Below are 101,059 nucleotides of genomic sequence, written 5' to 3' on the forward strand. Positions count from 1 at the left end.
ATCGCCCCGTGCTCACCGGCGACGGCGGCGAAGGCCTCGGTGTCGTCGGCGGCGGTGGTGGCGTCCGACTGCATGATCAGCACCGCGCCGACGGAGGCGTCGAGCCCGAAGTCGCCGAGGTCGTTGACCATGGCGATGGTGGCGGCGTCCATCATCTCCAGCAGCGACGGCGCAGCACCGGTCGCCATATAGGCCGAGACGGCCTCGGCGGCGGCGCGCACGGTGGGGAAGGTGGCCAGCGCGCTCAGCGGGTCCGCCCCCAGGGGCACGACCTTCAGCGTTGCCTCCACGATCACCCCGAGGGTTCCCTCGGAGCCGGTGAACAGGCTGGCGAGGTCGAGACCGGCCACGCCCTTGACGGTGCGGTGTCCCAGGCGGGTCACCGTCCCGTCGGCGAGCACCACGGTGAGTTCGCGGACGTACTCGCGGGTCACGCCGTACTTCACGCAGCACATGCCGCCGGCATTGGTCGAGATATTGCCACCGATGGAGCACATCGCGTAGCTGCCGGGGTCCGGCGGGTATGCCAGGCCACGCGGGCGCAGCGCGTCCTTCAGGTCCTTGTTGATGATGCCGGGCTGCACGGTGACGGTCATATTCGCCTCGTCAACCTCCAGCACGTGGGTCATCGACGCCAGGGAGAGCAGGATGCCACCCTCGACGGCGTTGGCCGCCCCGGAGATCCCCGAGCGTGCGCCCTGCGGCACCACGGGGACGCCATGGGCGTGGGCGAAACGCATCGTGGCGACGACATCGTCGACGTCCACCGCACGCACCAGGGCCAGCGGTGTGCCGACCGGGCTGTACAGCGCCTCGTCGGAAGAGTGGGTGGCGAGCACGTCGGGGTCCGTGCTCAGCGAGCCGGTCAGCTGGGCGGTGAGTTCGGCAAGATCGGGAAGGCTCATTCCCGTCACTGTAGTAGCCGGTGTCCTGGCGGTGTTCTGCCGGTGCTCGCCCGCCGTCACGGTTACCGTGGTGTGCATGCACAGCAACGCACTCGCCGGATCGTCGTCCCCGTACCTTCTTGCCCACGCCGACAACCCGGTCCACTGGCAACCCTGGGGTGAGCGTGCCTTCGCCGAGGCCCGCGAGCGCGATGTGCCCGTGCTGGTGTCCATCGGCTACGCCACCTGCCACTGGTGCCATGTGATGGCTGAGGAGTCCTTCAGCGACCCGCGGATCGCCCGGATCATCAACGAGACCATGGTGGCGGTGAAGGTCGATCGCGAGCAGCACCCGGACGTGGACGCCTACTACATGCAGGCCACGGTGGCGCTCAGCGGCCAGGGCGGGTGGCCCATGACCGTGTTCACCGACCCGGACGGACGCCCGTTCTTCGCCGACACCTACTTCCCGCCGGAGCCACGCCAGGGCCGCCCCTCGTTCTCCCAGGTGCTCGATGCGGTCACCCGCACGTGGACGACCGAGCGGGGCCGGGTCGACGAGATCAGCGCCCGGCTCAACGAGGCGATCGCCGGCGGCGAAGAGGAGAGTGACGCTTCTAGTGACGCCTCCTGGGCCGCGCAGGACGCAACGACGCAACTGCCCACCCGCATCGTGCAGCGCATGCGCGCCGCAGAGCACCCCACCGGCGGCTTCGGTGGGGCGCCGAAGTTCCCGCCGGCCGCCGCACTGCTGGGCCTGGTGCGCTGGGCCGAGCGCACCGAGTCGCCGGACGCCGCCACCGAGGTGCTCGACATCGTGGGACGTACCGTCGCCGCGATGCTGCGCGGGGGCCTCTTCGACGCGGTGGACGGCGGGTTCCACCGTTACTGCGTGGACGGTGACTGGACGGTGCCGCACTTCGAGAAGACCCTCTACGACAATGCCCTGCTGCTGCGCGCCCTGTCCGCCTACCTGGTGCAGCATCCCGACGACGCCCTGGCCGCCGAGGCCTGCGAACTGACCCGCGGCTTCCTTCGCCGTGATCTGCCTGCCGACCTGCCTACTGATGCACCCGACCTACTCGCCAGCGGACTCGACGCCGACACCGTCGTCGACGGCACCCGCGTGGAGGGCTACACCTACACCTGGGCACCCGGCGAACTCGAGTCCGTCGGGCTGACCGGCGAGGGCGACGTGGACGGGCGGGTGGTGCTCACCCGGCGCGAGGGCCTGCCCCTAGAGCCGGAGGTGCGCGAGGAGTTGCGCCGGGCGCGCGCCGGGCGGCCGCGTCCTGCAGTCGACGGCAAGGTCGTCACCGCGTGGAACGCGATGGCCGCGGTCGCACTCACCGAGGCCGGCGATCCGGAGGCCGGGGCACGCACCACCCTGGCGCTGTGGCACCACGCCGTGGATACCGGAATGGGCGACAGCGACAGCACAGTTCGCGGCGTCCTACGGTGCGCCGGCACCCCGCACGCCCCGGGCACCTTGGAGGACGGGGCGTGGTTGCTGCTGGCCCTCGTGCGGCTCTGGGAGCACCAGGGGCCGACCTACCGAGGGTTGGACGTGACGGGGTCGGTCTCCGAGCTGATCCGTCACCTGCAGGTGACCTTCCACCGCGGTGCGGGCACCTGGTACGACGCGGCCACACCCGTGGCGTCCACCGGGGTGCGTCCCCGCGACCCCTACGACGGGGCCACGCCCTCGGCGGTGGCGGTGCTGGCCGAAGCATTGAGCTTCGCCGGGGCGCTGGCGACGTCGATGGACGACGCGGACGTGCGCACCATGGGCTCGCGCTGGGCGGCGGAGGCCCGGCGCATCCTCGATGCCCACCGCGGGATCGTCGAGGGCCACCTCGCGCAGGCCGGCGGTTGGTTGTGCGCCCTGGAGTGCCACCTGGCGGGGCCGGTGCAGGCCACGGTGCGCGGCGCGTCCGGCACGCAGGTCACCGCGCTGCGCACCCAGCTGGGGACGTCCTGCCTGGTATTGGACGTCGCCCACGGTGCGCGCCTGGTCGGGGAGTCTGACGGCACCGCCGCAGTGGCGCAGGTGTGCCGGGCGGGGGTGTGCGGGCTCCCCGAGGCGCTGTGAGTAGCGTGGCGCGGTTGACCCGTTACACTGTCCGGGTCACTGCCACACCAACGTAAAGGGGAACCCCGTGGCCTACTCCGGCCCGTTCCAGCCCGGCGACCGGGTCCAGCTGACCGACGCCAAGCGCCGTCACTACACCATCACCCTGGAGACCGGCGGCAGCTACTTCACCCACAAGGGCGAGATCAGCCACGACGACATCATCGGCTCCGACGAGGGCACCGTGGTGGGTTCCCACGTCGGCGGCGAGTACCTGTGCTTCCGGCACCTGCTGGTCGACCACGTGCTGTCCATGCCGCGTGGTGCCGCGGTGATCTACCCCAAGGACGCCGCCCAGATCCTCGTGGAGGGCGACATCTTCCCCGGCGCGAAGGTCCTGGAGGCCGGGGCCGGCTCGGGTGCGCTGTCGATGACCCTGCTGCGCGCGGTGGGTGCCGACGGCCAGCTGATCTCCTACGAGATCCGTGAGGACCACCTCGACTACGCCGAGGCCAACGTCACCGAGTACATGGGGGAGCACCCGGCGAACTGGGACCTGCGCCTCGGGGACCTCAAGGACGTCACCGTCGCCGACACCGACGGGCCGGTCGACCGGGTCATCCTGGACATGCTCGCCCCCTGGGAATGCCTGGAGACCGTGCGCGACCTGCTGATCCCGGGTGGAGTGTTCATGACCTACGTGGCCACCGTGCCGCAGCTGATGAAGGTCATGGAGGGCATCCGCGAGCTCAAGTGCTTCACCGAGCCCAAGGCGTGGGAGTCCCTGGTGCGCGAGTGGAAGGTCGAGGGTCTGGCCACCCGACCGGAGCACCGGATGAACGCCCACACCGCCTTCCTGGTCTGGGCCCGACGCCTCGCCGACGGCACCGTGGCACCGCGGCCGCAGCGCCGGGCACGCAAGTAGCCCTGTGCCACTAGCCCCACCACCCCAATTCAGCGTTCCTGGATAGGCTACCTTTCCTTAACATGTAGAGTGGCGCTCTATGACGCAGCACTCCACGGACCAGAATCTCCATGACGGACCGACCGCACGTGTCGACTCCGGACCTGAGTCCTACCGCCAGCTGCAACTGGCCAACCGGACCCTGGGCACACGCAACGCCAAGCTCACCGAGATGCTCAAATCCAGCCGCGACAAGCTGGACGAACTCAACTCCCGGCTGGACGCCCTGGCCGACCCACCCAGCACCTACGGCATCCTGCTGGAGACCGGTGACGGCGGGCTGACCGCCGAGGTCCACACCGCCGGTCGCCGCATGCGCCTGCCCGTCAGCCCGCGGGTGTCCCCGGGCGAACTCACCCCCGGCTCCCTCGTGCGTCTGGGGGAGGGCCAGCAGGTCGTCGAGGTCTGCGGCTACGCCGACTCCGGCGATATCGCCACGGTGGTCGAGGTCGCTGACTCCGGGCGCATCGTCGTCGCCGACAAGCTCGGCGAAGAGACCTTGATGAAATGCGCCGGTGCCCTGACCTCGGAACTGGCCGCCAAGCAGGTCGGACCCGGCGACAGCGTGGTTGTCGATCGGCGCGCCGGGTACGCCTTCGAAGTGATCTCCCGGGCCGAGGTGGAGGACCTGGTGCTCGAAGAGGTGCCGGACGTGTCCTACACCGACATCGGCGGCCTGGAGAGCCAGATCGAACAGCTGCATGACGCCGTGGAGCTGCCCTTCCTGCACCCGGAGCTCTACCGCGACTACGGTCTGCTGCCGCCCAAGGGTGTGCTGCTCTACGGCCCGCCCGGCTGCGGCAAGACCTTGATCGCCAAGGCCGTGGCGTCCTCCCTGTCGCGCAAGATCGCCACCGACGCCGGCACCCCGGACGCCAAGTCCTACTTCCTGAACATCAAGGGCCCGGAGCTGCTGAACAAGTTCGTCGGCGAGACCGAACGCCAGATCCGGCTGATCTTCGAACGTGCCCGCAAGATCGCCTCCGCCGGGCAGCCGGTGATCATCTTCTTCGACGAGATGGAGGCCATTTTCCGTACCCGTGGCACCGGGGTGTCCTCGGACGTGGAGTCCACGGTGGTCCCGCAGTTGCTCGCCGAGATCGACGGTGTGGAGGGGCTGCGCAATGTGATCGTGATCGGCGCGTCCAACCGTGAGGAGCTCATCGACCCGGCGATCCTGCGCCCGGGGCGTCTGGACGTGAAGATCCGGGTGGAGCGTCCCGACCGGTCGGCGGCGGCCGACATCCTGGAGAAGTACCTCACCGCCGAGGTGCCGATGTCCGCGGGACTGGCCGCCGCCACCGGCGGGGCCGAGGCCGCCGCGGCACACCTACGCGCCCGGGTGATCGACAACCTCTACTCCGATGAGCGGGCATACCTGACCCTGCACTACGCCGACGGCACCCACTCCGACCTGTTCTTCCGCGACTTCACCTCCGGGGCGATGCTGGCCAATATCGTTGACCGGATCAAGAAGCTCGCCATCAAGGACGTGCTGCGCGGTGAGGGCGACGGTGTCACCGAGGCGCACGTTGACCTGGCCGTCGACGAAGAGTGCCGCGACAACGACGATCTGCCGGACACCACCAACCCCGCCGAGTGGGCCCGGATCTCCGGGCACTCCACCCGACGCGTCGTGGAGATCACCATGGCGGATAGAGCAGAGCGCGCTGAGCTCACTGGGACTACAGAGCGCGCAGAGGCAGGAGCAGCACGGTGACCGAGGAGCCCCGCCGCCTGATCGGAACCGAGACCGAGTTCGGCATCATCGCCCCGGACGACCCGCACGCCAGCCCCATCGAGACCTCCACGCAGGCCGTCATCGCCTACGCGGGGGCGACCGGTTTGGGGGTGAACCGGCGAACCCGCTGGGACTACACCGCCGAGTCGCCGCTGCGTGATGTGCGCGGCTTCGACCTGCGCCGCTACCGCACCGCACCGGTGATCGACCCGAATGCCCTGGGCTCGGCGAACGTGGTGACCACCTCCGGCGCGCGGTTCTACGTCGACCATGCTCACCCGGAGTACTCCTCCCCGGAGACCACCAACGCGTGGGACGCGGTGATCTGGGACAAGGCCGGCGAGCTGGTGATGCACGCCGCCGCTCAGGCCGCCGGCGAGGTGGAGGACCAGCCGGTGCTGAAGATCCACAAGAACAACGTGGACGGCAAGGGGGCGTCCTACGGCGCCCACGAGAACTACCTCTACCCGCGTTCCTATGACACCGCCGCGGTGCAGGCCGCCCTGATCCCGCACTTCGTGACCCGCCAGGTCTACACCGGTGCCGGACGTCTCGGCCTCGGCGCCGAGAGCCAGTCGCCAGGCTTCCAGCTCAGTCAGCGCGCCGACTACATCGAGACCACCGTGTCGTTGGAGACCACGCTGAACCGCGGCATCATCAACACCCGCGATGAGTCGCACGTGGGGGAGCGGTGGGCGCGGATGCACGTGATCATCGGGGATGCGAACCTCTCGGAGTACGCCACCTTCCTCAAGCTCGGCACCACCGCCCTGGTGCTCGACGCGGTCGGCGCCGGCGCGGACTTCTCCGACCTGGCCCTCTACGAGCCGGTCGCCGCGGTGCAGCAGGTCTCCCGCGACCTGGACTGCACCAACCCGCTGCGGCTCTACGGCAACAAGGAACTCACCGCGGTGCAGCTGCAGCGCGAGATCCGACGCCGAGTGGCCGAGGCCGTGCCCGCCGAGCGCAGGCAGCGCGGCGATGATCTCGTCCTGCAGGTGTGGGGGGAGATCCTCGACGACCTGGAGCGCGACCCGATGAGCACGGCCGACCGGCTGGACTGGACGGCGAAACTCTCCCTGCTCAACGGCTACCGTGCCCGCGGGTTGGAGTGGAACCACCCCACGATGGCAGTCGTGGACATCCAGTACCACGACATCGACCCGGCCAAGGGCCTGTACAACGCCCTGGTGCGCAAGGGACGCATGCGCACCCTGGTCCCCGCCGAGGACGTCGCCGCCGCCGCGGCGCACGCCCCGAGCGATACGCGCGCCTGGTTGCGCGGCGAGGTCGCCGGACGCTTCGCCGATGAACTGCTCGCCGCCAACTGGGACACGCTCGTCCTCGACACGCCCTACGGTTCCTCATCGACGACGCGCGTACTGCTCGCCGACCCGTTGGACGGTTCGGCCGCCCAACTGCGCGAGGCGCTGGCCGACGTCGCCGACGCCGCCGGGCTGGTCCGGGCGCTCGGGGAGGTCATTCCCGGCTCCCTCGCCGGGGTCGACTGCTAGTCTGTAGACGTCAAGAACGTGCGGTGAACATCACCTAACATCTCGTACCGACCTCGCGCTCGACGCGCGGGAAAATCGTGAAGGAAGTGGTTCCACATGGCAGCCGGATCAGGCTCGACGGGTGGCTCTAGCCAGGGCCAGGTGCACGGGGGCCGTGGCCCCTCCGACGAGGACGCCGGCACCACCGACCCCTCCGCCTCCGGCCAGGAGCAGCTGCGGGTCAGCGGCACCGACGACCTCCTCGACGAGATCGACGGCCTGCTGGAATCCAACGCCGAGGAGTTCGTGAAGTCCTACGTCCAGAAGGGCGGGCAGTAGTCACGTCCGGCGAGGTGTTCACCCGCAGGATCATGGGCCTGGAGACGGAGTTCGGCATCACCAGTGTGCTGGACAGCCATCGCCGGCTCGGCCCGGACGAGGTCGCCCGGCACCTGTTCGCCCCGGTGGTTGAGCGCTACCGCAGCAGCAACGTGTACTGGCCCAACGCCTCGCGGGTCTACCTCGACGTCGGCGCTCACCCGGAGTTCGCCACCGCCGAGTGCGACTCCTTGCACCAGCTCGTCACCTACGACAGGGCCGGGGAGCTGATCTTCCACGACCTGGCGTCGCGCTGCGAGGCGTCCCTCAATGAGCGCGGCATCGGCGGCAAGGTGTACCTGCTGAAGAACAACACCGACTCGGTCGGCAACTCCTATGGCTGCCACGAGAACTACCTGGTGGGCCGCGGTATGTCGCTGAAGAGCCTATCGGCGCAGCTGCTGCCCTTCCTGGTGACCCGCCAGCTGATCTGCGGGGCAGGCAAGATCAGCGTGCCCACCGCAGGAGCCCCGAACGAGAACTTCGGGCCGGGTTACTGCCTGTCCCAGCGTGCCGACCACGTGTGGGAGGGGGTGTCCTCGGCGACGACGCGCTCGCGTCCGATCATCAACACCCGCGATGAGCCGCACGCGGACTCCTCCCGCTTCCGCCGCCTGCACATCATCGTCGGCGACTCGAATATGTCCGAGACCACCACCGCGCTGAAGGTCGGTTCCACGCTGCTGGTGCTGGAGATGATCGAAGCGGGGGTGGCCCTGCCGGACTGCGAGCTGTCCAACGAGATCCGCTCGATCCGGGAGATCGCCCGCGACTTCACCGGCACCACGCCCCTGGAGCTGCGCAATGGTGGCACGGCCACACCTCTCGGCATCCAGCGCGCCTTCCACGCCGCCGCAGTCGACTGGCTGGCAGATCGGCAGGAGGACGCCTCGGGGACCGGCACCCCGAACTCCCAGCTGGCCCCGGTCGTCGACCTGTGGGGTCGGGTGCTCGACTGCGCGGAGTCCGGCGACTTCTCCGGCGTGGACACCGAGATCGACTGGGTGATCAAGAAAAAGCTGCTCGACCGCGTCGCCGAGCGTGGCGGCCTCGACATCACCGACCCGCGTCTGGCGCAGGTCGACCTGACGTACCACGACATCGACCCGCAGCGCGGCCTGTTCCACATGCTCGCCCGCCGCGGGCAGGTCGCCACGCTCACCGACCCAGACGAGGTCGCCGCCGCCGCGCACATCGCTCCGCAGACCACCCGCGCGGCGGTCCGCGGTCGCTTCCTCGCCGCCGCTGAGACCAGTGCCCGGCAGACGACCGTGGACTGGACCCGGCTGAAGGTCAATGGCGACGGCGGTGCCGAGATCGTCCTGCCCGATCCCTTCGACCCCACTGCCGACGGGCTCGATGACCTGCTGGATATCCTGCACGCCGAACCGAGCACCGAACCACACGGGGACCGGCCGTGACCGCGCGCAACCGTCCGACGAAAGTGCACTGGGATCCCGCGTCCTCGCGCCTTCTCAATCTCATTTTCGCCTTGTCGGAGCGTCCCCGCTCCCTGGCGTGGCTGCACGGCCACGTCGACGGGTACACCGGCGAGATGGATGCGGTTCGCCGGCGCTTCGACCGGGACCGGGCACTCATTGATGAACTGGGCCTCAGCATGGTCGAGTCCACCGGCACCGACTCCGACGGCGCACCGGAGCTGCAGTATCACCTCGACACGGTCACGAGTTTCCTGCCGGACCTCGAACTTAGCGACGCTCACTGGCAGGCATTGCGTCCGGCGGCGCAGTGGGTGCCGAATGAGTCGCTGGCCGACCCGGTACGCCACGCACTGCAGAAGCTCTCCACCGTGGCCCCGTCGTCCGACGCCGAGGTCGGCCCGGGTTTCTCCGCCGCCGTGCCCGATGCGGTCGACATCACCGACGCCGACATCAGCGCGATCAACCTGGCCCTTGACCGCAATCTGAGCCTGCGGTTTCACTACTGGCCCGCGCTGACGAAGGACCCCCAGGTCCGTCACCTCGACCCGTGGGGCGTCGCCGCCGTCGACGGTCGGCTCTATCTCACCGGCCACGACACCGACCGCGGCGAACAGCGGACCTTCCGACTCTCACGCATCGCCGACCTCGAGGCGACCGCCACCCTGATCCGTCACCACGCGCCGAAGCGTCCGGTCGCCCACCTGGTGGGCGAGGGGCTGCGCGCCTCGTCGACGACGGTGACCGCACGCATGCGCTTCCTCACCGACGGCGCCCAGGAACTCCGCTCGCTCGCCACACCGGCCGGGCACGACGAGTACACCGTCGGCCCCGTCGACCGGCGGTGGCTGATCCGCACCGCAGCGTCCTATGCCACCGATGCTCTGGTGGTGGAGCCGCCGGACGTCGTCGCCGACATCATCACCCACCTGGAGGACGCGGTGCGGACCTTTGGCGGAGCAGAGGAGCAGGCATGACTGGAGCATCAGGAACACAGGTACCGCGCCGCCGCACCGTCGGCTACACCGTCTGGCAGGTACGCCGCGTGCTCGCCGTGACCGCGTGGATGCGCCAGCACCCGGACGGCTCGCTGATGGCCGCCGCCGCCCAGTTCGGGGTGGGTGTGCCGCAGCTGCGCTATGAGCTCAATCAGGCGTCGTCCTGCGGCCTTCCGCCGTACTTGCCGGGGTCGCTGCTGGAATTCCAGACCTCCGGAATGCACGCGCACGTGGTCAATTCCCTGGGGATGGACTATGCCCCGGCGTTGACGTCCGCCGAGTCCGGCGCACTGCTGCTGAGCCTGCAACGCCTGGCCAGCGTGGTCACCGGCCCCGGGCGCGAGGCGGTGGAGTCGGCCGCCGCGCTGGTGCGCGATCTGCAGCAGGACCTTCGCGACCGTCGTGACCGGTTCACCCCGGACGAGTTCACCACCCCGGCCCGCCCCGCGGCGGACCTCACCACGCAGGACGCCGGACGCGGCGACGGGGGAGAGGACGCCACGTCGGCCGCCCTGGCCCGCAACCTGCCGGCGTTGCGCGAGGCCGTGACCTCGCGACGGTGGGTCGAGCTGACCTACCGTTCGGCATCCTCGGACACGGTGCGCACCCGCACGCTCGTGCCGGACCAGCTGGAGTTCATCGACGGCCAGGCCTACTTCTGGGCACGCGAAGATGGCACCGACCAGCGGTGCTTCAACGTCTCCCGAATGTCGCAGGTCACGGTGACCGAACGCGAGGCACCAGCGGTGCTGGAGAGGGTGATCGACACGTCCGACCCCTTCGGTTTCGACCGCGACGGCCAACACTGGGCGGAGATCGAGTTAGAGGACGACGCGGCGTGGATGTTCGAGTACCTGCCGATCTGGCAGGTTGATGAACCAGGTCCGTTGCGCGCGGCGATTCCGGACACCGGCGACTGGCTCGAGCGCTTCCTGCTGGCATATGCGCCGACGATCCGCGGCGCCGTGCCCAAGGACGGTGAGCGTGATCTCGCACACCGTGTGGCCCGTCGGGCGAGTGCCGCGCTGGAGGCCTACCGCTCTCTGGCGTAGTGTTACCGGTGACTGATTCATGCGACGGAAAGGCCGGTACCCATGGGTACACAAGAAATCCTCATCATCCTGGTCGTTATCCTGCTTTTGTTCGGTGCCACGAAACTGCCTACCCTGGCACGTTCCGCGGGCCAGTCCTTGCGCATCTTCAAGTCGGAGATGAACGAGATGAAGAAGGACGGCACCCCGACCGCCGTTGAATCCACCACTGCCGAATCGACACCCGCCGATCCGACCGTCGTCGATGGCGAGGATCTCGGCAACAAAAACGGCAATAAAAACGAAGCCTGACCGGCCTAGGAGAAGACACACCTCATGCCCAGCCCCACACAGCTACTGATCGTCGTCCTCGTGCTCGTCCTACTGTTCGGTGCCTCGAAGCTGCCCAACATGGCCCGCTCCATGGGTCGTTCGATGCGCATCTTCAAGTCCGAGATGAACGAGATGAAGAAGGACGGCGAGACCGTCACCGAGACTCCCGCCGTCGAAAGCGCCGTGGAAAGCTCCGCTGTCGCGGATCCCGAGATCAAGCCGTCGCAGGTCCGGGCCACCGACAAGGACGGTCTGAAGGCCACCCCGACCACCAATGACTGACAGTTCTTCCGACACTCCTCGACGAGTCCGTGTGCCAGGCACACGTGGCTCGTCGAAACGACGTCGCCGCCCGACTGAGGCGGAGATGTCGCTCATCGAGCACCTCAAGGAGCTTCGTCGACGCATCCTCGTCGCGCTGGCGGCAATCGCCGTCGGCACGGTGCTGGGGTACATGTGGTACGGCAATGGCATCTTTGGCACCCCGAGTCTCGGCGACCTGCTCAAGGAGCCCTACTGCAACATTCCCCCGGAGATGCGGTTCGGTGGGGAACTCACCAATGAGTGCCGGCTGCTGGCCACGAGCCCGTTCGAGATGTTCGTTCTGCGACTGAAGATCGGCTTCCTCGCCGGGTTGGTGCTGTCCGCCCCGGTCTGGCTGATGCAGTTGTGGGGTTTCATCACCCCGGGGCTGAAGAAGAATGAGAAGAAGTGGACGCGGGCCTTCGTCACCGCCGCGACGACGCTGTTCGTCCTCGGTGCCGTCCTCGCCTACTTCGTGCTCTCCTTCGGCCTGGACTTCCTGCTCACCATCGGTGACGAGACCCAGATTGCGGCGCTTAACGGTACGTCGTACTTCAACTTCCTGCTGACCCTTCTCCTCGTCTTCGGCGTGAGCTTCGAGGTCCCGCTGATCACCGTGATGCTCAACTTCATGGGAATCCTCAGTTATGAGGCAATGAAGGACAAGCGGCGCTACATCATCCTGATCCTCTTCATCCTCGCCGCCTTCGCGACTCCCGGTGGCGACCCGATCTCCATGCTGGTGCTGGCGCTGTCGATGTGCCTGATGATGGAGATCGCGATTCAGATCGCCCGGATCAACGACAAGCGCCGTGCGAAGAAGGCCGGTGTGGACGGTCTTGGCGGCCTGTCTGAGGATCTCGACGATGAGTCCGCCTCCTCGATCGCACCCGCTGCTCCGCTGGCCGCACCCCGCGCCACCGCGGCGCCGACCCCGACGAACACCCCGACGAATACTTCGACAACCACCAGGATGGACCAGAACAATCTCGACGACCTCCTCTGACGCGACTAGCACCGACGGCCCCGACGGCCCCGAGCTGCCGGCAGCCGTCGCCGCCTTCGCCGCCGCGTACCCCTTCCCGCTGGACGAGTTCCAGCTCACCGCCGCCACGTCCGTCGCCGAGGGACGCGGCGTCCTGGTCTGTGCACCCACCGGTGCCGGTAAGACGGTGGTGGGGGAGTTTGCCGTGCACGAGGCGATCCGCCGCGAGGGCACGTGCTTCTACACCACCCCGATCAAGGCGCTGAGCAACCAGAAGTACCACGACCTCGTCGCCCGCTACGGCGAGGACCGGGTCGGACTGCTCACCGGCGACGTGAGCATCAACGGCAACGCACCGGTGGTCGTGATGACCACCGAGGTGCTGCGCAATATGATCTACGCCGACTCCGACCGGCTGGACTCGCTGACCCACGTGGTCATGGACGAGGTGCACTTCCTCGCCGACCCGTCGCGCGGGCCCGTGTGGGAGGAGACCATCCTCAACCTCGACCCGCGGGTGATCCTGGTCAGCCTGTCGGCGACGGTGAGCAACGCCGAGGAGTTCGGCGCCTGGCTCTCCACCGTCCGCGGACGCACGGACCTGGTGGTCACCACGCACCGTCCGGTGCCATTGCACCAGTCGATGATGGTGGGTTCGCAGATCCTGCCGCTCTACGGTGACGGCAAGAACAGCAGGGACGGCAGAGACGCCGACGTCAACCGCGCCGTCGTGGCCGCGTGCAGCCGCGCCGAGGAGTCGGGACGCCGCCAGGGCCCGAAGCGTGCGGACGTCGTCGCGCAGATGCGGGCGGCGTCGATGCTGCCGGCGATCTACTTCATCTTCTCCCGCGCGGGCTGCGACGGTGCGGTCCGTCAGCTGCTCGTCGACCGGGTGCGGCTGACCACCGACGCCGAGCGCGACGAGATCCTCGCCGCGGTGGACAAGGGTGTCGAGGGCATCGCCACCGAGGACCTCGGGGTGCTGGGCTTCCGCCAGTGGCGTCGGGCGTTGGGCAACGGTTTCGGCGCCCACCACGCCGGGATGCTGCCGGCGTTCCGGCACATCGTGGAGGACTTGTTCTCCCGCGGGTTGCTCAAGGTCTGCTTCGCCACCGAGACCCTGGCGTTGGGCATCAACATGCCGGCGCGCACGGTGGTGCTCGAGAAACTGATCAAGTTCAACGGTGAGGCCCACGTGGACCTCACCCCGGGGCAGTACACGCAGCTCACCGGGCGTGCCGGTCGCCGCGGCATCGACGTCGAGGGCAATGCCCTGGTGCTGTGGTCCAAGGGTATCGACCCGTACGCGGTGGCGAACCTGGCGCAGACGCGTACCTACCCGTTGGACTCCACCTTCCGCCCCGGCTACAACATGGCGGTGAACCTGATCTCCACGAAGGGCTACACCGACTCCCACCGGTTGCTGGACCGTTCGTTCGCCCAGTACCAGGCGGCGTCCACGGTGGTCGAGCAGGCGGAGCGTGCCAGCCGTCGCCGCCGCGACCTGTCCAGTCTCGAACGGGACCTGTCCAAGGCCCTGTCCTCCCTCAAGGGCACGCAGGTCGGCGTCGACGACGTCATCGAGTACGCCGGCCTGCGCCGGGACCTCACACTGGAGGAGCGTCGGGCGAAGAAGGACTCCGCCTCCGACCGCCAGGCAGAGACCGCACGTCTGCTGTCGAGCCTGTCGGTCGGCGACATCATCGCCCTGCCGACCGGACGCCACCCGCAGATCGCGGCGGTGGCACGCGGCGACTCCGACCACCATCGTCCCCGCCCGTGGATCATCACCGAGGACGGCTGGTGTGGGCCGGTCACCGCCGAGACCTTCGGCAACGTCCCGGTGCCGTTGGGGCACATGTCGCTGCACAAGGGCGTGCAGCGCAGTCCGAAGCGCAATGCGCGCGCCGTCGCGTCGAACCTGCGCAAGCAGAAGGTCGACCGTCCGCGCGTCCTCAAGCCGAAGGCGAAGGGCGGTTCGCGCAAGGCCGCCGAACTGCGCGACCAGGTGCACGTCCATCCCGTGCACCTGCTCAAGGAGCGCGAGGACCTGGTGCGACCGGCCGAGCGGGTCGTCGCCGCCCGGCGCACGCTGGAACGTGAACTGGAGGTCACCGCCCCGGAGACCGAGTCGCTGTCGCGGACCTTCGACCGCATCCTGGACCTGCTCGGGGAGCTGGACTTCATCGAGCAGGACGCCGCGGCACCGTCCTCCGACCGCACGAGCACGCGCATCACCGCCGAGGGGCGCCGCCTGGCGCAGGTGCACCACGAGTCCGACCTGCTGGTCGCCCAGTGCCTGCGCCGTGGGGTGTGGGACGACCTGGACCCGGCGGAACTCGCCGCGGTGGTGTCGACCTGCGTCTTCGAGAACCGACGGGAGAGCGAGGGACGCCACGAGGACGGTGTGCCCACCGAGGCGCTGGCCGACGCGGTCAGCGCGGTATTCCGCATCCACGGCGAGCTCGTCTCCGACGAGGCCCGCCACCGGTTGCCGTTGACCCGCGACCCGGACCTCGGTTTCGCCACGGCGGTGCACCAGTGGGCCGCCGGTGCCCCGCTGGACTACTGTCTGCGCGCCGCGGAGGCCTCCGGGGCGACGTTGAGCGCCGGCGACTTCGTGCGCTGGTGCAACCGGGTGGTCGACCTGCTGGAGCAGATCCGTCACACCGGTTATTCCGACTCGGTGAAGGCGTCCGCCCGCAAGGCGGTGCCGGCGATCCGGCGCGGCGTGGTGGAACTCGGCGCCTGACACGTCCAGCGCCTGACACGTCCAGCGCAACCACAGCGGACCCCAACCCGCTGCGGCGTTTCGCCCACTACGCTCGACACCCATGTCACGTTCTCAGCCCGTCGTCATCCGTAGCCGGGGTATCGGCGAACCGGTGCCCGGCCCCACACTCTGCGCGGTCACCGACCGGCTCCCGGACTCCTGGACGTGCCTGGAGAACCCGTGGTTGGCGCAGTACGGGCCCGCCGGGGAACGCCTGGAAGGCACCGTGCCGTTCCTCGATGCCGTGGAACGCGGGGCCGACGACCTCGTCGCACTCGTACGCGCCACCACCGATCCGGGCCCTCCCGTCGTCCTGCTGGGCTACTCCGGTGGGGCGGTCGTGGTGCACCGCGCCTTGGAGCGCCTCGACGCCGCGGACCGTGACCGGGTGATGGCCGTCGGCTTCGTCTCCGACCCGGAACAGCCTCGCGGGACCACCGGGGACCCGACGCGCTACGGCATCCGTGGCGAGTCCCCGGTGCCGGACGTGCCGGCACGGTGGGCGGCCGCCCCGGACGACGGCATCTGCCTGTGCCCGGACCCCAGCCCACTGCGTCTGCTCGCGCAGTGGACGCCGGACCTCGGAGGAGACTCGCCGTTGACCTGGCGCGACCGCGCGTTGCGTGCCCTACGGTTGCGTCGTGGGGCCGCCTACCACGTCGACGTCCGTGACCTGACCGGGGAGCGCGCCCGCTTCGCCGAGGCCCGCCGCCTGCTCACCGGTTACCTCGGCGAGGAGCACACCAGCTACGCCACGCGCCGCGAACCGGGCACCGACGCCACCTTCGTCGACAACATGGCCGACTGGTTGCGGGAGATCCACGGCCGCCGGACGCTCGCCACGTCCGTCCGGCCCCGTACAGTGTGATCCATGAGCTTTCCCGTCTCCACCTACACGGCCCGTCTCGATGCCGTCGCCCGCCTGCTCGCCGAGCAGGACCTCACAGCCGCCGTCCTGACACCGGGCCCTGACCTGCGTTTCCTGCTCGACAGCGACCTCGAGACCCATGAGCGTTTCGCCGCACTCGTCGTCACGCCCACGGCACGGCGCATCGTGGTGCCCGGTGTCGACGCCGCCGACCTGCGCGACGGGGTGGCCGGGGAGGCCGGTGTCGAGGTCGTGGCCTGGAACGACGGCGAGGATCCGCTGTCCCTGCTCGGCATCCCCACCGACGCACCCACCGACATCACAGTCGCTGTCTCCGCGACGATGACCGCCGACCATCTGCTGAACCTGCAGGCCAGGGGAGTGTCAACGGTGAACGCCACCGCCGTGCTGCGCGAGGTGTTCATGATCAAGGACCCGGCCGAGACCGCCGAGCTCGCCCGCGCGGGTGCGGCAATCGACGCCGTTCACCGCCAGGTCCCGTCCCTGCTGCGCGCGGGCCGCACCGAGAGCGAGGTGGCCGAGTATCTCACCACCCTGATCCTGGAGGAGCACGTCTCCGTGGACTTCGTCATCGTCGGCTCGGGCCCGCACGGTGCCGACCCGCACCACAGTTTCTCCGAGCGCGTCCTCACCGACGGCGACGTGGTCGTCATCGACATCGGCGGCACACTCGACTCCGGCTACCACTCCGACTGCACCCGCACCTACGTCCTGGGTGAGGCGTCCGAGGCGCAGCAGGACGCCTACCGCGTCCTGCGTACCGCGCAGGAGGCCGGCCTCGCCGCCGCGCGTCCCGGGGTCACCGCCGCCGGGCTGGACGCCGTGGTGCGCGACGTCATCGACGCCGCCGGCTACGGGGAGTTCTTCACCCACCGCACCGGCCACGGCATCGGCGTCTCCGGTCACGAGGAGCCCTTCATCATCGCCGGCAACGACACGGTGCTGACCGAGGGCATGGCCTTCTCCATCGAGCCGGGCATCTACGTGCCCGGGCAGTGGGGTGCCCGGATCGAGGACATCGTGGTGCTCACCGCCGATGGCTGCGAGCCACTCAACACCACCACCCACGACCTCGTCGCCGTGGAGGTGCCGGCATGAGTACAGCGCACGCACCGAAACGCATAGCCCTGTTCGGCGCCACCAGCGAGATCGGTGCCGAGATTATCCTGCGCCTCGCCGCGGGCAACCACGTGGTGCTCGCCGCCCGACGTCCCGAGGCCCTCGGCGAGCTCGCCGCGGCGTGCCGGGACGCCGGCGCCCTCGGCGTCGACACCGTCTTCTTCGACGCCACCGACTGTGCGGCACAGGCGTCGGTCATCGACGACGTCGAGGCGTCCGGCGCCATCGACACCGCCGTCGCCGCCTTCGGCGTCCTCGGTGACCAGGACCTCGCCGAGTCTGACGGTGCGGAGGTCGAGCGTGTGCTGCACACCGACTTCACCGCCCAGGCGGTGCTGCTCACCGAACTCTCCGCCCGCATGCGCCGACGCGGTCACGGCGACCTGGTCGCCTTCTCGTCCATCGCCGGCGCCCGCGTCCGACGCCCCAACTACGTCTACGGGTCGGCCAAGGCCGGGCTCGACGGTTTCTGCCAGGGCATGCAGGACGCCCTGCGCGGCAGCGGCGTGCGGCTGACCGTGGTGCGTCCCGGTTTCGTCATCGGACGCATGACCGAGGGCATGGATCCTGCGCCCATGTCGACCACACCCGACGTCGTCGCCGAGGCGACGGTGGACGCCCTGGCGTCCCACCGCACCGACGTATGGGTGCCGCGCCGGCTCGCCGTACTCGCGCGGATCATGCCGTTGGTGCCGCGCGCCGTGTGGCGTCGGGCCCCACGGTAGGGTGGGGGTATGCCACGACTGCTTCCGCTGCTCTACATCGTCGTCGAGATCCTCGTATTCTTCCTGATAGGGACCTGGATCGGTTTCGGGTGGACGATTCTGCTCGTGCTCGCGACGTTCATCGGCGGCATGCTGCTCGCCGGATGGCAGTTCCGTGAACTCGTCCGCCGCTCGATGACGGACGCCAGCCACCCCGGACGCCTCACCGCCGACGCCGCGCTCAGCGCCGTCGGTGCCGTGCTCGTCGCCCTGCCCGGCCTGGTCACCGCCGTGTTCGGCATCGTCCTGCTGCTGCCGCCGACGCGCTCACTGGTGCGCCGCGGCCTCGGCGGGGCGCTGCGACGCAAGATCACCGAGTTCGGCGGTGCGTCGTTCACCACCGTCTCCGGGGTCAGCATGCCGCAGACCCGCGACGTCGACGGGTGGGGCGAGGTCATCGACCACCGCGCCGACGAGTTCGACGGTGATGACAAGCGTGACGGCAATCGTGACGGGGACGACCGGGCGTGATCCGGTTCCTCCTGCTGACGGCCGCCGCTGCGGCCGCCGGGGTGGCGCAGTTCGCCTCCTACCAGCCCACCGGACTGTGGTGGGCCGCCCCGCTGGGCTTCGCCCTCTTCTTTTACGCCGTGCACCGTGCGGTCGAGTCCGCCGCCGATGCCCGTCACATTCGCCGCTGGGCGATGTGGCTCGGCTGGGTCCAGGGCCTGGTCTGCTACCTCTTCCTGCTGCCGTGGGTGGGGGAGTACGTCGGGGCGATCGCCTGGATCGGCCTGGCTGTGCTGGAGTCGCTGTACAGTCTGCTATTCGGCCTCGGACTGGGGCTCATCTGCGCGGCTGTGCGGGGACGGAAACACTCCCTGCTGGTACTGCTCGGCGTGCCCGCCTGGTTCGTGGCCACCGAATGGCTGCGCTCCACCTGGCCCTTCGGCGGGTTCGGCTGGGGACGGGTCGCCTGGGGCCAGATCACCGGCCCGCTGGCGCAGTGGGTGTCCGTCGCCGGACCTGCACTGGTGACCTACGCGGTGGTCATCTCCGGACTGGCGCTGGCGATGCTGCTGCAGCGCCGGTACGTCACCGTCGCCTCGACGCTGGCGGTCACCCTCGGCGGCGGGCTCGTGCTCTCGCTCGTCCCGACGTCCTGGGGTGGAACCGTCGGCGGGGACGATGAGACGTTGAACGTCGTCGCCGTCCAGGGCAACGTCCCGCGTCTCGGCCTGGACTTCAACTCGCAGCGCAGCGCCGTGCTGAACAACCACCTCACCCAGACCCACCGGCTCGCCGAGGAGATCGATGCTGGCGAGCGCCCGCAGCCCGACCTGGTGATCTGGCCGGAGAACGCCTCGGACATTAACCCGTTCACCGACCCGAGCGTCGCCGACGAGATCACCGCCGCCGCCGAGGCCGTCGGCGCACCGCTGCTGGTAGGTACCATCACCCGCGACGAGGAGGGCGCCCGCAACACCGCGGTGGTCTGGGACCCGGAGACCGGCGCGGGCGACCAACACGTCAAGAAGTTCCTGCAGCCCTTCGGCGAATACATGCCCTACCGTGACCTGTTGCGTCACGTGAGCCCGTATGTGGACATGGCCGGCGACTTCAAGGCCGGTGACGGCGACGGCGTGGTGGAGATGGACGACATTCCTGTCGGCGTGGCCACCTGCTACGAGGCGAGTTTCGACGGTGCGTACCGCGACGCCGTGCGCGCCGGGGCCACATTGTTCGCCAGCCCCACCAACAACGCCACCTTCGGGTTCACCGACATGACCTTCCAGCAGTTGGCCATCAACCGGATGCGCGCGATCGAGTACGACCGCTCGGTCATCGTGGCGGCGACCTCGGGTGTGTCCGCAATCGTGGACCCGGACGGTTCTGTGACGGACCGGACGGAGATCTTCCGGGCGGGGCTTTTGCAGGAGGACGTACCCGTGCGGGATACTGAGACGTTGTCGGCACGGATCGGCCCGTTCGGGGAGTGGCTCATCGCCCTCGCCGGCGCGGGCGTCGTGCTTTACGCGGGATTCCGCCAGAAGAACAAGACGCAGAAGTACCACAAGACCCAGAAGACCCAGAAGAACCAGAAGAAGAGGTAGGCACAGGTTTGGCTACGGGACATTCGACGCACCCCAGTGACCGCACCCTGGTCATCATTCCGACCTACGAGGAGCTGGAGAACCTCCCGCTGATCGTGGGACGGCTCCGTGCGGCCGAGCCTGACCGCGTCGACGTGCTCATCGTCGACGACAACAGCCCGGACGGCACCGGTGAGCTCGCCGACGAGCTCGCCGCGTCCGACGCGCACGTCAACGTCCTGCACCGGGAGGGCAAGGGCGGGCTGTGCGGCGCCTACGTGGCAGGTTTCCGGTGGGGCCTGGAGCGTGACTACCGGGTGCTGTGCGAGATGGACGCCGACGGTTCCCACGCCCCCGAGCAGCTCGACCGTCTGCTGACGCAGGTCGACAAGGGCTCGGACCTCGTGATCGGGTCGCGGTACGTGCCGGGCGGCAAGGTGGTGAACTGGCCGTGGAATCGGTGGTTCCTGTCGAAGGCCGGCAATATCTACATTTCCGTCGCGCTGGGCTGCGGGCTCTCCGACATGACCGCCGGCTACCGTGCGTACCGGCGCGCGCTGGTGGAGTCGCTGGACCTCGACGAGTTGTCGAACGCGGGCTACATCTTCCAGGTGGACCTCGCTTTCCGTGCGGTCGAGGGCGGTTTCGCCGTCGACGAGGTGCCGATCACCTTCACCGAGAGGGAGATCGGGGAGTCGAAGTTGGCCGGCAGTTTCGTCAAGGACAGTCTGCTGGCGGTGACGATGTGGGGGCTGCGCCACCGTGCATCCCAGGCCGCGAAGTTGGGTTCCGCCTTCCTGCGGTTGGGCCGGGAGTCGGTGTCCCAGAAACTGGGGCGCTGACCGGCTAGAACGGCACCTCCTCGGTCGCTTCGGCCCGAGCCGCTTCGAGGGTGGCTTTGACCTCGGCGAGTTCGGCGATGCGGCGTTCATTGTGTTCCCGCACGGTGGTGAACCTGCGGGAGGCACGTTCGGCGAAGGACGTCCGGGCGAACGCCGCCAGCGGGCCGGACGGTTCGACGACGTGGACGTGCCCGTCATCCACGCTGGACCACAGCAGTGCGCCGTCGCGTCCCTTGGTGACGTCCACCCAGCCCATGGTCTTGAGCAGGTGGTGCGTCCGGCACAGGGGGTGGAGGTTACGGGTGTCGGTGGGGCCGGTCTGTTCGGCGCTATCAGCGCTGTCGGCACTGTCGTGGTCGAAGCGGTGCACGTGGTCGATGTCGCAGCGGTCAGCGGGCACCTCGCAGCCCGGATAGGTGCAGCAGGAGTGCACCCCGGTGACGAAGTCGACCATTCGACGTGTGGGGACGTAGGACTCCGTGGCCTCGTGGCCGGGAATCCTGAGGTGGGTGACTCGGTCCATGAACTTCGCGGTGGCCATTGCGTCGAGCCAGTGCCCGCCGGCAGTGGCGGCGATGGGGCTGCTGATCTCGCGGAATACGTTGAGCGTGACCGTGACGTCCGCGGTGCCGCGGGCGAGGTGCATGAGCCCGGCGGCCCGGGAGCAGTCCATCTTGCGGCATACGGCGTCCAGGACCACCATGAACTCCTCAGCCTCCTCAGGAGGCAAGGTGGCGGTGATGACCGTGGCGCAGGGGTCGTAGGTGTCGACGCTGACCCTGCGGGTCGCCGTCCCACAGTCCCTGGCGTCCACCCCGGCCGGCGCATCAACGGCGGGCTGGTTCAACGCCTGATCGATCATGCCCATACTCCCTTGTTTGGGCTCCTCGGGGTCAGTGGGGTCGATCGGACGGGCGAGCGCGTCGACTTGGTGGAGCGCCTTGAGGATCTTCTTCACCATCGCACGGGGACCGGGGACGAGCTGGCCCTGGCGACGAGGAGAGAAGACCTCGATCAGTGCGTCCTGCGCGGCGGCGGTGTCTTCGTGGCGGATACCGTCGGCGCTGCGGGCGAGGAGCCTGAGGTGATCGAAGCTCAGGAAGCCTCGTTCGAGAACCTCCCGCAACTGCGGCATGCGCTGGCACAGCAGGCCGATGTCGGTATAGGTTTCCGCTCGCGTACGCGTCACCGCGAGACGTGCCTGCACCCGAGAATGGTGTGCTGTGACGTCCGAGCCGGGCAGGGGAGTGCACAGGACCGCGAGCTCGATCATCCCCCGGTTGATGGCGCGCACCGCCACGCTCGCCGGATCGTCGTCGGTTTCGATGGCCCACAGTTTGCTGCGGAAGCCGCGAGTGGGGAAGTCCTTGACATTCAGGACGACCCGACGGATCGGGGCGTAGTCCACAGTTTCAGGGAGGCGGCCGGGTGGTGGAGGGCCTAGGTACGGTGATGTCGGTGGTGGTGGAGCCGTGGTGTCAGCCATGTCGAACACGGTATCAAGTGGCACGGACATGAAACTGTGCACCGAAGATTCTATCGAACACACGTTCTAAATGCGGACTAAACTTCCAGACATAAAAAACCGCCCACCGGCACTAGGCACCGGTGGGCGGTCAGCGACCTCAGGAGTTCGCGGCCTGCTCCTTCATCAGCTTCATCGCCGTACGGCGACGCTTACGCAGCAGCTCGATACGCTCGTCGAGCAGGACGTCCAACTCCTCCAGGGAGCGACGCTCGCGCAGCATGTCCCAGTGGGTACGCGCCGGCTTCTGCGGCTTGGCATCCTGGCCAATACCCTCGATGAGCTGGCCGAGCTGGCCGTTCTTGCACATCCACTCGCTGGGGATCTCCGCGTCGTTAGCGAAGGCGACCTCGAAGATCTCACCGGAGTCGGTCTGGTACTTGGTCATCTGGCGCGGAGCCAGGTCGTGGTCCCGGTCGGTCTCGTAGGACACCGCTCCCATACGACTGCCGCGCAGTACACGATCTGCCATCGGTACATCACCCTTCTCATCATGCGGACGTGGTGGATTATTCCTCCCGTATAACGGACGAGGCTCCGGAATAATTCCCCGGCGACACCACAAAGCTCAACCACACAACCCTACCCCAGAAGTGCAATGATGGACGACATGACCGACGACCAGACCATCCAGCACCGGTCCGCACCGCACCGGTGCGAGTGGTGCAGCCGAGAGATCGCCCAGGAGGGCCCCGGCCGACGCCGGCGTTACTGCAGCCAGTCATGCCGGCAGCGAGCCTATGAACAGCGCCAATCGCTCAAGGACACGGCAATCCCGGACGACTCCGTCATCCTTCCGCGCGCCGCCGCCGACGAACTCACCGACCGCCTTTTCGAGGTCCGGTGCGCCGCCGAGGACATCCGCGAGGCGGTCACCGACGGGGAGCCGTCCGACAGTATCGCCGCACTGTGCGGGGAACTCGTCGAGTTGGCCCGCGCCGCCGAGGGAGTGCGGGGGAGAAGCGAATAGGGGTTCACCGTGGGTGACGACTAGCATGGTCAATCATGCGGAAAGGTATCGTCACGCTGGTCGTCGTCGCAGTCGTCGCCCTCGCCATCGCCATCGTCGGCCCCCCTGTCTACAAGCTCCTCACCAGCACGGGGCTGCAGACGGCGTCGATCGCCGAAGGAAGCGGCGAACCTCCCACCGTGGGCATCGACGGCCACTGGGATGTCGTACCTGGAGCCGGAGCGAACTCCTCGGAGGCGGGATACACCTTCGACGAGGTTCTTCCTGGTCAAGAGAAGTCAACCTCCGGGCGGACGTCCTCGGTGGACGGCTCCCTCGTCGTCGACGACGGCGTCCTGCAGGAGGGACGGATCACCGTCGACGTCGCCAGCATCGCGTCCGACATTGAGAAGCGCGACATCCACGTCCGCGACAACATCCTGCACACCGACGACTACCCTGAGGCGACCTTCAGCATCACCAGCCCCGTCGACCTGTCCTCGCTGCCGGAGGACGGTAGTGTCGACACGGTGACCGTCCGCGGCGACCTGACCATGCACGGCAAGACGAACGAGGTCTCCGCCGATCTGAAGGTGCTGCGCTCCGGCGAGAACGTCATCGTGGATGGCCAGGTTCCGGTGAACCGCGAGGACTTCGACATCGTCTCCCCGGAGTTCGTCGCCTCGCAGATCGCCGAAGAGGGGACCGTGGACCTCCTCCTGGTCTTCGGACTGAAGAACTAACAGACAGAACTGACGGACGGAGAGGACGGCACCATGGACAGAGACGTCATGGTCTTCACCCGGTGGATCCGGCTCGTGGCCCTGGTCGCGGCAGCCGCTTTCATGCTCTACACCGGCGGCACGGTGGCGTATATCTTCGCCGTGGTGTGCGTACTTTTCCTCGCCATGACCATATGGCAGTTACTGAAGCTCTACCGAGACGAGCGATACCGCAGCTAGCTACACGACACTTCAGGAGGCCCCATGGGACAAGAGATCACCGACCTTCTGGAGCGGCAGGACGTCGCCGCCCTGCAGGCACGGCTCAAGGATATGACGACCGTCGCCGTCGCTGACGAAATGTCGCGGCGCGACACCGAAGAACAGGCGTTCATTTTCCGCCTACTGGACAAGGACCGCGCGATCCAGGTCTTCGAGTACCTGGACGTCGTCCACCAGGCTGATCTGCTGTCCGGCCTGCGCGAGGCGCGGTTCGCTGACCTGCTGCTCAGCCTGCCGGACGACGACCGTGCGCAGCTGTTCGGGGAGATGCCAGCGGCCGTCGCAGCACGGATGATGGCCGACCTGCCCGCCGACCGGCGCAAAGTCACCGCGCAGTTGCTCGGCTACCCGGATGAGTCCGCCGGACGTGTGATGACCCCAGTTCCCACCGTCATCAGCGTGGATAACACCAGAGAGCAGGCACTCAAGAAGCTCCGTGGACGCCAACTGCGTAACCGGGACATCGCCGTACTGGCCGTCACCGACGCGACGCGGCACCTGGTGGGTGTGGTCAACCTCGCGGCATTGGTGTCCGCGGCGGACGGGACGCCGGTCTCCGAACTCATGAATGTGGAGACCCACGCCGTCAACGCAACGGAGGACCAGGAGGTCGCCGCCCGACTCGTGCAGGAGGCCGACCTGCTGGCCCTGCCTGTCGTGGACGGTGAAGGACGTTTCCTCGGCGTGATCACGGTGGACGACGCCATGGAGATCCTCGAGCAGGAGGTCACGGAGGACGTTTACCGTGCCGGCGGTTCCGAGCCCCTCAAGCAGCCGTACCTCTCGGCGACGGTCTTCGATCTGGCGCGCAAGCGTGGAGTCTGGCTGCTGGTGCTGATCCTCACGGCCGTGCTGACGGTTAACGTGATGTCCCATTTCGAGGACACGCTGGCCAAGGTCGTTGTCCTGGCAACGTTCGTGCCGATGGTCACCGGTACCGGCGGTAACGCCGGTTCGCAGGCGGCGTCCTCGGTGGTCCGCGCCCTGGCGGTCGATGAGGTGCGACCAAGGGACATCTGGAAGGTCATCTGGCGTGAGACACGCGTGGGCTTCATGTTGGGCGTATTCCTCGGCGCGTTGATTTTCCCGTTCATCACGTTGTTCTACGACTGGCGTATCGGCGCGGTGATGGGTCTGACGATCGTGGCGATCTGTACGTGGGCGTGCATCGTCGGCGGTATTCTGCCGTTGATCGCCCGCAAGATCGGCGTGGACCCGGCGGTGTTCTCCACACCGGTGGTCTCGACGCTGGTGGACGCCACCGGTCTGGTGATCTACTTCAGCATCGCCCAGGTGATCTTGTCGAGCATGTTGTGACCCTGGGTCACTCCAGGGACGAGTGCCCCGTAATTACGTCACCGTGACGTAATTACGGGGCATTCCCGGCTAGGGGAACCGAGGGGCACATTGCCGGATTTCACCACACGGGAGGACGTTGCGGCGACGTCGCCGCGTCGGCGCCTGCATCCGTGTCGGTGTCGCGTAGGACGCCGCGGGCGCGCTGGACGCTGCGGCGTCGCACAGAGCGCCGACGTTGGAACGTCGCGCAGGGTGCCCGGGCGCAGCGACGAGCCGACGAGCCACACGGAGGTAGAACGCGCAGAAGCAGAACGAACATGGCGCGGGCAGTGAGACGTAGCCAGCACGGCGACGCCTCAGCCCCCTCTGGGCACCTTACCCTCAATCGCCGATAATATACATTATGACACTTCGGCGGATCGGAGCTCTCCCTTCGACCGCTGGACGTGAACTTTCTCGGTCATTCTGGCGGTTTTCGCAATTGATCTGTCGTATTACGGAATAGTCCCGAAGTGCGTCCCCGGCGCAAAATTTCCAGCTCATTGCCTTCCTAGAATCATCAAACACACTGGTTGCGCAGCGATCTGTGGGCGCCCCGTCCTTCCCACAACACTCGCCACGGCTGCCGTCCACGACAACATCCGCCACCGTCCTCCAAGCCCACCTCAACTAGCTTGACCAGCTTGAGCCGTACGGTTACAGTTGTGACAGATGATCAGCGAAGGATTCTCCCATGACTAAAGAAACCATCACTTCAATTCCAACTTCCACGATCAGCGCTGATGAACTGAAGCGCATCAAATCATTTATCGCGCAGGATGAAGGTTCAGCATCTGCAGCGGTACTCCGTCAAACGCTTGTCGCTCTAGCCCGCCACACCTCAGTTGATATTCTACTCAATGATGAAGTTATATCGCCAAACAGCGCAGCAGAGATCTTGAAAATGAGTCGTCCGCACCTTCTGAAATTCATGGACAATGGACACCTTCCATTCCACCGTGTTGGCACGCATCGACGTATTAAGGTTTCCGACCTTCGTAAGTTCATGGCCGCACGTGCAGCCGGCGCCGAGGTCCTCGCTAACGCTTTGCAAGGCCCCGCCACCCCCCTGACACAGTCTGCGGGCCTTTCCGAATCAGAATTGGCTGAACTCCGGGAAAACTAGACAATCACTTACGAACGCTCCAGCAAGCCACGGAAAGCCTGAGCGAACGGCTCCTCCTTCTCACAGTCTGGGCAAATTGGAAGGTGACCGTGCGATACATCGTCCCCGATCGGCACCCACCACTTGCCGCAGACGGCTTCTACGGCCGTGCCTTCCACATATGCAGAGGTGAGCGATGTTTTCTCTGTATAGTGCAGGACATTCGGAGCGGAAGGTTGAGCGACAGATGACAGCCCAAGCTCCCGCTCGGACAGTGCCAAGAGATGCATAAGTCGTGCCCTAGTCATTAGGATTTGAACTTTAAGTTCATCCTCGTATATCTGTTCGACCATGTCGCTGTCAGGCTGAATAAATGGAACTAGAATCCTCAACAGCCAATGGAACCCGTTTTCTGAGAAGTTTGGCAAATCTAGCGAAACCATCACCGATTCGGGCTCCTCACTAGCAGTCCCTGGGTCCCATTCTTCCGGTTCAACATTACCTACGCTGACCTTAACTGCCGCGCTTTCCAAGAGCACACTAGGAACCGAAACTTCCTGACCTGATCCCGACTCAACTGCCTGCTGCAGTCCCTCAACAAGCCTGATTAAAACCTCTTGTCGAATGCGCCGCTCCTGAGAGTCGTACTCCCGTCGCTGTTGAATTTTCAAGTCTAATCCACTGGGACCGCATTTTTTCGCCTTACGCATTTCTTCAATGGCTTTCGGTCCCGCCTGATGAAACAAGTCGTGACGATTAACGTAAATCATCCACGCACAATCACCGCTCCCCCAAATAATAAGAGCACCCCTCCATGCGGGACTCTCCCTGTCCCTGACCTCGTAGACTACACTCTTCGCAGCTGCACTCATTTTACGATGACGGGAAGGTGAACTTCCGCTCGAGAACCCCGCCACCGCGTCCTGAAGAAGGGGCGTATCCTCAAGAGCTTTGTCTATAGCAAGAGCCCACCGCTGCAGCGCCGGTGTTGGGTCGTCGCCTGATGAAAGCCCATCCGAACCTGAGACGGCGGCCGAATATGCAACACGTGACGCGGGCCCTAACCTGTCCCCCTTGTCTAGGCTCTTGAGTACTTGCTTCGTAGGTCTAACACTGGTCATTCACCGTAGTCTACAGGGTGCCTTACCTCGACGACAGGCCATCGGCATCGACGGGAGCTCACAGCACGTGAATTACTACCTCGATGCCACTGTGTCCCAGCCCGGATATTTCATTGGGTGGTGATTCCGCCCGTTCGGCGGGCCCCGCACCGCTGACACGGTTCTGATTCTACCCCAGGCATGCCTGCTCGCCGGCCTGATCATCCAGGGCCGGGTGGCTGGGGTCCACGGGGTTTTCATTGAGTAGGGGCACAGGACAACGAGCATGAAGAAGACGGCGACGGGGGCTACGCCGGGGATGGCCAGTCCCCGGATCCTTGCCAGCGCCGCGGCCAGCAAACTCGCGTGAGCGGCATGACCGTCGAGATGCACCCGCACCGGTCGGGCATGCCGAGCCACCGTGGCAGCGGTGGACAGCACCCGGGCCCGCATCGAGCCCCGGATCCCACAACCACCACCACGAACGGGCGGCCGTACGCGTGGCCTTGGCCTTCTCGCTGGTGCTGGGCAGCCGGCTCGGCGCGCGTCACAGGCGATTTTGTACGCCGCCGCCAACTCGGCCGGATCCGCGCCGAGCAAGCCAGCCCAGCTGCTCAACATGCCGGCGAGTACCACCGCGTGCATCCTCACCCGGTTCGCCGGATAGGAGTAGTGCGGCACAGCAGGGAATCCAAGGTCTTTAGCGTCTTTGAACCTCTGCTCGCACCGACCCCGCGACCGGTGCCGTAAATCCAGCACCTGCGGTAGGCCTGCACTATCGGTGACGAAAGCGGTGACGCGTCGACCGTCGATGTCGGTGACCCGACCTGACAGGCGGTGGCCGGGTATTCCACGCACACGATGATTCTTACTTCGGACGGGAAGATCGCCAGGTCAACGGACGTATTCCATCGCCGTGCCCGGCCTGATTATGCCGGTGATATTTTCCGACTTAGGCAGTGTCAGTGTCGGTGACCCCACCTGCGGCACCAGGGAGCGATACACCCTGTTTGACCGCCTCGGGCAGAGTCGAGACTAGCGCGCCGATTTTTTCGTTAACTCGGATACCCAACGAGTAGGCGAACCCTCTTCTATGCAGGTAGTGCGACACTTACCTCGATCCGCCGACGCCGTCGGTGCGCACCAGAATCTTTCCATGCGATGTTGCAGCCCTCCGGGGATCCGGGCAGGCAGCGGTACGCGTTGCGGACAAGTACGATGTGATCGTCGGAATTGTCCACCCCGGCATTGTCCGAGCGCATCAGCAGCGCCAGGGGTTCCCGCCGAGTGCGCCGCCCGTGGTCGACGAACGCGCACAGCGGGTGGAAGCCGTAGCCTTTCTTGTACCTCGCGATGGCGGACTGCTTTTCGGAGTGGATGTGCATCAGCGAGGCCTCCACGTCGATGATCAACGGGTCGTCTTTCCAGGCCATCGTGGTGGGCGTCTTTTTCATTTTTTTGTCGGCAAAGTGGACAACGAGCCACCAACACCGTGGACACGGTTTTCGGCATGATGGACACCACCACTGCTCCCGCTGGCCTACGGCCGACATCATCCCATTTCAACGCGGGTGCAACGACGGCATCAACGTCCCGTCTTTCAGCCGGGTGGCGTTGTCGGCAGGTCCAGATCCACAGCCAATGAGGACAGCACCGCCCCGGGACTGTGTGGGTAACCGTGGAGGAGACCAATCCGGCAAGTTCACTTTCAAGGGTGTCGGTAACACCGAGTCCGACGGTGGAGATGACGATGAGGGCGTCGGTAGTCTTCACCTTGAGGGCGATCCTGTTCTGTCTACGATTTTTTGCTTCAGTCCCATGTATCTTAGCAGGTCAGGGTAATTTTCTTCGCTTTAGGGGGATTTTTCGAAACCCAGATGAATTATCCGGGCCAGCGGTCGGCGATGTGTCCACTTCTGCGCAAGAGGCCGACTGCGCAGAAGTGGACACATCCGTAGGTTGCGGAACCGACAGGTTGATTGAGAATCCGACACGTCTGTGCCTGCCGTCGCTGCCTTATTTCCCGTGTTCAGTACCGCCAGAATGAATGCGAGAAACGACAGTATGCCCGAGAACGGTCCGACGCTGCTCCTCGGGAGCCAGATACGACGTCACTACGGCGACAGCTTGGAAGCCGACGAGGTAGAGAATGATCCAGGGGCCCGACCTCAGGCTGTGATCGACGATGAGCATGAACACGCACATGGCCATGGAGAGAATCATGTTGACCCGAAGATACGTCTTCGGCGTGATATTCCCCGTGAAGAACTTCGTGCGACGTAGAACGTGAGTCGCAGCAAGCATCACACAGGCGTAGATGATGCCAAGCACAACTCCAGGAAATAACGCCATGCCGCTCAGCCTACAGAGATCACTCAGCGCTTTCCGCGACGACCAGCCACTGAGCACCGCCATCGACCCACCAGACAGCCGACATCATGTCACTCGGATCCTGCCCCTCCTCGAGCAACGACCCGGGATTGTCCAACGCTGCCTGGTAGACGACCTCGGCATCATCACCGGAGAGCTCGCCACTCTCGCCCGACGGAGGATGCGGCGACAGGAAGTCATCCGGATCCGGCCCAGGCCACAGCGGCACATCGTCCTGTGTGAGGTCGTTGTCCAGCATTCCCGGACGATAGACCGTGATGTCCTGCGGGAGGTTCGTGCTCTCCTCCCCCTCGGCATCGCCTTGCCCACCGCACGCCGCCGTCGAGATCGCCACACCAGCAACCACCGCCAGAGCCAGCGGTCGGACGTTAAATCCCTTCACGGTCGACACCCCTCGACGATGCAGTGAATTACAAAGTTAGTCAATGGAACTATATACATGACCGTACAGCCCGTTCGCCCAGGTGTCCAGCGTTAACCCTCGGGAAACCCCGTCGGGACCGTGAGGAAACTCCCCTCTCGTAGATTCACATTTGTCCTAGATAACGGACACCGATCAACGAGAAGGAGTGCTCATGCCTGCTGCAGACGTAGCGTGGATCCTCGCCGCATTTTCCCTGGTGCTGCTCATGTTCCCGGGACTGGCGATGTTGTACGGAGGGATGCTCAACGGCCGCAGCGTCCTGAACATGATGATGATGGTGATGTCGTCGCTGGCGGTCACCACGGTGGTCTACATCATCGTCGGTCACGGGCTCGTCGTCGGCGACAGCGTCGCCGGCCTACGACTGATCGGCGACCCCCTCGAGTTCGCCTTCTTCAACGACCTCATGACCGACGACGGCAACGGCACCACCCTGAACACTGCGTTCTTCACCCTCTTCGCCGCCATCAGCGTCGCCCTGGTCTCCTCCGGCGCCGCCGGGCGCATGAAGTTCGACGCCTGGATGATCTTCGCCGCCATCTGGGTTCTGCTCGTCTACGCCCCCATGGCCCACTGGGTCTTCGCCGCCGATGACGAGGAGGCCGGCACCACCGGCGGATGGATGATCAACGTCCTCGGCCTGCACGACTTCGCCGGTGGCACCGCCGTGCACATGAACGCCGGCGCAGCGGGCCTCGCCCTGGCCGTCTTCCTCGGCCGTCGCGCCACCAAGGACCACCGGCCCCACAACCTCCCGCTGATGCTCATCGGCGCGGGCATGATCGCCATGGGCTGGATGGGCTTCAACGGCGGCACCGCTGGCGGAGCGAACTTCCTCGCCCAGTATGTGATCCTCACTTCCCTGCTCTCCCTGGCGGGAGGAATGCTGGGCTTCATCATCATGCAGCGGGTCGTCAACGGCCACTACACGCTGATGGGCCTGGGTACCGGCATGATCGCCGGTCTCGTCGGCATCACCCCGGTGGCGGACGCCGTCCACCCCGTCGGAGCGGTGTTCGTGGGCATGGCCGCCTCCGCAGCCGCTTTCGGCGCGATCAAGCTGGCACGACGCTACGGCGTCGACGACTCGGCGGACGTCTTCGCCGTCCACGGCGTCGGCGGGATGGCGGGTGCCATGTTCGTCGTGTTCTTCGGCGCGGCCGCCGCGCCCGCGGGACGTGCCGGGATCTTCTTCGGCGGTTCCCCCGACCTGGTCTGGAGGGAGATCGTGGCGATCGTGGTGACCGTCTCGTTCTCCTTCCTGATGACCTACGCGATCGCCTGGGTGATGGACAAGATCCACCCCATCCGCATCACCGAGGAAGACGAGGGCCGCGGGATCGACGCCGCGATCCATGACGAGCAGGCCTACGACAGGACGATGGAGCCGGCCGGCACTGCCGACCGCACCATCAGCTGAGCTGGCAGGTTCAGGCCAGTTCCGGCTTCTCCCACAGGTTCAGTACCGTGCCGAGGTTCTTCTCCTCGGCGGTGGCGTAGAGGTCGGTGGCCCAGGCCACGTCCTCGACGGGCATGCCGCCCACGGAGTACACGGTGACGGTCTCCGGGTCCCAGCCCGGGGCCTTGCCCTCGGCAACGTCGGCGATGACCTCGATCTTCGACTTGTCGAGACTCCCCTCACGGACCAGGTCGTACCACTTCGTCCCCGGGATGCCGAGCAGCACGAAGGCCTGGTCACCGTACTCTTCCTCCCACGCCTCGTAGAGACCGTAGGCGTCGAGGACGAGGCGGGCGTCGCCGGCGAGGAAGTCGTCGTCGAACCGGGCGGCGGCCGGGGCCGCGACGAGACAGCCCGGCTTCAGCCACTCCTCCTTGAAGTACGGGAAGGCCGACGGACCGGCGAAGTCGGTGGTGGTCGAGGCCATCACGATATCGGCGTCGGTCACCGCCTCCTCGATCGAGTCACAGCCCACGACCTCGACCTGGGGGTACGCCTCTTGGATGTAGTCGTGGAAGGAGTCCACACCACGCTGGCTGCGGCCCTTCACCTTGATCGTCGTGATGCCGGGGCGCAGTGCGAGGATCGCGTCGGTGTTGGTACGCGCCATCACGCCCGGGCCGACGACAGCCAGGGTCGTCGAGTCCGGGTTGGAGAGGTACTTCACGCCCACCCCCGGCACCGCACCGGTGCGGACCGCGGAGAGGATGTTCGCGCTCATGATCGCCTTCGGCGCGCCGGTCACCGTGTCATTGAGCACGAAGACGTGGATCGAGCGAGGCAGTCCCTCCTTGCGGTTCTCCGCATTGGACCCGTACCACTTCACGCCGGTGTTGTTGAAGCGTCCTCCCAGGTAGGCGGGCATTGCCATGAACCGACGGTCGGGACCGTCGGCCGGCATGCCGTCGAACTCGGGCTTCTCCGGGAACGAGATCATCGCCCCGTGGGAGTTGTGGTTGAGTCCCGCCATCATGTAGTCGCCCCTGTTCAGGAGGATGAGGGTCTCCTCCATCACGTCCACGCAGCGGGCGATGTCGCGGACCCCTGCCTCGATCATGTCGGGTTCACTGAGGTAGCGGAAGTTGATGCTCGTGTCGGGCGTGGTGGTGTCAGGCTGCTCGGCCATGTCGGCACTCTCCTTGGTGGTTACCAGTGTTGAACAGTAGGAAATTTTATGGCGTGGGTTTTTCCCGTCGGTCTCGCGCGGATTTCTGACGCATTAAGGTTTCCTCATCAAGAATGCCAGGGATCTGACCAGGGCGCGCAGACCGGCCAGGACGTCGGCGTCCGCGGCGTCCTCCCGCGGGGAGTGCGAGATCCCGTGCGGTGAGCGGACGAACAACATCGAGGTCGGTACGCGTGGGGCCAGGATCCCGGAGTCGTGACCTGCCTGGGTGGGAAGTTCCGGCAGGTACTCCCCCGCGTCGGCGGCGAGCTTGGCGTGCACGTCGCGCAGGTCGGCGTCGAATTCCACGACGGGCGCATAGGACACCCGCGTCACCGTGCAGGTCACGCCATGGTCACCGGACGCCTGCCGGGCGGTCTGCGCCACCCGGTCGACGAGGGACGCCAGGGTGTCGTCGTCGGCGGCACGCGCGTCGAGCAAGGCGACGACCCGGGCGGGAACCACGTTCGGGCCGGCAGGTTCGACGTGGAAGCGCCCGAAGGTGGCCCGGGCGTCCAGCGCCCCGGCGGCCGCGCGCGCCGCCAGCACCGTCTCGGCGAACGGCAACGCGGCGTCCTTCCTGTCCTCCAGACGTGCGGTCCCCGCATGGTCGGCGACGCCGTCGAAGACGAACTCCCACCGCCCGTGCGGCCAGATCGCCGAGGCCACGCCCACGGCGGCGTCGAGAGTTGCGGCAAGGTTCCTTCCCTGCTCAATGTGCACCTCGACCTGTGCACCGATGCGCGCGAGCTCCTGCGGGTCCTCCCCCACGTCCTGAGGGTCGGCACCCGCGGCGGTCATCGCCTCGGCGAGGCTCACGCCGTCGGCGTCGACAAGTGCGCGGGCGGTGGCGGGGTCGATCGCCCCGCTCATCAGCTTCGAGCCCAAGCAGGCGACGCCGAAGCGTGCACCCTCCTCGTCCATGTAGTCCACGACTGCCAGGGACCGCGGGGCGGCGAAGGAGCCCGCCTGTTCCGCGGCCTGCAGTTCATCGACGGCGAGGAAGCCGAGGACCACGCCGAGGGGGCCGTCCCACAGTCCCCCGTCCGGCACGGAATCCAGGTGCGAGCCGGTGACCACGGAGCCCTCGCGCGGCTCGCCCCACCAGGCACGCAGGTTGCCGTTGACGTCGGTGGCCACGTGCATGCCGCGCTCCTGGGCCTGCGCGGTGAACCACGCCCGCAGCGCCCGGTCCTCTGCGGTCCAGGAGAAACGTCGTACTCCGGATTCGGTGACGCCGATCTCCGCGAGCTGCGCCCACATCCGGTGGAAGCGCTCGAGGGCGGCGTCGGGGTCCCGGAGTTCGTTGATCCCGTTCATGCCGGTGGTCCTCTCCTCAGGGTCGCAACGCACTCGTCACGTCCCCGTCACATGTGTAGTGTTTCATGTCAGTATCGTCTGATTCACAAGAAGAATCACCCCCACGATAACCCAGCCACCCAGCCGCCACAACAGGGAGCATCCGAAGATGGGCACCACGACCAGCACAGACAACTACGACTACGTCATCGTCGGCGGCGGCCTCGAAGGCCTCGCCATCGCCTGGGGGCTGACCTCCCGCGGGGAGAAGAGCGTGCTCGTGCTCGAACGCGGGCAACTCTGCGGCGGCATGACCGGCAAGTCCTCCGGCGTGGTGCGCTCGCACTACGGCACCCCGTCGGTGGCGAAGATGGGGTGGACCGGAACAAAATTCCTCCACCGGGCCGAGGAGATCCTCGGCGACGACTGCGGCTTCCGCAACTGCGGGTACATGGTCGGCGTCGGCGCCGAGAACTCCGACGCGCTGAAAGCCAATGTCGCTATGCAGCAGGGGCTCGGCATCGACGTCTCCTTCATCACTGGTTATGAGGCCCGCGAGCTGTGGCCCGGCCTGCATGTCGACGATTTCGACGCCATCGCCTACGAACCGCTCGGCGGACGTGGCGACGCACCGATGCTCGGCATGGCCTTCTCCGTCGCCGCCCGCCGGCAGGGCGCGACGGTACGCAGCGGCGTGAACGTCACCGGCTTCACCTGCGGCGCGGATGACAGGGTCACCGGCGTGACCCTCGCCGACGGCTCCACCGTCGGTGCCGGTCAGGTCATCCTCGCCACCGGCGCCTGGGCCCGGCAGCTGGGCTCCACCGTGGGTCTCGACCTGCCGGTGCACGCCCAACGCGCCCAGTTGATGCTTGTCTCCCCCGGTGCCGACCTGGGACGCGTCCCCGTACTTTCCGACCTGGTCAGCCTGCAGTACCTGTGCGGTGAACCCAACGGCGAGATCCTCTGCGGCAACTCCGACCACCGCGATCCCCACTGGGCGGACCCGGACAACTACCGCAACAGGGCCGACGACGACTTCGTCGAGTGGACCATCGGCAAGCTCATGCACCGCCTGCCCGACATGCCCAATCCAGCGCTCACCTCGTCCTACGCCGGCTGCTACGACACGACCCCCGACTACAACCCGATCATCGGGCCCTCCGGGGTCGACGGCCTGTTCCTCGCCGTCGGCTTCGCCGGGCACGGCTATAAGATTGCCCCGGCCGTCGCCGACCTCGTCGCCGATCTGCTGCTGGACGGGGCGTCGTCGGACGCGGACGTCCCGGCGTCCGACTTCCGACTGGAGCGCTTCGCCGAGAACGACCTGACTCGAAGCCTGCACCCCTACGTAGGTGCCGGCGAGATGCGGTGAGGATAGGATCTGACCCCATGTCGAACCCTCAACAGGACACCGCACAGGACACCGCACCAGACCACGAGATCGACCCGGCGGCCGTCGCGCCGTCCAGCGCCGACGATCGGTCGATCGAGGTCAGCCTGGGACGTCGCGTGCGTGCGCTGCGCACCTCGCGCGGTATGTCGGTGACCGGCCTGGCCGAACGTTCGGGACTGTCACGCGCAATGCTGTCGAAGATCGAGAACGCCCAGACCTCCTGTTCACTGACCTCGGTGGCGCACCTCGCCGAGGCGCTCGACGTCCCGGTGTCGACCCTATTCCGTGACGCACAGGTTGAACGCCCCGCCGCCCACACCCCCGCCGGCACAGGCACCCGTATCAGCGGGCGCGGAACCCGCCACAACCACGTCTACGAACTGCTCGGATCCTTCCGCGGCCACGGCGACACCTCCTCGGGACCTCACCTTGAGCCGGTGCTCGTGACCCTGCACGACCGTTCGGAGACGCACCCTCGTTTCCAGCACCCGGGCACCGAACTGATCTACATGCTCGACGGCGACATGACCTACCGCCACCAGGACACCGACTACCGCATGCGCCCCGGCGACGCCCTGCTCCTGGACGGTGAGGGAGTCCACGGTCCCGTCGAGCTGACCGAACTGCCCATCAGATTCCTGGCCGTGACCGCCTACCCGGAGGAACGCACGTGACCCCACCCACCGTGGCCGTCCACCACCCGAGCGACCACCGTCCCCACGACCCCGCCTTCCAGTCGCTGCTCGACCTGCTGAACGACCGCATCGCCGCGGCCGTGCGCAACCTCGGGTGGCGGGTGGAGTTCATCGCAGGTGACAGTACCGAGCGTGCTGAAAGTGCTGGCGGTCCTGAGAGTGCCGACATGATCGTCCTGGCAGGTGGGGAGGACGTGGACCCAGCGTTCTACGGTGCCGGTGCGTCCTGCGCCGGTGCCGGACGTCACCTCACCACCGCCGACCGAGCCCACATTCGGGTCGTGACCCGGGCGGTGGCCGACGGAGTGCCGGTGCTGGGCATCTGCCGCGGCATGCAGCTGGTCAACGTCGCGCTCGGCGGCACGCTGGTGCAGGACATGTCCATCAGCCTGCCCACCTGCGCAGGAGCGCACGGTGCCAACCACAGACGGGAGGACGGCTCGGACCCCGGTGTGTTCACGCGCCTCGCCGGCGGCCCGACGGGGATCGTCCCCGACGGCCCGGCCGTGTGCATCCACCACCAGGCGGTGGACCGGCTGGCACCGGGGCTGAGGGTCGTCGCCCGCGCCTCCGACGGCACGGTCGAGGCGGTGGTCCATGAGACCGCCCCAGTGACCGGGGTGCAGTGGCACCCGGAGCATCCGGCCGCAGCGTCCGGGAACCTGACCGACCTGCTGCTGCGGATGCAGCGGCAGGCGGCGGCGCGTCCGGTGCGTCCTACGCGTCCGGTTGGTGTCCACAGCGGGTGAGTACCGCTCAGCGCACGGCGTCCTGCAACTCGGTCGCCTGCGCCACGCTCTCCTCCGGCACCGCACGCCAGGCCGCGAGGAACAGGAGCAGCAGCGCCACGATACCGGCCACGCCCTGAGCGTTGGCCAGGATCCACGGCTGCCCCACCGCGTCCTGCACCCACCCCCAGTCGGCGATCCTGTAGTGCAGAAACACGTTCACCACCACCAGCAACGCCGCGGCCGTGGTCGTCGGCCAGTCGCGCACACCGCCCAGGAGCTGGGAGGCCAGCAGTGCCACGGCCACAATCACACCCGACCAGTGGTGCGTCACCGCGTAGGGTGCCGCCACGCTCACCGCCAGGACGAGGAGCAGCAACGTGGTGACGGGACGTCCTGCTCGCAGCAGGCGCAGGGATGCCCAGCCCGCGGCCACCGCGACCGCCAGCAGGACGGGCAGCATCACCGTCTGCGCCAGGTCGCCGTCCATCCCCGCCCTGGTGAGCAGGCCGGTTGCTGCCTGGTTGGCCTCGAAGGACGGCGGGCCGGCGCGTTCGTCGTCGAAGAACTCACTGGTCCAGAAGAACACTGCCTCGCCGGGGCGCATCAGCCAGCCGAGTGCGGCGGTCACGAGGAACGTCCCGGCGGACCGCGCCAGATCACCCCACCGGCGTGTCACCAGGAACACCAGGGCGAATGCCGCCGGGGTGATCTTGATGCCGGCCGCAAGACCCACCCCGACACCACGCAGTCGGCGGGGTGTGAACCCGAGGACGTCGGCGGTGACCAGCAGGACGAGGAAGACGTTGATCTGGCCGAACTCCATGTTCGCCCGCAGCGGCTCCATGCACAGAGCGAGGCCGAGCATCGGCAGCGCCACCAGAGGCGCCCACCGCAGTCGCAGCCGGTGGGCCGCCATCGCCAGCACCGCCCAAGCCGCCACCACCGAAGCGAGCGTCCAGAGCATCTCCATGGTCTGGTCGTTGACCCAGGTCAGCGGGACGAACAGGGCTGCGGCGAGTGGTGGGTAAATGAAGGGGAAGCCGGTGCGTGAGTCCAGGTCATCGCCGTAGAGTCCCCCACCGTCGACGATCGCCTGCCCGGTATCCCGGAACACGCCCAGGTCCAGCAGGTAGCTGTCGCGCGCATAACCCAGCACCCAGGCGCACTGCCAGACCAGCAAACCGACCCCGATGACGAGCGCGCTCACCGCAGCGATGCGTCCGGCTCTGCTCTGTGGAAGGCCCCGTGGCTGGTGACTTGGATGGTCACGGGGCTGGTCCTGCGGTTGGTCACGGCGGGCCTCGAGGGCGGTGTCGTGCGGTGCGGAGATCGTCATAGAGGGGAGGATCACTCCATCAGGTCGGTGACGAGGGACGATCCATCAGGCTAGGGAACCGCCCTGGCCTGCCCGTCCGTGACGACTGACAGGTTGCTGGCCAGGCCCTGTCACCAAATGAAGCGGCCGTCCTGCCCGAAAGACGCCGGACGCACCTCGCTCACCCAGTCAGGACGCACCGGACCGTAGATGTGCGGGTAGTTCTGTCCGTCCCCGCCGTCCTCTTCGAGGACCTCTGTGCCGGCCGCGCGGACGCGGTCATCGTCGATGACCAGGACGCACAGGGCGGCGTCCTCGTCGCGGTAGAACCTTCGGGCGGTCGGCCCGACCTGCTCCTGTGTCGAGGCGTGGACGTAGCCGACGCTGTCCACGGACAGCCCCACCGTGGACACCCGGTACTCCCCTGTCTCCAGGACGGCGGTCCAGTCAGGGACCCGTGCAATGTGGAAGATCGTCATGCCACCACTGTGCCGCAGTCCGGCGCCGCGCACATGCAGGGGCTCGCATAGGCTGGAGCCCCATGGACCACTTCTTCAGCCCGTCTCTCCACCAGTCCACCGCCCCGTTCTCCCACCTGACCAGGCACGGGGACCTGGCTTTCACCGCCGGAATCATCGGACAGGACCGGACCTCCGGTGAACTCGTCTCCGCGGATGTGGGAGAGCAGTGCGCGGCGATGATGGACAACTTGGGAATTCTGTTGTCCGAGAACTCTCTCGACTGGTCCGACATCCTGCGCACGACCGTGTACCTGACCTCGTACGACGACTTCGCGGTCATCAACGACGAATACGCCCGATGGATGGACGGGCCCTACCCCGCCCGGACGACGGTCCAGGTCGCAGGACTGCCGCTGGGAGCGTCCGTCCAGATCGACGCGGTCGTCTCGACCTCGGGACGGTAGGAACGCATGGCTACAACCACCAGTTTTTCTGCCCAGCCCACCTCAATCGATGGACTCGTCACAATTGATTCCACCCGCATCGAAGATGACCGCGGATGGTTCCAGGAAAAGTTCCACGCGGAGAAACTCCATGGCCTTGGAGTAGCCGAAGGATTCGAGATCGTCCAGACGAGTCTCTCCTTCAATAGACGAGGGTCGACCCGGGGTTTTCATGCCGAGCCGTGGAACAAATTCATCAGCCTCGTAGACGGTGAAGCTTTCTCTGCCTTTGTCGACCTCCGAGACGGGCCTGGGTTCGGACGGGTCTGCGAGGTCGAACTGTCACCGCTTCGTTCCGTCTTCGTACCGCCGGGAGTTGCGAACTCGTACCAGTGCCTCACCGACCTGCACTACCTCTACAGTGTCGACCAGCATTGGACCCCTGATGTTCACGACAGCATGTCCTTCGTCAATCTCGCCGACCCCCAGATCAGTGTCAACTGGCCTATCCCACTCGCCGAAGCGATCATATCCGAGCGAGACAGGAACCATCCCCTCCTTAAGAACTTCACTCCGGTGCGGTAGCGCCGCGTACGACCCGGCGGAGCTCACCGGCCCCTCCTGCTGAAACTGAGTTCACGATGTGGGAGAATATGACCATGAACCTCCCACACGATGATATCGATCCCGACGGCCTCCTCGAGTACTCCGTCGTCTTCACCGACCGTTCCCTCAACCACATGTCGGCACGGTTCACCACGGTCATGCAGGACATCCGCGACGTCCTGATCAGCGCCTACGACGCCGACACCGTCGCCGTGGTCCCCGGGGGCGGCAGCTACGCGATGGAGGCGGTCGCCCGCCAGCTCGTCACCGACAAGCGCACCCTCATCGTCCGAAATGGACTGTTCTCCTTCCGCTGGTCGCAGATCATCGACGCCGGACGCATCACCGACGACGTCACCGTGCTCAAGGCACGTCAGACCGGCGACGAGCCGACGTCCACCTGGGTGCCCGCCCCGATCGACGAGGTCACCGCCGCGATCCGCCGTGAGCGTCCCGAGATCGTCATCGCGCCGCACGTCGAGACCGCCGCCGGCATCCAGCTCACCGACGTCTACCTCACCGCCATGGCCGACGCTGCCCACGAGGTCGGCGCCCTGGTCGTCCTCGACTGCGTCGCCTCCGGAGCGTCCTGGGTCTCGATGACCGAAACCGGGGTGGACGTGCTGGTCAGCGCCCCGCAGAAGGGCTGGAGCGGAACCCCCTGCGCCGGCTACGTGATGCTCAGCCCCGCCGCGCGCAAGGCCGTGAACGCCTCGACGTCCTCCATCTTCGCCGTGGACCTGAAGAAGTGGCTGTTCATCACCGACGAATACGGCCAGGGTCGCACCCCGTACCACGCCACCCTGCCGACCGACGGTCTCGCGCACAACGCAGCGCTGATGATCGAGGCCCGCGACCGTGGCCTGGAGAACCTGCGCGCCGCGCAGATCGAACTGGGCACCAAGGTCCGCGCACTGCTCGAGGAGCACGGAATCCAGGCCATCGCCACAGGCGAGTTCGCCGCCCCCAGCGTGGTCGTCGCCTACACCGACGACCCTGCCGTGAAGTCCGGCGCGAAGTTCAAGGAGGCCGGTGTACAGGTCGCCGGCGGTGTGCCGCTGCAGTGCGGTGAGCCAGAGAGCTTCTCCACCTTCCGCCTGGGCCTGTTCGGCCTGGACAAGCTCGCCGACGTGGACGGCGCGGTCGACCGCCTGCGCACCGCCCTGGACAAGTTGGGGATGTAGAGCCATGCTCTTCGCATTCTCCATCGCCCCCTCAACCACCCCGGAACCGGACGGTTCGATGGCCCACATCGTGGCCAAGGCCGTGGAGGTCGTCCGGGAGTCCGGGCTGCCCCACGAGACCACGTCAATGTTCACTACGATCGAGGGTGAATGGGACGAGGTGATGCCCGTCGTCAAGCGTGCCTGCGAGGCCGTGGGCGAGTACTCGCCGCGGGTGTCGTTGGTACTCAAGGCCGACCTGCGGCCCGGGCACGACGGCGAGATCACCGGCAAGGTTGAGCGTCTCAACGCCGCCATCGACGGGGACGGTCAGTGACGGCTACCCGGCAGCCCCCGCTCAGCTCACCGACGCAGCGGCGTTGCGCTCGGTGAAGTAGTCCGCCGCACGCACCGGCGCATAGACCGCCCCACCGCCGATAGGGGGCGCGAGGGGCTCGACGACCTGCGTCATGTCCGGCTCCATGAAGGCGATGATGCTGTACAGCTCCTCCGAGGGCTCGTCCTCGCTCGGTGCGAGCACCCGGTGCCGGGTCGAGCGCCACCGATCCCCCGTCCACCGGGCCAGCAGGTCGGCGATGTTGATCGTCAACGCCCCCTCCACGAACGGGGCGTCCTGCCACTGGCCGTCGGCACCCTGCACCTGCAGTCCGCCGTAGCCGGGCTGACGGTCCAGGATGGTGACCAGCCCCCAGTCGGTGTGCGGGGCGATACGGTACTGCCCCTCCTTCGCCCGCCCCACCACCGACAACGCCGGGTAGCGGTTCACGTTGAAGGTGTGCGGCGAATCCCCCGCCCGCTCGACGAAGTAGCCCTCGTCGAGCCCGAGGGCGGTGGCGAGCATTTCCAGCAGATCCCGGTACAGCGCACGAGCAGCCTCGGCCCAGCGCGACACCAGCGCTTCGAGCGCCGGGACCTCCTGCGGGTACACGTTGGCGCGGAAGTATGTCTCGTCGATGTCGGCGTCCCCCGTGGTGTGCTCTCGGCCGAAGGTCAGCGTCTCCTTGAGGTCGGCCTTGTCGACGTCGGGGACGTCGCCGTAGTAGGCGTTCGCCTCGTCGCCCGTGCGGATCCAGCCCCGTCCTCCGACCACCGTGCGGTAACGCTCCTTGAGATCGTCCGGCAGGGCGAAGAACTCCGCGGCGGCCGCACGCAGTTCCGCCGACAGTGCCGGCTCGATGCCGTGGCCGGAGACCATGAAGAACCCGGAGTCCTTCATCGCTCGGTCGAGGCGGTCCGCCTGGACCCTACGCCGGTCCGCGGGCGCATCACGCCAGTCCGCGACGTCGAACAAGGGGATATCCAGCATCGTGCCCGTCAAAGGTTTGCCTCTCTTCAGCCAACTGTGTGTGGGTATCGTACACCCACTTCACACAGAGGCAAGGACCTCCTTCAGGACGCTGCGGACGTCCTCGCGCTGCCCCGCGGACGCCATCCCCGTCACCGTGAGCGTGACCACGTCGCGCACACCGTATACTCCCCCGCTCGACTGCCCCACCATCATCCGCCCGGAGGTCATCCTGGGACGCTGACGGGGCCATGTCGGGTCACCTCACACGTGCCGACTCGATACGCGCCGGTGCGACGTAGGCGGTACCCGCCGTGCACAGGATCGCGCCGAGGGTGAGGAGCGTGTTCCAGTCGCCGTCCAACAGGCCGCCGAGCAGCACGTAAACCACACCGGCAGCGATGGCCAGGGCCAGGATCGCCGCGCCGAAGAGGTTCTCGTTGCCCGTGCCCACCACCGGGATGTACAGCAGTCCGGCGAGGACGCCGACGATGCCGGCAATCAGCCCGTAGACCACCGCCGCGCCGGGGCCCTGGGCCGCCCACCCGGTGATCGCCGAGACGATGAGGTCGACGACCAACAGGATCGCGAAGGAGATCACCGCGCACAGCACGCCGAGGATCACCAGGTTGATGACGACCTTCTTCGTGTCGAAGCGTCCGGCCAACAGGTTCTCCGGCTGCTGCTGGGAAGGCTGCCGGGGCTGGTACTGCTGCTGGTAGCCCTGCCCCTGCTGCGGCTGCTGGGGCGAATACTGCCGCGTCGGCTGGTTCTGCTGACCGTAGCCACGGTTCTGGTCAGGACGGTAGGGCTGCTGGTTACTCATGCGACCAGTCTTCCATCAGGTCACACCCGGATCAACAACTCCCCGTGCGGCATCACGAAGGCCGCCGCCTCGTCCGCTGCCCAGGAACGCCAGCCGGCGCAGATCCCCGCGGCGTCCTGCACCTGTGCTGCCTCAGCAGACTCAGCAGCCTGTGTCCGGCGGATCCAGCTGTCCGCCAGCCACGACGCCCCTGAGCCGTGAGTGTAGGTCCACGTCGAGGTGGTGAAGCCCAGCTGCCCGGGGCCGAGGCCGGCCTGCCGGGCCCAGGCGGGCAGCAGGCGTCCGGCGTCCGGCTCCCCGCCGTTGGCGCGGGCGCGCCGACGGTAGTCGCGCTGCCACTCGACCAGCCCCTCGGGCTGCGGGTGGAAGAACATGCCGGCGTAGTCGGCGTCGCGCACCGCGACGATCCCGCCCGGGGCGGCGACACGCACGAGTTCGCGCAGCACGGCGACCGGGTCGGCCACATGTTGCAGTACCTGGTGGGCGATGACCACGTCGAAGGTACCGTCGGCGACGGGCAACGCGTGGGCGTCGCCGAGCGCGAACTGCGCGCCGATGCCGCGCTCCTCGGCCAGCCCACGGGCCGCGCGCAGGGGCTCATCGGTATTCTCCACGCCGGTGACCTGCGACGCCGACCCGCCGAGTCCGGCGACGATCGCGGCGACGTCGAGGGTGATCGACCCTGGACCGCAGCCCACGTCCAGCACGCGGGAGTCGCGGTGCAGGTGCGGCAGGACGAACGCCAATGAATCCTGCGCGGTGCGGGTCAGGTGGTTGGCCAACACGGCCGGGCCGTGGCCGTGGGTGTACTTCATCGCGCAAGACTCCTTCTCATTCTCAACTGAACCGGATGCCGGCGAACTGGTGGGACTGGGCCACGAGATTTCCGTCGGCGTCCCACACCGTGGCGGACTCATCGACCCGGTCACCCTGGACCAAGTTCGCCTTGAGCAGCACGTTCACCGGGCCGGGCACCGGTGTCGCACGCACGTAGGTGGACAGTTCGATGGTCGGCACCCAGCCGCCCGGGCGCACGTCGAACGTCGCCGGCGGCAGGATGTCCGCGGCCAGCAGCAACGACTCCGGGGTGAAGTCCTCCCCGTCCGGCAACTCCACCCAGGCACGCACCTCGCCGAGACCGCGGGGTGCGGACTCAGCGATGACCTCGGTGAACGCGCTCTGCCCCGGGTGCAGGTACAGCCCAGCACGGTGGAGGATCTCCACCGGGAACTGCTCGCGCGGCGGGACGTACCGCGTGCAGTCGTCGAATCCCGCGCCGGGTTCCGGCAGGTCGGCGGTGGCCCAGTCGACCGCAGCGTCCCCCAACGCCCCGAGGGTGAACAGCGATTCTCCGGTGATCTCTCCCCGCTGGCTCATCCGCACGCGGACCTGCGTGGTCGTGCGTCCGGCGCGCAGCAGCTCGGCGGTCAGCTCCACCGCGCCGGGGCGCGGCGAGCGCAGGAAATGGGAGGACGCCGCGACGACGTGCGGGTGGGCGTCCTGCCCGGACGCCACCGCGACGGCGACGCGGGCCATGACGGTCTGCAGGTACCCGCCATTCGGGTTGCCGAGGATTGTCCACCCCGCATCGATGTCGGCGCTCCACTGGTTCTCGCCGGTCCGGGTGACGGCGCTGACGTCTGCGTATTCACTCACCCGGTTCACGATACCCGGTGTTCCCTGTGCCACAGGGCGGCCTGCAGGCGCGAGACGGCACCGATCTTGACGAACAGGTTTCCCAGGTGGGTTTTCACCGTGGTTTCGCTGATGTGGAGGTCTCCTGCGATCTGCTGGTTGGAGAGCCCGGCGGCCACCAGAGCTAGGACCTCTTCTTCCCTACCGGTCAGGTGGACTCCTTCAGGGCCGGAGCTGCGGTCGCCCGCACGCTCTGCGCGTTGCCGTAAGGCGGTGAGCACAGCCGTGGTGGTCTCATTGGACAGGGCGGCGTCTCCCCGCGCAACGGACCGGATCGCAGCGAGGATGTTGGCCGGGCGTTCCGTCTTCACCAGATACCCGTCTGCACCTGCACCGATAGCGTCGAGAACGTCTCCGTCGAGCCCGAACGCGGAGATCACCAGGACCCTGCACCCGGCGGAGCACAAGGCGGGGGTGACCTCGATCCCGCTGGCACCGGGCATCCGCACGTCGGTCAGGACGACGTCCGGACGGACCCGACTGGCGACGTCGACCGTGGACGGACCGTCATCTGCCTCGCCGACCACGGACATATCCGGGGCGGAGCCGATCAGTGTCGTTATCCCGGCCCGGAAGGAGGCATGGTCGTCGGCGACGACAACTCTGATGGGTGCGCTGGGCATCAGCTGGCCCCGTCCCCGGTCGTGTCCAGCGGCAGGCACGCCCGGAGCCGCCACGTGACGGGGCCGGAACCGGCGGCCCCGGCCCTGTGCGCCTCCGAGACGACGGTGCCCCCGAGTGCCCTCGCCCGGTTGTCCATGGTCCGAAGACCAAGAGGCGTCGTCTCCGTCGACGCCGGGGATTCCGGTGGTGGCAGACAGCGGTTCCGGCAGTCCAGTTCCACGCGACCGGAGTGGACGGTCACCCGCAGGGAGCGCGGTGACGTCCCGTGGCGTACGGCATTGGTCACCGCCTCCGCACAGATGTACAGAAGCACGGTACGGACCCCATTCGGTACGACTGCGGAATCGTCGACCTGCGGGTCGATCTCGACGACCGCCTCATCACCCAGCCGCTGCCGGAAGATCTCCCAGTTCAGCGTCGGCACCATGGCAGACTCCTGCCTTTCCGCCCCGGTGTCTGGGCCTGCCAGCACTCCGATCACTTCGCGGAGGTCACCCAAGGCAGCCTCCGCACTCTCGCAGGCAGTTTCGAGGGACCGCTCCCGGGCTGCAGGCTCGTCCAGGTGCCGGGCAAGACTCGTGTGCAGGGAGACTGCGGTCAGGTGGCCTGCCACCACATCGTGCAGGTCCTGGGCAATCCGCAACCTGTCCGCCTCCACTTCGCGGGCAGCTCGTTCACCGGCGAGTTCATGTTCGGTACGGGCGAGATCTTCGGCCGCCTCCTGGGCGACCTTGTGGTGTCGTACCTCCCATCCCCAGGCCAACGGGGTGAACACGGCGACCACGATGATCATCGCCCCCACCACCACCGCGGTGCCCAAAGAAACGGCATTACCCCAACTCACCAGCATCGCCGCCCCCAGCACAGCACCGACCACACTCCCCGTGACCGTGGCAGTTCTCGCAGTTCGTGCGCTCCCCCTCGCCACTGGAGCCCACAATCCTTCCGCGAGCAGGACGTAAGCACTGACCTGGTCGCCGAAGAGCAGTTCCAGCAGGCTCACCGGGACAACCAGCACGAGCAGCAGTTCGGGGCGTACAGACCGGAAGACGGTGCCCAGTGCACCGATCAGCATCAGCACCGGAGAGACACCGGCAAGCCACGGAGGAGAGTCCAGCACACCGCTGAGCAAAGGCTCGTTGGCGACTCCGGACAGGTAGAGCACGATGATCACAACCACGTAGAGCACCACCGCACGGATGTCACTCCTGCTGACGGCGGATAAACAGCGGTTGTCCATGGTCGCAAGGCTAGCAAGGAGCACGGACGTGAAATCTCCTACCGATGGAGGAGGTCGCACGGTCACCCGCGCGAAGAGGATGAGAGACATGGACTTTCTCCCGGATTCCTTCAGCCACCTGTCACTGGTCGTCCTTGCACTTGTCGACTCGACGAGCATCGGAACACTGGTCGTACCGGTTCTCCTTCTCGTCGTCAGCGGCGGCGCTGGCGTGACCGTCCGAAGAGTCGTCACGGCAACCTTCTATTATCTGGCGGTCATCGGTGCCTTTTACTGGGCTGTTGGCGTTGCGCTCACCGCCGGGGCCCTTCCGTTGATCGAGCGGTTCGGTGATGTGCTGACCTCGTCGGGTGCGATGACGGCCTACGCGGCCGTCGGCGTTCTCCTGGTGGCGTGGTCGTTCTGGATCGACCCCAAGGCCATCCGCAAGCGTGGCGGTGACCCCGAGGCCGGAGCACGCCGGTGGTCGGAGCGAGTTCGCGGAGCAAGTACAAGCTATCGGGCATTGACCGGGCTGGCGCTGTTGGCGGGGCTCGCTGAGCTCGCGACGATGATCCCCTATCTCGCGGCGATCGGAATCATCGTCGACAGCGGTGTCGGCCTCGCACGGTCGGCAGCCGTTCTCGCCGCCTACTGTGCCGTCATGGTTGTCCCTGCTGTGGTCCTGGCGGTGGTGAGGCTAATCGGAGGCACTCGGATGGACGGCCTCCTGGCACGTGTCCGTGACTGGAGCCTGCACAGTGCGACAGGGGCGTTTTCGTGGACGGTGGGCATCGTCGGGGCGATCATCGTCCTGAACACGGCGCCGACGGCCCTCGAGTTTCTCCGGTGACACGACACGTGGACCTGGCTACCTCGCTAGAAGGTCATTCAGGTTCTCGTCGATCTGCGCCATATAGGTTGCGCTGAGGTTGAACAGGCCGAGGTGACCGGCGTTGTCCTCGATGACCCGCAGTTCGCTCCCGGTGATGAGCTCCTGCTCGGCCGCGCAGTCACGTACGGGGAAGAACATGTCCTCGCTGATCGGCATGACGAATGTGGTGGCACTGACGCGGCCGAGGGCCTCGGCGAGGTCACCACCGGTGTGGCGGGACACGTCCCCACGCTGCCATTTCCAGGCACTATTCAGCAGGGTGTTGGGGTCCATCGAGGTAAATAGCGGGTCGAGGAAGTCCGCGAGCACCGCCTCCGGAGAGTCCAGACTGAGGGAACGCCACTCCTCACGTCGCCACCATTCGGTGGAGAACCCCATGACCGACCACAGGTGCGACTGCCGCCGCAGGCCGTCCTCCACGTCGGTATGCGAGGAGTACTCCCCGGCGGCGAAGCCGGGGTCCGACAGAATGGCCTCGTTGAGAGTCTGGGTGAAGAGGAAGTCGTGCGGCGTGTTCTTCGCGGTGCCGGCAATGGCCGCGGCCCGGTGGACCTTGTCCGGGTAGCGGACGATCCACTCGTAGGTTTGCTGAGCGCCCATGGATGCGCCGACAACGGCGTACAACTCCTCGATGCCGAACTCCTGCTCGAGCAGCCGGCGCTGTGCGACGACGTCGTCGCCGATCCGCACGTCGGGGAAGCGCGACATCGCGATGGACGCGTCGACGGTGTTCGCCGGGGACACCGACATCCCGTTGCCGATCTGATTGACGCAGATGATGAAGTACCGGGACGGGTCCAGTGCATGATCGGTGCCGATGTACTCCTGGAACCATGTCCCGTGGGTGCCTGCGTACCAGGTGGGCACCAGGATCGCGTTGCTCTTGTCCTCATTCAGGGTGCCGGCGGTGGCGTAGGCCAACCAGCAGTCGTCGATCACACCTCCGTCCTCCAGTTCAAGGCGTCCGATGGAGGCGGTCTCGTACGGCCCCTGAGTGTGTGCGGTGTAGAAGTCGTTCGTGATCATGTCTGTGGAGCTCTCCTGACGGGTACGTGGTCTCTGCCGGACGGCTCCGGCATCCAGGTTCCCTCACGAAAGTACTCTGCCGCCGTGTGAACTCGCCGACATGCGTCCGGAGGCCTTGCATCTTGGCGGCGTGAACGGTGAACTTGTCTTCATGAGCATCCCCTCCCGTGGCACACGGTCGTCCTCCCCCGTCGTCGGCGCACGTCTCGGCACCGTTAGGGCTGGCAGGGTCAGCTTGGCCGCGAGCCTCACCGCCGGCGCCCTGGTTCTGGCCGGGTGCTCGGTGCCGTGGAGCGACTCGCCCACCGATGAGTTCATCGACTTGGTCAACTCCGGCGACTGGGCCGGTGCCGCCGAGCACACCGACGATCCCGAGGCCGCGGAGCAGTACCTCACCGAACTCGAGGGCAACATCGGCGAGACGACCCTCCACCTTGACCACGGCGGAGATGACGGAGACGACGGAGACGACACCACGACGACCGCGACGTGGACCGTGCCCTCCGGCGACGAGGCCACCTCGCAGGGTTCGCTGGGCACCACCGACGGCGACAACGACCCAGTGGTGTGGGACCCGCAGATCCTGGCCTCCGCACTGACATCGCAGACCTCCGTGTCCTACTCCGACGACCGGGCCTATGACCTGCCCGTCCTCGACGCGCGCAATGACACGCAGATGTCCTGGACCACGGTGACCGTGTTCACCGCCGCGACCACCGAGGAGATTGAGCCGCAGGAGCAGGCGTCGGCGATCGCCGACGCGGCGCGTCCGGCGATTGACGACCTGGACACCGACTCCGTCGCCACGCAGATCACCGAGGCAGGCGAAGAGGCGACCACGCTGTTCTCGTTGCGTCCGGAGGACGCCGGGGACGTCGCCGACGCCCTCGGCGCGGTCCCCGGGGTCGAGTCCCGGGAGGAGGGACGGCTGCTGTCGTCCTCCGGGACGTCCTCCCCGGTCGACGGAGACCTGCGCGCCTATTGGGAGCAGCGTCTCGACGACACCGCCGGGTGGACGCTGACCACCACCGCCGACGAGGAGCAGGGGCTCGAGGGCGAGGTGCTGGGCCAGGAAGCGCCCGCGGAGTCCGAGCCGGTGCGCACCACGATGGACATGGGCATCCAGGCCGCCGCACAACGCGCCATGGACGGTGAGGACCGGGCCGCCTCGATCGTGGCGATCGACCCGTCGACCGGCGGGCTGCTGGCCTCCGCGCAGAACAGCGCCGCCGACGGGCAGGGCACCCCGGCGATGACCGGGCAGTTCCCGCCCGGGTCGACGTTCAAGACCGTGACCACCGCCGCCGCGCTGGGCCGGGGCACCGTGGGCCCCGACGACGAGGTGGAGTGCCCCGCCGAGGTCGAGGTCGATGGCCGGGTCATCCCCAACGACCAGGACTTCGACCTGGGCACGGTGCCCATGCACACCGCCTTCGCCGAGTCCTGCAACACCACCCAGGCGTTGATCTCGCGTGACCTGGAGCCCTCCGATATGAAGGACACGGCGATGCAGCTCGGCCTCGGCGTGGACTTCGACGCCCCCGGCATGACCAGCATGACCGGGTCCGTGCCGGTCACCGAGCCCGGTGCGGCACGCGTGGAGGCCGCGATCGGGCAGGGCGAGGTGCTGTCCTCGCCGTTCGGACTGGCGCTGATGGAGGCCTCGGTCGCCAACGGCGGGTCGATGGTGACCCCCTCGGTGATCCAGGGCGAGGAGACCACCGCGACGACCGGTAATGGGGAGGACGGGGAGACGGGCGCCGAGTCCGAGCCGCTCGACTCCGGGGTGGTCGACTCCCTGCGTTCGATGATGCGTGAGGCGGTGACCTCGGGAACGGCGTCGTCACTGAGTGATATCGACGGTCTCGGCGGCAAGACCGGCACCGCCGAAGTCGGCGAGGGTGACGCCCACGGGTGGTTCGTGGGCACCGTCGGCGACATCGCCTTCTGCGTATTTATCGAGGGCGCGGATTCCTCCAGCCCCGCCGTGGAGATGGCCGGCGATTTCCTCCGCGACGATGCCCTCGCTGACGTCATCGGCACCTCGGGCAGTTAGCATGACCGCTAACAGGATCGGTCGTGCGAACGATTGATCCTGGTAAGAAGCACGTCTCCCCGAGACCCACCGAGGAGTGGATCCCATGACCCTCACGCGAAAGATCCTCACCGGCGCCCTGACCGCCGCGACCACAGCTGCCCTCGTCGGCTTCGCCGGTGCCCCGGCGGCCACCGCCGAACCGGTGCAGTCCTCTCTCCCCAACGCCCCGTTCTCCGGCACCTGGGTCGACCTCGACCCCACCGGTGCCGCGGAACTCACCTTCGACGATGGCCGGATCTCCGGCACCGACGGGTGCAACGGTGTCGCTTCGTCCTACACCGTGGACGGCAATGTCGCCGACGTTGAACCGTTCGCCTCCACGTTGATGGCGTGCCCCGGGCCCACGAGCGACTGGCTGCAGGGTGCCGCCAGCGTCCACCATTACGGTGCGCTGCTCGTCGTCCACGACGAGGACGGCGGGATCCTCGGCGCCCTGCGCCCGGAGATCTGATGCACCGCCGCCGCAGTTCCGCCCTCGTTGCGACGCTGGGCGCCGCCGTCCTCGCCGTGGGCCTCTCCGCCTGCGGCGGCGACACCGACGGGGGCGGCGCAGCGTCCACAGCAGCGTCCACCACAGCACCGAACACGGAGGCCACCACAGTGACTGCCCCAGATCCTGACTCGTCCCTGACCGGAACATGGGTCGACCCCGACGGCAATGGCTACCTCACCTTCGACGATAAGGGCGGGGTGACCGGCAGCGACGCCTGCAATGGCATCCGCAGCACCTACGAGACCGGTGACGAAACCGGTGACGGGGCAGATTCCGTCACTGCGAGCGTCGCCCCCTTCCCCACCACGATGATGGCCTGCGGGGACGGCTGGTCGCAGTGGCTGCTCGGCGTCAGCACCGTGGAGCTGCACGGTGACTCGCTCACCGTGCTCGACCAGGACGGCGGCGAGCTCGGCACCCTCGTCCCCGGTGAGGCACCTGAGTGAGCGTCCGGTGATCCGGCTGGTCGCCACCGACCTGGACCACACGCTGCTGCGCGGTGACCGGACGGTCAGTGACCGCACCGTCGCCGCACTGCACGCGGCGCGTCGGGCCGGGATCACGGTCGTGCCGGTGACCGCCCGCAACGTCATCGGCGTGCGCGCGGTGAACGCGCGCACCGGTTTCGACGGGTGGGCCGTGTGCGGCAACGGCGCCTACGCCGTCCACCTCGGTGCCTCGGAGGACGCGGGCGCACTTCCCTTGTTCGCCACGGAGGCCACGCCGGACGCGCTGCGTCGGGTGGTGGCTACGGTGCGTGCGAGGTTCCCGCACGCCTGCTTCGCTGCCGTGCGCGAGTGCGGGGCCCGGTTCATCGCCGAAGACGCCTACGCCGCACTCGCCTCGGCCACCGACCACAGCCGCGACCCGGCGTCGATGGAACGCGCCACCGGCGATGACCTGGTGGACGCACCAGCGGTGAAACTCGTCTTCCGCGACCCGGACGTCCCGGTGGACGTCCTGTTCGACGAGGTCAGCGCACTGCTGGCTGAAGATACGGGGGTGGAACTCACGATGTCCGGTGCCCCGTTCGTGGAACTCATGGCCGCCGGGGTGTCCAAGGCCACCGGCCTGGCCCGGCTGTGCTCGCACCTGGGTGTGGCACCCGGGGAAGTCCTCGCCGTCGGCGACGGCCTCAACGACATCCCCATGCTGCGGTGGGCCGGACGTGGCGTGGCCGTGGCCAACGCCGGGCCGGACGTACGTGCCGCCGCCGCCGACGAGGTCACCGCCGCCGCGGACGACGACGGCGTCGCCGTCCTGCTGGAAGAGCTCAGCGCGCAGGTTAACGACAGCGTGGCAGCACCTCCGCGATCGTCCTGACCGCCGGGTCGAAACGTGCCGGGTCGGGCCCGGCGAAGTTGAGCCGCACGAACTGGCCGGCGGGTTCGGCCGGGAACAGTCCGTCACCGGAGGCGATGACCACCCCAGCACGTTCGCACTCCACCACGAGATGGTGCAGGTCCGTGCCGTCGGGCAGGCGAACCCACAGGTTCAGTCCGCCGGCGGGCACCCGGGTGAGCACCGCCTCCGGCAGGTGGGTGTTCACCGCGTCGACCAGCAGGTCGCGCCGCGAGCGCAACCGGGCGCGCAGGGAGCGCTGGTGGGTACGCCATGCCGGCTGGCCGACCACGTCCAACGCGGCGGCCTGCAGCACCGGGCTGACGTACATGGTGGACGCCGCGACGTTGGCGCGAATGCGCCCGCCCACCGGGCCGCGGGCGATCACCGCGCCGACCCGCAGCGTGGGCGAGACGCTCTTGGTCAATGAGCGCAGGTAGATCACCCGTCCGGCGTCGTCGAGGGCGGCCAAGGGTGGCAGTTCGGGGAGGTCGGTCATGCCGAAGTCGTGGGCCCAGTCGTCCTCGATGAGGAAGGCACCGTGGCGGGCCAGCACCTCGATGACCTCACGCCGGGTGGCCTGTGACCAGGTCACGCCGGTGGGGTTGGCGTAGCGCGGCTGGGCGTAGAAGGCCCGCGCGCCGGTGCGGGTGAGGATCCGGTCGAGCTCGACGGGGTCCGGGCCGTCCTGCCCGCCGCCGGTGGGCACGAGCCGCACGCCGGACTCCCCGGCGGCGAGGATCGCGCCCCAGTAGGTCGGCGACTCGATGACCACCGGGTCGCCGGGGGCGGCGACGGCGCGGAAGATCGCGGCCAGGCCGCTCTGCGTGCCGGGCAGCACGGTGACGTCCGCCGCGGCGGCCGGGGCGGTGCCCGGCGGGGTGTGACGTCCCAGTTCGTGGGCGAACCAGGCGCGCAGCCCGGGCAACCCCGAGCGCGGGGCGGCGGTGACGGCATACTCGCCGCGGGCGGCGCGAACCAGCGCCTGTCGCACGAGTTTCTCGGGCAACAGCCGGCGGTCCGGGTAGCCGTTGTGCAGGCTGACGGCGTCGTCCGGGGTAGGACGCAGCGGGCCGTCGCCGGTGGCGGTGGCTGGTTTCGCCGCGCCCAGCGCCCCGGCCTGCCAGGAGTAGTCCGCCGGGCGCAGGCGTCTGACGCTCGCCCCCTCGGTGGCGAAGGTACCGACACCGGGGCGGGTCTCCACCGTCCCCTCGGCGGCCAGGACGCGCAGGGCGGCCTGCACGGTCCCCGGCCCCACCTCATGGTCACGAACGAGGGTGCGGGTGGCGGGCAGTCGTGTGCCGGGCGCGCGACCGTCGATCCAGCGGCGTAGTTCCGTCACCAACTGCGCACTACTACTCTGCGCACTGCTACTCTGGGGCATGACAGTGAATAGTAGCGCTACCGCACAATCCGCACCAGCGATACCGACCGGAACCGGGCACCCACGCCGTAGCGTCCGGCAGTCCTCGAAACTCCGCAACGTCCTCTACGAGATCCGCGGCCCCGTCGCCGCGCGCGCCGCGGAGATGGAACGCGCCGGGGTGGACGTGCTGAAACTCAACATCGGCAATCCGCAGCCCTTCGGTTTCACCGCCCCGCCGCACATCACCGAGGAGATGGCGCGCGCCCTGCCGACCTCCCACGGATACTCCGACTCCCACGGCATGCCTGCCGCGCTCGACGCCGTGACCGGCCACTACGCCGAGATCCCCGGCTTCCCGGAACTGCGCCGGGAGGACGTGTACCTCGGCAACGGGGTCAGCGAACTGATCACCATGACCTGTCAGGCGCTGGTCGACAACGGCGACGAGATCCTCATCCCCGCGCCCGACTACCCGTTGTGGACGGCCATGGTCACCCTCGCCGGCGGCGCGCCCGTGCACTACCGTTGCGCCGAGGACGACGGGTGGAACCCCGATCTGGCCGACATGGAGGCCCGGATCACCGCGCGCACCACCGCCATCGTGGTCATCAACCCGAACAATCCGACCGGTGCGGTGTATCCGCCGCACATCCTGGAGGGTATCGCCAAGCTCGCCCGGAAACACTCGCTGACCCTGCTGGTCGACGAGATCTACGACGCCATCACCTACGACGGCACCGCCCACACCCACCTGGCGGCGGTCGCGCCGGACGTGCTGACGTTGAGCTACTCCGGACTGTCGAAGAGCAGCCGGCTGGCCGGGTACCGCGCCGGCTGGATGGTCGTGACCGGGCCGAAGGACCACGCCGCCGACTTCCTGCACGGCCTGGACCTCATGGCCTCGACCCGACTGTGCGCCAACGTGCCCGGCCAGCACGCCATCGTCGCCGCCCTGACCGGCGAGGGCGACCACTCCATCGGCGCGCTCACCGGGCCGGATGGTCGCCTCACCCGGCAACGCGACGTGGTCGACCAGACCCTGAACGCCATGGACGGCGTGAGCTGCGTGACGCCGCGCGGCGCGCTGTACGCCTTCCCCCGCCTGAACCCCGACGTCCACGAGATCCGGGACGACGAGAAACTCGTCATGGACCTGCTGGAGCGCGAGCACATCCTGCTCGTCCACGGCACCGGCTTCAACTGGCCGACACCGGACCACCTGCGCATCGTGCTCCTGCCCGAGGAGCAGGTGCTGGCCACGGCGATGGAACGCATGGGCAACTTCCTGGCGGACTACCGGCAGTAGTTCGGTGGGTGGTGGGTTTTATCCATTTTATCCACCGCTCATCATTATCCGTTTTATCCACTCTATCCAGCCACTTCCCGTAGACTGTCCGGCATGACCTCCCCGGCAAACCCTTTCCGTCCCGGCTTCGGCGAGTCCCCCACCGTGTGGAGTGGGCGCGGGACCATCCTCGACGCCTACCGCCACGCCATCGAGACCAACGCCGGGAGCCCGGGCCGCATGCTGTTGATCAACGGTGCCCGCGGCATCGGCAAGACCGCGCTGATCAACGAGCTCGAGGACATCGCCCGCACCAACGGGTGGGTGCTGCTGCGCACCTCCAGCAACAAGAACATGCTCGGCGAACTGATCGACACTGCCATCCCCGAGGCGATCAACTCCCTGAACGGCCGCCCGGGCAGGCGCATCAGCGGCGCGTCCATCGCCGGTATCGGGTCCCTGCGCACCGAGCAGGAGGACGCCGAACCGGTCACCCCGTCCCTGGCGTCCCAGCTCCGCCGCCTCGCGGAATTCACCGGTGCGCACCGCTCCGGAATCCTGATCACCATGGACGAAGTCCAGGCCGCCGACGCCGACGACATCGGCGTCCTCGCTACCGCCGTCCAGGACCTGGTGCGCGACGATATCGCCGTCAGTTTCATCGGAGCTGGGCTCACCGCCGGCATCCAGTCGCTGCTCAACGCCCCGGGCACCACCTTCCTGCGCCGCAGTCAGCGCTACCAGCTCGCCCCACTGCAGCAGGACGACGCGGTCGACCTGCTGCAGCGCACGGCGGAGCCGACAGACGTCGTCTTCTCCCCCGAGTCCGCCCGCCACGCCGCCCAGTCGGCATTCGGTTACCCCTACCTGCTGCAGCTCATCGGCTCACTGGCCTGGCGGATCTCCCTCGCCGAGGCGACGGGCACGGTCTCCACCGACGCCGTGGAGGAGGCCGTTGGTCTGGCGATCCCGGTGCTGGGCAACCAGGTGCACCAGCCCGAACTCGCCACACTCCCCCACGCCCAACTGGATTTCCTCCATGCGATGGCCACCGTCATGGACCGTGCCACCGATCCCGAACACCCCGACCGGGTCAGGATCCACGACCTGGCCGAGGAACTGCGCAAACCGGTGACCTCGCTGTCCAGGGTGCGGGCCGCCCTGATCGACAGGGACATCATCCACTCACCGGCCTGGGGCACGGTGGCTTTCCGACTGCCCTACCTCCGCGAGTTCCTCGACAGTCCCGGCGGCCCGCTGGAGGTGTCGTAGCGTTCAGGCGGCTCCCACGCTCCACCGGGATACCGAGGACTCATGTGCACGGGATCCAAACCAGCCCTTACCATTGTGTGCATGAACACACCTCCCATCGCATTCGTCATCGCCGGCTCCGAGGCCACCGGCGGTGCAGGCATCCAGGTCGACCTCAAGACCTTCCAGCAGCTCGGCGTCTACGGCGTCGGCGCCCTGAGCTGCATCGTCGCCTTCGACCCGGCGAACAACTGGGGCCACCGTTTCCACCCGGTCGACCCGCAGATCATCGCCGAACAGTTCGAGGCGGCGCTGGCCACCCACCCGGTGGAGTCGATGGACACCGCCAAGGTCGGCATGCTCGGCACGCCGCAGACCATCGACACCGTCGCCGGGAAGCTCTCCGAGCGCTCCTGGCGCAACCTGGTCGTCGACCCCGTGCTGATCTGCAAGGGTCAGGAACCCGGCGCGGCACTGGACACCGACAATGCGCTGCGGGAGAAGATCCTGCCGCTGGCCACCGTGGTGACCCCGAATGTCTTCGAGTCCCAGACCCTGTCCGGAATGGACAGCATCAACACCGTCGAGGAGCTCGAGGAGGCCGCCCGGCGCATCGGCGAGCACGTCCCCTACGTCCTGGCCAAGGGTGGCGTCGAGCTGCCCGGCGACGAGGCCGTGGACGTGCTGTGGGACGGCCACGAGATCACCCGGTTCTCCGCCCCGAAGATCGGTGAGCAGCGAGTCTCCGGCGCCGGTTGCACGGTCGCCGCCGCGCTGACCGCGGAGCTGGCCAAGGGCACCGAGATCGTCGAGGCCGTCCAGCGTTCCAAGGATCTCGTCACCCGCGGCATCGAGCACCGCGTCACCGCGAACACACCCTTCGACACCGTCTGGCAGGGCGCCTGAACCTCACCACCGGCGAGCCCCTGTCACCGGTGGACCTATGATCGAACAGTGCCTGACATAAACGCAGCTTCCGAGAAACACCGTGGCACCTCCCACCTCCGGGAGGCCGCACGCAGCATGCTCACCGTCGCACCGGGCAACAGGGACCTGGCTCCGGCGGTGCGTATCGCCGTGTCACTCGCGGCGCCGCTCGTCCTGCTTCTGCTGGTCGACCGGCTCGAATGGTCGCTGTTCGCCTCCTTCGGCGCGTTCACCTCGATCTACGGTCGCTACATGCCCACCCGCACCCGGGTGCGCCAGCAGTCTGGCATCGGCGCGATGCTCACGGTGTGCGTGGGGCTCGGAGCGTTGATCGCCCAAGCGTCAGAATCGTTGACGGACACCACGCACGCGGTCGTCACCGTCCTGGCGGGCACGCTGGTGGCCGCGGTGACGGCGACGGTGATCCTGGTCCTCGACCTCAAACCGTCCGGCGCGGTGTTCACGGTCTTCGCCACCACGGCAGTGGCCTCGGCACCGGTGACCGCACCGGTGTGGGGAGCGCTGCTCATCGCCGGGTCCGCGGCGTCCTGGTGCGTGCTGCTCAGCGTGTTGTCGCGCTGGGTGGGCGAGGCAAATGCGGACAAGGTGGTGCACGCCCCTCCGAGGTACTCGCGCGCCGCGATGGTCCGTCAGTTCTCGAAGTACGGTCTTGCCGCGCTGCTCGGCGGGTCGGTGGCCACGCTCACCGGCATCCCCTCCCCGTACTGGGCGCAGGTGGCCGCGGTGGTGCCCTTGTCGGCGCCCGGGCACCGTCAGCAAGTGGAGCGCGGGCTGCACCGCATCACCGGCACGGTCCTGGGTGTCGGGGTCGCGGCGTTCCTGCTGTCCTTCCCCAGCGAGCCCTGGCAGATCCTCGTGTGGGTGGTGGTGATGCAGTTCCTGGCCGAGATGTTCGTGCTGCGCAATTACTCCCTGGCCTTGGTGTTCATCACCCCGCTGGCCCTGCTGATGGTCTTCCTCGCCCACCCGCAGCCGGTGTCGACACTGCTGGGCGCCCGGGTCGCCGAGACGGCGATCGGCGCGGTCGTCGGCATCGGCGTCGTCCTGCTGTCCGCGTGGCTGGCCCGGCGCCGACCCCGTGCGGTGCGGCGTGCCGAGCAGGTAGATTGATACCCACAAGGAGGATTCCCATGCCGGAACCTGAGCTCGTCGACCTGCCCGCCCGCCACCTCGCCGTCGTCCGCGACACCGTCGCCGTCGAGGAGTTGGCCGCGTTCTACGACCGCGCCTTCCCGCAGATCTTCACCGCGTTGGACGCCGCGAGCGTCGTCGCGTCGGACGCCCCGATGGCCGTCACGCACGGCGTGCCCGCGATGCTCCCCGGCGGCAACTACGACCTGCTCGCCGACGCCTTTGCCCAGGTGATCTCCTGGGCACAGTCGCAGGGACTCACCCCCACCGGCACGTCCTGGGAGCAGTACCTCACCGAACCGACGCCGGACGGGGACCCGGACGCCAACGAGACGCTGATCGGCGTCCTCGTGCGGTGACCGCCCGAAAAAGCTGCGCAATGGGCCGCTGAGGGCCGATCCCGTAATATGATCCGGCGAACTGACATCTACCCCGCCCGGTAATGCTGACAGTGTCGTCCTGACACGTCCGCCGCCGGGTGGAGAACGGAATGACTCCGTGCCGGATTCCCCGGAACCTACGTCCCCCGCCTCCCCGGAGGCAGGACGCTACCCGGACGACATGCACCCCGGCCTCGTGCCGGGCATCAGCGTCGACGACCAACGTAACCGCTTCGGCCTCGACAAGACGGTCTTCTTCGTCACCGCGGCGCTCATTGTCTCCTTCATCGTCTGGGGTGTGTCGAGCCCGTCGTCGGTCTCCGACGTCTCCTCGACCATGTTCTCCTGGGCCATCAGGAACATGGGCTGGCTGCTCAACGTGGTGATGGTCTCCGCGGTGGTGCTGATGATCTACCTGGCGTTCTCGCGCTTCGGGCAGATCAAGCTCGGCACCGACGACGAGAAGCCGGAGTTCTCCCGCTTCGCCTGGGTGGCCATGATGTTCGGCGCCGGTCTCGGCGTGGGCATCTTCTTCTTCGGCCCCTCCGAGCCGCTGACCTACTACATGGACCCGCCGCCGCATACCGTCGACGCGGAAACCCCCGAGGCCATCCACCGTGGCCTGGCGCAGACCCACTTCCACTGGGGTCTGGCCATCTGGGGCCTCTACGCGATGGTCGGCGGCGCGCTGGCCTACAGCTCCTACCGGCGTGGCCGGGTCTCACTGTTCAGCTCCGCGTTCCGCTCCCTGTTCGGCGAGCGCCAGACGGCCGGCCTGGCCGGGCGCCTGGTCGACATGATGGCGATCATCGCCACCCTGTTCGGCACCGCGGCCACCCTGGGCCTGTCTGCGCTGCAGATCAGCCAGGGCGTCCAGATTGTCTCCGGTGCCTCGGAGATCACCAACACGGTGCTGATCATGATCATCGCTTTCTTGACCCTGTGCTTCATCATCAGCGCGGTGTCCGGGGTGAGCCGGGGCATCCGGTACCTGTCGAACCTCAACATCTCCCTGACGCTGGGCCTGGTGCTGTTCGTGTTCCTCCTGGGGCCCACGCTGTTCCTGCTGAACCTGGTGCCCTCGGGCATCATGGCCTACGCCGACAATATGCTCGACATGATGGGACGCTCGCTGTCCTGGGGTGAGGACACCCTGGAGTTCCAGTCGATGTGGACCGCCTTCTACTGGGCGTGGTGGATCGCCTGGACGCCTTTCGTCGGCCTGTTCATCGCGCGCATCTCCCGCGGCCGCACCATCCGCGAGTTCGCGCTGGTGACCACCCTGGCCCCGACGTTCATCCTGATCCTGGCCTTCACCATCTTCGGCGGCACCGCAATCACCTTCTTCCAGGAGGGACGCGAGGGCGTGGACGGCGACTCCTCGGCCGAGCAGATCCTGTTCGCCGTCTTCGACAACCTGCCGTTGAGCTGGCTGACCCCGTTCATCATCATCTTCGTGCTCGCCGTGTTCTTCATCACCTCGGCGGACTCCGCCTCACTGATCATGGGCACCCTGTCCGAGCGCGGCAACCCCTCGCCGAACAAGCTCGTCGTGGTGTTCTGGGGCCTGTGCATGATGGGTATCGCGGTGGTGATGCTGCTCACCGGTGGTGAGACGGCGCTGACCGGACTGCAAAACCTGACGATCCTCATCGCCATACCGTTCTCCGTGGTGCTGATCGGGCTGGCCGTCGCGTTCGTGAAGGACCTGATGACCGACCCGGCCGCCATCCGGCGCGACTACGCGAAGTCCGCCATCCAGAATGCGGTGTACAAGGGCATGCAGGAGCATGGCGACGACTTCGAGTTCTCCGTCGCCCGCACCGAGGACGGCGCCGGTGCCGGCGCCCACTTCGATTCCACCTCCGCGAAGGTCACCAACTGGTACCGACGCACCGACGAGGACGGCAACGACGTCGGCTACGACTACGGTGCCGGCCAGTGGTCGGACGGCTGGACGTCCGACGGTGAGGACGGCCCCACCACCGAGACCGTCGCCGAGCCGCGTAACCGGGACTAGGCTGCCACCTCCGCGGGCTCCACACGATACGATGTGGAGCCATGAGCGACGAACGCGAGATTCTCACCTACGACCTCTTCGGCACCGCGATCAAAGATCTGGCGCAGACGGTCGTGGACGACTACAAGCCCGACCTGATCCTCTCCATCGCCCGCGGCGGACTGCTCATCGGCGGTGCCCTGGGCTACGCGATGGGGATCAAGAACGTCTCCGTGATCAACGTGGAGTTCTACACCGGGGTCGGTGAGACCCTCGACCAGCCGGTGATGCTCCCGCCGACGCCCGAGGCCGTGGACCTGTCCGGCATGAAGGTGCTCATCGCCGACGATGTCGCCGACTCCGGCAAGACCCTGGAACTGGTCCAGGAGTTCTGTGCCGAGACCGTCGCCGAGGCCCGTACCGCAGTGATCTACGAGAAGTCCCGCTCGATCATCAAGCCGGACTACGTGTGGAAGAAGACCGACCAGTGGATCGACTTCCCCTGGTCCGACTTCCCCGTCATCACCCCGTCCGGTGCTCCCACCGGCGGCGAGGCTTCCTAAGCCTCTAAGAGCCCAGCGCCTCACCCACGCGCTTGCCGCTGTGGATGCAGCCGCCGAGGAACGTCCCCTCCAGGGCGTTCTTGCCGTGCATGCCGCCACCGCCGAACCCGGCGACCTCGCCGGCGGCGTACAGGCCCGGCAGCACCGAGCCGTCAGCACGCAGGCAGCGTCCTGAGAGGTCGGTCTCGATCCCGCCCAACGTCTTGCGCGTCACGATGCGCAACCGCACCGCGATCAGCGGCCCGTTGTCCGGGTCGAGGATCCGGTGCGGTTTGGCGGCGCGCACGATCTTGTCGCCGAGGAACTTCCGCGCCGTGCCGATGTAGTTGACCTGGGCGTCCTTGGAGAACTTGTTGTCGAGTTGACTGTCGCGGTCCTCGATCTGCCGGCGCAGGACATCCGCGTCCACGACCGGGGCGTCTGCACCGGTGAGCTCGTTCATGCCCTCGACAAGGGTCTCCAGATCATCGGCGATGACCCAGTCCTCACCGTGGTCCATGAAGTTACGCACCGCCACGTGTGTGCCGGGGCCCACCTTGCCGGCCAGCTTCCGCAAAGACTTGTCCGTGAGGTCCGGGTTCTGCTCGGAGCCGGAGAAGATGAACTCCTTGTCCGCGATCGTCTGGTCCAGCACGAACCAGCTGTAGCCGTGGCCGGTGCGTCCGATGTGTTCCAGGGATGCCAGGTTGTCCGAGCCGGGGAAGATATTGGTCGGAAGCCGCTTCCCGGTCGCGTCGAACCACAGTGAACTCGGCCCCGGGATGATGCGGATGCCGTGGCCGGGCCACACCGGGTCCCAGTTCGCCATGCCCTCGGTGTAGTGCCACATACGGTCGGTGTTCACCGTGGCCGCACCCGCCTGCGTAGAGATGCCGATCATCCGCCCGTCGACGTGCGCGGGCACACCGGTGACCATGTCCTCCGGGCACTCGCCCCACCGGTCGGTGGGCCACGAGCGGCGCACCAGGTCAAGGTTGCCGCCGATACCGCCGGAGGTCACCGCCACGGCCGCACCACGGTGCTCGAAGGTATCGACCACCTCGCGCGGCGAGGCCACGCCGCGTCCGAGCTCGTCGCAGGGGGCCAGCACGCTGCCGCGCACCCCCACCACCGCGTCGTCCTCCACGATGAGTTCGTCGACCCGGTGACGGAAGGCGAAACGCACCCGCCCGGCGCGCTCGGCCTCGAGCAGCGGCTCGCGGAAGACCCGGACGACCTCGGGCCCGGTTCCCCAGGTGAGGTGGAAACGGGGCACGGAGTTGCCGTGCCCGGAGGCGTCGCCGCTGCCACGTTCGGCCCAACCGACCGTGGGCAGGACGTTGAGGCCGAGGTCGCGCAGGTAGTCGCGCTTCTGGGTGGCGGCGAAGTGCACGTAGGCGCGTCCCCACTCCCGGGGCCAGCGGTCGTTGTCGGCGCTGTCGGTGGGGTCATAGTCCGCGGAGTTCTCCCAGTCCCGCCAGGCCAGCTCCTCGGAGTCGTGGACGCCCATGAGCCGTTGCTCGGGGCTGCCGACGTAGAACAGCCCGCCGAGCGACCAGTAGGCCTGTCCACCGAGGTTGGCCCGGTTCTCCTGGTCCAGGACGAGCACGTCCCGTCCGGCCTTCTGCGCCTCGTAGGCGGCGACGAGTCCGGCGAGCCCGGCGCCGACGATGATCACGGTGTCTGTGCTGCCACGGTTATCTCCCATACGAAAGCAGTCTAGGGGTTCGCCCGTGGAATGGGACGCAGACCGACATATCTCACACAACGGACGCTTGCGTTCGCTGTGTGAGACCTGTAATTTTTCCCCTCGTCCCATAACGTCCGAAAATAATGATAGAGAGAATCGCAGCCGCCCCATGACCACCTCACTCACCGAGCACCCCGCCCCGCCGTCGGCGCGGCCGAACGGCAATAAGAAGAGCCGTGTCATCTTCGCCTCCACCATCGGGACGACGATCGAGTTCTACGACTTCTACGCCTACGCCACCGCGGCGATCATCGTCTTCCCGCACCTCTTCTTCCCGGAGAATGAGAACTCCACCATCGGGCTGCTCGCCTCCCTGGCCACCTTCGGGCTGGCCTTCGTCGCCCGCCCCGTCGGCTCGGTGCTCTTCGGCCACTTCGGTGACCGCATCGGACGCAAGGCCACGCTCATCGGCGCCCTGCTGACCATGGGCATCGCCACCTTCATCATCGGCCTGCTGCCCACCTACGAGCAGATCGGCCTGTGGGCCCCGGCCCTGCTGGCGCTCATGCGCTTCTGCCAGGGTCTGGGTCTCGGCGGCGAGTGGTCCGGCGCGGCCCTGCTGGCCACGGAGAACGCCGAGGACGGCAAGCGGGCCCGTGCCGCGATGTGGCCTCAGCTCGGCGCACCGTTCGGTTTCATCCTCGCCAACGGCCTGTTCCTCATCCTCGTCCTGGGCCTGGACCACACCCACGGCGAGCCCGGTGGCGCATTCATGACCTGGGGCTGGCGCGTGCCGTTCCTGCTGTCCTCGGTGATGGTGGCCATCGGCCTGTACGTGCGCTTCAAGCTCGAGGAGACCCCCGTCTTCCAGGACACCCTGGATAAGGGCGAGGACGTCAAGGTCCCCACCGTCGAGGTCTTCCGCACCGCGTGGCGCCCGCTGATCCTCGGCACCTTCGTGATGGTCTCGACCTACACGCTGTTCTACCTGGTGACCACCTGGTTCCTGTCGTTCGGCATCGGCGACCGTGAGGCCGGCGAAGGCCTCGGCATCCCCTACAACCACTTCCTGGTCATCCAGCTGATCACCGTGCTGTTCTTCGTCGTCGGCATCCCGCTGGCCGGCTACCTCTCCGACACCGTGGGCCGACGCCGCTACCTCACCGTGGTCTCCGTGCTGGTGCTCATCTACGCCTGTGTCTTCCAGCTGTTCCTCGACCCGGCAACCTCTGGTGAGGTCAAGGCCGGAATCTTCCTCGGCATCGGCATGTTCCTGATGGGCCTGATCTTCGGCTCCATGTCCGCCGTGCTGCCCGAGATGTTCCCCACCAACGTGCGTTACACCGGCTCCGGGATCGCCTACAACGTCTCCTCGATCCTCGGTGCCGCCGTCGCCCCCTTCATCGCCGTGGCGCTGGCCACCGCATACGGCCCGTGGGCCGTCGGGATCTACCTGGCCGTGGTCGTGCTGATCAGCCTCGTGGCCATCCGTCTGATGCCCGAGACGAAGGACTCCGACCTCTACTCCGTGTAGCAGGCTCAGTTACGGCGGAACACGAACTGTTCGCAGTCCAGGGCCCCTGCCCGGGCAAGTGCCTCGTGCAGGGCCAGCTGGTAGTTCCAGAGCCTGCGGTACACCGCGTCGAAACCGGCCGCGGCTGCCGCACGTTCGCGGGCGGTGAACGCCGAGCGCCACAAGGCAAGCGTCGTGGCGTAGTGCGACCCCATCCGGTTACGCGCGGTGAGCCGCAGCCCCGCCCGATTGGCCTGCGCCGTCACGTGGCTGGGCGTGGGGTACTCCAACGCCGGCCACACGTAGGCGCGCATCACGTCCAGGCTCTCGGTCACGCTCGCCTCCGGCGGGCGGAGATCCTGGTCCTCCCCATCGACCGGGTCCGTCGGACGCACCACCGACTGCACGACGGCGATGCCGTCACCGGCGAGCATGCGTTCCACCGCGCGCAGGAAGTGGATCGTGCCGTCGTTGCCGAGGGTCTCCATGCGCTCGACGCTGAAGATCGCGTCGTAGGTGCCCGACCACTGGCGTGGCGACGGGATCGGCCCACGAATCGTCTGGACGCGCACCGCACCGCCCACCCCCGCCTCGTGGGCGAAGGCGCGCACACGCTCCGCGTGATCCACGTCGGACGTCAGGACGTCGACGTGGGCACCACGCCGCGCCGCGGCTACCGGCAGCGCACCGCCGGACGACGGCAGCTCCAGCACCCGGTGGCCGGGGCCGACCTGTGCCTCGTCGAGCATGGCGTCGATGCGGTGCTGCTGGGCGGAATCCAGATCCGCCCGATCCACCGCCGCCGGGTCCGTCGGCGCGTCGAGATAGCTCACCGTCACCGGCGGACGCTGACCGCCCTGCTCCGGATTGTCGACCTCCGAGGTCCTCGTCCCGGAGGCGAACAACGCCGAGCCGGTGGCACGCGACTGCCCGGCGTAGATGTCGACGAGGGCGTCCGGCAGGTCGCCGGCACGCACGTGCCCGGCCACCCGGCGCCGACGGCGCGACAGGCGTCGTCCGAGACCGCCCTCCAGGGGTTGGGTGAGCAGCACCCCCAGCACCTCCGGCAGGGGGTCGGCCGTCCACTCCCCGGCCATGTAACCCTCCGCCAGACCCAGCCATCCGGCGTCGACGACACGATCAAGCACCAGGCCGTCGTCCACCACGAAACGGGGGGACGCACCGGGGGTCAGCGAGATGCCGTGGTCCTGGGTCAGATTCTCCAACCGCTGCTGCAGGTGCACCGCCCGGCGACCGAGGAACGGGGCCTCCGGCGAGCGCGCCACGCCCGGCCACCGCTCGGCGTCCACGTAGTTTTCCCCGTTCCCGCGGGCACTTTCCCGGTTGTCACGGGCATCGCGGGGGTCGCGCCGGACGCCTCGGCGATGGCCGTCGTCGACTGGTCGTGTCACGTCCGCCTCCGTCCTCGCTCGTCTTAGGTATTCTAGGCAAAAGCAATCGGCCACCCCCGGCTGCACCCGAAACAGAAAGGCCCGCCGAGAGGACCCACCGCATCCAGCCCGCGTGATGATCCCGTCGAGGACAGGCACTAGTATGGGCACTCAGGTCCGACGCGACCGGGAGGTCCGTCGGCTGACGACACTACACCGGCGTCCACCGACCCCCTGTAGAACACGCAGCAGTGCTAAAGACACAACGCAGAAAGAACACGTGATGACCACCGGCGCCGACACCGTAGGAGCGCCCGCGCGGTCACCGCAGAACGAGGAGTTTCGCTGATATGACAACAACCGCACCCTTCCGGCCCTCCGGCCGTCACCACGTCGTCATCGTCGGCGGAGGTTTCGGTGGACTGTTCGCCGCCAAGAAGTTCGCCGGCGCCGACGTCGACGTCACCATCATCGACCGCACCAACCACCACCTCTTCCAGCCGCTGCTGTACCAGGTGGCCACCGGCGTGCTGTCCTCCGGCGAGATCGCTCCGACGATCCGCCAGATCCTGCGCAAGCAGCGCAACGCCCGCGTCGTCAAGGCTGAGGTCCGCGACGTCAACGTCGACGAGAAGATCATCACCGCCGACCTGGGCGGCAAGGACGTCGTGCTGCAGTACGACTCCCTCATCGTCGCCGCCGGCGCCGGCCAGTCCTACTTCGGCAACGACCACTTCGCCGAGTTCGCCCCCGGCATGAAGAGCATCGACGACGCCCTCGAGCTGCGTGCCCGCATCACGGGTGCCTTCGAGCGCGCCGAGATCACCGACGACCCCGCCGAGAAGGCCCGCCAGCTGACCTTCGTCATCGTCGGCGCCGGCCCCACGGGCGTGGAGCTCGCCGGCCAGCTCGCCGAGATGGCCCACCGCACCCTGCGCAACGAGTTCCGCCGCACCGACACCGAGCAGACCCGCATCCTGCTCGTCGACGGCGGCCCCCAGGTCCTGCCCCCGTTCGGCAAGAAGCTCGGCCGCAAGGCCCAGCAGACCCTGGAGAAGCTCGGTGTCGAGGTCGTCACCGACTCCCTGGTCACCAACGTCGACCGCGACGGTGTGACCTGGAAGAACATGAAGACCGAGGAAGAGACCACGGTCGCCGCATACTGCAAGATCTGGTCCGCCGGTGTGGCCGCCAGCCCGCTGGGCAAGCACATCGCCGACCAGATCGACGGCATCGAGGCCGACCGTGCCGGCCGCGTCCCGGTGAACAAGGATCTCTCCGTGGGCGACCACAAGGAGATCTTCATCGTCGGCGACATGATGAGCCTCGACAAGCTCCCGGGCCTGGCCCAGGTCGCGATCCAGGGTGGCGAGCACGCCGCCTCGATCATCCGCGCCGAGGTGGAGCAGGGCGCTACCGAGCGTCCCGACTTCAAGTACTTCGACAAGGGCACGATGGCCATCGTCTCGCGCTTCAACGCCGTGGTGAAGCTGGACAAGGCCGAGATCTCCGGCCCGATCGGCTGGCTGATGTGGCTCGCCGTGCACCTGATGTTCATGGTCGGCTTCCGCAACCGCTTGGTCGCCGCCTTCAGCTGGGGCCTCAACACCCTCTCGGCGAACCGCTGGCACCTGGTGGCCACCCGCCAGCAGCTGCACGCCCGCAATGCGCTGCGCAAGCTGCGCACCCTCGAGGACGAGCAGGACATCCGCTCCATCGAGGTTCGCGACAACCTGAAGTTCGGCGACGGTCGCGACACCCGCGCCGTGTCGGATTAATAGCCGACTAGTTTTCGGCTAGTTCCGGCTAGCACCTCCGGTTGAAGCCCGGGGTCGTCATCTCTCGACGACCCCGGGCTTTCGCGCGCGTGCACACACGGTAGGCTGGGCAACTGAGACTCGGGGTGCGCGGAACGACCCGCGCTGAGATCACACCCGTAGAACCTGCTCTAGTTCGAACTAGCGAAGGGATGGTCCGTGTCAGACACGCTTGCCACCACCGTTGACATCATCAGTTCCCTGCGTCGGGACCAGCCGTTGGTGCAGTGCATCACCAACCAGGTCGTCCCCCAGGTCACCGCGAACGTCCTGCTCGCCGCGGGTGCAGCCCCGGCGATGGTCGACACACCGGAGGAGGCTGCCGAATTCGCGGCCCTTGCCTCGGGCGTGCTGATCAATACCGGTAGCCCCACCGCCGCCCAGTACACCGCGATGCGCGAGGCTGTGCGCGGGGCGAACGCCGCCGACACCCCCTGGGTCCTCGACCCGGTGGCCTGCGGCGGGCCCGCGGCACGCACCGAGTTCGCCCGCGAGATCGTCCTGCGTCGTCCCGCCGCCGTGCGCGGCAACGCCTCCGAGGTCATCGCCCTGGCCGGACGCTCCGGCGGCGGACGCGGCGTCGACGCCACCGACGAGGTCGACACGGCCCTGCAGGCCGCCCGCTCGCTGGCGGAACGCACCGGCGGGGTCGTGGCGGTCTCCGGCGCCCGCGACCTCATTGTTTCCGCCGGACGAGTCACGTGGCTGACCTCCGGCGACCCGATGATGCAACGCGTCATCGGCACGGGCTGCTCCCTCGGTGCGCTCACCGCCGCCTATCTCGGCGCGGCCGCCTCAGCAGGCAATAACGCGCACGATGCCGTCCTCGCCGCCCACGCCCACGTCGGTGCCGCCGGCATGCTCGCCGCTCAGGACGGCTCGGGCCAGCTGCGCGGCCCGGGCAGTTTTGCCGTCGCCTGGCTCGACGCGCTCGACACCGTCTCGCAGGACCCGGGGCTCGTTCCCGGGCTCGTCTCGGCGATGGAGACCACCGAATGACCCCGGCGAGTGCCCCTGCCCCCTCCCGAGTGGACTGGAGCCTCTACCTGGTCACCGACCCGGAGCTCGGAGGTGACCGTGACGCCGTGTCCGGCGTCGTCGCCCGCTCGGTGCGCGGCGGGGTCAGCGTGGTCCAGCTCAGGGACAAGACCCTCGACGACGCGGAGTTCACCGCACGCGCCGCCGAACTCGCCGAGGCGCTCGCCGGAACTGGCGTGCCCCTGTTCGTCAATGACCGGATCGACACCGCCCGCCAGCTCGGACTGCACCTGCACATCGGGCAGGACGACATCGACTACCCTACCGCCCGTGATCTTCTCCCCGACGATCTGATGATCGGGCTGTCCGTCGACGACCACGCCCAGATCGACCGGCTCGCCGCGCTCATACGTGACGGGGTGCGTCCGCCGGACGTCCTCGGCCTGGGCCCGGTAGACCTGACCGACACCAAGACCGACACCGGGCGCGCGCTCGGAGTCACCGGCCCCGGCAGTGTCGACGACCTGGCCGCCCACGCGCTGGAACTGGGAATCCCGTCGGTGGCCATCGGCCACGTCAACGCCGCCAACGCCGCCGAGCTCGGAGCGTCCGGCGTGGCGGGGATCTGCGTGGTCTCGGCGATCATGGCCGCCGACGACCCCGCCGCGGCCGCCCGCGACCTGCGCACCCTGTACGAGAACACCAGCACCAGCCACCAGACCAGCCACCAGACCAGCGAGGCCCACACATGATCCCCCGAGTACTCAGCATCGCCGGCACCGACCCCACCGGGGGCGCAGGCGCGCAGGCCGACATCAAGTCCATCGGTGAGGCCGGCGGTTTCGCCATGAGCGTGGTCACCGCACTCGTCGCCCAGAACACCCACGGCGTACGGCAGGTCCACGCACCCGACACCGACTTCCTCCTCGCCCAGCTCGACGCCGTCTTCGACGACGTCACCGTGGACGCAGTGAAGATCGGCATGCTCGGCACCGCCGAGATCACCCGCACGGTCACCGGCTACCTGGCCGCGCACCCGGTGCCGGTGACCGTGGTCGACCCGGTGATGGTGGCCACCAGCGGCGACCGGCTGCTCACCGAGGACGCCGAGACTGCCCTGGTCGAATTGTGCCGGGCCGCCGACGTGATCACCCCGAACCTTGCCGAGCTCGCCGTGCTCGGCGGCACCTCGGTCGCCGCTGACTTAGACGAAGCCCTGTCGCAGGGGCGCCGGCTCGCCGCTGACCTGGACACCACCGTCATCGTCAAGGGTGGTCACCTGTCTGGCCCCACCGCGGACAACGCGGTCGTCGCCCCCGACGGCACCGTGACCACCGTGCCCGTCGCCCGAGTCACCACCCACAACACCCACGGCACGGGCTGCTCGCTGTCCTCAGCATTGACGACGCGGCTCGCCGCCGGGGAGGACACCGCGACAGCACTGCACTGGTCCAGCCGCTGGCTGTCCGAGGCCATCCGCCACGCCGATGACCTGCATGTCGGTACCGGCAACGGCCCGGTCGACCACACGCACCGCTCCCGGCGTCTCGCCGCGGCCGCGGACACCACCCCCTGGGAACTCACCGCCGGTGTCCCGGAGCTGCTGGACACCCCCGAAGCGCTCGCCGCCGTCGGCGCCGCACACGACGAGGTCACCCCCCACATCCCCGGGGCAGGCCCGTGGACCACGGCCCTGTGGCGTGCGCAGTCCGCGTTGGTTAGCCGGATCAACGCCCTGGCGTTCATCACCGACCTGGGTGCCGGCACCCTGCAGAAGGAGGACTTCGACTTCTACCTCGCCCAGGACGCCGTGTACCTGGCGCAGTACTCCCCGGCACTGGCGGCGCTGGCGGCCTCCGCGCCGGACCAGGCATCGTCGTTGTTCTGGGTGAAGGGTGCCGCGGAATGCCTCGAAGAAGAGGCGTCCCTGCACCGCACGTGGCTGGGCGATGCGCCGGCCGTCGCGCCCTCCCACGTCACGGCGTCCTACACGGCCCACCTCACGCGCAACGTGCAGTCGCGCGACCACGTGGTCGGCGCGGCGGCGGTGCTGCCGTGCTACTGGCTCTACGCCGAGGTGGGCATGGATCTCGCCGCGGGGTCCACACCGGACAACCCCTACGCTGCCTGGCTGGACAGCTACTCCGGTGAGGACTTCACCGCCAGCGTCCGGCAGGCAATCTCTCTGGTGGAGGATGCCTTCGCCACCGCGGGCCCCCGCCAGCGCGCCGAGGCCGCCCGGGCCTTCCTCGACGCCTCGCGGTGGGAGGTCGAGTTCTTCGACCAGGCGCACCGCCGCTGAGCGGACGTCTGCCGGGACTCTACTTGCTGGGTACCACCACGGTCCGCAGCTCCGTGGTGGCGCACAGCTTGCCGGACGCAGCATTCACGTGCTCAATGCGCCAGAGCTGGCTGGTCCGGCCGGTGTGCACCGCACGTGCCGTCGAACGGATCACGTCTCCAGGGGTGGAGGGGCGCAGGAAGTTCGTGGAGTTGGTGGTTCCCATCACCATGCCACCGCCACCGGCGATGAAGCCGGCGAAGGATCCGGCCGACTCCCCCAATGTCGCGTAAATCCCGCCGTTGGTGATGCCCCAGGGCTGTACGTGGTCCTCGGTGATCGTGAGCTCCACCACGACCTCCGGGACAAATTCGACATAGCGCAGACCCAGCGTGCGATCCAGAGACGGAATGGATGTGGCAAAGATCTCCGAAAGTTCGGCGGTCTGCGCCGCGGTGAGCTCCGAGGAGCTCGCCGAGCCCATCAGCTCCAGCATCCGTTCCATGGCAGCAATCTGCCCGGTGGCCGTGTCATTCTGCGTCACTGTCTGTCTCTCCCTCACCTATATGTGCCCCGGCTGCTCCGGCGTGTTTCCCGGTGAGTCTAGCGACTGTCGGCCCGCCGCGGGCGAAGATGGACGGGTGGGCGCTATCATGGTGCACCATGACAGATTCCTCCGCACAGATCGGTGTCGTCGGCCTCGCGGTGATGGGTTCCAACATCGCCCGGAACTTCGCCAACCACGATCACACCGTCGCCGTCTACAACCGCACCTCCGCCAAAACGGACGCGTTCATGGCCGAGTTCGGGGACACCGGTAGCTTCGTCCCCTCCGCCACCGTCGAGGACTTCGTTGCCTCCCTCGAGCGCCCCCGCCGTGCCCTGATCATGGTCCAGGCTGGTCCCGCCACTGACGCGGTGATCTCCCAGCTTGCTGACGCCATGGAACCCGGCGACATCATCATCGACGGCGGTAACGCCCTCTACACCGACACCATCCGCCGTGAGGCGGAGATGTCCGAGCGTGGCCTGCACTTCGTCGGCGCCGGAATCTCCGGTGGCGAGGAGGGCGCTCTCAACGGCCCGGCGATCATGCCGGGCGGCCCTGCCGAGTCCTACGAGTCCCTCGGCCCGCTGCTGGAAGACATCTCCGCCAAGGTCGACGGCACCCCCTGCTGCACCCACATCGGCCCGGACGGCGCCGGCCACTTCGTCAAGATGGTCCACAACGGCATCGAGTACGCCGACATGCAGGTCATCGGCGAGGCCTACCACCTGCTGCGCTACGCCGCGGGCATCGAGCCGTCCGAAATCGCCGACATCTTCCGCACCTGGAACGATGGCGACCTGGATTCCTACCTCATCGAGATCACCGCCGAGGTGCTCTCCCAGACCGACGAGGCCACCGGCAAGCCGCTGATCGACGTCATCGTCGACGCCGCCGGCCAGAAGGGCACCGGCCGCTGGACGGTCAAGGCCGCCCTGGACCTGGGCATCCCCACCACCGGCATCGGCGAGGCCGTCTTCGCCCGTGCGCTGTCCGGCGCCCGCGAGCAGCGTGCCGCGACCACCGGCAACCTGCCCTCCGGCGAGGTCACCACGCTGGACGCCCTCGGCGTCTCGAAGGACGACTTCGTCGAGGACGTCCGGCGTGCGCTCTACGCCTCGAAGCTGGTGGCCTATGCCCAGGGCTTCGACGAGATCAAGGCCGGCTCCGACGAGCACGGCTGGGACGTCGACCCCCGCGACCTCGCCACCATCTGGCGTGGCGGCTGCATCATCCGCGCGAAGTTCCTCAACCGCATCGTGGACGCCTACAACACCGACCCCGGTGTGCAGTCCCTGCTGCTGGACCCGTACTTCAACACCGAGGTCGGCGGTCTGATCGACTCCTGGCGTCGGGTCGTCGTGGCGTCCACGCAGCTCGGCCTGCCGATCCCGGTGTTCGCCTCCTCGCTGTCCTACTACGACTCCCTGCGTTCCGAGCGGCTGCCCGCCGCCCTGATCCAGGGCCAGCGCGACTTCTTCGGTGCCCACACCTACGAGCGCACCGACCGCGACGGTCACTTCCACACCCTCTGGTCCGCCGACCGCAGCGAGGTGCAAGCGTAACCCGTGTCAGGTCAATCAGAAGGACGACGCAGCGCCAGTGTCGGTGGACAGAACCGGCAGAACCGGCGCCGTAAGGTCGTCCGGGGCAGTCGCGCGGGTGCCTCAGGCACCGCCGGCGGTTCCGAGAACCCTGGTAAACGTTCCGGCAACCGGAATCAGCAGGGCAATAAGCAGCAGGGCAGCAAGCCGGGTAATAAGCAGCAGGGTGCCAAGCGCGGCGGCCAGCAGGGCAACAGGCAGCGCCCCGCCCAGAAGAATCAGCAGAAGAACCAGCAGCCGGTCCGTCAGCCCAAGGTCGCCGCACCGGTACCGACCGGCCCGGCCGCAGGCGTGGACACCTCGGTGCTCTTCGCCGACATGGGCCTGCCGGATCCGGTAGTCAAGGAACTGACGGCGCAGGGTCTCAAGCACCCCTTCCCGATCCAGGCCGCGGCTATCCCCGACGGACTGGCGGGCAAGGACGTCCTCGGACGCGGCCCGACGGGTTCCGGCAAGACGTTCACTTTCGGTCTGCCACTGATCACCCGCCTCACCGGCGGTGCTTCGCGTCCGGGCAAGCCCCGGGCGCTGGTGCTGGTGCCGACCCGCGAGCTCGCGCAGCAGGTCGCCGGACGACTGCGTCCGTTGGCGGAGTCCGTTGGCCAGCGTGTGATTGAGGTCGTCGGAGGCGTGAACATCAAGCGCAACCTCACCGCCCTGGCTCGCCCGGTCGACCTTCTGGTCGCCACCCCGGGGCGTGCCGAGGACCTCATCCGGCAGAAGGCCCTCGACCTGTCCCAGGTCGAGATCGTCGCGCTGGACGAGGCCGACCAGATGGCGGACATGGGGTTCCTCCCGCAGGTGCGCCGCCTCGTCGACCACATCCCGGCGAATGCGCAGCACCTGTTCTTCTCCGCCACCCTCGACGGGGACATCAAGGTCCTCGTCCAGCGGTACATGAACGACCCGATCACGCATTCCACCGGTGAGGTCCGGGCGAAGGTGGACACCATGTCCCACTTCCTCGGCGTGGTGGACGACAAGACCGCCCGCAACGACGTGGTCCTGCAGCTCGGGCGTGCCTCGACCCGCACGATCATGTTCATGCGGACGAAGCACGCCGTCGATCGTCAAGTCAAGAAACTTGTCCGTGATGGCGTTCCCGCTGTCGGCATCCACGGCAATAAGGGTCAGGGTGCCCGCACCCGCGCGATCGAGGAGTTCTCCGACGGTCGTGCCACCGTGCTGGTCGCCACCGACATCGCCGCCCGCGGCATCGACATCAAGGGTGTCGATCTGGTGGTGCACATCGACCCGCCGGCCGAGCACAAGGCCTACGTGCACCGCGCAGGACGCACCGCCCGTGCCGGCGAGTCCGGCACCGTGCTGACCCTCACCACCGCAGAGACCCGACGTGAGACCGAGCAGATGATGCGCAAGGCCGGGGTGAGCCCCACCGTGTGGGTGCTCGACCGCCACGGTCTCACCGCCTACCTCGGCGAGCTGGGGCTGGACAGGTAGGACAGGGATGGACATCCTGCTCAGCATCCTGGGGCTGGTCGGCTTCGTCCTGTTGACCGCCGGCACCGGGATCTTCGTGGCCGTGGAGTTCTCCACGACCAGCCTGGAGCGCTCGACGATCGAGGACGACATCGCCGAACGCGGCGACGCCGCCTCACACATGGTCAAGAAGGCCCACAGCGGCCTGAGTTTCATGCTGTCCGGCACCCAGCTAGGCATCACTGTGACCACTCTGGCCACCGGTTACCTTGCCGAACCGATCCTGGCGAAGTTCTTCACCCCGGCGCTCGAACTCGTCGGGCTCGGCGCGTCCGCGTCCACCTCGGTGGCGTTGGTGCTAAGCCTGGTCATCGCCACGATTCTGTCGATGGTCTTCGGCGAGCTCGTGCCGAAGAACCTGGCCATCGCCAACCCCTTGCAGACTGCCCGGCTGCTGACGCGGCCGGTGTGGATTTTCAATACCATCTTCCACCGGTTCATCCAGTTGATGAACAACGCAGCGAATATGATCGTGCGACGTTTCGGCATCGAGCCCGCCGACGAGTTGGCCTCGGCCCGCTCCCCGCAGGAGTTGTCCGCCCTCGTGCGGCACTCCACCGGCGCGGAGGGCTTCGACCAGTCGAAAGTGCGCATCCTCGACCGTTCGCTGAAGTTCGGCGACACCAGCGCGGAAGACTTCATGACCCCGCGCTCCACGGTGGACACCCTGGAGACCACCGACACCGCCCTCGACCTCATCCGTGAGGCCCACGAGTCCGGTCACTCCCGCTTCCCCGTGGTCAACGGCGACCTGGACGAGACCATCGGTGTCGTCCACGTCAAGGACGCCCTGACCGTGCCGGCGGAGGAACGGGCCACAACCACGGTGCGTGACCTGGCTCGCCGTGTTCCCACCGTGCCCACCAGTCTCGGCGGCGACGCCGTGCTGAACCTGGTCCGCTCGGCGGGCTCGCAGCTCGTGCTCGTCGTCGACGAGTACGGCGGCACCGCCGGCATCGTGTCGATCGAGGATGTCGTCGAGGAGATCCTCGGTGAGGTCTGGGACGAGCACGACAACATGGAGGACTCCGAGGTCCAGCGCAGCGGGCAGTTCTGGGACGTCTCCGGACTGCTGCGTTGTGATGAGCTGGAGGACGCCTGCGGCTACATCGCCCCGGACGGCCCCTACGAGACCCTCGGCGGACTCATCATGACCACTCTGGGCCGCATCCCGGTCGAAGGCGACCGCGTCCTGCTGCCCCGGGGCGAGCGCGACCTGATGGAACGCATGACCGACGGTAACCCGGTGCGCTGGGAGGCGACGGTGGAGTCCATGGACATCCGACGTGTCGACCGAGTGCAGCTGCGCCCGGTGCCCGACACAAGTACAGAATCCGCACAGGGAGGTGGTCAGGATGGGTGACCTCTGGGCCATCGCCTTCGCCGTGCTGCTGCTCGGCCTCAACGCCTTCTTCGTGGGCGTGGAGTTCTCGTTGATCTCCTCGCGCCGCGACCGGCTGGAGAACATGATCGCCGCGGGCAACCGTCGGGCGGACAAGGTCCTCTACGCCACCGAGCACCTCACGATCATGCTCGCCGGTGCCCAGTTCGGCATCACCGTGGCTTCGGTGCTGCTCGGCAAGGTCGGCGAGCCCGCCATCGCGCACCTCATCGAGGCGCCCTTCCACGCCGTGGGCCTGCCGGACAACCTGCTTCACCCGGTGGCGTTCGCGATCTCGCTGCTCATCGTCACGGTGCTGCACATCATCCTCGGTGAGATGGTGCCGAAGAATATCGCGCTGGCCGGCCCCGAGACGGTGGCCACGGTACTGGTCACCCCTCACTTGCTGTTCTGCCGTCTGGTGCACCCGGTGATGGTCTTCCTCAACTGGATCGCCCGGGTGACGTTGAAGATGGTCGGCGTGGAGCAGAAGGACGAGCTGGACGCCACGGTCTCGCCCTCGGAGCTCTCGCAGATGATCGCCGAGTCCCGCTCCGAGGGGCTCATCGGTCAGTCCGAAGCGACGCGCCTGTCCAAGGCGCTGAACTCCTCGAAGCGCACGCTCAGCGAGGTGATGATCCCACTGTCGGACGTCGACACCATCGCCGTCAACGAGACCACCGGACGCATCACCGTCGGCCAGGTCGAGGAGGCGGTGTCGCGTACCGGCTACTCCCGCTTCCCCGTGACCGGAACGGATGGCGGCTACCTCGGCTATATCCACGTCAAGGACGTCCTCGACAACCTGCTGGACGCCTCAACAGGCCCCGACCAGCTCGTCGACGAGCACGACATCCGCCCACTGATCACGGTGGAAGGTGGCGTGAACTTCGACCACGCGATGAAGGAGCTGCGTCGCACGAGCTCGCATATGGCTCAGATCTCCGACGGTGGGATCGTCGTCGGGGTGATCACCCTGGAGGACGTGATCGAGGAACTCGTGGGAACGGTGAGAGACTGGACCCATGACGACTGACACGCGAGACCGAACCGCCACGGTGCTCACACCGCAGCAGTGGCGCGCACGGCAGGAGCACCACCGTGCAACCGTTGACGAGCTCACCGCCGGCCGTCGGGACCGCCGCTCCCGCGGTGAGCGTCACCCGGTGTGGGATTTTATGTTTTCATACTATATGAAGCGCGAAAGCCCGACCTGCGGCATTTTCATAGCCGCAGGTCAGAGCGCTCCCGCCAGTCTCGCCAGTCGTACCGAAAACGGTGTCTCGCGGGTCTCCTGCGGGATAACTGCGGGATAGAACCTCCCCACGCGCCGGGCACGGGACGCTTGCGCGGGGTGCCCTGGACGCAGGAAAAGCCCCCACCGTCGACGTGACGGCGGGGGCCGTGGGGAGCGCTCCAAAGGGGGGACGACACCCGCGTGGGGTGCCGGGGCGCTCGACCCGTAGGCGAGCGTACTGGGCGGGGTGTGGGGTGTCCTGGGAACGCGAAAACCCCCGCACCGAAGTGCGGGGGTCGTGACGCTGGGAGCTACTGCTCGCCGCCCTCGGTGATGGAACCGGTGACGAGGTCCAGGGCGCTCTCGAAGAAGTCGCCAATGGCGTTGACGATGTTGCCGATGATGTCCAGCATGGTGATGCCTTTCGATAGAAGAATGTGTTCACAGCGACGCTTATGCCTCGCTGCTCCACAGACCCTACCGTTAAGAAACCTAAAGGCGTTACGTGGGGGATAATATACACCCCCAGAAAGGGGGCTTGACACCGTATAACCCCAGGCCACCACCCATAAACGAAAGCCGCGCACCGTCCCGCAGGCGGGAGTCGGTGCGCGGATTCACGAAAGGCAAGCACACAGTGTGCACTTCACAGCGAGGTTCATCACGTCTCGCATATCAGGAGCCTACATCACCCCCAGGCAAAACTACCCACCGGCGCGGCCGTCAGTGCGTGGCGTCGAGGTCCTTGCGAACCTCCGGCGGGATCACCGGGTGCTCGTCGGGGTGCACCTTGGCCAGCAACTGCCGGATGAGGGCGAGGGCGCTGGTCTTCCAGATCTGCAGGCCGGACAGTTCGGTGCGCATGCCGTCCATCTCGCGGCGCATCTCGGCCATGTCCTCGCGCAGGGTCTTCACCTCCGCTGACAGGGTTCGGTACCACTCAGGGCCCTGCTCGGCGGACTTGCCGCGGAGTTGATAGATGGCTGTGGCGATGATGCCGATGAGGGACAGGACCGACCCGGCGAGGACGATCACGTTTCCGTCGACGTCGATGGCTGCTCACCTCCCCCTCGCTGACTGAGTAACACGTAGTACGCGGTGATGGACAAAGCAGCGACCGCATACGTCAGCGCGGTGACGTACCCGGCGCGGGACTCTCCGGTGAGCCACGCCCCGATGTGGAGCACAGCCCACATCACGGGCAGGCCAACGATGAGACCGACGCCGAGGGACAGCCACCGGCGGGTGAGGGCGAGGATCGTGGCGATGGTGCCGCCGCCGATCCAGATTGCGGCCCACACCCACAGGGGTGCGTACTCCTCGACGGTAGGCAGGCGGTCACTATCGCGGACGACGGCGGGGAGGTAGAAGAAGCCTCGCATCGCGGTGGACAGGCCGATGAGTCCGATGACGACCCAGCCGGAGCACATCGCCCGCACCGCCAGGGCGAACAGGCGCGACATCACTGCTCCCGCCGGCGGTCCGCGAGGTAGGCGTCGACGCGGTTGGTGAGTTCCTGGGCGGCGGTGGTGATGACCCGGTGCTGACCGACGTAGGTCTGCTCCTGGTCGTCGCTGTCGTCGTCCTGGTCGGCCTCGACGGTGTCGTCGTGGGTGTGGCGTGCGTCGATGTACTCGGCCTGCCACTGCTGCAACTTCTTGCGCTGCGACTCGGAGAATCCGTTCCTGGTGCCGCGGACGCCGAGGGCGGTGCACAGCGACAGGAACACCACGACGGTGAGCATGACACCGTCGGGAACGTTGAGCCCGTAGGACAGGGCAGCACCGAGGATGGTGGCGATCGCGCCGACAATGGCGGTGAGCGTGTTGGCGATCTTCTGGTACCACTTCTGTTCGCCGAGTTTGTCGCGGACGATGTGGCCGATGAACTCCAGGTCGGTCGGTGTGCTGTTCGGGGTGGTTGCCATGTCAGTTGCCTCCGATCAGGGTGTCGAGCTTCTCCTCGACGCGGCCGAGGGTTTCGGTGTTGTCGCGCAGGGCGGCGATGATCTCGACCGTGTTGGCGCGGGCGACGAAGCTGTTGGCGTCGGCCATGTACAGCGCGTCGATGGGCTTGAGCTTCACCGCGGACCCCTCCACGCGGGACGGGTAGCTGCGGGTGATCTTGTCGAAGTCGGCCATGAGGTTCTCCTCCTGTAGGAATGGCGGGTTGTCGATGTAGTGCTGCACGCGGGCGCGGAAGGCGGGCATGTCGATGCCGCCGGGGTCCCACTTGCCGTCGGACGAGTACTCCTTGTGCCCGATCACGCGGGCGGCGTTGACGTTGAGCACCCAACAGATCGCGGCGCAGGCGCGGTAGTACGCGTCGAGCTGGGCGGCGGGCCACGTGCTGGTGCCGCTGCTGTTCGCCTCGATACCGATGGTGTGGTAGTTCGCGTTGTTCGTCGGCAGGCCGCTGTAGGCTCCTCGTCCGGCGTGCCACGCGACGCCCTGCCCGGTGATGTGGGCGGTGCCGTCACGTAGGAGGTGGATCTGCGACAGCAGGCCGCGCAGGTCCGATCGACCGTCGCGGATGAGCGAGGTGGGGGTGTTGTCGCCGCCGGTGTGGTGGGCGAAGACTCCCCACACGGTGAGGAAGTCCCCGTTACCGCGGTTGCGCCAGCCGTCCTCCTCGACGACCTGGACGCCGAATGCGCGGAGGGCATCGGCAAGCCATGTGGGGTCACCGGTCCAGCCGGGCCGCTTGGTCACCGACGGGAGTTGCGGGGTCTCCGGGGTGGTGTCGGTGAGCGGCTGGTGCCCCCACGACTGGTGATAGATGTCGTTGACGTCGATCTGCACCCCGTCGGGGCCGGCGACGTTGTGGGTGCCCTGGTACAGCACCGCGTAGTCGCTGCCGGTGGCCCCGTTGGACCAGGAGCGCGTGACCCATCCGAGGACGCGGCCGGTGGCGACGGTGGCGACGACGTCGTCTTCCATCGCCCAATGGACGCAGCGCGAGTGTCCATAGATCCCGACGCGGTGTTTACCGAGCACGGCGACCGCCGCCTTGAAGTACTCGACGGCGGTAGCGTTCCACTGGTTGAGGGTGATGTCGAAGTCCACGGCGAAGAACACCGGGTGCCCGGCCAGCCCGATGGCGTTGAGTTGCTTCTGCGCGGCTTCCGCATCAGCCCGACCTCCGGCGGCACCGCGCATGACGTCGGAGGTTTGTGCGGTGCCTGCGGCGTACTGCCACACCACCGCGATCTTCAGCCCGGCGGCGGTGTACTCGTCGGCCTTGGCCTTGGTGAGCGGCTTCGCGCCCATCCACGACTCGCGGGCTGGGGAGATGTAGGCGACGACGCCGTCATGCCCGGCGGCTTTGATCGCCCGGCCTGACGGGAACGCCGCCGAGAAGTCAATGACGGTCATGCTGTCCTCCTGGGGGTTAGGTGGGTGTGATGGTGATGGTTGCGGTGTCGACGGTGTAGGTGCGGCTACTCCCCTGACTGTTCACGACGATGCGGTACTCCCCGGCGGGCAGGGCGGCGCTGATCGACAGGTAGCGGGCGTTGCCGGACTGCGACTCGGAGGGGACGTTGGAGGCGGAGGAATGGGTCATGAGGCTTGCGCCGAAGCGGGTCTCACCCCACACGCCGCCGGACGGGGGCCGAACCTCGATCGACGGGGCTGGTGCGCTCCACCGTCCGGTGTTCCCCTCCATTTCGTTGAAGCCGGCGAGGTGCGCGGACACGATCGACGGGCCATCCAGCACCACCGTGTGGATCGTGTGGTCCGTGCCGGTGAACTCGCCGACCGGGACGGTGGTGACGTTGCCGCCACCGATCCGTCCGATGACGTCACCGAGTTTGAGGGTGGTCATGCGACCACCACGGTCACAGGCGCACGATGTGCAGCGTCCCCTCGACAGTGTCGGATCCGGCGCTCCTCGCCCGCGTCACGGTGAGGCTGGAGGGTGCGTCGAGGACGGCAGAGAACCCGCACGGGCCAGAGGAGTTCGTCCTGGCGGACACCATTCCGCACTGGAGTATCAGGGACTGGCCTGGTGACCCTCCGGTGCGGGCCTCCCCGACGAGCGACACGAGCCACGTCTCCCCTGCTGGCACGTCGAGGTCGCGCACCGTCACCGAGGAACCGCTTCCGCCGGACGCTGTCGTGAGGGGGATGTCGATGGTCTCGACCTGCGTCCCACCGATACGGCCGATTACCTCGCCGAGCCGTAGGGCGGTCATGAGACCACCCCGACAAGATCAGGGAGGGTGTGTGTGTGTGTGTGTGTGTGTGTGTGCTTCCGTTAATGACAATCACTCCTAATTAGGGTCCGGGAACGCGGTGACGGTGCGGACGGGGATTCCGGAGTTACTGGACGTGATCTGGAGCGTGCCGGTCTGGTGCCGGAGCACGATCGACAGCGGGGAGTTCGGGGAGATTCCGGTACTTCCTCGGATGTTGCCGACCTCCGACCCGTTCACGCGGATGCCCGAGGATGAGGTCCCACCGCCGTTGTTGGTGCCGAAGTTGATGGACACGGCCCACTCCCCGTCCGGCAGGTCAACCGTGAAGTTCGTCGATGGGCTATCAGGCACGAACTCCAGAGGCTCCTGTGCGCCGCCGACGCGGCCGATAGGGTCACCGAGCCGTAGTTCACTCATCGTCGGTCACCTCCTCGATCTCGCGGATCTCGCCTGCGTCCAGATCCCAGACCGAGTCGATCGCCAGCGCGTGCTCAGACGGGGTCCACGGCTGCTCGCCGTCCCACAGCCACGGCACCGGACGACCACGCACCATCGCCTCCAGAGCGGTCAGGCGATCCACGACGTCCCGCAGACCACGCACCTGGTCAATCTCGTGCTCGTGCGACAGCGGTTCGCGAGGGTCATCCAGCCGAGGATCGTTGCCGCTGACCTTCCCCTGCAGAGCACCCTGCAGCCCGTTGATGTCGGGAATGCTGTGCGTGTGCTCCGGCAACGGCTGCACCATCAGGCTCACGGTGCAGGCGGCTTCGAGGTCCTCTTCCTCCCAGGTCGCGGCGACGGCCAGGGCCGTGACCTCCGTGAGGTCCACCAGCACCGTCACCGGCCGGTGGGTCTCCGGCGTGCCCGCAGGCACCGTGGCCAGGGTGGACGCTGAGCCGTCCGGTCGTCGGCCCCGCAGAGCCGCCGCCGTGCCACCGCACCAGTCGACCGTGACGTACGCCGACAGCAGCCCCGCAGGCGGTGTCAGCCACGTCCCATCCGTCGACCAGCCCGTCCGGGTTTCCGCAGGATCGCCCGTCGCATACCCCCACCCCGCAGCCTGCGGAGTGAGGCACACCGACGCACCCGGCACGGCCAGGGCCAACGCGGGGACGGTGGGGGCGTCTGCTGTGCCGGCGAGGTCGCCGCCCAGTTTCACCAGGCCCCTGGTCTCCCCCGTCGCACCCGGCACGTTGCCGATCGCGATATCCGCCGCAGCCTCCGCCGACTCGGCAGCAGCCTGCCGCGACGCGCGAGCAGACGACTCCGAGGATGCAGCGCGCTCCGACGCGGCTTCCGCTGCGTCTCGGTGCCCGGCCGTGGTGGCCGTGGCGTCCGCGACTGCTTCTGTCACGGTCTGGCGGGCTTGTGTCGCGGACTGGTCTGCAGACGATGCCGACCCCGCGGCGTTGGACTCCGAGGTGGCGGCGTTGCTCTCCGATGTGGCCGCAGCCTGCCGCGACGCATCTGCCGCACGAGCAGAGCCGTCGGCATCGGTAGCGCGAGTATCGGCGTACGCCGCGGACTGACCCGCCGCCGACCTCGCAGACGACGACGCCAGGGACGACGCCTCCGACGCGGCAGCCGACTCCGCAGACTCGCCGGCGCTATTCGCAGCGTCACGGGCCTGCTCCGCAGAGCGGTCCGCTTCCGCCTCCGACCGCGACGCCTGTGTGGTCGCTTCCTCCTCCGAGGTGGCGGCGTTGTTCTCCGACGTGGCCGCTGCCGATGCTGACGCGCCCGACTCGTCGCGCGCTGTCTTGATCGCGTCCAGGTCCTCGTACAGTTCGACTTGCTGCTCGGCGGCCTCAATCGCTCGGCGTGCTGCAGCCTCCGCGCGCGAAACGACGATCGGTTCCCACTCGACCTGTTCCCCGATCAGGTCCGCGAGGTTCCAGCGTTCGTTGTCGTCGGGGATGCCGATCTCCCACTGCAAGCCGTGCGAGACGCCGCCCTCCAGGCGGACGATCACGGGGCCGGGGTCGAGTTCTTTGGTCTCGAACAGTCCACCGGAGTCCTCCATCTCGATGCGGGCTAGTTCCGTCAGCGTCAGCGCACTGCTGTTCATCGCGGGGCGGGCCTGGGTTGCGGAGATCACCACCGCCGTGCCCTGCTGATCGAACGGCTCGCCCTGCACGTCGAGCAGCTCGCCATATAGAACCGTCATTGGTTCGCCTCCGATTCGGTTTCATCGGGCACCGTCTGGTCGCCCTTGTTGTCCGTGTCCGTCGAGTGCCTGATCGCGGCCATCATGGAGAAGCGCGTGCCGCCGTCCCACCAGCGCCACGTGCCCGTCCACACGTCCGCTTCGACTTTGCAGCCCGGCTCGTCGACGACGACCGGGAACACCGCGAGCAGCGTGCCGGGGCCGATGTTGTTGTATGCCAGGCCCGCCTCCAGCAGCGTGGACGCGTGGTCGGTGGTCTGGTGGTAGAACTGCCCGTTCGGCCTACGCACGCGGGTCGTCATGCTGATCTCGCCGGTGCCGGTGAAGCTCGTGTTGCGCCCGTGGGCCTTGACGAGGATCAGCCACGCGCCCGCCCCGTCGAGGGACAGCCGGCCATCCTCGGTGATGTGCGTGTTCTTCGATGGGCCGAGCTGCTTGTCGAACTGGAGTCGCCGGCTGTTGTTCAGCGACCACTGGGCGTTGATGTTCTTCGACATGTAGGAGAAGCCGTAGCCACTGATGCCGAACAGCAGATCGACCCGGTCCTGAATGTCGAGCTGTCCGTTGCGGATCTCCTCCGCAGCCTCCTCCACCGGCGCGAATGGGCCGCCAGTGATGATGCCGGAGAACACATTGAGGATCGCCTGGCCAATCCCGCCGACGGTGTCCTGCAAAGAGCCGGCCAGTCCCCCGCCAAGATCGTTGCCGGCGCGTCCGAGGGCGTCGATGTTTTGGGGTGAGCCGTCCCAGCTGGGTTCGTGGCGGTCTGGTGAGATTCCCACTGGTCAGTCCTCCTCGGCGAGGGCGGCGCGGAGTTCGGCGCGTTGCTCCGGGGTCATGGACTTGACGTCCAGCGTTGTGGTGGTGACCGGCTCCCTCTCTTCGAGGTAGCCGATCCAGCGGCCGTCCTCGTGCGGGCTTCCGGTGCCGCCGAGGTTGTCGTACTGCACCTGTGGGCCGGTGCGGGCCGTCCAGCGCCATTGCCCGCGGCCGAGGGTGCCGACCATGCGGCCGGTGCGCGGGTTGATGGTGATGCCTGGTGGGAGTTGTTCGGACCAGGCGGCAGCGTATTCGGAACCGGGCACGATCTCGTCGACCTCACGGTCGTCCTTCCAATCGCGGAAGTACTCGGTCTCCGTCGGCTCGACGTCGTGGAGTTTCACCCCGACCATGTCGAACAGGAACGTGGCGAGGTCGTTCATCATCTCGGGGGTGAAGCGAGCGCCCAGGACGTTGAGGAACAGGGGGGCCATCGGGTGAACGCCCTCGGGGGCAGGGGTCTCGAACATGGCCTGCATCTGACGATTCGTCACAGTGATGTTCCTCCTTGGGGTTACGGGATGGCCGTTTTGACCCGATCAATGGCCGAAGACAGGGTCTGAACGCTGCGCTCCAGTGATCGGGCCGGGGATTCGCGTAGGCGGGGGTCGCCCAGGCCCAGGGCGACGTCGTCTCCGTCCGGGGTGACGGTGACGTCCCATTCGGCGACGTAGGTGGCGAACACGATGGAGTGGGAGATGACCGCCGCCTGGTCGCCGGCAATGTAGTCGCGGCCGAGGACGTACGGTTGGCCGTCGCCCACGGTGAACTCCGTGCCGACGGATCCTTGCGTGGATTGCAGGCCGGTGAAGCCCGCCTGCAGGCTCGACAGGCTGGCCCCGTCGCCTGGGGTGACGATGCCGCGGTACCGGTACGGGCCGTGCGCCAGCGCCCGCGACCGCGAGGAGTACTGCGCCCACGCGAACAACTTGTCCTTCAACAGCTCGCCCTGGACGTGCCCGATGAACGCGCCGGCGGCGATGGCCAGCGGCGCGAGCGGCGGGAACAGCATCGCGACACCCGCGCCGATGCCCTGCCACAGGGCGTTCGACCCGGCGGCGATGAGGCTGTTCACGATCTGCGGCGAGCGGCCACCGACGATGACGTGGGAGTCGGTGGACTTGCGGATGATCAACCTGTGCTCTGTGCCGTGCATGTGGTCGGCAGACCACACGCACCACGCGTGCTCGTTCTCCCCGTCGAACCACGAGTCGTCGAGGACCAGGGCCTTGGTGGTCTGGTCGCCGGAGATCGTCGCCCGGATACCGCGGATAATATCCGTAGGCCGGCCCGTCGACGACGAGTCGAACGCGCGCGGCACGACGTCGATCCAGATAGTCGGCTTCGACAAGGTGACGTGGTCCGGGGCAGGCTGCTCGTCGCCGGGGAGCCACAACTCGACGGTGACGAGCAGGCCCGCAGCGTCCAGCGTGGACGCGAACGTTTCGCCGGCCATGTTGAACCGGGAGTCCAGCACCGTCCACTCGGTCGTCAGGGACTCGTGCACGGGGTTGACCATGATCGGCCAGTCCGCCTCCCGGATCCGAGCCCAGGTCGTCGGCGACCACATGTCCCACCACGTCAGGATCGTGGACTGGAACTCGCGGGCTAGGTTGACGTGCAGGAACTGCTTGATGACCCGCAGGCTGTCGCCCCAGCGAACGTCGGCGTACTTCAACTGCGCCAACAGCGCACTACCGGGGCTGGCCCACAACGGCATGTGGTTCAGGTGCTCGAACAGCCCCTCGCCCAACACCGTCACCGAGGACACCGTGTCGGTCTGGATCAACTCCAGCTCCGCCAGGCGGTACGTCACCCGGTAGTGCGCGGTCTCCACCACGATCCAGAACCACTCGGTGAGCAGAGCATTGGGGTCCAAGGCCCCTGCAGCGTCGGCCATGAGCAGCGTCGGCACCGCCGCATGATCGCCCGGCAGGGTGATGTTCAGCGCCCCGGCTGCATTGGCCTTGTCGCCATACGAGCCCTGCAGGAACCCCGACATCGAGCACACCGGCACCATCTGGTTGTTGAACAGCCAGACCGTACGGGAACCCACAGCGTGCTCGGCGGCGCGCGCGGACTGCCACGACTCCCACTCGAATGAGGCGGGGGTGTCCAGAACCTCGACAGCCATGTCACCACCTCCACATGTGCGAGTGCCTGGACGTCAAACGCCCCACGCACCCATCGAACGACCACTTCGCGGTCGAGTGCGCGTCCACCGGCACGGGGAACAACCGGCCCCGCAGACCACGCCACAGGTCCGGGGCATCCACCCCGTCGACCCGCACGCGCGACGCGAACGCGGGGTCCGTCTCCAGCACCGCCGTCCGCCCGCCGGTGTCCGGCAGGGCCACTTCCCCGATACCCGGCGCGGTGACTGACGCGTTCGCGCCCGACCACTGCACCACCGGCCACGCCGGAAGATCGCCAGAGTTCGCCAGGGTTGAGGAGCCGCGGTGCGACACCGTTTCTCCGTGCCAGCAGCCCTGATAGGACGTGACGGACACGTCTACGGTCAGGGACTTCAGCCCCCGTGTGTACGGTGACTTGTCCGGTGCGGGGTCTTCGGATGTTCGCACTACCGGGCAGGTCAGTAGACCTCGCTTTGGTAGTTTCACCCGCAGCGTGGCGGGCACCAGTGGGGTCAGTCCTCGCAGGAACATGGCCCACACTTCGGGCAGAGGATCGTCGTCTCCTCGGAAGCCGAGGGACCAGGATGCTTCCATCTGCTCGGTGCGCCACGACATGGGTGTGACTCCGACCTGGGAGGTGGTTTGCCTGGCGGTCACCTGGATTGGTGATGCTAGGCCTACCGGCCCCATGAGGTGCACGCCGCCGCGTCCGGGTGAGTTGCTGGTGAGGGCCCACTGGATTCCCCACCGGTCGGTGAGGTCGACCTGCATTTGGTCCACCTGGGTACCTCCTTTTAGGTCAGCAGTTTCACGCCGGCGTCGATCGCGCGGCGTGCTGTCTTCTGCTTCTTGATCTCGGCGGTGTTGATCTCGACCTGGTCCTCGACTCCGTCGACTCGGCGGGCGAGGACTTCGTCGCCGTCGACGTTGACGACGACGTACACGGGGCGTCCCGCGGCGTCGTCGTTGGAGTCGATGGAGGGGGCTTCCGCCACGGGGGCGGCGATCACGGGGCCGTCCGGGTTCGCGGCGTCCGACAGGTCGGCGGCGGCGAGCTCCATGGAGGCCGTCGCGTCGACGAAGTCGGTCATCGCGTCATCGGTGAAGACGTGCTCGGGGGAACCGGAGAGGTTCACCGCGAGCGCGCCGTCGGGGATGGTTCCGCCGGAGTCGTACAGGCCGGCGTTGAGGACCATCGCCTCGGCGTCGCCCATGACCGTTCCGTACTTATCGGGGAATGCGGATACCTGGACGCCCTGCGCGACTGCGCCGGGGTCCATCGACGCCCAGTCGGGGAACTTCGACAGCATGGCGCTGAAGAACAGCCCGGCGGACTGGTAGGCGTCCATGCGCTGATCGAGGGTGCCCCACCCGGCTTGACGCTGCTGGAACAGGCCCACGGAGTCGTGGTCCGATCCGATCGCGTCGTACCGGTAGTTCAGGCTGTCCGGCACCGCGTTCGATGCGTACATCTGCAGCGGGTTCCCGGACTCCACCAGCGCGGTCGCGACACCGATCTTCGCCCCGGATTCCGGCAGGCCCTTGTCGATGGCCTGCCGTACGATCTCGTGGACGAAGAAGTCGTGACCCCAGTCCCCTGGGTCCGGCGTGGTGTGCCGGTCCGGGGCGACATCGTCGAGGTCATCGAACAGGGGATTCTCCCCCGCCGGAGTCGAGGTCGTGGCGACCTCCGGTGTGCCGGTGAGCGAGGCCGCGTCGACCTCCGCAGTGACTGAGATGTCGTCAGCACTCATGCCGGCGACGTCCTCCATCACCACACCTGCACCGGACTCCGACACCGTCGAGGTGTCGTCCTGGCCGGAGGTGTACCAATCCGGCAGCGGGGCCAACTCGTTCGCCGGGGTGGTCAACAACTTCTTGGTGAGGCTGTCACCCATCCCGAAGAAATCGAAGACCGCGTCCGTGACGTGCTCCAGTGCGGACTTGTCGCCCATCTCCTCGGCGAAGACGTGCTGGGCGACTTGGGTGCCGCCCTGCACGGCCTCCTGCGGGGTGGAGCCACCTTCGGTGACACCGCGCAGGACGCTCTCCGCCTCGGCCACGGGGTTATACCCCACGCCGAAACTGTCGATCAGCCGCTTGATGTCGTCGATCTGGTCCCAGTTCAGGACCGCTTCCGGTCGACCGGTCTCGTTATTGACGATGGACTTGCCGGCCGGAATCCAGCCGCCATTGTCCCGCCACAGACCAGACACGGTATCGCCCACCCAGGACGCCGCCGAGCTGACACCGTCAGCGATTGCCGAGCCGATGTCCTTGGCCTTGTTGAACGCGCCGCCGAGCAGGTTTCCGAGGTCAGCGATACGGTCGAAGACCCAATCGATGATCCCGTCCTTCTGCCCCTCTAGGAACTTCGGGGGGATATCAAACCACTCGGGCGGCGGTTCGCCGATGATTCCCGAGATGGAATCCTTGATCGGGTCGAGCAGCCGACCGAAGATGGCCTTCACCTGCTCGCGGAGGAAGCCCTCCTTCTCCGCAGGCGACGGGCCACCGCCACCGCCACCAGACTCGAAAGCACCATCAGCGCCGATCGCGAGGTGGTGCTTGTCCGGGAACTGGGAGTGATCAGCGCCGACCGCCAGGCCACCATAGGTAGCGCCCTGGCCGGTGCCGCCGCCGGACTCCACGTTGATCGTGCCGAACGAGCCGACGCCAGAGAGAGTACCGGCGGTGTGTCCACCGCCGTCCCCACCGTTGACGATGCCGACGGAGAAGCCCTCGCCGAGACCGGACTCCCACGCACCCGCCTGGGGGCCGGGGAAGTTCCCCGTAGCCCACTGGCGAGTGCCACCGGGACCGCCCAAGATCACGTCGGCGATCTCCGACATGAATCCCGAACAGTCCGTACCGCCGCCCGGCTGGCCGCCAGACGATCCACCGAAGACATACGGCCCCGGCGCGACCTTCTGGGCGTACTCGTGGCCGCGAGCGAGTTGCGCTTCCCACTCGGGGCGGATCTCTCCGCCCTTGGCGAATGCGGGGAGGAACAGGCCCGGCGCGGCACCGGCGAGGTCGCCGGCATCGTTGTCGGTGCGGTTCGGCAGTCCGACGAGTCCGCCGTGGCCGTCGAAGGTGAAGGCGTCGCCGTCGGCGATCATGTCACGCATGGCGTAGATCGCGCCGTGGCCGCCGGCTTGCTGGACTTCCTTTTCGGTCCACATGTGCTCTCCGTTGGAGCCCCACATGAGGACCTCGTCGGAGGTGCCGGTGCCGGGGCCGGTGATGCGTCCACCGTCGGCGTACTCGCTGATGGGTGAGAGTCCGCCCTCGATGGTGTTCATGTTGGGGATGAACTCGGCGATCTTGTTCCACGCTGGCTTGATTCCCTTGCCCCACACGGTGTTGATCAGGAAGTTGATCGGCTTCGCGAGGATGCTCTTCAGCCCGTCCCATACGGACTTGATGCCGTCGACGACGGAGGTGAAGAAGTCCTGGACCTTGCCGAGGGCGTTCTTTAGCGCGTCGAAGGCGGGGTTGATGACGTTGTCGTATACCGATCGGATGCCGGTGCCGAGGCCGTCCCACGCGGTCTTCATCTGGTCGACGACTGGGGAGAAGATGGTGTCCCATAGCCAGTTCAGGGCGCTAGCGACAGCGTCCCACGCGGGCTTGATCACGCTGTCGTAGATGGACCGGATGCCGGAGCCGAGGTTCGACCATCCGTCACTGATCTTCGAGAAGACAGGTGAGAGGATGGTGTTCCACAGCCAGGACGCGGCGGATGACACCGCGTCCCAGGCGGGCTTGATCGCGGAGTCGTAGACAGCGCGGATGCCCTTGCCGAGCAGTTCCCAGCCGGTCTTGATCCAGCCGAAGACCGGCTGGAGGACGGACTCCCACAGCCAATTGATGGCGGTGGCCAGTGCGTCCCAGGCGGGCTTGATGATGTTCTCCCACGCTGCGGAGATACCCCACGACAGGGCCTCCCAGGCGATCAGCAGCGGGGCGAGTATGACCGTGCCGATCACGCCGAGGGTCGTGGACACGACGGTCCACAGGACGTCGAAGACGGGCTTGAGGATCGACTCCCACGCGAACTTGATGCCGGTCCAGATGCCCTCGACGAGGGTGCCGAACGCGGAGAACGCGGTGGACAGTACCCCGCCGAGGAATCCGGCGAGGTCACCGAGCCAGCCGATCAGCGGGACGACGATTGTGTCGATCAGCCAGGAGAAGACGCCGGCGGCGACCTTCACTACCCCGGCGATGAACTGGAACGCCTTCGCCGCGCCCATGATCGCGCCGAGGACCACGCCGCCGATGATGGCACCGACGATCTTGAGTACGGGCAGCAGCAGCGGGGCGAGTACGTCCCACAGTTTCCGCAGGCCGTCCCACAGGCCGGTGACAGCGTCCCACCCTGCCATGAGGGCATCGAGCAGGGCACCGCCGAGGGCCTTGCCGACCTCCAGGACGGTGGGAGCGATGTCCTTCAGCGCGTCCCAGAGGTTCGACAGGGCGTTACCGAGAGTGTCCTTCAGGAATCCGCCGACCTGTCCGGCGACGTCTCGTAGCGTGAACAGGAAGTCCACGATGCCGCTGTCCTCTTCCAGGCCGAAGGGTAGGCCGGTGAAGTCCCCGTTGAACAAGATGTCCCACACCCCGGACGCGAGGTCCGGGAGTTGCTTGAGGAAGTCCCACACGGTGGACAGCGCGTCACCGACCCGCTCGACCGTGGCAACGATCCAGTCGGCTTTGTCCGCGCCGACGAGGGCTTCCAGCGCACCGGTACCCCAGTCGCCGCCGGAGAACACCGCGGTGATCTCCTCCCACGCGGCCTTCAGCAGGTCGATCTTCTCGCCAACCCAATCGAAGACGGGGGCGAAGGTGTCTTTCAGCCATGACCACGCGGACTTCAGGGAGTCCATGAGCGTATCCCAGACCTTCTTACCGGTCTCGGTGGAGGTGAAGAACCAGGTCAGGGCACCGACGACGGCGGCGATGGCCGCGACGATGGGGTGCTTCACCAGCAGGTTCAGCGCCCCACGGAACAGCTTCGTCGCCTTCGTCGCCAGGGTTGTGGCCCCGGTGTGCGCCATCATCCCGAGCTTCAGCAGCCCGAGGGCACCAGCCGCCGCACCGATCGCCGCGGCGAGCGGCTTCATCACCGGGGCGATGAAGTCCAGGGCGGCGCGGAACCCACCCATGACCCCCTCCCCCTCGACGAAGTCGGAGATCAGTCCGCGGATCACGCCGATCAGGTTGGAGCCTGCCGACGCGATCGACTTGATGGCCGGCATCGCCAGTTTCATGATGTCGCCCGCAAGGTTCACGAACGACATCTTCAGCAGACCGAGCTGGCCGGAGGTGGTCTGCGACATCTCGTCCATCACGCCGGTCATGGCGCTGGTGGACCCGGCGACGCCGTCGGACCCCTCCATGATTCCGGTGGTCAGTGCGTCGAAGGCCTCCTCCATCGGCACGGTGCCGCTGGAGATCATCTTCTGCATCTCGCCGGTGGTGACATCGAATTCGTTGGCGAGGATGGTCAGGCCGTTGACGCCGCCCTGTGACAGGCTGTTGATCAGGTCCATGCTGATCTTGCCGGACGCGGCGGCCTTGCCCCACGCGTCACCCATCGAGGACAGCGCGGACTCGCCCTTACCGGACGCTGCTGCGGCCTCACCTAGGGCCATGACGGTGTCGGTGACGTCGTCAGCCTCCACACCGAAAGCGACGAGGTTCTTACCCGCCTCCGACCAGGCATCGAAAGAATACGGGGTCTTCATGTTGGACTCGGTCAGCTCGTCCATGAGACCGGTCGCGTCCTCGGCAGAGCCCATGAGGATGCCGAGGGAGGCGGTGGTGTCCTCGATGGCTGTGACCTTGTCGAAGCCAGCGCTGATCGTGTCACCGATGCCCTGCACTCCGATGAACGCCGCAGCCGCCAGGCCCGCGTTCTTCGCCAGATCTCCCAGCCCCAGCGACAGGCCCTCGGCGGCAGGCTCTGCCCCGGACAGCTCTGCGCTCATTGACCGGGTCTCGCCTGCCGCTTCGCTCGCAGCGTCGCCAGCCTTGCGTGCCGACTCCGCGGCCTTCTCCTGCGCCGCCGACAGGTTCAGTTCCGCTACCTCGGCGGACTCCGTCGCGGACTGCGAGTCTGCGCGGGCACGGGACACCTGCCCCTCTGCCTTTTCCGCCGCGACGCTGGCGCTGTCAGCCTGCTTGCGTGCTCGCTCGAGCTCCTTCTCTGCCTTCGCCGCCTCGCGCGACGTGTCGCCGTGCTCGGACTTCGCCAGGGAGAGCTGGACTTCCGCGCCCTCGGCCTTCTGCGTCGCCGTCAAGGACGAGTCGCGGGCTTCCTGCGCCTTCTGCTCGGCGGTCGCGACCTTCTCGGACGCGGTCTGTGCCTTCAGTCGTGCGTCTTCAAGTTTGTTCTCGGCGGTGACGATGCTCGACGCGCGAGCCTCGCCCCCGTCACGCACGGACTGAAGGTCCTCTTCCGCCGCCCCGAGTCGGGCCGAAGCGGACTCCTGGCGGCGACGGGCATCCTCGACCTTGCCCTCCGCTGCCATGATCTGGCTGGCGGTGGCGTCGCCACGCTCGCGCACCTGGCCGAGCTGCTCTTCTGCGACACGGAGGTCCGATGCAGCGCCGGCCTCCTTCTTTCGCGCGGCAGCGACCTTGCTGGAAGCCTGGCCCATCTGCTGTGCGAGGGACTCCGCGGCGGACTTGCCGCCCCGGGCCCCCGCGTCACCGAGATCCTTTTCGAGGACGGCACCGGCGGACTTGGACGCCTGCGATGCGCCCTTGTTCACCTCGGCGACGAAGCCTCGCATGCTCGCGAGCACGGGCACCCATACCTCGGACATCGGGACCTCCTACAGATTGTCGAGCCAGTCCAGGACTTCGCCCTGGTCGTAGTCGCCGAGGTCGCCAGATAGCCCCTGGCCCTCCGCCTTTTCAGGCTTGGTCCACGGGTAGGCAGGCATCTTCTCGGACGGCATCTTCGCTTTCTTGTCGCCCGCGACCTGGCGGCCGCTGACCGTGTTGACCCACTGCGCCCACAGCAGCAGCCACAGCATCGAATCGGTGTAGCTGTATTCGATGCCGTTGGTCTCGTGGCGGGTGTGCGGGCCTACCTGCGGGAGCCCTTCGGTCAGGACGCGCAACTTCCGCAAGGTGATGTCGCCGCGCCAGTACTCGCCGAGGACGTCGCGGTGGTAGCAGCGTTCGAGCGCTGCTTCTAGCGCTTCCGGGCCGCCGCGCGACGCTGCGAGCGATTGCGCCGTGTAGGGCGACCGGAGGAGTCAGTACCCTGCTCGCGCTTGGCCTTCTCCTGGACGATGAGGAGGATCATGCGGGGGGTGCCGCCTGCTTCGACGAAGCGGTCCCACTCGTCATCGCCCATCCAGAACTCGGCAATGTCCTGAATGTTGTTGTCCTCGCCCAGTTCATCGATCTCGTCCCAGTCCTCGTCGGTGAAGGACATGTTGTCGCGCACGGAGAAGGTGAGGGTCTCCCCCTTCTTCGGGCCGGCGACGGCGGTGAAGTCGAAGGGCACGCGGCCCTCCTGCACGCCGGTGGCTTCGGCGCGCTGGGCGAGCAGTTCGGTGAGGTTCAGATCGGACATGGCAGGTCTCCTTAGAAGTTGGTGTGGCGGGCCTGCTTACGGGGGTGATGTTTGAGAGGGTGAGGGAGAGACCCGCCAGGATCCCCCACCCCCACCACGGGGTCGTGCTACTCGCCTGCGGCGAGGGCCTTCAGCGCGGCGATCTCGTCTTCGGTGAAGACATCCGCGCCGGTGGTGCCGGGGTCGCCCTGCGGCCCCTGGTCTCCGGTAGGGCCCTTGTCCCCGGTCGCGCCCTTGTCACCGTCGGCACCATCAGCGCCAGCGGAACCGGTCGGGCCGGTTGCGCCTCGCGCACCGGCATCACCTGTCGCGCCCTTGTCACCGACCGGGCCTTTATCGCCAGTCGGCCCCTTGTCGCCTTCGCCGGGTTTGGCCGCGCCGGCGGCTTCAATCCGGTTCAGCTCCTCGGCGGTGATCGGCGTGCTGCCGTCCTCGCCGTTGCTCCACTTGTTCGGCTCGAAAGCCATGTTGGGACCTCCTAGTCCTCGTCAGGTTCGGCTGGGAAGATGCCTGGGCCGGGGAAGGTCTGCTCCCCCGGCCAGGTCATTCCCCCTCGGCGTCCGCGACGGTCAGCGTGACCTGGCGGGATGCGTACAGGCCGTTGCGGTCCTGCACGCGGACGGTGAAGTTCGCGTCGCCGCCCTCGGTCGGGGTGCCCGACACGGTGCCGGTGCTCGACAGGGACAGGCCTGCGGGCAGGTCGCCGGCAGACACGGACCAGGTGTACGGAGAGGCCCCGCCAGCGACGGTGAAGCCGTGGCTGTAGGACTCGCCCACGGTTGCGCCCGGAACGGCAGCAGAGCCGATGGACACCGGCGCGGAGCCGTCCGAGCCCGTGCTGATCTCGGAGGCGTCCTTCCAGTTCTTGTTGAACTCCCACCACGCGGTGTTGCCGATCGCGTCCGGCGCGGTCTCCTGGTACTCGTTGCCGGCCGGGTACACGTTGCGGGTGATCTGGAGGCCGTAGACGCCCTCCTTGTTCATCGTGATCCCGCCGCGCTCTGCGATCTGGGTGTTCAGGAACGTGGTGCGCTGGTGCTTGCCCTTATCGAACATGTCGACGATGGTCTGCACGCTGTCGAACTCGGGCAGGCCACCGGTGAAGAAGCCGACGCCGCCGTGCTCCATCTCCTGGATCTCCGACTGGGGAACGCCGAGGTACTCGGCGAGCTTGCCGGGGCCGGTCTCCCACATCGTGTACTGGATGCCGGTGGTGGCCTCGATGATGTCCGTGCGGATTGCGGACGCCTCCTGCCACGGGATGAAGTCCTGACGGTTCTCGTCGAACGACACCTCGACGCCGTCGGAGGACAGGTAGCCCTCCTGCTTGTGCACCTCGGAGTTGTACTTCTCGTCGGTACCGACGATCGCGGTACCGACCGGGGCGGTACGCACCGCGCCGGTGAGGGCGACGCGCACCGCATCGCGGTTCGTGCCCTGGAGCATTTCCTGATCGGCCATGGTGATCCTCCTCATGGATCGCAAAACCCCTGCCGGAAGGTCCGACAGGGGCAAGAATGGTTAAGTTGATTACGGGCGTTTGGTCAGTTCGGCCTCCGCGCCGAGCACCTTCACCCGCGGGTTCAGATCCTCACGCGTCACCAGCTCCGGACAATCCACCGAAGCCACCGACACCTCCGCGATGTACGGAAGCTGGTACAGCACCTGGCGCAACTTCTGCGTCACCGGCACCGCCTGCCCTCGCGAACGGGCGAACACCTCGACGTCGAGCGCGACCTCGTCCATCAGGACGGGGAACTCGTCGCCGTTCCACGCCGTGGCCCGGTTCTCACCTGGCAGCACGTCGAGAACGATGCACGGCAGTTGCGCGTCCATCTCCGTCGTCGGCGGCAGATGATCCGCCACCCACAACTCCGGGAACGCCTCCGCTACCACCGCGATGGTTTCCTTCAGCACATCCGGTTCGCTCATGACCGCCCCCTCGCCTCACGCCCCGCACGCCGCAGGATCTTCGAGACGTGAGCCTCGGACCCCTCCGGCGCGTCAGCGACGATATCGGCCGTGGCACGACCATTAGCGAGCGTGCGCTCACGCACCCGCACCTCCGCATCAATCCCGGCGCGCGCGAGTTCCTTACGGGCTCGTGACGCTCCTCCGGCGCTGACTTTGCGGACGGCGGCGCGGACGCGGGCGGTGCTGTTCGCCATGACGAACATGTCGTCGGCGTCGATCTGGATGTTGTTGTCAGCCATGGTGCTCCTTCAGGTCGACCTCGGTGTGGGCGAGCATGTCGGTACGCCAGTGCTGTGGTCGGCCCTCGATGTCGAGATCCACCGGCCAGCCGGTGACGCGGATGCGGTCGGTGTCGCGGAGGTCGTCGAGGGTGTGGGGCGGCTGGCTGTACAGGGCGTGCGTCGCGGTGACCGCGTGCCGGCGTGGGGTGTCCTCGGTGTCGGTTGAGTTCACCGGCTGTACGGAGACGGGTGCGGTGACGGGGATGACTTCGGGGTCGTCCCAGTCTTCGCGCCAGCCGCCGTAGTCGCCGGGGACTCGCCGCGCTCGGATGATCGACACCTGCTCGGAGAACGGGTTCATGGTGTCCTCCTCACGGCGCGGGGCCGAGTTTGTACATGTCGAGCACTCGCCACTCGGTGGATTGCGGGGTAATGCCTGCGCTCGCGCCGACGGAGATGCCGCCGACGGAGAGTGAGCCTTGGGCCTGTACCGCGCGCGCCGCCATTTTCAGGCACACGCCGGCGAGGGCCGGGGCTGTCTCGTAGCCGTGGCGCAGGGTCACGGCTACGCGCTGGAACCCGCGTGGGGTGCCGTGCAGCGTCAGCATGCCGTCGGGGGACCACGACACCCGCTGCATGTCCACCGGCTGTCCGTCGACGGTCACGGCGGTGACGTCTTCGACGTGCAGGGTCGGCAGGATGATCAGCGGGTCACCGGCGGTGTCGACGGTGATGGTCTCCTCGCGGACGGGCCAGATGTGCCAGCCGGCGAGGAGGCGGACCGTGGCGACAGCGGTGTCGACGTGGTCCTGGGTGACCGTTTGGGACGATTCGGAGGGCACGAGGCCGTGATCGGACATGTGTGCCTCCTACTTCGTCCGTGGTGTCCACGAGGTGTCGACCGGGCGGTAGTCCCGGACGTCCTCGTCGAGGACGGCATCCGGGTAGTCGTGTCGTGCGGTGACCTCGTCCATCACCATGACGGCGTAGCCGCCGCCGGTGAGGGGGACGCGGTAGCGCAGTTTCCTACCCATCACGCCTCCTCGGTGGGGAACTGGTCAGACCCCGGGAAGATGTCCTCCCCGGGGTAGGTCAGTTTCCCTCCCCGCTCCCGTCGGAGTCACCGCCGCCGACGGTGGATCCGAGCTGGCCGGTGACGAAGGCGGCGGGGACTGGGACCATCAGGCCCAGGCGCTCCTCGGCGCGCAGCGTGACGAGGTTGTGCTCGAAGTCGACGTCGTTGGTGTTGGTGGAGTCGACGCGCAGCCCACCCTTGCGCAGGACGGTCGCGCCCTGGCGGAACGCGCCGATCACGTAGCGGCCGCGCGGCACGGCGTTGGTGGACACGGTGCGCAGGCCCCAGACCGGCGGGTCGATCAGGACGCCGCCGACACCGTACTGGCCTGTGGAGAATGGCCCGCCAGCGACGTACTGGCCATTGGCGTCCTTGTGCAGGCGCATCTCGCCGTAGTCGATCGGGTTGACCATGAAGGAGTCGGCGGTGAGGTTCGTGGCCGCGGGGACCATCTGGGTCGCGCGGAACAGGCCGTCGAACTGCTCGCCGGTGTCGTCCGTGTCGATGTCGAAGGACTGCAGGCCATCGCGGTTGAGCAGGCCCTGCAGGTTGGAGCCGTTGCCGTCACCACGGAGCAGCTGCTCCTCCTCGACGACGGACAGCTCGTAGATGAGCTGCTGGTTGATCCAGTCGGCGACGAAGCCGTAGTCCGCGATCATCTCGTCGGACAGCTTCGTCAGCGCGGCGATCTTGGACAGCGACTCCGTCTTCACGTCGAAGTCATCGAAGCGAACGTAGGGCTTCTTGCCACCCTCGGCGACGGTGGTCGGCGCGCCCTCGATCAGGCGGTTGGCGCGCTCGACGAGGTACTTGATCGTCGGGGTGGTCACCGATGCCGAGCCCATGAGGTCGGCGGCGACCAGGCGCTCACGACGCGCGTTGACGACGCTGCGGCTCCAAGTGGTGCCGAAGCCCTCGACGACGTGGTCGTCGAGGTTGCCGGTCAGCGCCGGGTCGGACGCGGCCTTGGTGCCGTCGAACTCCGGGGCGGAGAACTCCATGCGCCGGCCGCTGGACTGGTCGGACAGGCGGTCGCGGGACGACTTCACGAAGTGCGCACCCAGCGACTTCGCGTCCGGCTCGTCACCGCCCTTGCGTCCGTCTGCCCCGCCGTCGAGGTTCAGGGACTTGACCTTGTCCAGGGCGGCGGAGCGGTCAGCGGCCTTCTCCAGCTCGATGTCGAGACGATCGACGTCTTCGAGGTGGCCCTTCAGCTCGGCGAAGACCTCGTCGGTCATGTTGTCGCCGTGCTTGGCGTTGAGGTCGCGCGCGGCCTTAGCGGCTGCATCGCGCTGTTCACGAAGGTTCATCGTGTGGTCCTTTCCAGGAGTTCGATTTGGGCCTTCGCCCAGCGGGCTCGGCCAGCGTGATCCGTGGACTCGTCCGAGCCCTCGGCATGCGAAGACCCCGGGGACTTGGTGTCCTCCGGGGTCTCGGGGTGGTTGTCGTGTTTGCTGCCGCCAGGCGGCGACAGCGCCTGGCGGATTTGGTCGACGGCCGCTTCTCCGGCGGCGTCGAGGTACCGGGCCATCGCCTTGACGGCGAGGATCTCGGTCTCTTGATTCGCGCCGATCGGCACGACCGAGCATTCGTAGAGCGTCAGCTCCCGCAGCTCGTAGACGTCGGTGCCGTCGGCCTCGGCGAAGCCGCCCTCCTTCACGTCGAAGGCGAACGACATCTGCGACAGGCGCTTCTCCTTCAGCAGGCGGTACACCTGCGCGCCGGTCGGGTTGTCGAGGTCGATCTTCGCGCTGATCTTCAGCCCGTGGTCGTCCTCCTCGGCCTTGGTGACCGCGCCGATGTTGCTGAACGGGTCGGAGAAGTTGTGGCCGTAGAGCAGCGGCATGGTGTTGCCGCTGGACTCCCAGGCCTCCAGCGTCTTGGAGAATGCCCCCTTGCGGATGACGTCGCCGTAGGAGTCGACGTTGTCGAAGACGGAAGCGTAGGCGGAGAACTCGCCGTCGCCACCGTCGTCGCTGTCTGCCTTGACCTGCACGGTCATGTCCTTGACTCGCATGGCCTCACCCCCTTTCTCCCCCGGCAGTTCCGGCGGGTTGTCGTACCACGACCTGATCCGGTCGATGGTGTGATCTGGTCTGCCCTCGCGCTCGGCGCGGGCGATGCACTCGTCCACGCCGGGATCGCAGAGGTGAAACTTCGCGCCTGCGCCCGCGAGCGCGGCGATGGTGCTGTCGGTGGGCCTGGCGTTGATCAGCCACAGTTCGTCGAGGTGGGTCTCGGCGTCGAGCGCCCAGCCCATCAGCCCCCGGCGCATCGCTAAGACGGTGTCGACCACCGCCTGCGGGGCGTTGTGCTCGACCGCAGCCCCGGCGACGGTGTCGGCGACGCGGTCGAAGTCGAAGCGCGGGGTGCCTGGCGGGGCGTTGGTCTCGACGAACGTGGACTTCCCGGATGCTGGCGGGCCCAGGACGACGTGGATGGTCATGCCGCCCGCCTCCCCAGATCGCGGTGGAACACCGTGGCGTCCGCGCCGGTGTCACGGACGAGGGCGAGCAGGCACTCCGCACCGGCGACCGAGCGGTGTATCCCCTCGGCGCACTCGATGACGACGGTGACCTGCTCCTGCAGTCGGGCCAGGGTGCTCGCCCAGCCCGCGACGAGGATGAGGAAATCCAGGACGAGCGGGTCAGGCGTGAGCACGCTGGTCTGGATCGCCCCGTGGCGTCCGTCGAGTTGCCGGTAGTCAGGCGGCGGGGCCGGCCAGCGGGTGGCATCGATGCGAATGTCGGCGGCCTGGTGCTCGTCGTACTTCCGGCCGATGGAGATGATCGTGATCATGCTTCCGTCTCCCCCTCCTGCTCGTCTTCCCCGCTGAACGAGGTGTTCAGCGGACGTGCGAGGTCGTCGCCGCCCTCGATGGCGGGCATGTTGTTCATCTG

97 protein-coding genes, 2 pseudogenes and 1 riboswitch (1 of these 100 cut by a window edge) are annotated in these 101,059 nt (G+C 67.5%); of the genes and pseudogenes, 51 read left to right on the forward strand and 48 right to left on the reverse strand.

All coding sequences use genetic code 11. The features are described 5' to 3' along the window. Nucleotides 1–905, reverse strand: the 5' portion of a protein-coding gene (locus tag ACT3SZ_RS06115; protein WP_444617482.1) for an FAD-binding oxidoreductase. Its footprint begins 484 nt before the window's first position; the window shows 905 of its 1,389 coding nt (coding positions 1–905); it begins with the start codon at nucleotides 903–905; the stop codon falls past the left edge of the window. Nucleotides 906–981: 76 nt separating this feature from the next. Between ACT3SZ_RS06115 and ACT3SZ_RS06120 the strand changes: the two genes are divergently transcribed. From ACT3SZ_RS06120 to ACT3SZ_RS06205, 18 genes and pseudogenes are all read left to right on the forward strand, one after another. Continuing rightward, nucleotides 982–2,976, forward strand: coding sequence for a thioredoxin domain-containing protein (locus tag ACT3SZ_RS06120; RefSeq protein WP_444617484.1), 1,995 nt, complete (start codon nucleotides 982–984; stop codon nucleotides 2,974–2,976). A gap of 67 nt (nucleotides 2,977–3,043) precedes the next feature. Then, on the forward strand, nucleotides 3,044–3,880 hold the full coding sequence (locus ACT3SZ_RS06125; protein ID WP_444617485.1) for a tRNA (adenine-N1)-methyltransferase: 837 nt from the start codon (nucleotides 3,044–3,046) through the stop codon (nucleotides 3,878–3,880). A gap of 79 nt (nucleotides 3,881–3,959) precedes the next feature. Continuing rightward, on the forward strand, nucleotides 3,960–5,639 hold the full coding sequence (arc, locus tag ACT3SZ_RS06130) for a proteasome ATPase (RefSeq protein ID WP_444617486.1): 1,680 nt from the start codon (nucleotides 3,960–3,962) through the stop codon (nucleotides 5,637–5,639). Further along, on the forward strand, nucleotides 5,636–7,174 hold the full coding sequence (gene dop / locus ACT3SZ_RS06135; protein WP_444617488.1) for a depupylase/deamidase Dop: 1,539 nt from the start codon (nucleotides 5,636–5,638) through the stop codon (nucleotides 7,172–7,174). Before arc ends, dop begins: the two co-directional genes overlap by 4 nt. Nucleotides 7,175–7,270: 96 nt before the next feature. After that, entirely contained in the window at nucleotides 7,271–7,492 is a 222-nt protein-coding gene (locus ACT3SZ_RS06140) for a ubiquitin-like protein Pup (RefSeq protein WP_301442341.1), read from the forward strand. Between the two features lie 32 nt (nucleotides 7,493–7,524). Beyond that, the gene (gene pafA / locus ACT3SZ_RS06145) at nucleotides 7,525–8,952 is read left to right on the forward strand and encodes a Pup--protein ligase (protein WP_444617670.1); all 1,428 of its coding nucleotides are present in this window, start codon (nucleotides 7,525–7,527) and stop codon (nucleotides 8,950–8,952) included. Then, nucleotides 8,949–9,947, forward strand: a complete 999-nt coding sequence (locus ACT3SZ_RS06150; RefSeq protein WP_444617489.1) for a helix-turn-helix transcriptional regulator — start codon at nucleotides 8,949–8,951, stop codon at nucleotides 9,945–9,947. The genes pafA and ACT3SZ_RS06150 overlap by 4 nt, the downstream gene beginning before the upstream one ends. After that, the gene (locus ACT3SZ_RS06155) at nucleotides 9,944–11,020 is read left to right on the forward strand and encodes a WYL domain-containing protein (RefSeq protein ID WP_444617491.1); all 1,077 of its coding nucleotides are present in this window, start codon (nucleotides 9,944–9,946) and stop codon (nucleotides 11,018–11,020) included. The genes ACT3SZ_RS06150 and ACT3SZ_RS06155 overlap by 4 nt, the downstream gene beginning before the upstream one ends. Nucleotides 11,021–11,062: 42 nt before the next feature. Then, the gene (tatA, locus tag ACT3SZ_RS06160; protein ID WP_444617493.1) at nucleotides 11,063–11,311 is read left to right on the forward strand and encodes a Sec-independent protein translocase subunit TatA; all 249 of its coding nucleotides are present in this window, start codon (nucleotides 11,063–11,065) and stop codon (nucleotides 11,309–11,311) included. A 24-nt stretch (nucleotides 11,312–11,335) separates the two neighbouring features. Next, nucleotides 11,336–11,614, forward strand: a complete 279-nt coding sequence (gene tatA, locus ACT3SZ_RS06165; protein WP_444617495.1) for a Sec-independent protein translocase subunit TatA — start codon at nucleotides 11,336–11,338, stop codon at nucleotides 11,612–11,614. Nucleotides 11,615–11,699: 85 nt separating this feature from the next. After that, nucleotides 11,700–12,392: pseudogene (gene tatC / locus ACT3SZ_RS06170) on the forward strand (twin-arginine translocase subunit TatC); the annotation flags it as partial. A 109-nt stretch (nucleotides 12,393–12,501) separates the two neighbouring features. After that, on the forward strand, nucleotides 12,502–15,372 hold the full coding sequence (locus tag ACT3SZ_RS06175; protein ID WP_444617497.1) for a DEAD/DEAH box helicase: 2,871 nt from the start codon (nucleotides 12,502–12,504) through the stop codon (nucleotides 15,370–15,372). 82 nt (nucleotides 15,373–15,454) lie between these two features. Continuing rightward, on the forward strand, nucleotides 15,455–16,261 hold the full coding sequence (locus tag ACT3SZ_RS06180) for a cutinase family protein (RefSeq protein ID WP_444617499.1): 807 nt from the start codon (nucleotides 15,455–15,457) through the stop codon (nucleotides 16,259–16,261). A gap of 3 nt (nucleotides 16,262–16,264) precedes the next feature. Further along, nucleotides 16,265–17,380, forward strand: a complete 1,116-nt coding sequence (locus tag ACT3SZ_RS06185) for a M24 family metallopeptidase (protein WP_444617501.1) — start codon at nucleotides 16,265–16,267, stop codon at nucleotides 17,378–17,380. Continuing rightward, complete coding sequence (locus tag ACT3SZ_RS06190; RefSeq protein WP_444617503.1) at nucleotides 17,377–18,126, forward strand: SDR family NAD(P)-dependent oxidoreductase; 750 nt, start codon at nucleotides 17,377–17,379, stop codon at nucleotides 18,124–18,126. Before ACT3SZ_RS06185 ends, ACT3SZ_RS06190 begins: the two co-directional genes overlap by 4 nt. A gap of 9 nt (nucleotides 18,127–18,135) precedes the next feature. Further along, nucleotides 18,136–18,636, forward strand: a complete 501-nt coding sequence (locus ACT3SZ_RS06195) for an FxsA family protein (protein WP_444617505.1) — start codon at nucleotides 18,136–18,138, stop codon at nucleotides 18,634–18,636. Next, nucleotides 18,633–20,219, forward strand: a complete 1,587-nt coding sequence (lnt, locus tag ACT3SZ_RS06200) for an apolipoprotein N-acyltransferase (RefSeq protein WP_444617507.1) — start codon at nucleotides 18,633–18,635, stop codon at nucleotides 20,217–20,219. The genes ACT3SZ_RS06195 and lnt overlap by 4 nt, the downstream gene beginning before the upstream one ends. Before the next feature lie 8 nt (nucleotides 20,220–20,227). Continuing rightward, nucleotides 20,228–21,040 carry a polyprenol monophosphomannose synthase gene (locus tag ACT3SZ_RS06205; protein ID WP_444617509.1) on the forward strand — a complete coding sequence of 271 codons (813 nt, stop codon included), beginning with the start codon at nucleotides 20,228–20,230 and terminating at the stop codon, nucleotides 21,038–21,040. Nucleotides 21,041–21,044: 4 nt separating this feature from the next. Here ACT3SZ_RS06205 and ACT3SZ_RS06210 read toward each other — a convergent pair whose 3' ends face one another. Both ACT3SZ_RS06210 and ACT3SZ_RS06215 read right to left on the reverse strand, forming a co-directional pair. After that, nucleotides 21,045–22,526, reverse strand: a complete 1,482-nt coding sequence (locus tag ACT3SZ_RS06210; RefSeq protein WP_444617511.1) for an HNH endonuclease signature motif containing protein — start codon at nucleotides 22,524–22,526, stop codon at nucleotides 21,045–21,047. Nucleotides 22,527–22,665: 139 nt separating this feature from the next. Then, the gene (locus ACT3SZ_RS06215; protein ID WP_301444015.1) at nucleotides 22,666–23,037 is read right to left on the reverse strand and encodes an RNA polymerase-binding protein RbpA; all 372 of its coding nucleotides are present in this window, start codon (nucleotides 23,035–23,037) and stop codon (nucleotides 22,666–22,668) included. A 138-nt stretch (nucleotides 23,038–23,175) separates the two neighbouring features. Here ACT3SZ_RS06215 and ACT3SZ_RS06220 point away from each other — a divergent pair, with 138 nt between their 5' ends. From ACT3SZ_RS06220 to ACT3SZ_RS06240, 5 genes are all read left to right on the forward strand, one after another. Then, on the forward strand, nucleotides 23,176–23,535 hold the full coding sequence (locus ACT3SZ_RS06220) for a hypothetical protein (RefSeq protein ID WP_444617512.1): 360 nt from the start codon (nucleotides 23,176–23,178) through the stop codon (nucleotides 23,533–23,535). Between the two features lie 35 nt (nucleotides 23,536–23,570). Then, nucleotides 23,571–24,257 (forward strand): YceI family protein, encoded by a 687-nt coding sequence (locus tag ACT3SZ_RS06225; protein WP_444617513.1) that lies wholly within the window; start codon nucleotides 23,571–23,573, stop codon nucleotides 24,255–24,257. Between the two features lie 33 nt (nucleotides 24,258–24,290). Further along, nucleotides 24,291–24,476, forward strand: coding sequence for a hypothetical protein (locus tag ACT3SZ_RS06230; RefSeq protein ID WP_444617515.1), 186 nt, complete (start codon nucleotides 24,291–24,293; stop codon nucleotides 24,474–24,476). Between the two features lie 24 nt (nucleotides 24,477–24,500). Then, on the forward strand, nucleotides 24,501–25,835 hold the full coding sequence (gene mgtE / locus ACT3SZ_RS06235) for a magnesium transporter (protein ID WP_444617516.1): 1,335 nt from the start codon (nucleotides 24,501–24,503) through the stop codon (nucleotides 25,833–25,835). Between the two features lie 715 nt (nucleotides 25,836–26,550). Further along, nucleotides 26,551–26,982 (forward strand): excisionase family DNA-binding protein, encoded by a 432-nt coding sequence (locus ACT3SZ_RS06240; protein ID WP_444617518.1) that lies wholly within the window; start codon nucleotides 26,551–26,553, stop codon nucleotides 26,980–26,982. A gap of 8 nt (nucleotides 26,983–26,990) precedes the next feature. On the opposite strand, the gene ACT3SZ_RS06245 is transcribed toward ACT3SZ_RS06240, so the two are convergent. The 4 genes from ACT3SZ_RS06245 to ACT3SZ_RS06260 all read right to left on the reverse strand — a co-directional run bounded on the left by ACT3SZ_RS06245 (nucleotide 26,991) and on the right by ACT3SZ_RS06260 (nucleotide 30,834). Then, nucleotides 26,991–28,082, reverse strand: coding sequence for a DUF3039 domain-containing protein (locus ACT3SZ_RS06245; RefSeq protein ID WP_444617519.1), 1,092 nt, complete (start codon nucleotides 28,080–28,082; stop codon nucleotides 26,991–26,993). 1,070 nt (nucleotides 28,083–29,152) lie between these two features. Beyond that, on the reverse strand, nucleotides 29,153–29,515 hold the full coding sequence (locus tag ACT3SZ_RS06250; protein ID WP_444617521.1) for a hypothetical protein: 363 nt from the start codon (nucleotides 29,513–29,515) through the stop codon (nucleotides 29,153–29,155). Between the two features lie 562 nt (nucleotides 29,516–30,077). Beyond that, nucleotides 30,078–30,413, reverse strand: a complete 336-nt coding sequence (locus ACT3SZ_RS06255) for a hypothetical protein (protein ID WP_444617522.1) — start codon at nucleotides 30,411–30,413, stop codon at nucleotides 30,078–30,080. Between the two features lie 19 nt (nucleotides 30,414–30,432). After that, nucleotides 30,433–30,834, reverse strand: a complete 402-nt coding sequence (locus tag ACT3SZ_RS06260; protein ID WP_444617524.1) for a hypothetical protein — start codon at nucleotides 30,832–30,834, stop codon at nucleotides 30,433–30,435. Nucleotides 30,835–31,027: 193 nt separating this feature from the next. On the opposite strand from ACT3SZ_RS06260, the gene ACT3SZ_RS06265 reads away from it, so the two are divergent. Further along, nucleotides 31,028–32,296, forward strand: a complete 1,269-nt coding sequence (locus tag ACT3SZ_RS06265) for an ammonium transporter (protein ID WP_444617525.1) — start codon at nucleotides 31,028–31,030, stop codon at nucleotides 32,294–32,296. A gap of 10 nt (nucleotides 32,297–32,306) precedes the next feature. Here the strand turns inward: ACT3SZ_RS06265 and ACT3SZ_RS06270 are convergent, their stop codons facing one another. Together ACT3SZ_RS06270 and ACT3SZ_RS06275 are read right to left on the reverse strand one after the other, a co-directional pair. After that, the gene (locus tag ACT3SZ_RS06270) at nucleotides 32,307–33,461 is read right to left on the reverse strand and encodes a tyramine oxidase subunit B (protein WP_444617526.1); all 1,155 of its coding nucleotides are present in this window, start codon (nucleotides 33,459–33,461) and stop codon (nucleotides 32,307–32,309) included. A gap of 93 nt (nucleotides 33,462–33,554) precedes the next feature. Beyond that, entirely contained in the window at nucleotides 33,555–34,820 is a 1,266-nt protein-coding gene (locus ACT3SZ_RS06275) for an allantoate amidohydrolase (RefSeq protein WP_444617527.1), read from the reverse strand. Nucleotides 34,821–34,968: 148 nt separating this feature from the next. Here ACT3SZ_RS06275 and ACT3SZ_RS06280 point away from each other — a divergent pair, with 148 nt between their 5' ends. The 3 genes from ACT3SZ_RS06280 to ACT3SZ_RS06290 are packed head-to-tail and all read left to right on the forward strand — an operon-like array spanning nucleotide 34,969 to nucleotide 37,639. Next, the gene (locus tag ACT3SZ_RS06280) at nucleotides 34,969–36,174 is read left to right on the forward strand and encodes an NAD(P)/FAD-dependent oxidoreductase (protein ID WP_444617528.1); all 1,206 of its coding nucleotides are present in this window, start codon (nucleotides 34,969–34,971) and stop codon (nucleotides 36,172–36,174) included. Nucleotides 36,175–36,191: 17 nt separating this feature from the next. Continuing rightward, nucleotides 36,192–36,869, forward strand: a complete 678-nt coding sequence (locus tag ACT3SZ_RS06285) for a helix-turn-helix domain-containing protein (protein ID WP_444617529.1) — start codon at nucleotides 36,192–36,194, stop codon at nucleotides 36,867–36,869. Then, nucleotides 36,866–37,639, forward strand: a complete 774-nt coding sequence (locus ACT3SZ_RS06290; protein WP_444617530.1) for a gamma-glutamyl-gamma-aminobutyrate hydrolase family protein — start codon at nucleotides 36,866–36,868, stop codon at nucleotides 37,637–37,639. Before ACT3SZ_RS06285 ends, ACT3SZ_RS06290 begins: the two co-directional genes overlap by 4 nt. A 7-nt stretch (nucleotides 37,640–37,646) precedes the next feature. Here ACT3SZ_RS06290 and ACT3SZ_RS06295 read toward each other — a convergent pair whose 3' ends face one another. Continuing rightward, nucleotides 37,647–38,957: a glycosyltransferase 87 family protein gene (locus ACT3SZ_RS06295; RefSeq protein ID WP_444617532.1), complete on the reverse strand. Its 1,311-nt coding sequence runs from the start codon at nucleotides 38,955–38,957 to the stop codon at nucleotides 37,647–37,649. Between the two features lie 110 nt (nucleotides 38,958–39,067). After that, complete coding sequence (locus ACT3SZ_RS06300) at nucleotides 39,068–39,415, reverse strand: DUF952 domain-containing protein (RefSeq protein WP_444617533.1); 348 nt, start codon at nucleotides 39,413–39,415, stop codon at nucleotides 39,068–39,070. 62 nt (nucleotides 39,416–39,477) lie between these two features. Between ACT3SZ_RS06300 and ACT3SZ_RS06305 the strand changes: the two genes are divergently transcribed. From ACT3SZ_RS06305 to ACT3SZ_RS06320, 4 genes are all read left to right on the forward strand, one after another. After that, nucleotides 39,478–39,861, forward strand: a complete 384-nt coding sequence (locus ACT3SZ_RS06305) for a RidA family protein (protein ID WP_444617534.1) — start codon at nucleotides 39,478–39,480, stop codon at nucleotides 39,859–39,861. Nucleotides 39,862–39,867: 6 nt separating this feature from the next. Next, a complete protein-coding gene (locus ACT3SZ_RS06310; RefSeq protein WP_444617536.1) occupies nucleotides 39,868–40,425 on the forward strand; it encodes a dTDP-4-dehydrorhamnose 3,5-epimerase family protein in 558 nt (185 codons plus the stop codon). Nucleotides 40,426–40,499: 74 nt separating this feature from the next. Continuing rightward, on the forward strand, nucleotides 40,500–41,630 hold the full coding sequence (locus tag ACT3SZ_RS06315) for an aminotransferase class V-fold PLP-dependent enzyme (protein WP_444617538.1): 1,131 nt from the start codon (nucleotides 40,500–40,502) through the stop codon (nucleotides 41,628–41,630). A gap of 4 nt (nucleotides 41,631–41,634) precedes the next feature. After that, entirely contained in the window at nucleotides 41,635–41,946 is a 312-nt protein-coding gene (locus ACT3SZ_RS06320; protein WP_441579182.1) for a thiamine-binding protein, read from the forward strand. 21 nt (nucleotides 41,947–41,967) lie between these two features. On the opposite strand, the gene ACT3SZ_RS06325 is transcribed toward ACT3SZ_RS06320, so the two are convergent. Genes ACT3SZ_RS06325 through ACT3SZ_RS06355 form a run of 7 tightly spaced genes read right to left on the reverse strand, consistent with a single transcriptional unit; the run spans nucleotide 41,968 to nucleotide 47,324 of the window. Then, nucleotides 41,968–42,936, reverse strand: coding sequence for an isopenicillin N synthase family dioxygenase (locus ACT3SZ_RS06325; RefSeq protein ID WP_444617540.1), 969 nt, complete (start codon nucleotides 42,934–42,936; stop codon nucleotides 41,968–41,970). 60 nt (nucleotides 42,937–42,996) lie between these two features. Then, nucleotides 42,997–43,146, reverse strand: a complete 150-nt coding sequence (locus ACT3SZ_RS06330) for a hypothetical protein (RefSeq protein WP_444617542.1) — start codon at nucleotides 43,144–43,146, stop codon at nucleotides 42,997–42,999. Between the two features lie 28 nt (nucleotides 43,147–43,174). Next, the gene (locus tag ACT3SZ_RS06335; RefSeq protein WP_444617544.1) at nucleotides 43,175–43,741 is read right to left on the reverse strand and encodes a hypothetical protein; all 567 of its coding nucleotides are present in this window, start codon (nucleotides 43,739–43,741) and stop codon (nucleotides 43,175–43,177) included. A gap of 20 nt (nucleotides 43,742–43,761) precedes the next feature. Further along, a complete protein-coding gene (locus tag ACT3SZ_RS06340) occupies nucleotides 43,762–44,556 on the reverse strand; it encodes a class I SAM-dependent methyltransferase (RefSeq protein WP_444617546.1) in 795 nt (264 codons plus the stop codon). A gap of 22 nt (nucleotides 44,557–44,578) precedes the next feature. Further along, nucleotides 44,579–45,397: a thioesterase family protein gene (locus ACT3SZ_RS06345; RefSeq protein ID WP_444617548.1), complete on the reverse strand. Its 819-nt coding sequence runs from the start codon at nucleotides 45,395–45,397 to the stop codon at nucleotides 44,579–44,581. Between the two features lie 5 nt (nucleotides 45,398–45,402). Continuing rightward, the gene (locus tag ACT3SZ_RS06350) at nucleotides 45,403–46,059 is read right to left on the reverse strand and encodes a response regulator (protein ID WP_444617550.1); all 657 of its coding nucleotides are present in this window, start codon (nucleotides 46,057–46,059) and stop codon (nucleotides 45,403–45,405) included. Next, the gene (locus ACT3SZ_RS06355) at nucleotides 46,059–47,324 is read right to left on the reverse strand and encodes a sensor histidine kinase (protein WP_444617552.1); all 1,266 of its coding nucleotides are present in this window, start codon (nucleotides 47,322–47,324) and stop codon (nucleotides 46,059–46,061) included. The genes ACT3SZ_RS06350 and ACT3SZ_RS06355 overlap by 1 nt, the downstream gene beginning before the upstream one ends. Nucleotides 47,325–47,388: 64 nt before the next feature. On the opposite strand from ACT3SZ_RS06355, the gene ACT3SZ_RS06360 reads away from it, so the two are divergent. Beyond that, complete coding sequence (locus ACT3SZ_RS06360; protein WP_444617554.1) at nucleotides 47,389–48,132, forward strand: GAP family protein; 744 nt, start codon at nucleotides 47,389–47,391, stop codon at nucleotides 48,130–48,132. A gap of 18 nt (nucleotides 48,133–48,150) precedes the next feature. Here ACT3SZ_RS06360 and ACT3SZ_RS06365 read toward each other — a convergent pair whose 3' ends face one another. After that, nucleotides 48,151–49,200, reverse strand: coding sequence for an alpha/beta fold hydrolase (locus ACT3SZ_RS06365; RefSeq protein WP_444617556.1), 1,050 nt, complete (start codon nucleotides 49,198–49,200; stop codon nucleotides 48,151–48,153). A gap of 151 nt (nucleotides 49,201–49,351) precedes the next feature. On the opposite strand from ACT3SZ_RS06365, the gene ACT3SZ_RS06370 reads away from it, so the two are divergent. The 4 genes from ACT3SZ_RS06370 to ACT3SZ_RS06385 all read left to right on the forward strand — a co-directional run bounded on the left by ACT3SZ_RS06370 (nucleotide 49,352) and on the right by ACT3SZ_RS06385 (nucleotide 53,114). Then, nucleotides 49,352–51,256 carry a penicillin-binding transpeptidase domain-containing protein gene (locus tag ACT3SZ_RS06370; protein ID WP_444617558.1) on the forward strand — a complete coding sequence of 635 codons (1,905 nt, stop codon included), beginning with the start codon at nucleotides 49,352–49,354 and terminating at the stop codon, nucleotides 51,254–51,256. 85 nt (nucleotides 51,257–51,341) lie between these two features. Continuing rightward, entirely contained in the window at nucleotides 51,342–51,749 is a 408-nt protein-coding gene (locus ACT3SZ_RS06375; RefSeq protein ID WP_444617560.1) for an META domain-containing protein, read from the forward strand. Next, a complete protein-coding gene (locus tag ACT3SZ_RS06380; RefSeq protein ID WP_444617562.1) occupies nucleotides 51,749–52,237 on the forward strand; it encodes an META domain-containing protein in 489 nt (162 codons plus the stop codon). Before ACT3SZ_RS06375 ends, ACT3SZ_RS06380 begins: the two co-directional genes overlap by 1 nt. Continuing rightward, complete coding sequence (locus ACT3SZ_RS06385) at nucleotides 52,221–53,114, forward strand: HAD family hydrolase (protein WP_444617564.1); 894 nt, start codon at nucleotides 52,221–52,223, stop codon at nucleotides 53,112–53,114. Before ACT3SZ_RS06380 ends, ACT3SZ_RS06385 begins: the two co-directional genes overlap by 17 nt. Here the strand turns inward: ACT3SZ_RS06385 and ACT3SZ_RS06390 are convergent. Beyond that, complete coding sequence (locus ACT3SZ_RS06390; RefSeq protein WP_444617566.1) at nucleotides 53,077–54,516, reverse strand: aminotransferase-like domain-containing protein; 1,440 nt, start codon at nucleotides 54,514–54,516, stop codon at nucleotides 53,077–53,079. The genes ACT3SZ_RS06385 and ACT3SZ_RS06390 overlap by 38 nt on opposite strands. Here ACT3SZ_RS06390 and ACT3SZ_RS06395 point away from each other — a divergent pair. The 7 genes from ACT3SZ_RS06395 to ACT3SZ_RS06425 all read left to right on the forward strand — a co-directional run bounded on the left by ACT3SZ_RS06395 (nucleotide 54,515) and on the right by ACT3SZ_RS06425 (nucleotide 62,055). After that, nucleotides 54,515–55,804, forward strand: coding sequence for a pyridoxal phosphate-dependent aminotransferase (locus tag ACT3SZ_RS06395; RefSeq protein WP_444617568.1), 1,290 nt, complete (start codon nucleotides 54,515–54,517; stop codon nucleotides 55,802–55,804). The two genes, ACT3SZ_RS06390 and ACT3SZ_RS06395, sit on opposite strands and share 2 nt — an antisense overlap. A 93-nt stretch (nucleotides 55,805–55,897) precedes the next feature. Continuing rightward, nucleotides 55,898–57,055 carry an AAA family ATPase gene (locus ACT3SZ_RS06400; protein ID WP_444617570.1) on the forward strand — a complete coding sequence of 386 codons (1,158 nt, stop codon included), beginning with the start codon at nucleotides 55,898–55,900 and terminating at the stop codon, nucleotides 57,053–57,055. Nucleotides 57,056–57,136: 81 nt separating this feature from the next. Further along, entirely contained in the window at nucleotides 57,137–57,940 is an 804-nt protein-coding gene (locus tag ACT3SZ_RS06405) for a hydroxymethylpyrimidine/phosphomethylpyrimidine kinase (protein ID WP_444617572.1), read from the forward strand. 48 nt (nucleotides 57,941–57,988) lie between these two features. Beyond that, nucleotides 57,989–59,092: an FUSC family protein gene (locus ACT3SZ_RS06410; RefSeq protein ID WP_444617574.1), complete on the forward strand. Its 1,104-nt coding sequence runs from the start codon at nucleotides 57,989–57,991 to the stop codon at nucleotides 59,090–59,092. 20 nt (nucleotides 59,093–59,112) lie between these two features. Further along, entirely contained in the window at nucleotides 59,113–59,472 is a 360-nt protein-coding gene (locus tag ACT3SZ_RS06415; RefSeq protein WP_444617576.1) for a hypothetical protein, read from the forward strand. A gap of 202 nt (nucleotides 59,473–59,674) precedes the next feature. After that, the gene (locus tag ACT3SZ_RS06420; RefSeq protein WP_301442255.1) at nucleotides 59,675–61,513 is read left to right on the forward strand and encodes a BCCT family transporter; all 1,839 of its coding nucleotides are present in this window, start codon (nucleotides 59,675–59,677) and stop codon (nucleotides 61,511–61,513) included. 41 nt (nucleotides 61,514–61,554) lie between these two features. Further along, a complete protein-coding gene (locus ACT3SZ_RS06425) occupies nucleotides 61,555–62,055 on the forward strand; it encodes a phosphoribosyltransferase (protein WP_444617577.1) in 501 nt (166 codons plus the stop codon). Nucleotides 62,056–62,059: 4 nt separating this feature from the next. Here ACT3SZ_RS06425 and ACT3SZ_RS06430 read toward each other — a convergent pair whose 3' ends face one another. Next, the gene (locus ACT3SZ_RS06430; RefSeq protein WP_444617578.1) at nucleotides 62,060–63,742 is read right to left on the reverse strand and encodes an FAD-binding dehydrogenase; all 1,683 of its coding nucleotides are present in this window, start codon (nucleotides 63,740–63,742) and stop codon (nucleotides 62,060–62,062) included. 151 nt (nucleotides 63,743–63,893) lie between these two features. Here ACT3SZ_RS06430 and ACT3SZ_RS06435 point away from each other — a divergent pair, with 151 nt between their 5' ends. After that, entirely contained in the window at nucleotides 63,894–65,258 is a 1,365-nt protein-coding gene (locus ACT3SZ_RS06435; RefSeq protein ID WP_444617579.1) for an MFS transporter, read from the forward strand. Between the two features lie 5 nt (nucleotides 65,259–65,263). Here the strand turns inward: ACT3SZ_RS06435 and ACT3SZ_RS06440 are convergent, their stop codons facing one another. Then, on the reverse strand, nucleotides 65,264–66,649 hold the full coding sequence (locus ACT3SZ_RS06440) for a class I SAM-dependent methyltransferase (protein WP_444617580.1): 1,386 nt from the start codon (nucleotides 66,647–66,649) through the stop codon (nucleotides 65,264–65,266). A 329-nt stretch (nucleotides 66,650–66,978) separates the two neighbouring features. Between ACT3SZ_RS06440 and ACT3SZ_RS06445 the strand changes: the two genes are divergently transcribed. The 3 genes and pseudogenes from ACT3SZ_RS06445 to ACT3SZ_RS06455 all read left to right on the forward strand — a co-directional run bounded on the left by ACT3SZ_RS06445 (nucleotide 66,979) and on the right by ACT3SZ_RS06455 (nucleotide 71,725). Next, nucleotides 66,979–68,406 (forward strand): NAD(P)/FAD-dependent oxidoreductase, encoded by a 1,428-nt coding sequence (locus ACT3SZ_RS06445; protein WP_444617582.1) that lies wholly within the window; start codon nucleotides 66,979–66,981, stop codon nucleotides 68,404–68,406. Between the two features lie 111 nt (nucleotides 68,407–68,517). Then, nucleotides 68,518–68,616: riboswitch (TPP riboswitch) on the forward strand. After that, on the forward strand, nucleotides 68,605–69,444 hold the full coding sequence (gene thiM, locus ACT3SZ_RS06450; protein WP_444617584.1) for a hydroxyethylthiazole kinase: 840 nt from the start codon (nucleotides 68,605–68,607) through the stop codon (nucleotides 69,442–69,444). It overlaps the preceding riboswitch by 12 nt. Further along, nucleotides 69,441–71,725 (forward strand): annotated as a pseudogene (locus ACT3SZ_RS06455) (bifunctional hydroxymethylpyrimidine kinase/phosphomethylpyrimidine kinase). The gene thiM and the pseudogene ACT3SZ_RS06455 overlap by 4 nt, the downstream one beginning before the upstream one ends. A 19-nt stretch (nucleotides 71,726–71,744) precedes the next feature. Here the strand turns inward: ACT3SZ_RS06455 and ACT3SZ_RS06460 are convergent. Next, on the reverse strand, nucleotides 71,745–72,248 hold the full coding sequence (locus ACT3SZ_RS06460; RefSeq protein ID WP_444617586.1) for a PaaI family thioesterase: 504 nt from the start codon (nucleotides 72,246–72,248) through the stop codon (nucleotides 71,745–71,747). A gap of 119 nt (nucleotides 72,249–72,367) precedes the next feature. Here ACT3SZ_RS06460 and gndA point away from each other — a divergent pair, with 119 nt between their 5' ends. The 4 genes from gndA (at nucleotide 72,368) to ACT3SZ_RS06480 (ending at nucleotide 77,772) form a co-directional block, all read left to right on the forward strand. Next, complete coding sequence (gndA, locus tag ACT3SZ_RS06465) at nucleotides 72,368–73,816, forward strand: NADP-dependent phosphogluconate dehydrogenase (protein ID WP_444617587.1); 1,449 nt, start codon at nucleotides 72,368–72,370, stop codon at nucleotides 73,814–73,816. 357 nt (nucleotides 73,817–74,173) lie between these two features. Beyond that, nucleotides 74,174–75,316: a DEAD/DEAH box helicase gene (locus tag ACT3SZ_RS06470; protein ID WP_444617672.1), complete on the forward strand. Its 1,143-nt coding sequence runs from the start codon at nucleotides 74,174–74,176 to the stop codon at nucleotides 75,314–75,316. Between the two features lie 7 nt (nucleotides 75,317–75,323). After that, nucleotides 75,324–76,718 (forward strand): hemolysin family protein, encoded by a 1,395-nt coding sequence (locus tag ACT3SZ_RS06475; RefSeq protein ID WP_444617588.1) that lies wholly within the window; start codon nucleotides 75,324–75,326, stop codon nucleotides 76,716–76,718. Beyond that, nucleotides 76,711–77,772 carry a hemolysin family protein gene (locus tag ACT3SZ_RS06480; RefSeq protein WP_444617590.1) on the forward strand — a complete coding sequence of 354 codons (1,062 nt, stop codon included), beginning with the start codon at nucleotides 76,711–76,713 and terminating at the stop codon, nucleotides 77,770–77,772. The genes ACT3SZ_RS06475 and ACT3SZ_RS06480 overlap by 8 nt, the downstream gene beginning before the upstream one ends. Before the next feature lie 924 nt (nucleotides 77,773–78,696). On the opposite strand, the gene ACT3SZ_RS06485 is transcribed toward ACT3SZ_RS06480, so the two are convergent. The 25 genes from ACT3SZ_RS06485 to ACT3SZ_RS06605 all read right to left on the reverse strand — a co-directional run bounded on the left by ACT3SZ_RS06485 (nucleotide 78,697) and on the right by ACT3SZ_RS06605 (nucleotide 100,958). Beyond that, nucleotides 78,697–79,008: a hypothetical protein gene (locus tag ACT3SZ_RS06485; protein WP_444617591.1), complete on the reverse strand. Its 312-nt coding sequence runs from the start codon at nucleotides 79,006–79,008 to the stop codon at nucleotides 78,697–78,699. Next, nucleotides 79,005–79,436 (reverse strand): hypothetical protein, encoded by a 432-nt coding sequence (locus ACT3SZ_RS06490; protein ID WP_444617593.1) that lies wholly within the window; start codon nucleotides 79,434–79,436, stop codon nucleotides 79,005–79,007. Before ACT3SZ_RS06490 ends, ACT3SZ_RS06485 begins: the two co-directional genes overlap by 4 nt. Further along, nucleotides 79,436–79,900 carry a hypothetical protein gene (locus tag ACT3SZ_RS06495; protein WP_444617595.1) on the reverse strand — a complete coding sequence of 155 codons (465 nt, stop codon included), beginning with the start codon at nucleotides 79,898–79,900 and terminating at the stop codon, nucleotides 79,436–79,438. Before ACT3SZ_RS06495 ends, ACT3SZ_RS06490 begins: the two co-directional genes overlap by 1 nt. 1 nt (nucleotide 79,901) lies before the next feature. Further along, nucleotides 79,902–81,347 carry a glycoside hydrolase domain-containing protein gene (locus ACT3SZ_RS06500; RefSeq protein ID WP_444617596.1) on the reverse strand — a complete coding sequence of 482 codons (1,446 nt, stop codon included), beginning with the start codon at nucleotides 81,345–81,347 and terminating at the stop codon, nucleotides 79,902–79,904. 16 nt (nucleotides 81,348–81,363) lie between these two features. Then, a complete protein-coding gene (locus ACT3SZ_RS06505) occupies nucleotides 81,364–81,798 on the reverse strand; it encodes a hypothetical protein (protein WP_444617598.1) in 435 nt (144 codons plus the stop codon). A gap of 13 nt (nucleotides 81,799–81,811) precedes the next feature. Further along, a complete protein-coding gene (locus ACT3SZ_RS06510) occupies nucleotides 81,812–82,168 on the reverse strand; it encodes a hypothetical protein (RefSeq protein ID WP_444617600.1) in 357 nt (118 codons plus the stop codon). Nucleotides 82,169–82,246: 78 nt separating this feature from the next. Next, on the reverse strand, nucleotides 82,247–82,588 hold the full coding sequence (locus tag ACT3SZ_RS06515) for a hypothetical protein (RefSeq protein ID WP_444617602.1): 342 nt from the start codon (nucleotides 82,586–82,588) through the stop codon (nucleotides 82,247–82,249). Beyond that, a complete protein-coding gene (locus tag ACT3SZ_RS06520; RefSeq protein ID WP_444617604.1) occupies nucleotides 82,581–84,338 on the reverse strand; it encodes a hypothetical protein in 1,758 nt (585 codons plus the stop codon). The genes ACT3SZ_RS06515 and ACT3SZ_RS06520 overlap by 8 nt, the downstream gene beginning before the upstream one ends. After that, entirely contained in the window at nucleotides 84,335–85,120 is a 786-nt protein-coding gene (locus ACT3SZ_RS06525; protein ID WP_444617605.1) for a hypothetical protein, read from the reverse strand. Before ACT3SZ_RS06525 ends, ACT3SZ_RS06520 begins: the two co-directional genes overlap by 4 nt. 3 nt (nucleotides 85,121–85,123) lie before the next feature. After that, the gene (locus ACT3SZ_RS06530; RefSeq protein WP_444617607.1) at nucleotides 85,124–85,651 is read right to left on the reverse strand and encodes a hypothetical protein; all 528 of its coding nucleotides are present in this window, start codon (nucleotides 85,649–85,651) and stop codon (nucleotides 85,124–85,126) included. 20 nt (nucleotides 85,652–85,671) lie between these two features. Beyond that, nucleotides 85,672–87,291 carry a Gp37-like protein gene (locus ACT3SZ_RS06535; protein ID WP_444617609.1) on the reverse strand — a complete coding sequence of 540 codons (1,620 nt, stop codon included), beginning with the start codon at nucleotides 87,289–87,291 and terminating at the stop codon, nucleotides 85,672–85,674. Between the two features lies 1 nt (nucleotide 87,292). Further along, nucleotides 87,293–88,072, reverse strand: coding sequence for a hypothetical protein (locus ACT3SZ_RS06540; RefSeq protein WP_444617610.1), 780 nt, complete (start codon nucleotides 88,070–88,072; stop codon nucleotides 87,293–87,295). A gap of 14 nt (nucleotides 88,073–88,086) precedes the next feature. Further along, a complete protein-coding gene (locus ACT3SZ_RS06545) occupies nucleotides 88,087–94,128 on the reverse strand; it encodes a tape measure protein (protein ID WP_444617611.1) in 6,042 nt (2,013 codons plus the stop codon). 9 nt (nucleotides 94,129–94,137) lie between these two features. Next, nucleotides 94,138–94,428 carry a hypothetical protein gene (locus ACT3SZ_RS06550; protein WP_444617612.1) on the reverse strand — a complete coding sequence of 97 codons (291 nt, stop codon included), beginning with the start codon at nucleotides 94,426–94,428 and terminating at the stop codon, nucleotides 94,138–94,140. A 74-nt stretch (nucleotides 94,429–94,502) separates the two neighbouring features. Further along, nucleotides 94,503–94,889 (reverse strand): hypothetical protein, encoded by a 387-nt coding sequence (locus ACT3SZ_RS06555; RefSeq protein WP_444617613.1) that lies wholly within the window; start codon nucleotides 94,887–94,889, stop codon nucleotides 94,503–94,505. Nucleotides 94,890–94,996: 107 nt separating this feature from the next. After that, nucleotides 94,997–95,356 (reverse strand): hypothetical protein, encoded by a 360-nt coding sequence (locus ACT3SZ_RS06560; RefSeq protein ID WP_444617615.1) that lies wholly within the window; start codon nucleotides 95,354–95,356, stop codon nucleotides 94,997–94,999. A gap of 76 nt (nucleotides 95,357–95,432) precedes the next feature. Next, entirely contained in the window at nucleotides 95,433–96,350 is a 918-nt protein-coding gene (locus ACT3SZ_RS06565; RefSeq protein ID WP_444617616.1) for an Ig domain-containing protein, read from the reverse strand. Between the two features lie 69 nt (nucleotides 96,351–96,419). Then, nucleotides 96,420–96,821: a hypothetical protein gene (locus ACT3SZ_RS06570; RefSeq protein WP_444617618.1), complete on the reverse strand. Its 402-nt coding sequence runs from the start codon at nucleotides 96,819–96,821 to the stop codon at nucleotides 96,420–96,422. Next, nucleotides 96,818–97,102, reverse strand: a complete 285-nt coding sequence (locus ACT3SZ_RS06575; RefSeq protein WP_444617620.1) for a hypothetical protein — start codon at nucleotides 97,100–97,102, stop codon at nucleotides 96,818–96,820. Before ACT3SZ_RS06575 ends, ACT3SZ_RS06570 begins: the two co-directional genes overlap by 4 nt. Continuing rightward, a complete protein-coding gene (locus tag ACT3SZ_RS06580; RefSeq protein WP_444617621.1) occupies nucleotides 97,095–97,445 on the reverse strand; it encodes a hypothetical protein in 351 nt (116 codons plus the stop codon). Before ACT3SZ_RS06580 ends, ACT3SZ_RS06575 begins: the two co-directional genes overlap by 8 nt. 10 nt (nucleotides 97,446–97,455) lie before the next feature. Continuing rightward, on the reverse strand, nucleotides 97,456–97,944 hold the full coding sequence (locus tag ACT3SZ_RS06585) for a hypothetical protein (protein WP_444617623.1): 489 nt from the start codon (nucleotides 97,942–97,944) through the stop codon (nucleotides 97,456–97,458). 9 nt (nucleotides 97,945–97,953) lie between these two features. Beyond that, complete coding sequence (locus ACT3SZ_RS06590) at nucleotides 97,954–98,118, reverse strand: hypothetical protein (protein WP_444617625.1); 165 nt, start codon at nucleotides 98,116–98,118, stop codon at nucleotides 97,954–97,956. Between the two features lie 58 nt (nucleotides 98,119–98,176). Further along, nucleotides 98,177–99,469, reverse strand: a complete 1,293-nt coding sequence (locus ACT3SZ_RS06595; protein ID WP_444617627.1) for a phage major capsid protein — start codon at nucleotides 99,467–99,469, stop codon at nucleotides 98,177–98,179. Further along, nucleotides 99,466–100,605, reverse strand: coding sequence for an HK97 family phage prohead protease (locus ACT3SZ_RS06600; protein ID WP_444617629.1), 1,140 nt, complete (start codon nucleotides 100,603–100,605; stop codon nucleotides 99,466–99,468). Before ACT3SZ_RS06600 ends, ACT3SZ_RS06595 begins: the two co-directional genes overlap by 4 nt. Further along, entirely contained in the window at nucleotides 100,602–100,958 is a 357-nt protein-coding gene (locus ACT3SZ_RS06605; protein ID WP_444617630.1) for a RapZ C-terminal domain-containing protein, read from the reverse strand. The genes ACT3SZ_RS06600 and ACT3SZ_RS06605 overlap by 4 nt, the downstream gene beginning before the upstream one ends. Between the last annotated feature and the right edge of the window lie 101 nt (nucleotides 100,959–101,059).

This window comes from Corynebacterium sp. AOP40-9SA-29 (assembly GCF_052377405.1).
Taxonomy (GTDB): domain Bacteria; phylum Actinomycetota; class Actinomycetes; order Mycobacteriales; family Mycobacteriaceae; genus Corynebacterium.

Bases quoted from the DNA above. Each gene is read 5' to 3' on its own strand.
- ACT3SZ_RS06430 (WP_444617578.1), bottom strand. From the start codon at position 63,742: ATGGGAGATAACCGTGGCAGCACAGACACCGTGATCATCGTCGGCGCC.
- ACT3SZ_RS06270 (WP_444617526.1), bottom strand. From the start codon at position 33,461: ATGGCCGAGCAGCCTGACACCACCACGCCCGACACGAGCATCAACTTC.
- ACT3SZ_RS06310 (WP_444617536.1), top strand. From the start codon at position 39,868: ATGGCTACAACCACCAGTTTTTCTGCCCAGCCCACCTCAATCGATGGA.
- ACT3SZ_RS06305 (WP_444617534.1), top strand. From the start codon at position 39,478: ATGGACCACTTCTTCAGCCCGTCTCTCCACCAGTCCACCGCCCCGTTC.
- mgtE (WP_444617516.1), top strand. From the start codon at position 24,501: ATGGGACAAGAGATCACCGACCTTCTGGAGCGGCAGGACGTCGCCGCC.
- ACT3SZ_RS06295 (WP_444617532.1), bottom strand. From the start codon at position 38,957: ATGACGATCTCCGCACCGCACGACACCGCCCTCGAGGCCCGCCGTGAC.
- ACT3SZ_RS06475 (WP_444617588.1), top strand. From the start codon at position 75,324: ATGGACATCCTGCTCAGCATCCTGGGGCTGGTCGGCTTCGTCCTGTTG.
- ACT3SZ_RS06505 (WP_444617598.1), bottom strand. From the start codon at position 81,798: ATGACCACCCTCAAACTCGGTGACGTCATCGGACGGATCGGTGGCGGC.
- ACT3SZ_RS06335 (WP_444617544.1), bottom strand. From the start codon at position 43,741: ATGAGTAACCAGCAGCCCTACCGTCCTGACCAGAACCGTGGCTACGGT.
- ACT3SZ_RS06180 (WP_444617499.1), top strand. From the start codon at position 15,455: ATGTCACGTTCTCAGCCCGTCGTCATCCGTAGCCGGGGTATCGGCGAA.
- ACT3SZ_RS06420 (WP_301442255.1), top strand. From the start codon at position 59,675: ATGCACCCCGGCCTCGTGCCGGGCATCAGCGTCGACGACCAACGTAAC.
- ACT3SZ_RS06325 (WP_444617540.1), bottom strand. From the start codon at position 42,936: ATGCTGGATATCCCCTTGTTCGACGTCGCGGACTGGCGTGATGCGCCC.
- ACT3SZ_RS06490 (WP_444617593.1), bottom strand. From the start codon at position 79,436: ATGTCGCGCCTGTTCGCCCTGGCGGTGCGGGCGATGTGCTCCGGCTGG.
- ACT3SZ_RS06280 (WP_444617528.1), top strand. From the start codon at position 34,969: ATGGGCACCACGACCAGCACAGACAACTACGACTACGTCATCGTCGGC.
- ACT3SZ_RS06560 (WP_444617615.1), bottom strand. From the start codon at position 95,356: ATGGCTTTCGAGCCGAACAAGTGGAGCAACGGCGAGGACGGCAGCACG.
- ACT3SZ_RS06185 (WP_444617501.1), top strand. From the start codon at position 16,265: ATGAGCTTTCCCGTCTCCACCTACACGGCCCGTCTCGATGCCGTCGCC.
- tatA (WP_444617493.1), top strand. From the start codon at position 11,063: ATGGGTACACAAGAAATCCTCATCATCCTGGTCGTTATCCTGCTTTTG.
- ACT3SZ_RS06520 (WP_444617604.1), bottom strand. From the start codon at position 84,338: ATGACGGTTCTATATGGCGAGCTGCTCGACGTGCAGGGCGAGCCGTTC.
- ACT3SZ_RS06215 (WP_301444015.1), bottom strand. From the start codon at position 23,037: ATGGCAGATCGTGTACTGCGCGGCAGTCGTATGGGAGCGGTGTCCTAC.
- ACT3SZ_RS06320 (WP_441579182.1), top strand. From the start codon at position 41,635: ATGCTCTTCGCATTCTCCATCGCCCCCTCAACCACCCCGGAACCGGAC.
- ACT3SZ_RS06370 (WP_444617558.1), top strand. From the start codon at position 49,352: ATGAGCATCCCCTCCCGTGGCACACGGTCGTCCTCCCCCGTCGTCGGC.
- ACT3SZ_RS06390 (WP_444617566.1), bottom strand. From the start codon at position 54,516: ATGCCCCAGAGTAGCAGTGCGCAGAGTAGTAGTGCGCAGTTGGTGACG.
- ACT3SZ_RS06495 (WP_444617595.1), bottom strand. From the start codon at position 79,900: ATGGCAACCACCCCGAACAGCACACCGACCGACCTGGAGTTCATCGGC.
- ACT3SZ_RS06425 (WP_444617577.1), top strand. From the start codon at position 61,555: ATGAGCGACGAACGCGAGATTCTCACCTACGACCTCTTCGGCACCGCG.
- ACT3SZ_RS06375 (WP_444617560.1), top strand. From the start codon at position 51,342: ATGACCCTCACGCGAAAGATCCTCACCGGCGCCCTGACCGCCGCGACC.
- ACT3SZ_RS06590 (WP_444617625.1), bottom strand. From the start codon at position 98,118: ATGGGTAGGAAACTGCGCTACCGCGTCCCCCTCACCGGCGGCGGCTAC.
- ACT3SZ_RS06265 (WP_444617525.1), top strand. From the start codon at position 31,028: ATGCCTGCTGCAGACGTAGCGTGGATCCTCGCCGCATTTTCCCTGGTG.
- ACT3SZ_RS06380 (WP_444617562.1), top strand. From the start codon at position 51,749: ATGCACCGCCGCCGCAGTTCCGCCCTCGTTGCGACGCTGGGCGCCGCC.
- ACT3SZ_RS06580 (WP_444617621.1), bottom strand. From the start codon at position 97,445: ATGAACCCGTTCTCCGAGCAGGTGTCGATCATCCGAGCGCGGCGAGTC.
- ACT3SZ_RS06555 (WP_444617613.1), bottom strand. From the start codon at position 94,889: ATGTCCGATCTGAACCTCACCGAACTGCTCGCCCAGCGCGCCGAAGCC.
- gndA (WP_444617587.1), top strand. From the start codon at position 72,368: ATGACAGATTCCTCCGCACAGATCGGTGTCGTCGGCCTCGCGGTGATG.
- ACT3SZ_RS06190 (WP_444617503.1), top strand. From the start codon at position 17,377: ATGAGTACAGCGCACGCACCGAAACGCATAGCCCTGTTCGGCGCCACC.
- ACT3SZ_RS06595 (WP_444617627.1), bottom strand. From the start codon at position 99,469: ATGAACCTTCGTGAACAGCGCGATGCAGCCGCTAAGGCCGCGCGCGAC.
- ACT3SZ_RS06285 (WP_444617529.1), top strand. From the start codon at position 36,192: ATGTCGAACCCTCAACAGGACACCGCACAGGACACCGCACCAGACCAC.
- ACT3SZ_RS06250 (WP_444617521.1), bottom strand. From the start codon at position 29,515: ATGAAAAAGACGCCCACCACGATGGCCTGGAAAGACGACCCGTTGATC.
- ACT3SZ_RS06575 (WP_444617620.1), bottom strand. From the start codon at position 97,102: ATGGCTGACAACAACATCCAGATCGACGCCGACGACATGTTCGTCATG.
- ACT3SZ_RS06225 (WP_444617513.1), top strand. From the start codon at position 23,571: ATGCGGAAAGGTATCGTCACGCTGGTCGTCGTCGCAGTCGTCGCCCTC.
- ACT3SZ_RS06360 (WP_444617554.1), top strand. From the start codon at position 47,389: ATGGACTTTCTCCCGGATTCCTTCAGCCACCTGTCACTGGTCGTCCTT.
- ACT3SZ_RS06515 (WP_444617602.1), bottom strand. From the start codon at position 82,588: ATGAGTGAACTACGGCTCGGTGACCCTATCGGCCGCGTCGGCGGCGCA.
- ACT3SZ_RS06545 (WP_444617611.1), bottom strand. From the start codon at position 94,128: ATGTCCGAGGTATGGGTGCCCGTGCTCGCGAGCATGCGAGGCTTCGTC.
- ACT3SZ_RS06470 (WP_444617672.1), top strand. From the start codon at position 74,174: ATGGGCCTGCCGGATCCGGTAGTCAAGGAACTGACGGCGCAGGGTCTC.
- arc (WP_444617486.1), top strand. From the start codon at position 3,960: ATGACGCAGCACTCCACGGACCAGAATCTCCATGACGGACCGACCGCA.
- ACT3SZ_RS06435 (WP_444617579.1), top strand. From the start codon at position 63,894: ATGACCACCTCACTCACCGAGCACCCCGCCCCGCCGTCGGCGCGGCCG.
- pafA (WP_444617670.1), top strand. From the start codon at position 7,525: ATGGGCCTGGAGACGGAGTTCGGCATCACCAGTGTGCTGGACAGCCAT.
- ACT3SZ_RS06365 (WP_444617556.1), bottom strand. From the start codon at position 49,200: ATGATCACGAACGACTTCTACACCGCACACACTCAGGGGCCGTACGAG.
- ACT3SZ_RS06405 (WP_444617572.1), top strand. From the start codon at position 57,137: ATGAACACACCTCCCATCGCATTCGTCATCGCCGGCTCCGAGGCCACC.
- tatA (WP_444617495.1), top strand. From the start codon at position 11,336: ATGCCCAGCCCCACACAGCTACTGATCGTCGTCCTCGTGCTCGTCCTA.
- ACT3SZ_RS06220 (WP_444617512.1), top strand. From the start codon at position 23,176: ATGACCGACGACCAGACCATCCAGCACCGGTCCGCACCGCACCGGTGC.
- ACT3SZ_RS06140 (WP_301442341.1), top strand. From the start codon at position 7,271: ATGGCAGCCGGATCAGGCTCGACGGGTGGCTCTAGCCAGGGCCAGGTG.
- ACT3SZ_RS06120 (WP_444617484.1), top strand. From the start codon at position 982: ATGCACAGCAACGCACTCGCCGGATCGTCGTCCCCGTACCTTCTTGCC.
- ACT3SZ_RS06315 (WP_444617538.1), top strand. From the start codon at position 40,500: ATGAACCTCCCACACGATGATATCGATCCCGACGGCCTCCTCGAGTAC.
- ACT3SZ_RS06445 (WP_444617582.1), top strand. From the start codon at position 66,979: ATGACAACAACCGCACCCTTCCGGCCCTCCGGCCGTCACCACGTCGTC.
- ACT3SZ_RS06605 (WP_444617630.1), bottom strand. From the start codon at position 100,958: ATGATCACGATCATCTCCATCGGCCGGAAGTACGACGAGCACCAGGCC.
- ACT3SZ_RS06210 (WP_444617511.1), bottom strand. From the start codon at position 22,526: ATGGCTGACACCACGGCTCCACCACCACCGACATCACCGTACCTAGGC.
- ACT3SZ_RS06400 (WP_444617570.1), top strand. From the start codon at position 55,898: ATGACCTCCCCGGCAAACCCTTTCCGTCCCGGCTTCGGCGAGTCCCCC.
- ACT3SZ_RS06275 (WP_444617527.1), bottom strand. From the start codon at position 34,820: ATGAACGGGATCAACGAACTCCGGGACCCCGACGCCGCCCTCGAGCGC.
- ACT3SZ_RS06395 (WP_444617568.1), top strand. From the start codon at position 54,515: ATGACAGTGAATAGTAGCGCTACCGCACAATCCGCACCAGCGATACCG.
- ACT3SZ_RS06535 (WP_444617609.1), bottom strand. From the start codon at position 87,291: ATGGCTGTCGAGGTTCTGGACACCCCCGCCTCATTCGAGTGGGAGTCG.
- ACT3SZ_RS06565 (WP_444617616.1), bottom strand. From the start codon at position 96,350: ATGGCCGATCAGGAAATGCTCCAGGGCACGAACCGCGATGCGGTGCGC.
- ACT3SZ_RS06175 (WP_444617497.1), top strand. From the start codon at position 12,502: ATGAGTCCGCCTCCTCGATCGCACCCGCTGCTCCGCTGGCCGCACCCC.
- ACT3SZ_RS06350 (WP_444617550.1), bottom strand. From the start codon at position 46,059: ATGCCCAGCGCACCCATCAGAGTTGTCGTCGCCGACGACCATGCCTCC.
- ACT3SZ_RS06300 (WP_444617533.1), bottom strand. From the start codon at position 39,415: ATGACGATCTTCCACATTGCACGGGTCCCTGACTGGACCGCCGTCCTG.
- ACT3SZ_RS06155 (WP_444617491.1), top strand. From the start codon at position 9,944: ATGACTGGAGCATCAGGAACACAGGTACCGCGCCGCCGCACCGTCGGC.
- ACT3SZ_RS06600 (WP_444617629.1), bottom strand. From the start codon at position 100,605: ATGACCATCCACGTCGTCCTGGGCCCGCCAGCATCCGGGAAGTCCACG.
- ACT3SZ_RS06240 (WP_444617518.1), top strand. From the start codon at position 26,551: ATGACTAAAGAAACCATCACTTCAATTCCAACTTCCACGATCAGCGCT.
- ACT3SZ_RS06340 (WP_444617546.1), bottom strand. From the start codon at position 44,556: ATGAAGTACACCCACGGCCACGGCCCGGCCGTGTTGGCCAACCACCTG.
- ACT3SZ_RS06500 (WP_444617596.1), bottom strand. From the start codon at position 81,347: ATGACCGTCATTGACTTCTCGGCGGCGTTCCCGTCAGGCCGGGCGATC.
- ACT3SZ_RS06245 (WP_444617519.1), bottom strand. From the start codon at position 28,082: ATGACCAGTGTTAGACCTACGAAGCAAGTACTCAAGAGCCTAGACAAG.
- ACT3SZ_RS06230 (WP_444617515.1), top strand. From the start codon at position 24,291: ATGGACAGAGACGTCATGGTCTTCACCCGGTGGATCCGGCTCGTGGCC.
- ACT3SZ_RS06510 (WP_444617600.1), bottom strand. From the start codon at position 82,168: ATGACCGCCCTACGGCTCGGCGAGGTAATCGGCCGTATCGGTGGGACG.
- ACT3SZ_RS06570 (WP_444617618.1), bottom strand. From the start codon at position 96,821: ATGAGCGAACCGGATGTGCTGAAGGAAACCATCGCGGTGGTAGCGGAG.
- ACT3SZ_RS06255 (WP_444617522.1), bottom strand. From the start codon at position 30,413: ATGGCGTTATTTCCTGGAGTTGTGCTTGGCATCATCTACGCCTGTGTG.
- ACT3SZ_RS06415 (WP_444617576.1), top strand. From the start codon at position 59,113: ATGCCGGAACCTGAGCTCGTCGACCTGCCCGCCCGCCACCTCGCCGTC.
- ACT3SZ_RS06195 (WP_444617505.1), top strand. From the start codon at position 18,136: ATGCCACGACTGCTTCCGCTGCTCTACATCGTCGTCGAGATCCTCGTA.
- ACT3SZ_RS06330 (WP_444617542.1), bottom strand. From the start codon at position 43,146: ATGACCTCCGGGCGGATGATGGTGGGGCAGTCGAGCGGGGGAGTATAC.
- ACT3SZ_RS06585 (WP_444617623.1), bottom strand. From the start codon at position 97,944: ATGTCCGATCACGGCCTCGTGCCCTCCGAATCGTCCCAAACGGTCACC.
- ACT3SZ_RS06480 (WP_444617590.1), top strand. From the start codon at position 76,711: ATGGGTGACCTCTGGGCCATCGCCTTCGCCGTGCTGCTGCTCGGCCTC.